Origin of the sequence: Mycolicibacter sp. MU0102, from assembly GCF_963378105.1 — a bacterium.
GTDB classification, from domain to species: domain Bacteria; phylum Actinomycetota; class Actinomycetes; order Mycobacteriales; family Mycobacteriaceae; genus Mycobacterium; species Mycobacterium holstebronense.
Map to the genome: position 1 here is coordinate 912441 of NZ_OY726398.1, position 115343 is coordinate 1027783.

The window sequence follows — 115343 nt, forward strand, 5'->3', positions numbered from 1 at the left end:
TGGTCTGCTTCGACAAGACCGGCACGCTGAGTGAGAACCGGCTGCGGGTCACCCGGGTGTACCCGGTCGCGGGTTACAGCGACGACGACGTGCTGCGGTCCGCGGCCAACGCCGCGCCCGCACCCGAGGGCGACCCCCACGCGCATGCCACCGATCAGGCCGTTACCGAGGCGGCTGTGGGGATCTCCGACGGCGGCGCACCCCTGTGGACCATCACGGACGCGCACCTGCCGTTCCGCTCCGGCCGGGCGTTCTCGGCATCGGTGTTGGGCAAGGAACTGATGATCAAGGGGGCCCCGGAAGTGGTGCTGGCCGCCTGCGCCGGCCTCGGTCCGGACAGCGACGCGCCGGTCGCCGAACTGGCGGCCGGTGGGCTGCGAGTGATCGCGGTGGCGCAGCGTCGACTCACCGCCGCACAGGTGAAGTCCCTGGCCGGCGACCCCGATGCCCTCGCCGGGTTGTGCCAGGCCGGGCTGACACTCACCGGTTTCCTCGGTATCTCCGACACCCCCCGCGCCGAAGCACCGCAACTGCTCGCCGACCTGGCGGACCGGGGCGTCGGCATCCGGCTGATCACCGGTGATCACCCCGTCACCGCCACCGCGATCGCCGCGGAACTGGGGGTGCCGGTCACCGCCGATCAGGTCATCACCGGCGCGGAGTGGAATGCGCTGTCGCGCAAGGACCAGGAACAAGCGGTCGGAGAGCGGGTGATCTTCGCCCGGATGTCCCCGGAGAACAAGGTGCAGGTCGTGCAGACCCTCGAACGCAGCGGACGGGTCTGCGCCATGGTCGGCGACGGCGCCAACGACGCGGCGGCGATCCGGGCCGCCAGCGTGGGCCTTGGTGTAGTCGCGCGCGGCAGCGACTCGGCGCACCTCACCGCCGACATCGTGTTGACCGACGGGCGCATCGGTGCCCTGGTGGATGCCATCGACGAGGGCCAGCGACTGTGGCGCGGCGTGCAGTTGGCGGTGACCGGCTTGCTCGGCGGCAACGTCGGCGAGGTGATCTTCGGTGTCGTGGGCACCGCGCTGTCGGGGACATCGCCGCTGAACAATCGCCAGCTGCTGCTGATGAACATGCTGACCGACGCGCTGCCGGCCACCGCGGTCGCGGTGAGCACCCCCGCCGGCTCCTCGCATCGGGTCGTGCACGGCATCGACGAACGCAGCCTGATGCGCGCCGTCGCGGTCCGCGGGGCGATCACCGGGGCCGCGGCCAGCGCTGCGTGGGGGATGGCTCGCCTTTCTGTTGTACCGGGCGCTCCCCAACGCGCCGCCACCGTCGCGCTGATCACGCTGGTCACCACGGAGCTGGCCCAGACCCTGGTCGACTCCCACGCGCCGTTGGTGTTGCTCACCGCCGCCGGTTCGTTCGCGGCGTTCGCGGCGATGATCAGCCTTCCCGGAGTCAGCCAGTTGCTGGGTTGCGTCCCGGTGGGACCGCTGGGCTGGGCGCAGGCTCTGGGAGCCACCGGCGCCGCCGTCCTGGGGATCGCCGCGGCTCCGCACGTGCTGCCGGCCCGGCTGCGCGAGCCATCGGATACCAGCACCGAGAGCGCGTCGGGCCCGCTGGCCACCGTGGCTGTGCTGCGGCCGGCAGACGCCGAGGTCGCCGAGGTGGCGACCGTGGGTGGGTCTACCGTGAGGGTCAGCCGTACCAACTGACCAGCGGAGGCGTGGCATGCACCCATTCCGGCAAGCCGTCGAGGCCCGTGACGCCGCGGCCATCGAGGCGCTGCTGTCCGACGATGTCGTGTTCACCAGCCCGGTGGCATTCAAGCCCTACCCGGGTAAGCCGGTCACCGCGGCGATCCTGCGCGCGGTGATGCGGGTTTTTGAAGACTTCCACTACGTGCGCGAGATCGCTGACCCGGGAGGGCGTGACCACGCCCTGATCTTCGAAGCGTCCGTCGACGGCAAACGGCTCACCGGATGCGACTTCCTGCATTTCGACGAGGACGGCAAGATCGACGACTTCGTCGTGATGGTCCGCCCGCTGTCGGCTGCCACCGCGCTGGCCGAAGCCATGGCGGAGCAGTTCGAGCAGATCACCCGTGAGGCCGCCGCGCACGGCGGTTCAGCGAGGCTCGACGGAGGAGAGGCGAAGCTGGGACCGCCGCATGCGCACGGCGGGTGAGCGGAGCTCGACGGTGCGTGATCAGATGCCGGTAGTCGCGGCCGTCGCCGTAGGCGGCGCCATCGGCGCCTGCGCGCGCTACGCCGTCGCGCTGGCACTGCCGACCCCGGCCGGTGGATTTCCTTGGGCCACACTGGTTACCAACGTGAGCGGGTGTGCGCTGATGGGGATGCTGATGGTGGCGATCACCGAGCTGTGGGTCGGGCATCGACTGCTGCGTCCGCTGTTGGGCACCGGCGTGCTCGGCGGTTACACCACGTTTTCCACCTTCGCCGGCGACGTCGACACCCTCGTTGCCGCCGGACGGCCGGTCCCGGCTTTGGTCTACCTGCTCACCACACCGGTGGCAGTGTTGATCGCGACCTGGACCGCCGCCAGCCTCACCCGCCGTCTGGTCATCAGGAGGACAGCATGAGCGAGCTCACCGGACGCGCATTGCGCCTGACGGTATTCCTCGGAGAGAGCGACACCTGGCATCACAAGCCGGTGTACAGCGAGATCGTGCACCGGGCACGGCGAGCCGGACTGGCCGGCGCGTCGGTGTTCCGTGGCATCGAGGGCTACGGAGCGTCCTCGGCCATCCACACCACCCGGCTGTTGTCGATGTCGGAGGACCTGCCGGTCTCGGTCATCATCGTCGACGCCCCCGAGCGGGTCCGTGCCTTCCTGCCGCAGCTGGACGAGCTGGTCACCGAGGGCCTGATCCTGCTGGATGAAGTCGAGGTCGTCCGGCACATCGGGCGAAGCCCCGCCGGCCAGTGACCTGGCTGCTGGTCATCGCCGGCGCGGCGGTGGGGGCGCCGCTGCGCTACCTGACGGACCGATTTGTTCAAGCCCGCCACGATTCCGCCTTCCCGTGGGGAACGCTGGCCGCCAACGTGCTCGGCAGCCTGGTCCTGGGTGCGCTCACCGGCGCCGCCAGCGCCGCCGACCCACGGTTGCACCTGTTGATCGGCACCGGTCTATGCGGAGCGCTGACCACCTATTCGACCTTTTCCTACGAGACACTGCAGCTGGCCGGTGTTGGTGCGCGACTGTACGCGCTGGCCAACCTGGTGCTCACCTTGATCTGCGGGCTGAGCGCCTATTACGTCGGCAATGTCGTGGCACAAGCGATTTGGGTCTGACGATCCGCGGGTTAGGCGACGCTGCCCACCTGCTTCCAGCTTGAGGTGCCACAATCGAGCCCGACAGTGTCCCGTGGCGTGCGCCCAGTCCTTCCAGGAGTAGTCATGTCGTTCTCGGTAGAGCTCAGCGATGACGTGATCGAGGTGCGGGACTGGGTCCACCAGTTCGCCGCTGAGGTCGTCCGCCCGGCCGCCGCCGAATGGGATGAGCGCGAAGAGACGCCGTGGCCGGTCATCCAGGAGGCGGCCAAGATCGGCCTGTACTCGCCGGAACTGTTCGCCACCCAGGCCGCCGAACCGAGCGGAATCGGCATGCTGACGGTGTTCGAGGAGCTGTTCTGGGGCGACGCCGGCATCGCCCTGTCGATTCTGGGCACCGGACTTGCCGCCGCAGCCCTGGCGGGCAACGGAACTCCCGAACAGCTGGGCCAATGGCTGCCGGAGATGTTCGGCACCGCTGATGACCCCAAGCTCGCGGCGTTCTGCTCCTCGGAACCCGACGCCGGTTCCGACGTCGGTGCGATCCGGACCCGTGCCCGCTTCGACGAGGCGACCCGCGAATGGGTGCTCAACGGCACCAAGACCTGGGCCACCAACGGAGGCATCGCCAACGTGCACATCGTGGTCGCCTCGGTCTATCCCGAACTCGGTTCGCGCGGACAGACCAGCTTCGTGATCCCGCCCGGCACTCCGGGCCTGGCGCAGGGTCAGAAGTTCAAGAAGCATGGCATCCGGGCCTCGCACACCGCCGAGATCGTGCTCGACAACGTACGGTTGCCCGAGGAGATGATCCTCGGTGGCCGGGAGAAATTCGAGGAGCGCGTCGCCCGGGTCAAGTCCGGTGCGTCGGCCGGGGGACAGGCCGCGATGAAGACCTTCGAACGGACCCGCCCGACCGTCGGCGCGATGGCGGTCGGCGTGGCCCGCGCCGCCTACGAGTACGCCCTCGAATACGCCTGCCAGCGTGAGCAGTTCGGTCGCAAGATCGGCGAGTTCCAGGCGGTGGCGTTCAAGCTGGCGGACATGAAGAGCCGCATCGACGCCGCCCGGCTCATGGTGTGGCGCGCGGGCTGGATGGGACGCAACAACAAGGCCTTCGACAACGCCGAGGGCTCGATGGCCAAGCTGTTCGCCAGCGAGACCGCCGTCTACGTCACCGACGAGGCGATCCAGATTCTCGGCGGCAACGGCTACACCCGCGACTACCCGGTCGAGCGAATGCACCGCGACGCGAAGATCTTCACCATCTTCGAGGGCACTAGTGAGATCCAGCGGCTGGTCATCGCCCGGGCGCTGACGGGGTTGCCGCTGCGCTGAGCAGCGCGGCCGGCTACTTCGCGATCGTTGCGCGCAGTGGTCCGCCCACGCTGTTGAACAGCAGGTCCCCGTTGGGCAGTCCCTCGATCAGGGCGTAGGCGCCGTTGCCCAGATTCGACTGGCCGAAGATGGTGCGGTGCACCGTCTCCCCGGTCTGCCAATTCAGCCCGGTCACCTCCCAGCCGTCGGTCTTGGTGTAGCCGTTGAGGAAGACGATCCCCGACGTCGTGGATACCGCCGGCACCATGGAGGTGGACACCACGTCGCCGCGCGTCCAGGCTGACGTCCACCGGTGGGCGGCGGGATCCCATTCGAAGCGCTGCACGCCGTGCGGGGGCGGAGACACGGGGCCGTTGGCCAGCACATCGACCAGCCGGTCCGGTGTACCTCCTGCACCGATGTTGTTGACCACGAACGCGCCGCGCCCGCTGACCACCACGGATTGTTCGCTTTGAATGAACTCCGGGAGCGGATCCGGTAGACCGGCGGTCACGTCGATCTGATCGGCGATCCGGTTCGACTTCGTGCCGGGCTTCTGCTGGAAGCCCTCCGGAATCGTGTTGCGCCAGAACGCCACCAGCTTCATGTGATCGGAGCCGTCGGTGATCACGACCAGCTCGTCGTCATCCTTGGTGTAACCCATCAACGTCGGTGTCGAGCCGGTTCCGGAGCCGAATTTGATGGTCGGGGGTTGGCGCCCGGTGTCGTAGGCCGACCACCATGCGCCGTCCGCCTCGTCCTGCGACAGCTGGGATCCGGTCCAGACGATCTTGCGCATCAGCTTGTCGGAGGCGACGTAGATGCCGTTGTGCTCGTCGACCGCCATCGAATTCGAGACTGTCTCGCCATCACCGAACTTGATCTGCTGCAACGGTGCTGACAGATCTCGGTCGATCACCGACAATGATCCGGTGCTGAGCACCAGCAGGTGGCCGTCGTAAGTCATCGAGGTACCGACGATGTTCTCGGGGATGCCGAGGCTGGTGATGTTGCCCGTCAGGTATGGCTTGAAATCGATGCGCGAAGCGATGGTGATGCCGTCCTCGGGCCGCTCGGCGTTTTTCAGCGCGAACTTGATGATCTCCGATTGCTGCGTCACGTAGTAGACGAAGTTGTCGCGATCGACCAGGCTGTAGACGCCATTGGCGATCCGCTGCCAGTTCGCCCCGGCCCAATGGTCGCCGATAGCGGCCTCGATTTGGCCGACTTCGGTGAACCGCTGGTTCAACACCGCGTCGAGCTGCTGCGTGGAAATCGGTTGCACCCCGGGAGCATCCAGCGCGGCAACCTGCTTGAACCCGCCATTGGAGACGTCGACGTAGCGCACACCCGAGCTCGAGGACACCCACCGGTAGTTCGGATCGGTGGACGCCAGCGTGATGATGTTGACCGGGCCGCCGGGAACCCGGGCCAGCTGGGTCGGGTCGAGGTGGAAAGTGCCCCGCGGGATCGGATCGTCGAAGCTGTCCGACTGCGCGGAGTCGATGTGGGTGATGCCGTACTTTGCCGCCGACAGATACGGGTTGGCCGCTGATCCGGTGGGCGGTACCGCGGATTCCTTTCCCGACGGCATTAAACCAGAACCGCATCCGCTCAGCGCCATGAGCGCTGCCGCGGCCAACGCCGTGCGCGTCCGTGCTCGCTGCGCCATACCAGCGGATGTTAATCCGCTAGCCGTGCCACGGATGCCAAACGCGGACCCCGGTCAGAAGGTGAACCGAGTGCAGTCGGTCGGGAACGCGAACCAGGCCAGTGCTCGCCGGGGGATGAGCATGCGCAGTCCGCCGCCGTCCTGCCCCGACCACGCATCGGGGCCGGGAGCGTACTGGGGGTGGTATTTCTCAAACGCGGTCGCGAGCCGGGCGCCGAGGTCTTCCGGGTCTGCTGAGGTCGCGGTGGAGACGCCCTCGACGATCACCACCTGCGTGCCGCTTTCCAGCGTCAGGGTGCAGGCCGGATTGCCTTGGAGGTTGCGTGCGTGGCGGGTCGTTGGTGCGCCGTCGTAGTAGAACCGGCCGTCGAGCCACACCCCCCAACGCGGCACCGAGTGCGGGGTGCCGTCCGGGCGCACCGTGCTCAACCAGTAGTGCTGGGATGCGGTCAGTCGCTGTTCCACGTCTGACCAGCTCAACAAACCCTCTGCTGAACTTGGCAATCCGTAACCCTCGGGCAGGATGGGACGTGTCGCAGCAGGGTCCGGTGTGGGTTCCATGACCCGCACGCTAGCGCCGCCGTGCGACAACGGGGGCGATACCGTTACCGACTACCCGGCCGTTTTCCCGTTGTCGGTCATGTAGACCGCGCCGTGCACCGCGGCCGCGGCATCGCTGGCCAAGAACGCGATCACCTCGGCGACGTCGCTGGGTGCGCTCATCCCGCGCGGCGAAGCCACCCGCATGATCAGGTTGACGTCGGCTCCCTCGGGAAGCTGGAAGTTGGTCACCTGCGGGGTCAGCATCCCGCCCGGGCAGATCGCGTTGACGCGTAGCTTTTCCGCGGTGAACTCCACGGCCAATGCCCGGGTGAGCCCGACGAGCCCGTGCTTGGCTGCGCAGTAGCCCGCCGAGTACGCCTGCCCTTCCACCCCGGCGATCGAGGCGACGTTGACGATATTGCCGGCGGTCTCCAGCAGGTGCGGCAGCGCCGCGCGGCACAGGAAGAACGGCCCGTTGAGGTTGACCGCCAGATCATGGGCCCACTCGTCGTCGGTGACGGCCTGCGTGTGGCGCATCTGATGGGCGCCGGCGACGTTGACCAGAACATCGAGGCGGCCGAACTGGGCGACGCATTGCTCGACCGCCGCAGCACAGGCTGCCGCGGTGCTGATGTCGGTGGGGGCGTACTGCCCGCCGGGAACGTCGGCGAACACTGTGGCAAGCCGCTCGGCGTCGCGCGCCAGCCCGAACACCGTCGCACCGCGGGCGGCGAACAGTTGGGCGGTCGCCGCGCCCAGCCCGGACGACGCACCGGTTACCAGCGCCACTTTGCCTGACAGATCGGTCATTTCGACTCTCCGCATCACCCAGTCGACCGGCACTGATGCGCAGCCGTCTACCGTCCAGTTATGGCTTCAGTATCAGTGATCACCGGCGGTGCGGGCGGCATGGGTCTGGCGACGGCCAAGATCCTGGGCCGAGACCACACCGTGGTGCTGTGTGATGTTCGGCAGCAGCGGCTCGACTCCGCGCAGGTCGCGCTCTCCGAGCTCGGTATCGCCGCGACCGCCGTCAACTGCGATGTCACCGATCGTGACGCGGTCACCCGGCTGTTCGGCACCGCATCGGGCCTTGGGCCGCTGGCGTCGGTGATCCACACCGCCGGGGTCAGCCCGAGCATGGGTGACGCCGAATTCGTCATGCGGATCAACGCGTTCGGCACCCTCGTCGTCAACGAGGTGTTCTACAACATCGCGCCCGAGGGTGCGGTGATCGTCAACGTGGCTTCGATGGCCGCGCAGCTACTGCCCGACAAGGCGTATCCCACCAAGCAGTTCCCGTTGGCGCTGGACGACGGCGACGCCTTCGTGGCCGCGATGACGGCGTATTGCAGCAACGCCCCCGAGCAGATGCGCTCGGGCTTCTCCTACACGGTCAGTAAGGCCTTCGTGAAGTGGTATTGCGCCTCGCAGGCCGAGCGGTTCGGCGGTCGCGGGCTGCGCATCGTCTCGGTGTCGCCGGGCAACATCGACACCGAGATGGGCCGGCGCGAAGAGAAGGCCGGGGTGGGCATGATGATGCCCGACGCGCTGATCCCGCGGTGGGGTACGGCCGAGGAGATGGCCGAGCTGTTCGCCTTCTGCGCCGGAGACAAGTGCGCCTATCTCACCGGCGCCGACATCCTCGCCGACGGGGGAGTGGTCGCCTCGATGCGCGAACGCGCCCGGGTGGCCGCCGAACTTGGGTAGCGTGCCGTTGAGGGGAAGGGGGCGCCGATGCGCTACACCCGCACTGATCCCATCGCGGCCCGTCTCAGCGAGGTCTGGGCCGTCCTGACCGACGTCGAGCATTGGCCGGACTGGACGGCATCGATGCGTGAGATCGTCCGCCTCGACTCGGGTCCGCTGCGAGTCGGCAGTACCGCCCGTGTCCGGCAGCCTGCTGGTCGTCCGATGGTGTGGACGGTCACCGACCTGGTGCACGAGCGCTCCTTCACCTGGACGGCGTCGACGGCGGGCATCCGCTTCACCGGCTTCCACGAGTTGTCGCCGACCGGGTCGGGGGTGCGGGCCGTGCTGACTTTTACGGTGAGCGGTCCGATGGCTTGGCTGGCCGGTCTGCTCGCCGGTAGCCGGATTCGTCGCTATGTCGACATGGAGGCGGACGGGCTCAAGCGGCGCTCGGAAGGCCGCGCGGCGCCCTAGCGCCCGGTCGAAGCGGGCGCCCGTCATGGGTCCGGCGACGGAAGCTGGGGCGCTGATCTGGTCGGTCGATTCGGGGTGCGGAATGCTCCGCAGCAGCTAAGTTAACGTTTGACACGCGGCGGGTGGGTGCTTACCGTGGAACAAACCTACGGAACCGTAGGTTCGGCTGGGGGGCCAAGAGACAGCCCACCTGTCTATCGGGGAGGGGACTGAAAAACTATGGGGAATGTCCAGACGGCACTGCTTCACGAGTTGGAGCCGATTGTCGAGCAGAACCTGAATCGCCACCTCAAGGCGGCCAAGCCGTGGCTGCCGCACGACTACGTGCCGTGGAGCAAGGGGCGCGACTTCGCCTTCCTCGGGGGCGAGGACTGGGTTCCCGAAGACTCGCCGCTGGACTCAGTCGCCAAGGCTGCGCTGCTGGTCAACCTGCTGACCGAGGACAACCTGCCGTCCTACCACCGCGAGATCGCCACCACCTTCGGTCGGGACGGCGCCTGGGGCACCTGGGTGGGCCAGTGGACCGCCGAGGAGGGCCGCCACAGCATCGCGCTGCGTGACTACCTCATCGTCACCCGCGGCATCGACCCGGTGAACCTCGAGAACATGCGGATGCAGCACACCATCGCCGGCTATGACTCCGGCGGCAAGTCAGCGCTGGGGGTGCTGGCGTATGTGTCCTTCCAGGAGCTCGCCACCCGGGTGTCGCACCGCAACACCGGCAAGGCCTCTGGATGCCCCCTCGCTGACCAGTTGCTGGCCCGCGTCGCACTCGACGAGAACCTGCACATGGTGTTCTACCGCAACCTGATGCAGGCGGCCCTGGAGATCGCCCCGGACGAGGCGATGTGCGCCATCCGCGACGAGGTGCTCGGCTTCTCGATGCCCGGGATGAACATGCCCGGCTTCCAGGAGAACGCCATCATGATCGCCAAGGCCGGGATCTACGACCTGCGTATCCACCACGATGACGTCATCCAGCCGGTGCTGCGCTTCTGGAAGATCCACGAGCGCAACGACTTCGGTGCTGTGGGCGATGAGGCCCGCGAGCAGGTCGTCGGCTTCATGAAGATGGTCGACGAGCGGGCCACCTACTACGAAGAGAAGGCCAAGGCGCGCGAGAGCGTCTCCGCCTAGCCCTTGATCGAGGTGTAGTAGGTCGTGTCGGCCATCGACACCGAGTCGGCGCCTCGTGCGGGCGTCGGACGCCCGTACTGCGTCAGCAGCTCGGTCATGGTCTGGCCGGTCGATGTCCAGCCCAGGGGCTCGAGGTAGGTGCCGACGTCGTTGCGGTCTCCCTCGTAGCCGAGTTCGGAGAACTCCAGGTCGAAACCGTGCGCCCGCCATTTGTCAGTGGCGCTGCGCATCATCTCCCGGGCCTGCTCGTGCTGGGCCGCCGAGATGTTCGGAATGGCCTCGGTGGCCAGTCGGCTGCCGTCGGCACTCAGTGCGGTGATGTTGTCCAGCAGCCGATCCTGCGCTTCCGGAGGGAGATAGCCGAGCAGTCCCTCCGCGATCCATGCGGTGGCCTGGGTGCGGTCGAACCCCGCCTCGATCAACGCGGCCTGCCAGTCATCGCGCAGATCGACGGCGACGCCGCGGCGATCGGCGGTGGGCTCGGCGCCCAAGTCGGCCAGCGTCGCGGTCTTGAACGCCAGCACCGCGGGTTGGTCGATCTCGAAGATCGTCATGCCCGACGGCCACGTCAGTCGGTAGGCGCGTGCATCCAGACCCGATGCGAGGATCACCGCCTGGCGAATGCCGGCCTGGGTGGCGGCGGTGAAGAATGCGTCGAAAAAGCGGGTGCGGGCGGCCATCGCGTCGGGCATCTGCCCGAGCTTCCAGCCGGACTCGTGGTCGTCGAGATCGGTGCCCGCCAGTTCCCCGGCGGCCCATTTGGTCAAGAAGTCGACGCCGACCGCCCGGACCAGTGGCTCGGCGAAGCGGTCGTCGATCAGCGGATCGTCGGCCTTGGTGGCGATCGCCCGGGCGGCGGCGACCATTGTCGCGGTGGCTCCCACGCTGGTGGCCAGGTCCCAGGTGTCATTGTCGGTGCGTGCCATTGAGCGCTCCTTGAGGTGATGGACAGGGCGATTTGCTTAGTCTAGCAATTAATTAGTCTATTTAACAAACGTTACGAACCGGACGGTGCTTCCGGCTCCGCGGTCCAGGTGGTGGGCAGCATCGGAACCGTCGGGCCGCTGCCGAAGGCGTCCTCGTCCAACGTCGCCAAGCCGGTTGCGTGTTCCCCGCTACCTCGCGAGTGGGTTCCGGCCAGGCCCAAGGCGCCCGCGTTACGGTCGGACGCCGTCGTCGACGGTGGGGGCGTCGGTGCATCGGGTACGAGTGGTTCGGAGTCCATGGCCATGGTCGCGCCGGGCTCCTTGGCCGCGGTGCGGCGTCGGCGACGCGCTGGGCTCGAGGCGGCCTTCCGGGTCCGAACGCCCGAGGCGGGCGCCGCTTCCTGGTCGTTGAGCGTGGGGCCGAACCCTTTATCGGGTCCGTGGCCAGACGGTGCCGCCGCGCGGACCGCCGGAGCGATAGCTACGGCTGTCGGGATGAGGGCGGGGGTGGCGGGAGTCGGGGTGGTGGCAGTGACCGAGGTGGCGGGGGTCGGCGAGCCCGGCGCGAATCCTGCCGCCGGCACGTCATCGGAGGGTGGCGCTATGAGCACCGCCGGCACCCTTGCCGCGACCACGATGACGGGCTTTGTCACGGCCGCGATCACCGGCGCCATGGGCGGCACGCTCGCGACCTGGGCCGCCGCGGCGTTGATGGCCTCGATGATGCGGTTCACGATCTCCACGATGATCGCGATGATCGGGCCGTCCAAGATGTCGGCGATCTCCAGGAAGATCGCGAGGGTTTCGTACAGGGCGGTGAGGGCGTCGGCCGGGCTGCCGCCGGCGCCGTCATCGTCGCCACCGCCGCCGTCCTCGAACGCCAGGATCGGCGGCGCCGCCGGTGTGCGGGGCACGGTGGCCAAGGCCGTGTCCGAAATCGTTTGATAGGTAGCCATCGTGGTGGCCGCTTGGATCCACATACGGATGTAGTCGGCTTCGGTGAGGGCGATCGGGATGGTGTTGATGCCGAAGAAGTTCGTCGCCACCAGGATCGCGTGCGCGGCGTGATTGGCCGCCAGCTCGGCCATGGTTGGCATGGTGGCCAACGCGCTGGCGTAGGCCGCCGCGGCGATCTCGTGTTGGGCGGCGGCGCGCGCACTGTCGGCGCTGGCTTGCATGAGCCACGCCGAATACGGTTGGTGTGCAGTCACATAGCGTTCTGCGCTTGGTCCCATCCAGATTCCGGCATGAACGGTGCCCAAGGTGCTGTTCAAATCCGCCGCTGCCGAGGCGTATTCAGAGCTCAATGATGACCACGCTGACGCGGCGGCGATCAGCGCCCCCGGGCCCGGTCCACTGCTCAGCAATGCGGAATGGACCTCGGGCGGCGAAGCCAGCCACGTCGGCGCAATCGGATGCAATTAGCCCATCAACTCCTTCGACGACGAACTCCTTCGACGACGAACGCGCAATAGTCACGCTAGGAGCGGTTATCGACGCGGGCGAAAAGGGTGGGCGGCGTAGGAGTTAACGTCCAAAGAACGCTCGGCAGGGAAGGTGGAGCCGTCGTCTAGCGCACGGTCAGATAGATCAGCGCCACATTGAGCGTCCCGATCACCGCGGTGATCGCCCAACCGAGGGCCGAGGTCAGCGGCCCGTTGGCGTCGGCACCCATCAGCGCCCGGTCGCCGGTCACCCGGATCAGCGGTACCAGCGCGAACGGGATGCCGAAGGACAGCACCACCTGCGAGATCACCAGTGCCCGCGTGGGCTCGACCCCCAGGGCCAGGATCGCCAGCGCCGGGCCCAGCGTGATCAACCGGCGCCAGAGCAGCGGAACCGACACCCGCAACAGGCCCTGCATGATCATCGCGCCGGCGTAGGCGCCCACCGAGGTCGACGCCAATCCCGAGGCCAGCAGTCCGATCGCGAAGAACAGCGCGACCGTCGGCCCCAGGGTGTTGCCGACCGCGGCGTGTGCACCCTCGATGGAACCGGCGTCATCCATGCCGCGCAGGTTGTTCGCGGCCACCACCAGCATGGCCAGATTCAGCGTTCCGGCCACCAGCATCGCCAGGCCCACGTCCCAGCGAGTGACCCGCAGCAGCCGCCGTCGCGCCGGGCCGGGCTCGGGCTGGCCGTGCCGATCGCGGGCCAGGCCCGAGTGCAGGTACACCGCGTGCGGCATCACTGTTGCGCCCAGGATTGCGGTGGCCAGCAGCACGCTCTCGGTGCCGTCGAAACGGGGCAACAGGCCCGCCGCGACGTCGGCGGGCGCCGGTGGGGCGACCACCAGGCTGGCCAAAAATCCGATGGCGATGATGATCAGCAGCCCGCTGGTCACCTGCTCGAAAACCCGCGGCCCGCGCCGGTCGCCGACCGCCAGCAGCGCCATCGACACCACCCCGGTGATGAGGCCGCCAAGCACCAGCGGTAATCCGAAGATCAGGTTCAACGCGATGGCGCCGCCCACCACCTCGGCGAGATCTGTTGCCATGGCCACCAATTCGGCCTGCAGCCAATAGGCGATCCGGACCGGTTTGCGGCTGTGGGCGCCGATCACCTCCGGCAGCGAGCGTCCGGTCACCAATCCGAGCTTGGCGGACAGGTACTGCACCAGCCCGGCCATGACGTTGGCTGCGACGATGACCCAGACCAGCAGGAAGCCGAATTTCGCTCCCGCACTGACGTTGGCGGCTACGTTGCCCGGGTCGACGTAGGCGATGGCAGCGACGAAAGCCGGGCCGAGCAATGCCCAGCCCGGCTTCAGTCGAACCGCGGTGTCTGCGGCCACCGACACCCTTTCCATCCGGATTAACGAACAGGAAAGTCAGGGTAGCCGGAATTTCGCCGACGGTCCGCGGTCACGGCGCCGCCGTGGTCAGCCGGCGCTGTAGAGGCCGCGCCCGGTGACCAGCGGCAGGTCCAGCGTGGTCCGGATGCCCGGCTCGGCTGCCACCACTGCGGGAATCGCGTTGACGACCCGCATCGCGGTGGCCACCAGGCCGGCGTGGTTGTGGTCGCCGTTGGGGCTGGACAGGCACAGGTCCAGCGCGTACGACGGCTCCCCGGTCACCTCGACGCGGTACGAGCCGCCTTCCTGAGCCGGCTGCGGCCACTCCGGGCACAGGTCTTCGCGCAGCCGGGTGACGTGCTCAAGGACCACGGCGGCCTTGCCGTCAACCATCCCGCGTACCTCGAATCGCAATGCCGCGGCGGTGCCTTTGGCGATGTCACCCGAGGAAATCGAGAAGTCCTCCGGCGCGGGCACCCGGATATGGGACTGCTCGACCGAGTCGAGTTCCAGGCCCAGGCCGGCTGCGAGCTGGCGCACCACCGAACCCCACGCCAGGCTGAGCACACCGGGCTGCAGCAGCATCGGGGTCTCGTCCATCGACTGGCCGAAGCCCATCACGTCGAACATGACGGCCGCGCTGTCGTAGGTGGCGTAGTCGACGATCTCCATGCAGCGGATCTGCTGGACGCTCTGGCAGGTGCCTGCCAGGGCCAGGGGCAGCAGGTCGTTGGCGAAGCCCGGGTCGATGCCGTTGATGAACAAGCTGGCGTTGCCGGCCTTGGCGGCGTCCTCGATCGGGGTCAGCATCTCTGCGGGGATGACGTTCCACGGGTACTGCAGGAACACCGCGCTGCTGCCGACGACGTTGATGCCGGCGCCCAGGATGCGCTTGAAGTCCTCCAGCGCCTCGACGAGCCGGTTGTCGGCCAGCGCGGTGTAGACCACGCAGTCAGGCTTGGCGTCGAGCACCTGCTGCAGGTCGGTCGTTGCGGTCACGCCGGTCGGCGTGTCAACACCGGCCAGTTCCGCAGCGTCTTTACCGGCCTTGGCGTCCGAGGACACCCACACCCCGGTCAGTTCGAACTCGGGGTTGGTGATCAGAGCTTTCAGTGCGTGGACACCGACGTTGCCGGTACCGATCTGAGCAACACGAATAGTCATAGGTCAGCAGTTCCTCACAGATCCGGGACGGGCAGGTCAAGGTTCGGGAAGGTGATGCCGCCGTCGACTTCGAGCACCTTGCCGGTCAGGTAGTTGCCGGCCGGGGAAGCCAAGTACAGGGCGGCAGCCGCGATCTCCTCGGGGTCACCGAGTCGACGCATCGGCGTGGCCTTTTCCATGGGGGTGCGCAGCTCTTCGTTGGCGGCCACCACGTTCAGCGCCGAGGTCATGATCGATCCCGGGGCAATGGCGTTGACGCGGATCTTCGGGCACAGGTCCAGTGCGGCCAACCGGGTGTAGTGGGCCAGCGCGGCCTTGGCCGTGCCGTAGGCGGCGAACCCTCGTCCGGGCACCCGCCCCATGGTGGAGGTGATGTTGATGAACGAGCCGCCGCCGGAGTGCTCCAGCATCAGCGGCACCGCTGCGACGGTCAGGGCATGCGCCGTGGCGACGTTGAACGTGAACGCGTCTTTGAGGTCTTTGGTCGACGTGGTCAGCAGGGTGTTGGGCATCGTTCCGCCGACGTTGTTGACGACGATGTCGAGCCTGCCGAACGCCTCGACCGCTTCGGCGGCCAGCTTGGCGGTCTCCTCGGGATGAGCGAGATCGGCGACGACGATGTGGGCACGACGACCCGCCGCGCGGACCTGCTGCGCGACGGCCTCTAGTTCAGATTGGGTACGCGATGCGATCACCACGTCGGCGCCCGCCTCGGCGAACGCGACGGCAATGGCGGCGCCCAAGCCCCGGCCAGCGCCGGTAACGACAGCTGTTTGATTATCGATTCGGAATTTGTCGAGTATCACGTAGGCACGCTAACAAGGATCGGACGTCAGCTGAACCCCTTTATTGAAACACGTTCTAATTTAAGGTCGGGGCCCGTAAGTCCGCTGCGCGCGTCGGTGGATTCGGGTATCATCGAACATATGTTCGATAGTAGGTTGCCGGGGCCGGAATCGTTGGCCGATGCCGACGACAAAGCCCTGGTGGCGGCCATCGCCGGGTGGTCGCAGGTGGAGGCCGCGGCCTCGGCGCGCCGCCTGGCGGCGATCGGCGAGTTGGTCGCTCGGCGCACCCGCGGAATCGACGCGGTGAACCGGTCACGCTGGTCCTGCGACTACTGGGATGCCGCGGCCTCCGAAGTCGCCGCCGCCGAACAGATCAGCCACGGGATGGCGTCCTCGCAGATGTATCTGGCTTCGGCGCTGCGGGAGCGGCTGCCAAAGGTCGCCGCCCTGTTTCTCGAGGGGGCGATCAGCACCCGGCTGGTCGCCACGATCGTCTGGCGCACCACCTTGATCACCAACCCCTACCTCTTGCACATCATCGACACCGAGCTCGCCGCGATCGCCACCGGTCTGGGGACCCTCTCGGCAGCCAAGACCGCTGCGGCCATCGACGCCCTGATCGACCGGTACGACCCCGAAGCCATCCGACGCCAAGAACGCGATGCCCGGGGCCGCGAAATCGTCATCGACACCCGAAACAGCGAGAACGGCACCACCGCCCTGTGGGGGCGGCTGTTCGCCACCGATGCCACCGCACTCGACCGGCGCCTGACCCAATTGGCCCACACCGTCTGCGACGACGACCCCCGCACCCTGGCCCAACGCCGCGCCGATGCCCTCGGCGCCCTGGCCGCCGGCGCGGACGGCCTCGCCTGCGGCTGCGGCAACAGCGACTGCCCCGCTGCCGGGGCAGACGCCCGCGCGGGCAACGTCACCGTCTACGTCCTGGCCGACCAAACCGCCCTGCACACCCCCACCGAGCCGCGATTCGGCAACGGCCAACAGTCCCCGGCGCCGGCCCCACAGTCCCGACCCCCAGCGCATCGGCCACGGTCGGGACACATCATCGGCGGGGGCACCGTTCCCGCGCCACTGCTGGCACAGCTGGTCAACAACGGCGCCACCGTCAAACCCCTTCGACACCCCAGCGATCTGCCCGCCGAACCGCACTACCGGCCCTCCACAGCACTGGCTGCCGTCATTCGCGCCCGCGACCTCACCTGCCGATTCCCCGGCTGCGACCAGCCCGCCAGCTACTGCGATATCGACCACGCCATCGCCTATCCAATCGGCCCCACCCACCCGGCCAACCTGCGATGCCTCTGCCGAAAACACCACCTGCTCAAGACCTTCTGGACCGGCCCCGGGGGCTGGAGTGACCGCCAGCACCCCGACGGCACCATCGAATGGACCAGCCCCACCGGTCACACCTACACCACCCGGCCCGGCAGCACACTCGTCTTCCCGACCCTGTGCATGCCCACCACCGCAGCAGCAGTAACCCCGTCACCAGCTACATCAACCGTCGACCGCTGCCTGATGATGCCCACCCGCAAACACACCCGAAGCCAAGACCGCACCCACCGCATCAACACCGAACGCGCCCTCAACAAAGCCCCACCCTGACGCCTATGAGCAGTCGAAGCCACGTCAGGCGTGCCGTACTCCCTGCCACCCGTCTGGAGTTTCGTCGGGGCCTCGTTCGGGCAAGCGCCTAAGCCCGGGCCTTCTTGGCGGGGGCCTTCTTCGCGGCTGCCTTCTTAGCGGGCGGCTTCGTGGACTCCGATCGCTTCTTCACGCTGGCCTCCAGCTTGGCCAGTAGGTCGGAAACATCTTCGGTCGCATCCAGTTCGGCGGGACGCTCCTCGGGGGTGAACGCCTCGTCGCCTTCGAGTTTGGCTGCGATCAACTCGTGCAACTGCTCCTGATACGTGTCGTGGTAGCGGTCCGGGTCGAAATCGTCGGCCATCGATTCCACTACTTGCCCGGCCATCTTCAGCTCGGCCGGCTTGATCTCAACCTTGGTGTCCAGCGCGGGGAAGTCGGGGTCGCGAATCTCGTCCGGCCACAGCAGGGTGTGCACCACCATCACCTCGCGCTTGGAAAAATCCTTGACCCTTAGCGCCGCCAGCCGCGTCTTGTTACGCAGCGTGAAGTGCACGATCGCCACCCGCTCGGTCTCGGCGAGTGTCTTGGCCAGCAGCACATAGGATTTGATTGATTTTGTGGCAGGCTCCAGAAAGTAGCTGCGGTCATAGAGCATCGGGTCCAGATCCGCGGCCGGCACGAACTCGAGGACCGCGATCTCATGATCGCGCTCCTCGGGGAGATTCGCGATGTCGTCGTCGGTGATCACCACCATCCGCCCGTCGTCGGACTCATACGCCCGCGCGATGTCGCCGTAGTCGACGACTTCGCCGCACTCCTCGCACACCCGCCGGTAGCGGATTCGCCCGTGGTCCTTGGCATGCACCTGGCGGAACTTGATGTCATGGTCTTCGGTGGCGCTGTAGACCTTCACCGGCACGTTGACCAGACCGAATGCGATCGAACCCTTCCAGATGGAACGCATGAGGCCAGTATGCCCACGCGAGAGTGCCGATAACCTGCTTTGGCGCGACGTAGGTTGGTGAGATGGCCGCTGAGTCCGTCCAGACCCGGGTCAAGCTGACCAACGCCGACAAGGTGCTGTACCCCGCCACGGGCACCACCAAGGCCGAGGTCTACGACTACTACACCCGGATCGCCGAAGTGATGCTGCCGCACATCGCGGGACGCCCTGTAACGCGCAAACGCTGGCCCAACGGTGTGGATCAGGGATCGTTCTTCGAAAAGCAGCTCGCCACTTCGGCGCCGGGCTGGTTGGCCCGCGCCGACATTCAACATCGCTCCGGCATCACCACTTATCCGATCATCGAGGACCTCGACGGCCTGGCCTGGATCGCCCAGCAGGCTGCACTGGAAGTTCACGTTCCGCAGTGGCGTTTCGAGGCGCAGTGGTCCCACGGCGGGAAGGTGCTCAAGCCAGGGCTGGCGACGCGGCTGGTCTTCGACCTCGACCCCGGCGAGGGCGCAACGATGAGCCAGCTCGCCGAGGTGGCGCGCGCCATCCGCGACCTGATGTCCGAGCTCGGCCTGGACACCTTCCCGGTCACCAGCGGCAGCAAAGGCGTGCACCTGTACGCCGCCCTCGAGCGCCCGGTGAGCAGTACCGGTGCCGCCACGGTAGCCAAACGCGTTGCGCAACAACTCGAAACCGCGATGCCCGAGCTGGTGACCGCGACCATGGCCAAGAAGCTGCGGGCCGGCAAGGTCTTTCTCGACTGGAGTCAGAACAATGCGGCCAAGACCACCATCGCGCCGTACTCGCTGCGCGGCCGCGACCATCCGACGGTCGCCGCCCCCCGCACCTGGGCCGAGCTGGACGACCCGGACCTGCGGCAGCTGCGCTTTGACGAGGTGCTGGACCGCGTTGAGCGCGACGGTGATCTGTTGGCCGGCCTCGATGGCCCCCTGGAAGGCCAAGATCGCCTGGCCGTGTACCGGGCCAAGCGTGATGCGGGCCGGACTCCCGAACCCGTCCCGGCCGCGGCGCCGGCGCCGGGCGAGGGCAACAGTTTCGTCATCCATGAGCACCACGCCCGCCGGCTGCACTACGACTTCCGGCTGGAGCGCGATGGGGTGTTGGTGAGCTGGGCGGTGCCCAAGAACCTCCCGGACTCCACGTCGGTCAACCATCTCGCGGTGCGCACCGAGGACCATCCGCTCGAATACGGCCGCTTCGAAGGCACCATCCCCAAGGGCGAGTACGGCGCCGGCACGGTGAATATCTGGGATTCGGGTACCTACGTGACCGAGAAGTTCGAGGACACCCCCGAGAAGGGTGAGGTGATCGTCGTGCTCGCCGGCAGCCGGATCTCCGGGCGATACGCACTGATCCGCACCGGCGGTGATCAATGGCTGGCGCACCGGATGAAGGACCAGCAGGCATTCACGTTCAGCGAGCTGGCCCCAATGCTGGCTACCCACGGCTCGGTGACGCGACTGGACCCAAGCCAGTGGGCTTTCGAAGGCAAGTGGGACGGCTACCGGCTGCTGGCGGAAGCCGATCACGGTCGACTGCGGTTGCGCGCCCGCAGCGGACGCGACGTCACCGGCGAGTACCCGCAGCTGCTGTTTCCGGCCGCCGACCTGGCCGAGCACCACGTGGTGCTCGATGGTGAACTCGTCGCGCTCGACGACCACGGTGTCCCCAGCTTCGCCGAGATGCAGAACAGTGCCCGTTCGGCCCGCCTGCAGTTCTGGGCTTTCGACTTGCTCTATCTCGACGGGCGCCCGCTGCTGCGGGTGGCCTATCGGGATCGTCGTCGTCTCCTGGAAACCCTGGCGCGCGGAACCGATCTGGTGGTCAAAGACCTCCTGACGCCCGACGGCGCGAAGGCGCTCGAACAGTCCCGCAAGCTGGGCTGGGAAGGGGTCGTCGCCAAGAAATGGGATTCGCCCTATCAGGCGGGGCGCCGATCGACGGCATGGGTCAAGGAGAAGTACTGGCGGACCCAGGAGGTGGTGATCGGCGGTTGGCGGGCTGGTGAGGGGGCTCGTGGCGGGGGGATCGGGTCGCTGCTGATGGGCATCCCCGACGGTGACGGACTGCGGTTCGTCGGCCGGGTCGGTACGGGTTTCACCGAGCGCCAGCTGGCCGCCCTGAAGAAGATGTTGGTGCCCCTGCGCGCCGGCGAATCACCTTTTGGGGCACCGCTTCCCGCGCCGGACGCCAAGGGTGTCACGTTTGTGGAGCCGACGGTGGTCGGCGAAGTGCGCTTCAGTGAACACACGACCGATGGCCGACTGCGTCAGCCCAGCTGGCGCGGACTGCGGCCCGATAAGACCCCGGATGATGTAGTGGGTGAGGATTGACCCGTGCGATGGGTGACCTATCGAAGCGAAGACGGTGAGCGCACGGGGGTCCTTGACGGGGACGTGATCCATGCGCTGCCGCCCGGTGTGACGCTGCTGGAGCTGATCCGGCTCGGGCCGGACGGTCTGCGCGACGCCGGCGAACGGGCGTTGGCCGCGCCGTCGGCGACGGTGCGGGCCGATCAGGTGAGGCTGATGGCGCCGATCCCGCGTCCGCCGTCGATCCGCGACAGCCTGTGCTTCCTGGACCACATGCGCAACTGCCTGGCCGCGACCGGCCGCAGCCGCGACCTCGACGACACCTGGTACCGAATCCCGGCGTTCTATTTCGCCTGCCCGGCAACGGTTCTAGGGCCCTATGACGATGTGCCCATGGCACCCGGCAGCGTGTGCCAAGACTTCGAGTTGGAGGTCGCCGCGATCATCGGCACGCCCGGCGCGAACCTGTCGGTGGAGCAAGCCGAACAGGCCATCATCGGCTACACGATTTTCAACGACTGGTCGGCGCGGGACCTGCAGGCTCAGGAGGGCGTCCTGGCGATCGGGCAGGCCAAGGGCAAGGACAGCGGGGTCACCTTAGGTCCCTACCTGGTCACTCCCGACGAGCTGGAGCCCTACCGCCGCAACGGCAGACTGAGCCTGCACGCCACCGCGATCGTCAACGACGTGATCGTCGGGCTCGGGTCGACCGAGGCCATGGACTGGAGCTTCGGCGAGATCATCAGCTACGCGTCGCGCGGAGTGCCGCTGGAACCCGGTGACGTCTTCGGATCCGGCACCGTGCCGACCTGCACTCTACTCGAACATCTCGATCCCGCTCTGCCGCAACCGTTTCCGGGTTGGCTGAGTGACGGTGACGTGGTGACGCTGCAGGTGCAGGGCCTGGGCGAGGTACGCCAGACGGTGCGTGCCAGCGCTCCGCCGATCCTGCTGGCGGAGCGCCCGCGCCCCAAGGATGCCTAAGCCGCCTAGCTCGCCCTGACGGTCACCGTGACGGTTGAGGCGCCGTCCGAGGCGATGATCAGCTGCGACGCGTTGGGTCCGGAGGTGACGTGTCCGCCGGTCACATTCACCGTGTAGCCGTTGGGGTACTGGCTGGTCGGAACGGAGATGGTGGTCTGTGATCCGGCTGCGAAGGGTCCGGACCCGTCGGCCTGGTCGGTGGAGTAGCTGAAGGAGAAGACTCCATTGTTGAACGACAACGAGGTCGGAATGCCGGAGATCGCCTGCGGGTAGGGCTGGGACAGGGCGTCAAGCTTGTCCCAGTTGACGTTGTCCCCGACCGGGTCCTTGCTCAGGTCGATCACCAGGGCCTGATCGTTCGGCGACGCACTGGTGATGTCACCGCCGGTGTAAGCCCACTCAGACCAGCCGAAGAGCCACTTGTTCGAGGCATTCAGGCTCGCCCCGATGGCCCCAAGGTTGTTGGTGGCACCGAACTCGCTGAGCCAGCCCGGGATGTTGTGGGCCTGGGTGTATTCCGACGCATACCCGAACACGATGTCGGCGTTCCAGTCGCAGCCGAAGCTCGAGCCGGGGATGAGTGATGTCGTGACGCAGTAGTGGTGGAACGAGAAGGCCGAATTCTCGTCTTCCACCGTTCCCAGGTGCGTTTGGACCGGCAGGCTGCCGAAGAGGGTGTTCGGCTCGAAGAACACGGTCTTGTTCGGGTCGACGGAGCGGATCGCCGCGTCGATCTGGTTGTAGAACGGGGTCAGCTGCTGGGCGTCGAAGTACGGGTTGCCCAAAATGCTGCCCAACGCCTGCGAACCCGCCCATGGCTCGTTCATGATGTCGTAGCCGGCCACGTTGGGGTCGCCCTTGAAGTAGTTGGCGACGGCCTGCCACGACAGCGCGTAGTGGTTCTGTAGCCCTATCCCATCGGGTGCTTTGTCGTTGGCCCAGAACGCATCCCAGGCGTAGTTCTGGGCGGGGCTGAGGGGGTAGGTGGCGGGGAAACCGAGGTTGTAGTGCGGTAGCCCGCCGGTCAAGACGGCCCAATCCGGAGCGCCTTCGCCGCCGAACTCCTCGTTGTAGAGGTCTTGGTGCATGTCGAGGATGGCGACGATGTTGTGGCGGCCCAGCATCTCCACCGTCTGCTGGACCGAGGCCAGGTAGTTGTAGTCAATAACTCCGGGCTGCGGTTCGACCCCGGCCCAGATGATGCCCAGGCGTACCGAGTTGAAGCCGTTGGCCGCCAGGAATGCGGCGTCTTCCTCGCTGAAGCCGCCGGCAGCCGGCTCGTAAGGCGGAATCTTGTAGACCTGGTTGAGTCCGCGCAGCAGCACGACCTGGCCGTCGCTGTTGGTGAGCCAGCCGTTGGAGACCTCGACCGGTGGGGCGACTGTTCCGGTGATGCCGCCGGGCAGGGTGCCGTAGTGGCCGGCCGCGCCGTGGGTTCCGTAGATCAGTCCGGCTACGCCGCCGACGCCGCCGAGGGCGGGCAGTCCAGCTGCGGTGGCGCCGTCGCCGGCGTCGCCGCCGTGGCCGCCGTTGCCGAACAGCCAGCCCGCGGCTCCGCCGTCGCCGCCGACGGCACCGGCTCCGCCGTGGCCGCCGGCGCCGCCGTTGCCGAAGAGCCCGCCCGCGTCGCCGCCGTGGCCGCCGGCGACGCCGTCGGTGGTGCTGTTCCAGCCGGCGCCGCCGTCACCGAAGAGCCAGCCGCCGTTTTCGCCGTCGGGGTTGGCTTCGGTGCCGTCGGCTCCGTTGCCGATGACCGTGGAGCCGAACAGGAGGTTGATGGCGCCGTTGACCTGGATGCCCAGGTCGCTGTCGATCCACTTTTCGGCGAGGTCGTGCAGGCCGGTGTAGAAGTCGAAGGCCAGGGCGGGGCTGGGCTCGGCCAGTGCGGCAAAGGCGCTGTCCCAGTGGCCGGAGGACAAGAAGGTGTCCCAGGCGGTGGCGTCGAACAGGGCGTCACCGTCGAGGGTGCCTTCGGTGGTGACGAATGGCGTGAACAGCACGTCCATCATGTCGTCGAGGTCGGCGTGCGCCGGCGGGGTCAGCGGCGTGCCGGCAGCGGTCACAGCCAAGAACGCGGCGATTCCGACAACCTTGCTGCCCACAACTTTGCTGCGGTGACGAGACATCTCGACAAACCCTTCTCACGACGCCCCTTTTTCTGAGGCCTGTCTGAGAAGGTAAACGAGTTACTTAGCCTGCGCAAGGCTGCGGCAGGGGAGGTGCGGGCGCCGCTCGTTGGCCCAGTCCGAAGTGATCCGCTATTACGCCGCCTAGACGCGCCTAGGACGCCCTCACTGTCACCTTGATAGTGCCGGAGTCGGAGTCGGACGCGATGGTCAACACCGGCGCGTTGGGCCCGGAGGTGACGTGTCCGCCCGTCACATTCACCGTGTAGCCACTGGGGTATTGGCTGGTCGGAACGGAGATGGTGGTCTGTGATCCGGCTGCGAAGGGTCCGGATCCGTCGGCCTGGTCGGTGGAGTAGCTGAAGGAGAAGACTCCATTGTTGAACGACCACGAGGTCGGCGTGCCCGAGATCAGCTGCGGGTAGGGCTGGGACAGGGCGTCGAGTTTGTCCCAGTTGACGTTGTCGCCGACCGGCGGCTTGGTCAGGTCGTAGACCAGCGCCTGATCGGTCGGTGAGGTACTGGTGATGTCGTTGCCGGTGTAGGCCCATTCGGTCCAACCGATCATGTGCTGGTTGGCGGAGTTCATGCCGGCGGTGATGGTCGGGATGTTGTTGGTGGCACCGAACTCGCTGAGCAGCGCCGGGATGTTGTGCTCCTGCGCATAGTCCATCGCGTAGCCGAGGACGATGTCGGCGTTCCAATCGCATCCGAAGCTCAGGGTCGAGAACAGTGCATTCACCATGCAGTAGTGGTGGAACGAGAAGACGGTGTTCTCGTCGTCGACCGTGCCCAGGTGGTTCTGGACCGGCAGGCTGGCTTCGAGGGTGCTCGGACCGAAGAACACGGTCTTGTTCGGGTCGACGGAGCGGATGGCTTCGGTGATCTGGTTATAGAACGGGGTCAGCTGCTGGGCGTCGAAGTAGGGGTTGCCCAACAGGCCTCCCAGGGTCTGAGTGCCTGACCATGGCTCGTTCATGATCTCGTAGCCGGCCACGTTGGGGTCGCCCTTGAAGTAGTTGGCCACGGCCTGCCACATCAGACCGTAGTGGTTCTGCAGCCCTATCCCATCGGGTGCTTTGTCGTTGGCCCAGAACGCATCCCAGGCGTAGTTCTGGGCGGGGCTGACGAAGTAGCTGCCCGGGAAGCCTGCCTCGACGTTGGGCAGCCCGCCGGTCAAGACGGCCCAGTCTGGTGCACCGTCGCCGCCCAGGCTGCCGCTGTAGAGGTCTTGGTGCATGTCGAGGATCGCGACGATGTTGTGGTTGGCCAGCATCTGGACGGTCTGTTGGAGCGACGCGAGGTAGTTGTAGTCGATGACGCCGGGCTGCGGCTCGACACCCGCCCAGAGCACGCCCAGGCGTACTGCGTTGAAGCCGTTGGCCGCCAGGAAGGCGGCATCGTCGTCGCTGAATCCGCCGGCTGACGGTTCGTAGGGGGCGATCTTGTAGACCTGGTTGAGCCCGTGCCACATGACGACCTGGCCGTCGCTGTTGGTGAGCCAGCCGTTGGAGACCTCGACCGGTGGGGCGACTGTTCCGGTGATGCCGCCGGGCAGGGTGCCGTAGTGGCCGACGTCGCCGTGGGTTCCGTAGATCAGTCCGGCTACCCCGCCGACGCCGCCGAGGGCGGGCAGTCCAGCTGCGGTGGCGCCGTCGCCGGCGTCGCCGCCGTGGCCGCCGTTGCCGAACAGCCAGCCCGCGGCTCCGCCGTCGCCGCCGACGGCACCGGCTCCGCCGTCTCCGCCGGCGCCGCCGTTGCCGAAGAGCCCGCCCGCGTCGCCGCCGTGGCCGCCGGCGACGCCGTCGGTGGTGCTGTTCCAGCCGGCGCCGCCGTCACCGAAGAGCCAGCCGCCGTTTTCGCCGTCGGGGTTGGCTTCGGTGCCGTCGGCTCCGTTGCCGATGACCGTGGAGCCGAACAGGAGGTTGATGGCGCCGTTGACCTGGATGCCCAGGTCGCTGTCGATCCACTTTTCGGCGAGGTCGTGCAGGCCGGTGTAGAAGTCGAAGGCCAGGGCGGGGCTGGGCTCGGCCAGTGCGGCAAAGGCGCTGTCCCAGTGGCCGGAGGACAAGAAGGTGTCCCAGGCGGTGGCGTCGAACAGGGCGTCACCGTCGAGGGTGCCTTCGGTGGTGACGAATGGCGTGAACAGCACGTCCATCATGTCGTCGAGGTCGGCGTGCGCCGGCGGGGTCAGCGGCGTGCCGGCAGCGGTCACAGCCAAGAACGCGGCGATTCCGACAACCTTGCTGCCCACAACTTTGCTGCGGTGACGAGACATCTCGACAAACCCTTCTCACGACGCCCCTTTTTCTGAGGCCTGTCTGAGAAGCTAAATGAGTTACTTAACAACGCGCAAGGGTGTGGCGGAAAAGCGGTGCGATTCAGTGCCCGGCTAAAGCGCCCATACCGCTGCTGGACTGGCGGTTATAGCTGGTGGGCGCGTTGCAACGCCGTGGCGGGGCAAAACGCGCGATAGTTCGCGACGACAACTATTTCCCAAAGCCCGGTCAGCACTGGGTCGCGGCGCGAATCCACTGGCGACGAGCTTCGCTCTGTCGGGCCTCGGCGGCCGCGGCGCGAAGCAGGCGGATAACCCGCTGGTGGTCGCCGTGGCAGACTTGTGGCTCAACCGGTAGATACTTTTGTGTCTTCATCTGTGAGTACCCCCTGCAGGTCACGCAATGAGAACTGCAGTACCCGACCGCTGTGGGTGGGCGGTCAGTGCACGTATCGGTCAACGCCGACGGCGCCGAAAAGTATCCCGATTCAGCTGACCAATACGGTGAGGGTGCACACCTGTGAGGGAAGACGTGACGGGCGTCACCCAGCCTTGGCGATGACGTGCTCGGCGAACCGCTCCAGGTTGCGGATCTTGGTGTCCAGCGGCTCGGTGTCGGGCCCGACGATGTAGGGCACCCGGAAGCCGACGATGACGTCGGTAACGCCCTTGTCCTCCAGGCGCTTGATGCCGTCGAGGGTGAATCCGTCGACCGAGATCACGTGGATCTCGAACGGGTCATCGGCGCGGCCCTCTTCCTCGCGCAGCTGCTTGAGGCGCGTGATGAGTCCGTCCAGCTCGGCCGGGTCGCCGCCGCCGTGCATCCAGCCGTCGTGGCGTGCTGCGCGGCGCAGCGCGGCTTCGGCGTGGCCACCGATCAGGATCGGGATCGGCTGCGTGGGGGCCGGCGTCATTTTGGTCTTGGGGATGTCGTAGAACTCGCCGTGGAACTCGAAGTAGTCGCCGGTGGTGAGGCCCTGGATGATCTCGATGCACTCATCCATCCGCTTGCCGCGCCGGGCGAACGGCACCCCCATCAGTTCGTAGTCCTCCGGCCAGGGGCTGGTGCCCACGCCCAGCGCCAGCCGGTTGTTGATCATCGCGGCCAGCGAGCCGGCCTGCTTGGCGACCAAGGCCGGCGGGCGGATCGGCAGCTTGACCACGAACGGGGTGAACCGCAGCGTGCTGGTCACCGCGCCCAATGCTGCGATCAAGACGAAGGTCTCGATGAACGCCTTGCCGTCGAGGAATTCCCGGTTGCCGTCGGGGGTGTAGGGGTATTTCGAGTCAGACTCGAACGGGTAGGCGACGCTGTCGGGGATCGTCATGCTGTGGTACCCGGCGGCCTCGGCGGCTTTGGCGAGCGGAATGTAATAGCTCGGGTCGGTCATCGCTTCGGCGTAGGTGAACCGCACGTCGTCTCCTCGGTCTTTGGGTGATGGGGCGCTGTTCTCTGCATAGCAGATTGGCCCGGCCCGACCTGAGCGGGGGAGTGCGATCAGATGCGCGGCGGCATCGCGATCTCGACGTTTTCCAGGGGAAACGGCGGATATCCGGCGGCGCCGATCACGGTCAACGTGCCCCACGGCGTTCGCTCGGCGACGCGCCCTTCGGCGGTGTGTTCACCAATCCGGATGCTGACCTTCGATCCGGTGACGCTTGCGCCGGGAAGGTCGTTGAAAAACATTCCTTGCCAATGGTATTGGCCATCAATCGGATCGAAGTGGCCGGTGAGCTGGACTCGCGTCGGGTAGTTCTCGCCGTTGTGGGTGAGAACCGCTGGGCCGTCGTAGGTTTCGTCGTCAACGCCTAGCGATCCGGTGAGGTAGAACCGTGAGATCCCCCGGGTCGGCAGCACCGGGTGCACCCGCAGGCGTGGTGAGCGTGACTCGATGCGGCTGGCTCCGCTGCGCCGTAGGGCATCGATGAGCCGGGCCACGTACCGGGCCTGCCGGTGGGTGTGCGGACCGGGGATGTGGAATCGGTTGGGGATGCCATGCCTGGCGACGGCGTCGTCGTTTGAGGCGGCGGTGCCGATCAAGGTGTGGGCGGTCAGCTCTTCGCCGTCGGCGCTGGTCACCGCCCAGGTGTCGGTGGCGCTGTCGAATCGTGTCGTCACGTTCGTCCCGTCGATAACGCGGACGCCGTCGATCAACCCGTGCAGGGGCGCCGGGTCGCCCAGCACCAGCACGTCGAGGACGCCGTTGCGGCTCACAGGAATCCGGCCCGCCGCCACATCCGCCGGGCCAGTCCGCCCATCAGCCCGACTTCGGTGAAGAACGCGGCCAGCGGCGCGAACGACGAGCGGGACGCCGCGTGGAAGTGCGGGTTGGCCCGCGCCACCCGGCGAGCTTCGCGACCGTCCAGCCCGACTCGGTTGTAGATGACCGGCAGAGTGAACAGGTGGCGGTAGAACGGTCCGCCGACGCCCTGCAGGTTGGCCAGCAGCATCCGGCGGTAGCGGGGCATCGCCGGCACGCTGCGCCGCAGGCCGTCGCGGGCGTACTGAATGTGGCGGGCTTCCTCGGTGACATGGATGCGCATTACGCGCCGCACGATCGGCTGCAGGTCTGGGTCGTCGAGGATCTGGCGCTGCAGCGAGTCAAAGATCTCCTCGCCGACCAGTGCCGCTCCCCACAGGATGCTGCCGCGGAACAGGAACGGAAGCGCGTTGATAACGATGCGCTGGTGCAGTCGCGGGCGCACCGGTACGCCGCCGATCCGATCGATGGTCTTGCCGAACATCAGCATGTGGCGGGTCTCGTCGCCCAGTTCGGTCAGCGAGTAGTGAGTGGTGCGCGCGGTGGGGTTCTTGTGCATCATGTCGCGCAGCAGTGCCTGGTTGAGGATGTTCTCGAACCAGATGCCCGCCGACAGGACGTTGACCAGTTCCTGGCGCGACATCTCGATCTGCTGTTCGCGGGTCATGGACTCCCACAGGCCGGTGCCGTAGAGGGTGCACATCCGCGGCGGCAGGAAGAACTTGTCCTCCTCCAGCGGGGCGTTCCAGTCGATGTCGACGACCGGTGCGTAGGACTTTTTCACCGAGCCCTTCAGCAGGCGCTCGGCAAATTCCTCCCGGGTCGGTTCGCTCGGCCGCACCGCACTGGTCATGACGGAAATCCCTTCTCGCTCGGACTTGTAAAAACTAGGAGCCACACCAAGAGATGTCAATACCGACGGTACCGGATACCGCCGGTTCTTTTTGTGACGCCCGTCACAGTAGATGGCCGGGCTGAAGCCTCCGCTGAAATATCGCCGTCTAGGTCGGAATCCGGCAGGTCGCAACCATTACCGAGCGGGGCGTCGGCTGCCACAATTGTGGCCATGCGCCCGGGTCTGGCGGACCGAAAAGCCGAGACGTCAGCGGTGTGCGCTTTCCTGGACGCGGTCCTGACCGAGCCCGCGACGCTGCTGCTCGAAGGCGAAGCGGGCATCGGTAAGTCCACGCTGCTGTGGGAGGCGGCCGCCGCCGCGGCCGACCGGGGCTACCAGGTGCTCTCGGCGGCGGGCGCTCCGACCGAGGTCCGCTACGCCTACGCCGCGGTGGCTGACCTGCTCGGCGGTGTCGACGCCGAGGTGCTGGCACAGTTGCCCGACGAACAGCGTGCGGCAGTCGATCGGATCCTGCTCGGCGGTGGTGACGGGCCGGCGAGCGATGAGCGGATGGTCGCCACCGCCTTCCTGGCGGTACTTCGCCGATTGAGTTCGGTTGCACCGGTGCTGCTGTGTATCGACGACGTTCAGTGGCTCGACATGTCGAGCCAGATGGCGATCGGGTTCGCCGAACGACGGCTCACCGGACGGATCGGTCTGTTGCTCGCCGTGCGGACCGGGGCCATGGGTGCTGCCGACATGAGTTGGCTGAATCCGGTACGGCCCGAAGCAGTGGCGCGTCTGCGGATCGCTCCGCTGACCCTCGGTGGCGTGCATGCGCTGATATCCGCCCGGCTGGGGCACACCATGCCCCGCCCGTCGATCACCCGAATTCATGAAATCTCGGGCGGTAACCCATTTTTCGCTCTCGAACTGGCGCGGTTCATCGCCGAGGATCCCACCCGTGCCGCGGTTGAACTCCCCGATGCTCTCGCCGCGCTGGTGGGTCATCACATCGGGCGTTCCGACGACAACGACGTCGCCGCTGTGCTGTTGGCCGCGGCCTGTGCCGCGTCGCCCACTGTCGAACGGGTAAGCCTGGCTACCGGAATCGGCTCCGATCGCGTCGTCGAGCTGGTCGAATCCGAGCACGCCAGCGGGGTGGTCGAGATCGACGGCAGCCGGATCCGGTTTCACCATCCGCTGTTCGCCACCGGTGTCTACAGCGCCGCCGGACCGGCGGCGCGCCGAGCAATGCACCGTCGCCTCGCCGAGACAGTCGAAGAAGCTGAGTTGACCGCGCGTCACCTGGCTTTGGCGGCCACCAGCGCCGACCCGCAGGTGTTGCAGGCGCTCGACGAGGCCGCCGCGGTCACCCGGGCCCGCGGAGCCCCCGCGGTAGCGGCGGAGTTGATCGAACTCGCGATCAATCTGGGCGGTGATACCCCGCTGCGGCGGATGGGTGCTGCTGAACAGCACTTTCGCGCCGGAGCTATCGCGCCGACGCGTGCCCACCTGCAAGCGATCTTGGACGGGTCGTCGTCGCCGCCGGAGTTGCGCTGTCTGTCGATGATCGCCCTGGCCGCAGTCACCGGCTACGACGGGAGTTTGGTGACCGCGGCCGAGCTGTTGGCGCAGGCCATCGACCAGTCCGCAGACAATCCGGTGCTACAGCTTCAGGCTCGACTGCTACTGGTGCCGCTCGCGAGGGTGATCGGGAACGGCCAGGAATCGGTCGACCTCGCTCGCGTAGCCGTGGCGCAAGCCGATCAGCTCGGTATCCCCGGATTGCGCAGCCAGGCGTTGACGATTCAGGCCCTGGTTCGCCTCTGGCACGGCCTTGGTCTCGATCCGCCCACATTGCAGCTGGCGCTGGAACTGGAGGATCCGAACGGCGGTCCGGCCGCGACTTACCGAGCCGGCACCGTTGCGCCGGTGATTCGTTCCTGGACTGGGGAACTGAATGATGCACCGAACCAGATTCGTACCATCCGGCACCGGCTTCTCGAAAGTGGGACCGAGACCGACATCCTCTGGATGGCCGACTACGCCACGATGGTCGAGCTCTGGCTGGGCCACTATGCGGTAGCGGGGGCGATAGCCGACGAGGCTGTGCAACGCGCCGAGCAGATGGGCGCCGCCATGGTGTTGGTGTGCGCGTGGGCACGCCGGGCCGCGGTGGCTTCTTACACCGGTGCCCTCGACGTGGCCCGCCGCGCCGCGGGTGCGGTCATCGACACCTGCCTCGCCAGTGGAGACCTGATGCACCGGCAATCGGCAACAGCCACCCTGGGCTTCCTCGACGTGTCATTGGGCGACCACGCCTCCGCGATCACGACGCTGGCGCCATTGGTGACTGCGTTCGATCCGGACCACGACACCGAAATGGTGGTCGGCGCCTACCTGCCCGACGCCGTAGAGGCGCTCACCGCACTGGGACGCCTCGACGAGGCCGAACCGCTGATCGTTGCGCTGGAGACCAACGGCGCGCGGCTAGATCGGCCGTGGATGCTGGCGATGGGCGCCCGCGGCCGCAGCCACTGGCTGGCGGCACGCGGTGAACTCGACGCCGCCGAGCGGACGGCCATCGAGGCGCTGCTTCACCACGGGCGGCTGCCGATGCCGTTCGAGACGGCGCGCACCCAGTTGTTGCTGGGCCAGGTTCAGCGGCGTCGCCGCCGCAAACAGGACGCTCAGGCGAGCTTGGGCACGGCGCTGGCCACCTTCGAACGGCTGGGGGCTCCGCTGTGGGCCCACCGTGCCCGCGCCGAGCTGGACCGCATGACAGCGGCGGCCTCGGGTGCCGGGCTGACCACCGCGGAGCGGCGGGTCGCCGACCGTGCGGCCGCGGGACTGTCCAACAAGCAGATCGCCGCGGAACTGTTCATCGCGGAGAAGACCGTCGAGATGACGCTGAGCACGGTGTACCGCAAGTTGGGCATCCGCTCCCGCGCCGGGTTGTTCGCCGCGCTCAATTCAGGAGATGTCCAGGGAAAACCCTGATTCCCTACGGGGTGGGGTTGGCTAGCGTCGAGCGAATGGACGACAGCGACGTGGCGCGTCAGTGTTTCTTGGTGGAGTGGTATCAACCGGACCTGGCCGAATCAACCGTCGACGCTGTTATCGACCGGCTGGCATCGGCCGCGGCTGCCGTACACGGGAGGCTGGTGGTCGCCTTGACCTCGCCCAGCGACGAGACCTTGTTCGGGGTGGTCGCCGCCGATTCCCCTGACGCGGTGGTGACGGCATGTCGTGAGGCCGGGTGGCATGTCGACCGGATCACGGCTGGGGTGCGGGCCCGCGCCGAGGCCGCCGGGAGCTGGCTTTAGTCGGATCTGGGAATGTCCCGGGCTTTCGGCCCGACGCAATTGAGAAAGTCAGGTTTTCGTCGTTTGCCCCGTGGCAAGATCTGCGCATGGGACCCTTCCTGCTCCGCGCCGCGCTGACCGGACTCGCCTTGTGGATCGTCACTCAGATCGTTCCGGGGATCGAGATCGTCGGCGGCGACACCACGCTGCAACGGGTGGGCATCATCTTCGTCATCGCCTTGATCTTCGGGCTGGTGAACGCCTTCATCAAACCGGTGGTACAGCTGCTGTCGATCCCGCTGTACATCGTCACCTTGGGGCTGTTCCACATAGTGGTCAATGCGCTGATGCTCTGGATCACCGCGTGGATCACCGACAAGACCGCCAAGCACTGGGGTCTCTACATCGCCGATTTCTGGTGGGACGCGATCTGGGCGGCGATCGTCTTGTCGTTGGTGGGCTGGGTGTTGTCGCTGGTCGCCGGACGCATCGCCAGGTAGGTCAGTCGCGGCGATCAGTCATCGTCGGCGGCTTGGGCGCCGGCCAATGCCGCGGACAATCCGGCTCGCGAGCGGATGCCCAGTTTGCGGTAGACCCGGCTCAGATTCATTTCGACGGTCTTGGCCGAGATGTAGAGCTGCGCCGCGATCTGTTTGTTGGACATGCCGCCCGCCGCCAGGACTGCCACCCGGTGCTCGGCGACGGTCAAAGTTGCGGTGGCACCGTGGGTCTGGTCGATGCGGCCCAGTTCGGCCTGTGCTCGCGCTGCCCACAGCGGCGCGCCGAGCTGTTGAAATATCTGCAGTGCGGCACGCAGGCTCGCCGTTGCACTCGACTGGCGTCGTCGGCGGCGCTGCACCGTGCCCAGCAGCAACTGGGTGCGGGCCTGCTCGAAGGGCATCGGCAGCCGCGCATGCTGTGTCATCGCCCGATCGAGGGCCGCGAGCGCGGCCGGCAACTCGCCGCGGGCAGCCAACACATGTGCTCGCCCGCGCGCCGCCACCGCGAGCGTCCACGGCCAATCATGGATGGTGCCGTGCTGCTCGAGCGTGTCGACCAGATACTGGGCGTCGTCGAGGTGACCCAGCGCGGTCAGCGTTTCGATGGCGTCGGGAAGATATCCGCCGCCCTGAACATCGCAACTGGGGGCGGTGCGGAATCCGTCGAGGAGGGGCTGTAGCACCGTCAGCGCCGCCGGATAGTTCTCCAGTGAGACCTCGAGGAACCCCAGGATCAGGCTGGGCTCTTTGGCCAACAGTGGTGCCCCGATGCGATCGGCGGTATCGATCGAGGCCGCGACCGTTTGGCGTGCCTCGGTTTCGCGGCCGGTGTATGCCGCGACCGCGGCCTGGACCGTCCAGGCAGTGACTAACGCCAGCCGGCCATCCATCTGCTCGGCGCGCTCGACCGCCTCGCGTGCCGCAGCGTCTGCCTCCTGATAGCGGCCCGCCCACAGCGTGATCATGGAAATCCGAACGGCCGCCCAGAGAATGTCCACCTCGGTGCCGCCCTCGCGCAGCTGTTGCTGGAGCGCGCGCATCCGAGTGAGCGCGCTCTCGAGGTCACCGTGGTAGGCCGGCATCATTGCCGCGGCGCCGCTGGCCCGAAACCAGGTGGTGGCGCCGCCGTGCGCATCCTCCAGCTCCAGCGCGAGCTGCAGAGCTTCGCGATCTTCGCCGAGCCCTCGTGCGAATTTAGCGAAAACCATGATCGACAACGCCTGGCTCCGCAGATTCGGTACGCCGAGCTGGTCGGCGAGGGCGACGGCCTCCTCCGCACGTGCGACAGCGTCGTCGAGACGGTCGAGCATGGCCAGCGGCAGAATCATCCGCAGCAGGCACAGCAGTCGCAGCGCGGCGTTGTCGCCGGCCGCATCGGCCGCTGCGGCCATCGCCTCCGCGGACCCCACCGTGTCGTCGTCGTATCCCAGCACCGCACCCAACCACATCAGCGCCATCGACCGCAGCACCCCCGGGGGCGCATCCTGCAAGCTCGTCTGCAGATGCCGGCGTGCGGCAGCCAGCGATCCCGCGCGGAACTGCAACTCCCCGGCGCGGACCCGGCGCTGCGGGGTGCCACCGCCCAATTTGATTGCCAGCTCGATCAATTCGGCGGCGACTGCCGGTGCGCCTCGAGCGGACGTGGATTCGGCGGCCGCGTCGAGCGTCGACAAGGTGAGCTGATCGCCGCTGGTCGCGGACAGGGCCAAGTGGCGTGCCTTGATCTCGGGCTGATCGATGACGTCGGCGAGCCGGCGATGCATGGCCCGCCGCCGTGCGGGCGTGGCACCGGTGTAGACGCCGGTGGCGAACAGCGGATGGGTGAAACGCACCCGATTCCCGTCGAGCCCGACGATGGCGCGGCTTGCCGCCGAGTCCAGCAACTCGACGACGCGGGCTGCGGTCAAGCCGGCCCCCTGGGCGACCAATTCGACGGTCGGCGCCGCGGTGGACGCCGCCGCCAGCAATACCGTGGACTCCTCGTCGTCGGCGTCGCCGATTCGGCTGCGCACCAACGCCGACAGACTGTCCGGCAGATCGACGATGTCATCGGATTCACCGGTTGCGGTCCGCGCCGCGAGTTCAAGTGCGAAGAACGGGTTACCGCCGGAGATGTCGTGGATGCGGGTGATCGCCGGGCGTGGCAGCGTATGCCCCAGCCGCGTGGCGATCAGGGCATGCAAGCCGCCCAGGGGCATCGGTCGGATGCGCAGCCGGGTGAGGGCCTCCGGCCGGCGGAACTGCAGCCGCGATTGCATCTCGAGCGAGTCCGGCTCCCCGATGCGGAGGGTGGCCAACATTCCGGCTCGTCCGCTGAGGCGGCGGGCGGCATAGCTGATCACCGCCTTGCTGGAGCGATCCAGCCATTGCGCATCGTCGATCGCCAACAACACCGGCGCCTGGGCGCTGAGGTGCTCGATCACCGACAAGAAGGCCGTCGCGACCACACGTTCGTCGGTGACCGGGCCGTCGGTGACGTCACCGAGCTGCGCGCGCCCCAGGGCCAGTCGGTGCATGTCGGGCAACTGGGCCAGCGTCGCGTCACCGACTCCGCTTAACAGGTCAGCCACCGCCGAGTAGGCGTAGCTGACCTCGGCCGGCGACCCGCGAGCCGACATCACCTGGAAGCCGCGGGTCAGAGCTTGGTCGGTGGCGTCAAGCAACAACGTGGTCTTGCCGATGCCCGGCTCGCCCTCCAGCAACAACCCCGCTGGGCCGTCCCCAATGCGCGCAAGGAAATCCGATAACGCGCGGACTTCGGATTCCCTCCCCGCCAACCCTGCCGACACGATCAATATGGTCGCAACCAACGGCGGCGCGCGGAACCGGTTGACAGGGAATGCAACCGGCGTAACGTTCCCCTTAGCTGAATCTCATACTATTTTCAGTGGGTGGGGGCCGTCCGAGATGATTCGCATTGGCGTGACAGTGGCGATCGCGACGCTGCTGGAGCTGGCCATATTGCCCCTGGCAGCGGCACCGGCGGCGCGCGCCGATGTCGTCGACGAGGTGCTCGACCAGCTGCTGGCGCCGTTCGTCGACGCGGCAACCAACGGTCTTGATGGGGCGGCGTTGACGACGCCGGCGGCCTGGGACACCTTTTTCGACTCCGCCCATTGGGAGGCGGTCTTCGCGGACCTGGGATGGCCGGGTAGCGGCGACGCATCCACATTTGATGCGACGGCGTGGTTCGACGAGAACCTCTACACCCCACTGCACGACGGCATCGAGAACTGGATTCACAGTGCGACGCCCACCCCGCTGCTTGACGGGCTGAACCAGCTCAGCGAGGCGGTCGGTCTCGGGCCCATGGTGGCCGATGGAGCCGACGGCACGGCGCAGCACGTCGACGGCTATGCGGGCGGCTGGCTGTTCGGTGACGGCGGGGCCGGCTACGACGCCACCGGCGCCCAGGTCGCCGGCGGCGCGGGAGGTACGGCGGGACTCCTCGGCAATGGAGGTGTCGGCGGTGCCGGTGGAGCGGGCGCAGCCGGAGGCGCCGGTGGCGCGGGCGGGGTGTTGCTGGGTGTCGGCGGAGCAGGCGGAGCCGGTGGTGATGCATCGGGCGCGACCGGTGGTGTCGGCGGGGTCGGCGGCCACGCGGCCGGGGTGCTGTTCGGAATCGGCGGCGCGGGCGGGCACGGTGGCAGCGGGGCTGATGGGTCCCACGGCGGTGACGGTGGCGACGGTATCGGACTGCTGGGCAGCGGCGGTCACGGCGGTGACGGCGGCGACAGCGGAGTGGGCGGCCCTGCTACGGGCTTGCCGGCGCTGGGCGGTGCGGGCGGCAACGGCAGTGCGCTGGGCACGCACGGCGCGGTCGGCCACTTCGGAGCCGATCCCACCCGCGCCCCGGTGGGTCCGGCAGCTTTGGCCAGCACAGGCGGCTGGATCACCAACGCTGACGGGCAGGTCGTCATCCTGCACGGCCTCAACGAGGTGTACAAGCTTGCGCCCTATGAACCTTCGGCGATCGGATTCAGCGACGACGACGCGGCCTTCCTCGCCGACAACGGGTTCAACGTGGTGCGGCTGGGCGTTATCTGGGCCGGCGTGGAGCCGCAACCCGGCGTCTTCGACGACGCGTACCTCGCGTCGATCGCCCAGACCGTGCAGATCCTGCACAACCACGGCATCACCGCCATCCTCGACATGCACCAGGACGACTACGCCGGCAAGTTCGCCGGCGAAGGCGCCCCCGACTGGGCGGCACAAGACGGAGGTCTGCCCAACCTCGATTTCGGGTTCCTGCTCAACGGCCTGCTCAATCCCGCGAGCAACCACGCCTGGGATGCGTTCTGGTCCAACTCGCACGCGCCCGACCAAGTCGGGCTGCAGAACCACTACGCGCTGATGTGGGAGCACGTGGCCGACTACTTCAAAGGCAACCCCGGAGTGGCCGGCTACGGGATCATGAACGAACCGGCCGCGGGCTCCCAGACCCTGTCAAGCCTGTTCAACTCCCACTTCGGCACCCAAGAGCTGACACCGTTCTACAACCAGGTGGACGCCGCGATCCGCGCTGTCGACCCGCACACCCCGGTGTACTTCGAGCCCGAGGTCATCAACGGCATCGCGTTCCCGATCAACCTGGGCACGGTCGACGACCCCAACACCGTCTTCTCGTTTCACAACTATCTGGGCTACGTCGGACCGCTGACCGACATCGCCGTGAACAACGCCATCGCCTACGCGAACGCCCACGGCATCCCGTCGTTCATGAGCGAATTCGGCTCCGGCGGCAGCTTCGACACCATCGGTGCCACCATGGGAGCCGCCGACAAGAACTTCATCGGGTGGACCGAGTGGGAGTACAGCGACCGGGGTGACATCACCACCACCGGCGGTGGCCATGGGTGGCTGGTCCACGACCCCGCGGTGGCGCCGACCGGCGACAACGTGGACGCCGCGAAGTTGGGCCTGCTGGCCGAGCCGTATCCCCAGCTGGTCTCCGGCACCCCGACCTCCTGGTCCGTCGTCGACGGCGCCCTGCATTTCAGTTTTTCCACCGTGATGGCGAACGGGTCGGGCAGCTTCGCCGCCGGTTCCATCACCACCATTTCGGTGCCCACGCTCGCCTATCCCGACGGCTATGACGTCGTCGTCAACGGCGGGCACGTCGTCTCGGCGGCCAATGCGGCCGTACTGGCCGTCGCATCCGACTCCGGTGCCACCACCGTCTCGGTCGTGGTGAGTCCCGCGGCAGCGACGGGATAACACCGCCACCGCAAGGTGAAAGAGTCGGGCGCGCCGCCAGGGAAACGGGCAGACTCGGGGGCATGCCGGAGCTGCCCGAGGTCGAAGCACTCGCCGATCATCTACGTCGGCACGCCGTCGGTTGCACCATCGGCCGGATCGACGTGGCGGCACTGTCGGTGCTCAAGACCTTCGACCCGCCGCCGACAGCGTTGCACGGTAACGAGGTGACCGGCGCGCACCGCTGGGGCAAGTATCTGGGATTGCAGGCCGGTGAGCAGTTCTTGATCGCGCACCTGTCGCGGGCGGGCTGGCTGCGCTGGTCGGATCAGCTGGCGGCTGCGCCGCTGCGACCGGGTAAGGGACCGATCGCGCTGCGGGTGCACCTGGGCGTCCCGGGGCAGGCCCCCGGCTTCGATCTGACCGAAGCCGGCACCCAGAAGCGGCTGGCGGTCTGGTTGGTCGACGACCCGGTAAAGGTGCCGGGCATCGCCACACTGGGGCCGGATGCCCTGGCGATCGATGCCGACGAGCTGGCTGGACTGCTGGCCGGCAACACCGGTCGCATCAAAACCGTCCTGACCGATCAGAAGGTGATCGCCGGAATCGGCAACGCCTACAGCGACGAGATCCTGCACACCGCCCGGCTGTCCCCGTTCGCCACCGCCGGCAAACTGTCGACAGCTCAGCTGACCGCGTTGCACGAGGCCATCCACACCGTGCTGACCGACGCCGTCACCCGCTCGGTCGGTCAACAGGCCGCCACCTTGAAGGGGGAGAAGCGCTCCGGTCTGCGGGTTCACGCCCGAACCGGGCTGCCGTGCCCGGTGTGCGCCGACACTGTTCGGGAAATATCTTTCGCCGATAAGTCATTTCAGTACTGCCCGACCTGCCAGACCGGCGGCAAGGTACTGGCCGACCGACGGATGTCGCGACTGCTCAAGTAATTCCTCGGCGCGATTTCGGCAGGCTGCGACCGCCATTAAGCTGCCCTGGTGACCCGTCAGAGAATCCTCATCACCGGTGCCAGTTCAGGGCTGGGTGCCGGCATGGCTCGTGTTTTCGCTGCGCAGGGACGTGACCTGGCCCTGTGTGCCCGCCGGGCGGACCGGCTTGATGAACTGAAAGCCGAACTGACAGAAAAGTTTCCGGGAATCAATGTCGCGGTAGCTGCGCTGGATGTCAATGACCACGACGAAATACCCAAGGTGTTCAACCACTTCGTCGCAGAGCTGGGTGGAATTGACCGGGTCATCGTCAATGCCGGCATCGGCAAGGGCGCCCCGCTCGGATCCGGCAAGCTGTGGGCCAACAAAGCCACCGTTGAAACGAACTTGGTGGCCGCGCTGGTGCAGATCGAGACCGCGCTGGAGATATTCAAATCTGCCGGCAGCGGCCACCTGGTGCTGATCTCATCGGTGTTGGGGAACAAGGGCGTTCCGGGCGTGAAGGCGGCGTACGCCGCCAGCAAGGCCGGGGTGTCGTCGCTGGGAGAGTCGCTGCGTGCGGAGTACTCGCGCGGACCGATCAAGGTGACTGTGTTGGAACCGGGCTACATCGAATCGGAGATGACCGCGAAATCGGCGTCCACCATGTTGATGGTGGACAACGAATCCGGGGTCAAGGCCATGGTGCGTGCCATCGAACGCGAAACCGGCCGCGCCGTCGTCCCGTCCTGGCCGTGGGCCCCGCTGGTATGGCTGCTGCGCCGATTGCCGCCGCAGTACACCAAACGCTTCGCGTGATCGGCTTCTGCTGGGGTCAGCGGGTCATCCACTCCAGGGCTTTGGCTCGCCGGCGGTAGATCAGCAGCACCGCCTTGGCGATCAAGAACGCCACGGCCACCCCCATCAGAAGCGTGGACACGGCGTAGGCGCCGTACTCGGCCCCGCGGTGGTAGCGGTCGTTGACCAACAAGGTCAGGGTCTGCGAGTGTCCCGGCAGGTTCGATGACACCATGATGACCGCGCCGAACTCGCCGAGTGTGCGCGCCGTGGTCAAGACCACGCCGTAGGTCAGTCCCCACCGGATCGATGGCAGCGTGGCCCGCCAAAGCGTCTGCCACGCATTGGAGCCCAGCGTTGCTGCGGCCTGCTCCTGTTCGATTCCGATCTCCACGAGCACCGGCTGGACCTCGCGCACAACGAACGGCAGCGTGACGAAGATGCTGGCCAGCACCATCCCGGGCAGCCCGAAGATGATCTTGAATCCCAGATTGTTCTCGACGAAGCCCAGCGCCCCCGAAGACCCCCACAGTGCGATCAGGGCGACCCCGACGATGATCGGCGAGACCGCAAACGGCAGATCCAGGATCGCCTGAAGGATTGATCGACCACGGAATTTGTTGCGTACCAGAAGGATCGACGTCGAAACGCCGAACAAGGCGTTCAGCGGCACTACGATGACCACCAGTAGCAGTGACAGTTTCAGCGCCGACACGGCCGCAGGGGTGCTGATCCAGGCCCAAAAGTGGGCCAACCCGTGCTCAAACGTTCGGTACAGAATCACCGACACCGGGGCGATCAGCATGACACCGATATAGGTCAACACGGTGAAGCGCAGAAGGTGACGCTTCTCCATCCGCGCCGTCACTCGGCCTCCTCCTCGCGCTTGGCCGCACGCCCACCCACGGTCCGCAGCAGCACCAGTACCGCGAATGAGATCGCCAACAACACGATCGAAATTGCTGCCGCGCTCGTGTGGTCGTCGTTCTCGACCAGCGAGCGAATCCACTGCGACGACACCTCGGTCTTGCCCGGCACGGCACCGCCAATCGTCACGACCGAGCCGAATTCGGCTACGCACCGCGAAAACGCAAGTCCGGCACCGGTCAACAACGCCGGCTGCAGCGACGGCAACACCACCGTCTTGAAGGTGACCAGGCGCGTCGCGCCGAGGGCCGCAGCCGCTTCCTCGACGTCGCGGTCGATCTCCATCAACACCGGCTGGACGGCACGGACCACCAATGGCAACGTGACGAAGGCCAGTGCCATCGCGACCCCGGGCGGGGTGTGCTGCAGGTGAATGCCGATCGGACTGGAGTTGCCGTAGAGGGCGAGCATCACCAAGCTGGTGACGATTGTCGGCAGCGCGAACGGCAGATCGATCAGCGCATCGATCACGCCCTTTCCGATGAAATCGTCGCGCACCAATACCCAGGCGGTCGCCAAGCCGAACACCACGTCGAGCACGGTGACCAGGACCGAGATCGTCAATGTCACGCGGAACGATTCGACTGCCGCGTGCGAGGTGACGGCCAGCCGGAAGCCGTTCCAGCCCCTCCCGCCGGCCTGCCACGCGATGGCGACCAACGGCAGCAGCACGATCACCGACAGCCACAGCGTGGTCACGCCGATGCGCAGCGGCGTGATGACGGACCGGCTCGGGGCGGCGGGCGCAGCGGCGGCGTCCACCACCTCCGTGCCGGGGTCGACACGCTGCGCCGGGTCGAGGGGAGTCGCGACTGTCATCGGCCGGATCCGAAAGAAGAATGCATGCTGGCCTTCCAATGCCCGAGATGTTCGGCACCGGTCACCGAAAGTGACTACCGAGAATTAGCAAGTGGCGGGGGAGTCAGCGACAACAGTGCACAAAGCCCGCGAAGCCGCTCCCGAGGGCGCCTCGGCGGCCGAACGCCCCAGCGGCGCTCTGCCCAACACGGGATGGCATCTGCATGGCGCGTAGCTTAAAGAAACCTGGACGCCGAAATCTTTGTCGTGCCGCGATAAGTTTTCCGGCCGGAATGCAACCTGTCGCACTTCAGCAGGGCCGACATCGACGCGCGCGGCAAAAAGTCAGCGTGAGGGAAATGCCGAAGGCTGTGGCTACTTCCAGTCCCAGACCGACATGTCGCCCGCCGGGTAGTTCATGCAGATGTCGGTGGTGCGGGCGGTCACGCCTTTGTTGTTGAAGAACAGCTTGGCCCAGTTGGGCCAGCGCCACGACATGGTTTCGAAAAAGGCGTTGGTGGCGGTGTCCTCGGAATATTGGCGGCGGCCGGCGTAGTCCATGGCGAAGAACCAGTGGATGCGGTCTTGGGCGCCTTGCCGGTCGGCGGCGGGTTTGTTGTTGTAGTCGATCATGTAGCGCTCGTAGTAGACCGGCGCGACGTCGCGGGCTGCGGCCATGATCTGTTCGGCCGAACAGGGGGTGCGGAGGATCCGACTGGGGATCGGGTAGTCGTCGGTAGCGTCGGCGGCAACGACACCGGCGGTGGTCACGGCGCCGAGCAGGGCTGCGGCGGCGATGCCGAGGTGGACTGCATACTTCACGCCTGGACCTCCTCGGGCTGCCGCTGGATGGGATCGGGCCACTTCGCGGGAACCGGACGCTGGCGCACCAGCTGCGGCCACCAGAACCACTTGCCCAGCAACGCCGCGATCGACGGCGTCATGAACGACCGCACGATCAAGGTGTCGAACAACAGGCCCAGGCCGATGGTCGTACCGATCTGCCCGAGGATCACCAGGGGGCTGAAGATGAAGGCTGCCATGGTCGCCGAGAACACCAGGCCGGCGGCGGTGACCACGGAACCGGTGCCACCCATCGACCGGATGATGGCGGTGTTGAGGCCCGCGTGCATCTCCTCCTTGAATCGGGATACCAACAGCAGGTTGTAGTCCGCTCCCACCGCCAGCAGCAAAATGATGGCCAGCGGCACCACGACCCAGAACAGATGAATCCCGAAGATGTACTGCCACACCAGGACTGACAGACCCACCGATGCCCCCAAGGAGAGGACGACGGTGCCGACGATCACGAAGGCGGCGACGAGGCTGCGCGTCACAATCACCATGATCAGCAGAATGAGAGCGACTGCGGCCAACGCCGAGATCAGCAGGTCGTACTTCATCCCCTCCTGGATGTCCTTGTTGGTGGAGCCGATACCCGCGACGTAGATCTTGGCGTCCGACATCGGTGTTGCCTTGAGGGCATCGAACACCGACTCCTTGATCGCGTTGATGTGCGGAATCGCCTCGGGATTGGCGGGGTTGCCCTGATGGGTCACGATCATCCGGGCCGCCTTGCCGTCGGGCGACAAGAACAGCTTGAGGCCGCGCTTGAAGTCAGGGTTGTCGAAGGCCTCCGGCGGCAAGTAGAACGTGTCATCGTTCTTGGCGTCGTCGAACGCCTTGCCCATCGCAGTGGCATTGTTCAAAGCCTCTTCGCTCTGGCTGTTGATGCCGCCGGTGGTCGCAAAATTCGACAGGGTCAGGTCGCGGTTGCGCTCCTGAATCGCGATCTGCGGTGGCAACAGGGCCACCAGCTGCGGTTGCAGGGCATCGAGGTTGTCGAGGCTGGCGGTAATGTTGCCGAACTTCTCGGACAGCTCCGAGATCCCGTCCAGCGAGTCGAACACCGACCGCAGCGCCCAACACATCGGAATGTCGAAGCAGTGCGGCTCCCAGTAGAAGTAGTTGCGCAGCGGGCGGAACTGGTCATCGAAATCGGCGAGTTTGTCGCGCAGCGCGTTCATCGTCGTGACGGTGTCGTGGAACGCCTGCGTTTGTTCGTGGGTGACTGCAGCGCTCTGCTGCTGCAGGGCGAGCTGTTGGCGGAGCACCTCGATCGTGTTGTCGATCTCGCCGGCCTGCTTCAGCAGATCGTTGGCTCGGTCTTTCTGGTAGTCGAGATTCATGATCTGGCTTGCGCTCGACGCACTGATCTGGAACGGAATGGAGCTGTGCGTGATCGGCGTTCCGAGCGGTCGCGTGATGGACTGCACCAGGGCGATTCCCGGTGTGTGGAGCACTGCCTTGGCCGCACGTTCGAGTATCAGCATGTCTGCCGGGTTGCGCATGTCGTGATCGGTCTCGATCATCACCAACTCGGGATTGATCCGCGCTTCGGTGAAGTGGCGTTCGGCGGCTTCCATTCCGACGACACCGGGTGCGCTGTCGGGGATGTAGGGCCGGTTGTCGTAGCTGGTCCGGTAACCGGGCAACGCGAACACACCGATGAGCGCAATCATGCCGGTGACCACCAGGATCGGACCGGGCCAGCGCACGATGGCGGTGCCGATCTTCCGCCAGCCCCGGGTCCGTTGAGCGACCTTGGGTTCCATCAGTCCGAACCTGGTGGCGATCAACAACACGGCGGGGCCCAGCGTCAGGGCGGCCGCCAACGTCACGAGAACACCGATGGCAGCCGGTATCCCGAGTGTCTGGAAGTAGGGGAGTCTGGTGAAGCCCATGCACGCGACGGCGCCGGCGATCGTCAGCCCGGATCCGACCATGACGTGGACGGTGCCGTGCCACATGTCGTGGTAGGCCGCGACCCGGTCCATTCCCTTGCCGCGTGCCTCTTGGTAGCGGCCTACGACGAAGATCACGTAGTCGGTGCCGGCGGCAATAGCCAACAGTGTCAACAGATTCGTCGCGTAGGTGGACAGCCCGATGACCCCGGCGTGGGCGAGCGTCGCCACGACGCCGCGGGCCGCCGCCAGTTCGATGGCCACCGTCAGCAAGACGATCGCCATGGTGACCGGTGAGCGGTAGACGAACAGCAGCATTATGCCGATGACCAGGAAGGTGATGGCCGTGACTTCGTTGGTGCCGTCGCTGCCGACCTCGAAGTTGTCGGTCACCAGTGGTGAGGCGCCGGTGACGTAGGCCTTGATGCCGGCCGGCGGTGGCGTGGCGTCGACGATCTTGCGGACGGCGTCGACGGATTCGTTCGACATCGCCTCGCCCTGGTTGCCGCGGAGGTAGATCTGGGTGAGGGCTGCTTTGCCGTCTTTGCTCTGTGAGCCGCCGGCGGTCAGCGGGTCGCCCCAGAAGTCCTGGACGTGCTCGACGTGCTCGGTGTCGGCCTGCAGCTTCTTCACCAGGCCGTCGTAGTAGGTGTGTGCCTCGGGGCCCAGCGGCTGATCGCCCTCGAGCACGATCATGGCCGCACTGTCGGAATCGAATTCTTCGAAGACCTGCCCGATGTGCCGCATCGCGAGAATGCCCGGCGCATCCGGCGCGTTCATTCCGACCGAGCGTTCCCACCCGACAACTTCCAGCTGGGGTGTCATGGCGTTCGTGACGGCAGCGATGGCGACCCAGATCAACAGGATCGGGAGGGACAGTCTCCGGATGAGCCGGGCCGGCAGGGACCCTTGGTGGGTTTCGGCAGCAGTGTCGGTGTGCTGGCCGCTCATGCGGTCTTGTCCAGGCACGCGATGTATCCGTTCACGTGGTTCGTAGACCTTTCGTCCGTGACGACGCCGTTGACGGTGATGCGGCAGCCGATGGTGTCGCCGTCACCCTGTGCGCGAAGGTCGGCGTACATCGTCGGGTCGTCGGTGGTCAGCGTCTGCGACCACGGCAGCGGGACGTTTTCGGCGCGCTGCGGCTGGGCGTTGATGTCCAGAAAGTTGATGGTGGCCACCGATCCGGGCGAACCGAACACCTCGAACAGCACCTGTTTGGGGTTGTAGCCGGTGTTCTCCAAAGCCTCTGAGCCGGGCCTCGACACCTCGTTGTTCGAGCCGAAGATGCCGCGCAGTCGGTCGACACTGAACCCGACCAGAGCGACCACCACGATCACCACGATCGCCACCCACTGGCGGCGAACCAGTTTGGTTACCGAAAACTTGTTCAAAACAAAGCCTTTCGACGCCGCGCTGACGATCTCACCGAATGTGATGCGGTGAAATTGTCACGTAGGATGAAACGGTACGGTACCGTGCTGTTAGATCGCAACTAGCTTGACATCTGGGCACATGGCTGCTCTCGCGGAACAACCGTAGTGAGCTGGTAAGGGGACGATGATTTCCGAAGACGGTGGCGACGACTCGGTGTGCCCGTGGAGCGAGCGGGAGGCCGAGCTGTTGGCGATCACGCTGGAGCTGCTGCAGGAGCATGGCTACGACCGACTCACCGTCGAAGCCGTGGCCATTAGGGCCAAGGCCAGTAAGGCCACGATGTACCGGCGTTGGTCGACGAAGGCGGACCTGGTGCTCGCAGCGTTCATCGAAGGCACTCGGGCATCGGCCAGCCCGCCGAATACCGGCTCGCTGCGTGGCGACCTGTTGGAGATCGGCCGTTGGACCTGTGGCCAAGCGCTGGAACACATGCGCACCATGCGCGCAGTGCTGAACGAGATGTCACACAGTCCGGCGTTGCAGGAGGCGATGCAGCAAAAATTCGTCCACCATCGCAACTTGGTGATGGACACCGTACTGGCCGATGCGGTCGCGCGCGGCGAGATCGAGGCCTCGGTGATCAACCAGGAGATCTACGATCTACTGCCGGGCTACCTGGTGTTCCGGGCATTGGTTTCCGATCGGCCGCCGACCGAGGAAACCGTCCGTGTCGTGGTCGATGAGGTGCTGCTGCCCAGCCTGCGGGCCAAGACCGGCGGGCAACGGCCGACCTAGTCACCGTCGGGCAGTCGGAGTTACGACGAAGCCCTGCCGCGCTCCGCCCGGTAGCGGCGCACCAGCGCGTCGGTGGAACTGTCGGTCTGGGGCGGTGGGGATGCGTCATCGGTGAGCACCGGCAGCAGTGCCTTGGCCTGCGTCTTGCCCAGCTCCACGCCCCACTGGTCGAAGGAGTCGATGCCCCACACCACACCCTCGGTGAACACCTGGTGTTCGTAGAGCGCGATCAGCTGGCCCAGCACCGACGGTGTCAGTTGGGTAGCCAGAATCGAAGTTGTCGGGCGATTGCCGGGCATGACCTTGTGCGGCACGACATCGGCGGGGGTGCCTTCGGCGGCGATCTCCTCGGCGCTCTTGCCGAACGCCAGCACCTGGGTCTGGGCGAAGAAGTTGCTCATCAGCAGGTCGTGCATGCTGCCGGTACCGTCCGCGGTGGCCAGGTCGTCGACGGGTTGGGAGAAGCCGATGAAGTCGGCCGGTATCAGCCGGGTGCCCTGGTGCAGCAGTTGGTAGAACGCGTGCTGGCCATTGGTTCCCGGCTCGCCCCAATAGATTTCACCGGTATCGGTGCTGACGGGTGTGCCGTCGGCGCGGGTCGACTTGCCGTTGGATTCCATGGTGAGCTGCTGCAGGTAAGCCGCGAAGCGGTCCAGGTCGTTGGAGTAAGGAAGCACCGCGCGGGACTGGGCGCCGAAGAAGTCGGAGTACCACAACCCGATCAGGCCCAGCAGTGCTGGCGCATTGGATTCCAAAGGCGCGGTACGGAAGTGCTCGTCGACGATATGGAAACCGGACAAGAACTCCGCGAAACGCTCCCGGCCGATGACGGCCATCACCGCTAGTCCGATCGCCGAATCCACCGAGTATCGGCCGCCGACCCAGTCCCAGAACCCGAACATGTTCGCGGTGTCGATGCCGAACTCCTCGACCAGTGCAGCGTTGGTGGAGACCGCCACGAAATGCTGGGACACCGCGGCGTCGCCCAACGCGGCGGTAAGCCAGCGTCGGGCCGCGGTGGCGTTGGTCAGCGTCTCCAGGGTCGAGAACGTCTTGGAGGCCACGATGAACAGCGTGGTGGCGGGATCCAGACCGGCGAGCTTCGCGATCAGGTCGGCCGGGTCGACATTGGAGACGAACCGTGCCGCGATGCCGGCGTCGGCGTAGTGGCGCAATGCCCGGTCCACCATCACCGGGCCCAGATCCGAGCCGCCGATACCGATATTGACCACGGTCTCGATACGTTTGCCGGTGGCACCGGTCCATTCGCCGCTGCGCAACCGGTCGGTGAAGTCACCCATCGCGTCGAGCACCGTGTGGACGTCGGCCACGACATCCTGGCCGTCGACGTGTAGATCGGCGTTGCGCGGCAGCCGCAACGCGGTGTGCAACACGGCCCGATCCTCGGAGGTGTTGATGTGCACCCCGGCGAACATCGCGTCGCGCCGATCCTCCAGGCCGGCGGCGCGGGCCAGATCGACCAGCAGGCCGACGGTCTCAGCGGTGATGCGGTGCTTGCTGTAGTCGATGTAGAGATCACCGACGGTGACGGTGAACCGTGCGCCGCGGTCGGGATCGTCGGCGAAGAACTCACGCAGGTGGGTGTCGCCGATCTGCTGGTGATGCTTGCGCAACGCGTTCCAGGCCGGGGTGGTGGAGATGTCCGGGATCTGGGAAACGGGGCTCATACCCCGACATTAGCGGCGGGTCCCCGGCGCCGGTGCGGCGCCGGACGTACAGCGGGCGCGGCGGGCTAGTGGCCGAGCCGGCCGCGGCCGAGCCGCAGCAACAACATCGCCAGGTCCTTGCCGTCCTGGCCGAGCTCGCTGTAGCGCTCGAGCACCTTCATCTCGCGGCTGTGCACCAGGCGGGTGCCGCCGGACGCCATCCGGGCCTTACCGATCTCCTGCGAGATCTCGGTGCGGCGCTTCACCGCGGCCAGAATCTCGGCGTCGAGCCGGTCGATCTCGTGGCGCAGCTCGTCAATGTCGGGCAGCTGTTGGGGTTGGGCAGACATGATCAAAACTCCAGGTTCTCGCTGTTGGTGGTTTCTGGTCCCATCGGCGATCCGGCCTCACACAACAGACGAGCCCCGGGTCGGCGAAGCGGACCGCGGGGCTTGGCGTTGCAGCTAAACCACGGGCACCGCTGACCGGTACCCGTAAAAAAATCGACGCTGCATGTCGAGCACGAACCGAGTCTGCCACTAAGGGTCGTGCCAGCGCAAAGAGTGTCGCCGGGCGGCGGTACGTTGGGTTGCGATATGACAGTGCACGCGACTCCGCAGACCGATCACCTCCTCGATGGGCTCAATCCGCAGCAGCGGCGGGCCGTGCTACACGAGGGCTCCCCGCTATTGATCGTGGCTGGAGCCGGCTCGGGCAAGACCGCGGTGCTCACCCGACGCATCGCCTATCTGCTGGCCGCCCGCGACGTCTCGGTCGGCCAGATCCTGGCGATCACCTTCACGAACAAAGCCGCCGCCGAGATGCGTGAGCGGGTGTCGAGTCTCGTCGGTCCCCGGGCCCGGGTGATGTGGGTGTCGACGTTTCACTCCACCTGCGTGCGGATCCTGCGTAATCAGGCCTCGGTAGTCCCCGGCCTGAACTCGAATTTCTCGATCTATGACGCCGACGATTCGCGCCGCCTGCTGCTGATGATCGGCCGAGACATGGGCCTGGACGTAAAGCGGCACTCGCCGCGACTGCTTGCCAATTCGATCTCCAACCTGAAGAACGAACTGATCGACCCGGACCGGGCGCTGGCCGACCTCACCGAGAGCTCCGATGACCTGAGCCGGGTGGTGGCCGCGGTCTACACCGAGTATCAGCGCCGGCTGCGGTCGGCCAACGCGCTGGACTTCGACGACCTGATCGGTGAGACGGTCGCGATTCTGCAGGCGTTCCCCGAGATCGCGCAGCACTACCGGCGCCGATTCCGGCACATCCTGGTCGACGAGTATCAGGACACCAACCATGCCCAGTACATGCTGGTGCGCGAGCTCGCCGGGCACGGCGGTTCAGCGAGGCTCGACGGGGGAGAGGCGAAGCTGGGACCGCCGAATGAACACGGCGGGCAGCCCGACGACATCCCCCCGGCGGAACTGTGCGTGGTCGGTGACGCCGATCAATCGATCTATGCCTTCCGCGGCGCCACCATCCGCAACATCGAGGATTTCGAGCGCGACTACCCCGACGCGACGACCATCCTGCTGGAACAGAACTACCGCTCCACGCAGAACATCCTCTCGGCGGCCAATGCGGTGATCGCCTACAACTCCGGGCGCCGGGAGAAGCGGCTGTGGACCGACGCCGGTGACGGCGAGCTGATCGTCGGTTACGTCGCCGACAACGAACACGACGAGGCGCGGTTCGTCGCGCAGGAGATCGATGAGCTGACCGATGCGGGCGCGGTCAACTACAGCGACATCGCAGTTTTCTACCGCACTAATAATGCGTCGCGGTCGCTGGAAGAGATCTTCATCCGCAGCGGCATCCCGTACAAAGTCGTTGGCGGCGTGCGCTTCTACGAGCGCAAAGAGATCCGCGACATCATCGCCTACCTGCGAGTGCTGGACAATCCCGGCGACGCGGTGAGTCTGCGGCGCATCCTCAACACCCCACGCCGCGGTATCGGCGACCGTGCCGAGGCGTGCGTCTCGGTGCACGCGGAGAACACCGGTACCGGATTCGCCGCCGCGCTGGCTGCAGCCGCCGAGGGTGGCGTACCGATGCTCAACAGCCGTTCGCAGAACGCGATCGCGGCTTTCGTGGCGATGCTCGAGGAGCTGCGGGCGCACCTGAACACCTGCGACGACGACCTCGGCTCTCTGGTGGAGCTGGTGCTGGACCGCACCGGCTACCGCACCGAGCTGGAGGCTTCGACCGACCCGCAGGATCTGGCCCGCCTGGATAACATCAACGAACTCGTCAGCGTCGCACACGAATTCAGCATCGATCGGGCCAACGCGCTCGCCGACCAGGACGGCACCCTCGAGGAGGAGGACGTGCCTGATGTCGGAGTGCTGGCGGCGTTTTTGGAGCGGGTGTCGCTGATCGCCGACACTGACGAGATCCCCGAGCACGGGTCCGGCATGGTCACCCTGATGACGTTGCACACCGCCAAAGGGCTGGAGTTCCCGGTGGTGTTCGTCGTCGGCTGGGAAGACGGCATGTTCCCGCACATGCGCTCGCTGGGCGATGCCCGCGAGCTGTCCGAGGAACGCCGGCTGGCCTACGTCGGCCTGACCAGGGCGCGCCAGCGGCTGTATCTGAGCCGGGCCAAGGTGCGTTCGTCGTGGGGGCAGCCCATGTTGAACCCGGAATCGCGATTCCTGCGCGAGATCCCGCAGGAGCTCATCGACTGGCGCCGTACCGACGTCACCGCCTCACCGAGCGCACCGGTCAGCGGTGCCGGCCGGTTCGGGACCCCGCGCCCGGCACCGAGCCGATCGGGCAACCGCCCGCTGCTGGTGTTGGCGGCCGGGGATCGCGTGACGCATGACAAGTACGGCTTGGGCCGGGTGGAGGAAGTCTCCGGGGTGGGGGAGTCGGCGATGTCGTTGATCGACTTCGGCAGCTCCGGGCGGGTCAAGCTGATGCACAACCATGCGCCGGTGACCAAGCTTTAGGAACCGAAGAGCCAGCGCCTGGTGGCCGGGTGCAGTGCTGCCGCGACGGTGGCGATCTCGATGAACGGGATGACGTGCACGATCCCCGGCACCCGGGCTCCTGCCAGGAACAGACTGCCGTAAGTCAGCAGGGCGATCACCGCTCCCACCGCGATCAGGTAGCGGCCGACCGGGCGCCGCAGCAGCAGCATGATCACCCCGGACACCGTCGTCCCGGCGAACACCAGGCTCAAGAACGCGACCGCGACGCAGAACAGCCGGTCGGTGTGCCACCAGCTGGCGATCAGATCGGTGGAGACCACCGAGGTGGCCCAGCAACCCACCAGGGCGAGCACACAGGCGGCGATCGCGACACCGGATGACGGGAATCGCGCCGGCAGCGACGCCGGACTGGGTTGGAAGGGGGGAGGTATCCGCGACGAGTTGGTGACGATCGGGATGGCGCCGGTGGGCGCCCGGCGGATGATGCGGCTGGGAGAACTCGCCGGATCGGTCCCGGAGGGTCTGGAAGAACTGGCGCCGGTCGGTGGCTGGTGGCGGTCGCTCACCATTCCAGGTTAGGCGAAATTGATCCCGCGCTTGGCGAGCCAGGAAGCCGGGTCGATCCGGTTGCTGCCGTTCTGCAGCACCTCGAAGTGCAAGTGCGGACCGGTCGAGTAGCCGCGATTGCCCATCTCGGCGATCTGGTCGCCGGCCATCACGCGCTCACCGACACTGACCAGCGACCGGTTGATGTGGCCGTAGAGGGTCACGGTGCCGTCGGAGTGGCGCAGCTTGACCAGCATGCCGTAGCCGGCACTGGGGCCCGACTCGATCACTACGCCGTCGGAGGCCGCCAGGATCGGGGTGCCGATGGCGTTGGCGATGTCGATGCCGGCGTGCAGCACGCCCCAGCGGTAGCCGAAGTTCGAGGTGAACGCGCCTTGAGTGGGTGCGACGAACAGCGGGCGCTGCAGCCGGGCTTCACGCTCGGCGCGCTCCTGCGCGAATGCCACGCCCTTGGCCAGCTCCTCGTTGTGCACGACGACGTTGGCCGCGGCTTTGACCGTGATCATCTGCAAGCCGTGGCTGGAAGTGGTGGTGGTGCCGTCGTTCAGCGTGGTCTTGCTGGCCGCCAGTACGGCGGGCCGGGCGACGGTCTCGCCGGACTGGTGGGTGGCGGCATGCGCGGCGGCGGCGGCCGCGCCGGCGGCCATGGCCGCGATCATCACGCGACTCTTGACAGCGCTGGCGGGCTGGCTGCGGTGCTTTCCGCGGCGCGGGGGCAGCTGGGCCGCCTCGTGCGGGCGGTAGTAGCTGTCTGAATAGCCACCGCGGGGGAACGCCAGCTGCAGAACCGGCATGTTGTCGGTGTCGGTCATGTCGTCCAGCTCAGGGGCCAGCAGCACGTCGGACGCCTCGTCGAACACGTCTTCGCTGAACGCGTCTTCGGGCCAGCCGAACTCATTGAACGGAATGATGTCGGTGACCTCGGTGGGGCTGGGTACCGACGGGCGGATCACAGCTGCCGTAGCGCCGTTTCGACGTCGAGGGAGGGCCCCACCGGAAACCGGACGCATCGGTGCACCGTGCTGCATCAGTCTGGAAGTTCCTCTGGTCGTGATCAGAACGTTATAAAGACCTGGACCTGGTGACGGTAACCACTCCCGCTGGGGCGTGGCAAGCTATCGACCAAATCCCACCGTTAATGTGAAACGAATCACGTTTTTCTGGCGGTGAGATGTGCCACAGCAGTGGTACGCGAGGAGGGAACCCCGCCGCACTCTCGATACAGTGCCTCGGGAGCTAAATCTCTCACAATCCGACAGTGCCGGCCTTCCGGCTACCCGTAATAAGACAGTGAGCCCATGGATCTTTTCGAGTATCAGGCGAAGGAGCTGTTCGCCAAGCACAACGTGCCCACGACTCCCGGTCGAGTAACCACCTCGGCTGAGGACGCCAAGGCCATCGCCACCGAGATCGGTCGGCCGGTCATGGTCAAGGCCCAGGTCAAGGCTGGGGGCCGCGGTAAGGCCGGTGGCGTCAAGTACGCCGCCACCCCGGACGACGCCCTGACCCACGCGCAGAACATTCTCGGCCTGGACATCAAGGGTCACATCGTCAAGAAGCTGCTGGTGGCCGAGGCGAGCGACATCGCCGAGGAGTACTACATCTCCTTCCTGCTCGACCGCTCCAACCGCACCTACCTGGCCATGTGCTCGGTCGAGGGCGGCATGGAGATCGAAGAGGTCGCCGCCACCAAGCCGGAGCGCCTGGCCAAGGTGCCCGTCGACGCGGTCAAGGGTGTCGACCTGGCGTTCGCCCGTTCGATCGCCGAGCAGGGCCACCTGCCCGCCGAGGTGCTCGACGCTGCCGCGGTGACCATCCAGAAGCTGTGGGAGGTCTTCGTCGCCGAAGACGCCACCCTGGTCGAGGTCAACCCGCTGGTTCGCACCCCCGACGACCAGATCCTGGCGCTGGACGGCAAGGTCACCCTGGACGGCAACGCCGAGTTCCGTCAGCCCGGCCACGTCGAGTTCGCGGACCTGGACGCCACCGACCCGCTGGAGATCAAGGCCAAAGAGCACGACCTGAACTACGTCAAGCTCGACGGCGAGGTCGGCATCATCGGTAACGGCGCCGGCCTGGTCATGTCCACCCTGGACGTCACCGCCTACGCCGGTGAGAAGCACGGCGGCGTGAAGCCGGCCAACTTCCTCGACATCGGGGGCGGCGCCTCCGCCGAGGTGATGGCCGCCGGCCTGGACGTCATCCTGGGTGACAAGCAGGTCAAGAGCGTGTTCGTCAACGTGTTCGGCGGGATCACCGCCTGCGACGCGGTGGCCAACGGCATCGTGTCGGCGCTGGGGATCCTCGGTGACGCCGCGACCAAGCCGCTGGTGGTGCGCCTGGACGGCAACAACGTCGAGGAGGGTCGGGCGATCCTGGCCGAGGCCAACCACCCGCTGGTGACCGTCGTCGCCACCATGGACGAGGCCGCCGACAAGGCTGCCGAGCTGGCGAACGCCGGAAAGGACGCTTAAGTCATGTCGATCTTCGTCAACAAGGACAGCAAGGTCATCGTCCAGGGCATCACCGGTGCCGAGGCGACCAAGCACACCGCGCGGATGCTTGCCGCCGGCACCCAGATCGTCGGTGGCGTCAACGCCCGCAAAGCCGGAACCACGGTCTCGCACAAGGACAAGGACGGTAACGACGTCGAACTGCCGGTGTTCGGCAGTGTCGCCGAGGCCATGAAGGAGACCGGCGCTGACGTGTCGATCGCCTTCGTGCCGCCGGCCTTCTCCAAGGACGCGATGATCGAGGCTATCGACGCCGAGATCCCGCTGCTGGTCGTCATCACCGAGGGCATCCCGGTGCAGGACAGCGCTTACGCGTGGGCCTACAACGTGGACAAGGGTGAGAAGACCCGGATCATCGGGCCGAACTGCCCCGGCATCATCACCCCGGGTGAGTGCCTGGTCGGCATCACCCCGGCCAACATCTCGGGCACCGGCCCGATCGGTCTGGTGTCGAAGTCGGGCACCCTGACCTACCAGATGATGTACGAGCTGCGGGACTTCGGTTTCTCCACCGCCATCGGCATCGGCGGCGACCCGGTGATCGGCACCACCCACATCGACGCCATCGAGGCGTTCGAGAAGGACCCGAACACCAAGCTCATCGTGATGATCGGCGAGATCGGCGGTGACGCCGAGGAGCGGGCCGCGGCCTACATCAAGGCCAACGTCACCAAGCCGGTCGTCGGCTACGTGGCCGGGTTCACCGCGCCGGAGGGCAAGACCATGGGCCACGCCGGCGCCATCGTGTCGGGCTCGTCGGGCACCGCGGCCGCCAAGCAGGAGGCCCTGGAGGCCGCCGGTGTGAAGGTGGGCAAGACCCCGTCGGCCACCGCGGCCCTGGCTCGACAGATCCTCGAGAGCCTGTAGCAGTTTCTGCTGAGCAGACGTGAAAGCCCCCATTTCAGCCTGAATTGGGGGCTTTCGCGTCTGCTCGCCTCTGCTCGCCTTAGGAAGGTAAAACCATGAGCATTGATCCCCGCACTCCCGTCGTCGTCGGCGTCGGGCAAGCCGCCGAGCGCATCGACGACGCTGACTACCGGGCGATGTCGCCGGTGGAGCTGGCCGCAGCCGCGGCGCAGGCAGCATTGGCCGACTGCGGGGCGAGCTCAGAGCAGGTCGCGTCGGCGATCGACGCGGTGGTGGCCACCCGCCAGTTCGAGATCTCGATTCCGAAAGCTCCTGCGCCGCTGGGCAAGTCCAACAACTTCCCGCGCTCTGTTGCGCGCCTGATCGGCGCGGAGCCGGCCCGCGCGGTGCTGGACAAGGTGGGCGGTCAGGGGCCGCAGAAGCTGCTCACCGAGTTCGCCGAAGAGATCGTGGCCGGCACCGCCGATGTGGTGCTGCTGTGCGGGTCCGACGCGACCTCAACGCTGCGCCACTTCGCCAAGGCCGACAACAAGCCGGACTTCACCGAGACCATCGACGGGCAGCTCGAAGACCGCGGCTTCGGTCTGGAGGACTTCGTCGAGCGCTACACCGTCATCCACGGGCTGACCGGTGCACCGGTGCAGTACGGCCTGCTGGAGAACGCCCGGCGTGCCCGGCTGGGCCTGAGCACCGCCGACTACCTACAGGCGATGGCGGAGCTGTTCGCGCCGATGACCAAGATCGCCGCCAAGAACCCGTTCTCGGCCTCGCCGGTGGAGCGCTCGGTCGACGAGCTGGCCACCATCAGCGCCGGCAACCGGATGATCTGCGACCCCTACCCCCGGCTGCTGGTGGCGCGCGACCAGGTCAACCAGGGTGCCGCGGTGCTGGTGATGTCGGTGGAGGCCGCCCAGCGCTTGGGTGTGCCCGAGGACCGCTGGGTGTACCTGCATGGCCACTCCGATCAGCGCGCCCAGCGACTGCTGGAGCGACCTGACCTCAGCGCCTACCCGGCCGCCATCACCGCCACCTCCGAGGCGCTCGAGATGGCCGGGATCGGCTTTGACGACGTCGCGGCCATGGACCTCTACAGCTGCTTTCCGGTCCCGGTGTTTGCCATCTGCGACGCATTTGGCCTGTCCGCCGACGACCCGCGTGGCCTGACCCTGACCGGCGGGCTGCCGTTCTTCGGCGGCGCCGGCAACAACTATTCGATGCATGCGATCGCCGAGGCCGTCGCCTCAGCGCGAAGTGTCCCAGGCCAATTCACGTTCGTCGGGGCCAACGGCGGCATGATGAGCAAGTACGCAGTCGGGGTGTACTCGACCACCCCGGTGCCGTGGAAGGCCGATCGCAGCGCGGAATTGCAGGCGCAGGCCGACAACGCGCCTGCCGTGCCGGTCACCGAGAGCGCCCAAGGCCCGGCCACCATCGAGACCTACAGCGTCCGTTACGACTGGGACACCCGGACCGGGATCATCATCGGCCGACTCGACGCCGACGGCACCCGGTTCCTGGCGACCACCGAAGACGAAGACCTGGTGGCCTTGTTGTCCGACGGCGACCCGCTGGGCGCGCCGGTGACGGTGCACGCGTTCGACTACGGCAACCGCTGCTCCCCGCGGTAGCTAGGCGCTGAGGCCCAGCTTGGCGGCCAGGCGCTCCACGTAAGCCGCCACCTCGGACTCGGACTTGTCGGGCAGGCCGAACAGGGTCTCGGTGACCCCGATCTCGGCCCAGTGCGCCAGCTTCTCGGGCACCGGCTTGAAGTCCAGCGCCACGATCTGCGGTGCGCCGTCACGGCCGGCGGCCGCCCAGGTGTCCTGCAGCAGCTTGACCGGCGCGTCGATGTCGAAGTCACGCGGCGTGGTGATCCAGCCGTCGGCACTGCGGGCGATCCACTTGAAGTTCTTCTCGGTCCCGGCCGCACCGACCAGCACCGGAATGTGCGACTGCACCGGCTTGGGCCAAGCCCAACTCGGGCCGAAGTTCACGAACTCGCCTTCGAAAGACGCTTCCTCCTGGGTCCACAGTGCCCGCATCGCCTCCAGGTACTCCCGAAGCATGGTGCGCCGGCGGCCGGCGGGGACGCCGTGGTCGGCCAGTTCGTCAGTGTTCCAACCGAATCCGACGCCCAGGCTCACCCGCCCGCCGGACAGGTGATCGAGCGTGGCGATCGACTTCGCCAGCGTGATCGGATCATGCTCGACGGGAAGTGCCACCGCGGTCGACAGCCGCACTCGCGAGGTCACCGCACATGCGGCTCCCAGGCTGACCCACGGGTCCAGGGTGCGCATATAACGGTCGTCGGGCAGTGACTCGTCGCCGGTGGTCGGGTGAGCGGCCTGTCGCTTCACCGGAATATGCGTGTGTTCCGGTACATAGAAGGTGGTGAAGCCGTGATCATCGGCGAGTTTGGCGGCCGCTGCCGGGTTGATTCCACGGTCACTGGTGAATAGCACGAGCCCGTAATCCATAGCCCCGATTAGAACGTGTTCCTGTTCGGCGGGCAACGGGGGGGTCCTTGTCGCGCAGTGTTGACCCACCGACTCGGCCCGCAAGTGCGCTAGCGTGGATGGTCGAAGCGCGCCGCACCGCCCACCAGCGCCCTGCCACAAGCACAGGAGAGGTCATGACCTACTCGCCCGGGAATCCCGGCTTCCAGCCTTCTCAGCCATCAGGCTCATACGGACAACCCACCCCGTCGTTCGCGAAATCGGGTAGTGAAGCCGAGAGCAAAGTGCCGCAATACCTCCGCATCGCGGTAGTTGCTTTGGGGCTGGGTGTCTACCTGGCGAACTTCGGCCCGATCGTGACGATCACCGATGTTGACTACCCCCTGATCCTCAGCGACGCCGGCCACACCGTTCCGCTGGCGGTGCTGGCCGCGCTACTGGCTGGTGCAGCCCTGCTGCCCAAGGCGAAGAGCTACACCGCGGTGGTCGCCGTGGTCTCGGCACTGGGTGCGCTGCTGGCCATTTCGACCGTCGCCGACGCCAGCGGCAGTTACACCATCGGCTGGGGCCTGTGGCTGATCCTGACCTTCAGCGTCCTGCAGGCCGCCGCCGCGGTCGGATCGCTGCTTCTGGAGGCGGGCGTGGTCACCGCGCCGGCGCCGCGTCCCAAGTACGACCCCTACGCCCAGTACGGTCTGCCGCCGGGCGGTAACTACTACGGTCAGCCCGGCCAGCAGGGTTATGGCCACCAGGGGCACCAGGGCCAGCAGGCTCCGCAGCAGCCTGGCTACCCGTCGTCGTACGGCAGCTACCCGTCCGCACCGTCCAGTGGCGGCTTCGGTGCGCAGCAGGCACCTTCTTCCCCTTCGACGGGCGGCTTCAGTTCCGGCGGACAGCAGGCGGCGCAGCAGGGGCCGCCGACCCCGCCGACCGGCTTCCCCTCCTACAACCCGCCGTCGCCCGGTGGGTCGGGGAGCGCGTCGACCGGTGGCCACAGCGCAGCCGGTTCGGATCAGAGCTCGACGGGTGGCCAGCAGTCGCAGGGCGGCTCCACCTCGTCGGGGCCGGCGCAGCCCTAACCCGCGCCCGCGCGCCGAGTTGAACGTGCTCGCAGCGTGACTTCGGTGACCGGCGGCAAACCAGGTTCGAATCCGACCCGCGACCTGCTACGGGTCGCATTCGGCCCGTCCGTCGTGGCGTTGACGGTCATCGCAGCGGTGACGCTGCTGCAGTTGCTGATCGCCAACAGTGACATGACCGGCGCCTCGGGCGCCATCGCCAGCATGTGGCTGGGCGTGCACCAGGTGCCGATCTCGATCGGCGGCCGTGACCTGGGTGCACTGCCGCTGCTGCCGGTGCTGCTGATGGTGGCCGGGACGGCCCGAACCACCGCGCAGGCCACCGCCCGTGGGGCCTCCTGGTTCGTCATTCGCTGGATCGTGGCCTCCGCGGTCGGTGGACCACTGTTGATCGCGGCGGTCTCGTTGGCGGTCATCCACGACGCGGCCTCGGTCATCACCGAACTGCAGACCCCGCATGCCCTGAGCGCCTTCGCGCACGTGTTTTTCGTGCACGCAATCGGCGCGGCGCTGGGAGTGGGGACGCGGGTGGGCCGGCGGGCGCTGGCCGAGACCCGGCTGCCGGAGTGGCTGGCGGACTCGGTGCGAGCCGCGATCACCGGCATGCTGGCGCTGTTCGGCCTGGCCGGAGCGGTGACGGTGCTCTCCCTGGTCTGGCACTGGGGGACCATGCACGACCTCTACGCGATCACCGATTCAGTTTTCGGCCAACTCAGCCTGACCTTGCTGGCCCTGCTGTATGTGCCCAATGTCCTCGTCGGCGCTACGGCGATGGCGGTCGGCTCGAGCGCACACATCGGCCCCGCGCTGTTCAGCGCCTTCACCGTTCTCGGCGGCGACATCCCCGCCCTGCCGATCCTGGCTGCGGCGCCGGCCCCGCCGTTGGGTCCCGCGTGGGTGGCGCTGCTGATCATCGGGGCGGCGTCCGGAGTGGCCGTCGGGCAGCAGTGCGCCCGCCGGCCGCTGCCGCTGCTTCCGGCGCTGGCCAAGGTGGCCGTGGCGGCCTTCATCGCGGCGGTGTCGATGGCAATACTCGGCTTGGCCGGTGGCGGGCGGTTGGGCAACTTCGGTGACGTCGGGGTCGATCAGCTGACGTTCGGGCCCGCGGTGTTCGGCTGGTTCGCCGCGATCGGTGCGCTGACGGTGGTGATGATCGGCGGGGTCCGGGCTGATGCGGTGGTCGGCGAACAGCGGGTGCTCCCGCCCGCCCCGCAGCGGCCCGTGGAGCCCGAACGGGGCCCCGAACCGGGCCCGGCGCCCATCACCGAGGTCGATCCCGAGGATCTCGTAGTGGTCGGGGAGCCCTTCGAGGCCGACGAGGTGTTCGACGCCGACTTCGAACCGGGCTTCCAATCAGAGCAGGTCAACGATGGCGGCGAGTTGAAATGGACGCCAGAACCCGAGCCGCCGCGAACGTTCCGGTCGCACGCGCCGACGCAGCCGCCGGGCCCGCTGGAAGACCCCGAAGACCTGATGTTCACCGACGACGACGGATACGACCGCTAAATCGAGGACTTCAGTCCCTTATATATGTCGCCTCTGGCTGATCGGATGGTAGTGCCGACCGTCCGAACTCCAGGGGGACGACATGACCGACGTCGTGAGCACCGAGCCCGCCGGCAAGAACGGCCCGTCTGCCGTCTCCAGGCGGCGGAACCTGCACATGCTGGCCGGCGTCCGGGCCGACATGCTGAGCGGGCTGATCCTGCCGCCGGGCCACGAGCGAGTGCTCGACGTGGTGGTCCTGATCTGGGTGGACGGTGTCGAGGCCGGGATGCAGATGATCGAGCCCTCGCCGCATTCACGCACCCTCGGATTGGCCGATGACCTGGCGGAGTCCCTCTACGACGAGCTGGAGAGCGCGGGGTTCTGCAGTGAATACGACGAGTTCCCAGAGTTGGACGATCCCGACTTCCAGGACCTGGCGTATGGAAGGGTCAGCAAGCTCGGCAAGATGACCCAACCGATCGGCCATCCCGAGGTCGCCTGGGACATGGTCGAGATCTGGACCGACGGCGTGGCGGCCGCACTTCGGGTCGCCCGGGATCGAGCACGGCGCTCCGCCTGATCGCCGGGGTCTTACGGTGGTCCCAGCGTCGGCTCTCCTTCGTCGAGCCTCGCTGAACCGCCGGGCTCTTGCGCCCAACTTCGCTACGTTCGCAATCACCACTAGGCTCAGTCACCGTGCAACCGATCCATGTGGCTCCCAGCGTCCCCGCCCGAATGGTGGTGCTGGCTTCGGGCACCGGGTCGCTACTCGAGTCGCTGCTGGCCGCGGCGGTAGACGACTACCCCGCGCGGGTGGTCGCCGTCGGTACTGACCGGGACTGCCGGGCGGTGGAGATCGCCACGGCGGCGGGGTTGCCGGTGTTCACCGTCCGGATGGGTGACTACCCGAACCGAGCGGCATGGGATCTCGCGCTGACCGAGGCCACCGCGGCCCACAGCCCGGACCTGGTGGTCTCGGCGGGCTTCATGAAAATCCTGGGCTCGCACTTCCTGTCCCGTTTTCTGGGGCGCACCGTCAACACCCACCCGGCGCTGCTGCCCTCCTTCCCGGGGGCGCACGCGGTGCCCGAGGCGTTGGCCTACGGGGTCAAGGTCACCGGCTGCACTGTGCACCTGGTGGACGCCGGCACCGACACCGGCCCGGTGCTGGCCCAAGAACCGGTGGCCGTGTTCGACGGCGACGACGAAGACTCTCTGCATGAACGCATCAAGAAAGTGGAGCGCAAGCTCCTGGTTGACGTACTGGCCGCATTGGCGACCGGCGGCGTGACCTGGAACGGACGAAAGGCAACCCTAGGATGACCGACGGCAAGCGACCGATTCGTCGGGCGTTGATCAGCGTCTACGACAAGACCGGACTGGTTGACCTGGCCGCCGGCCTGCACGCGGCCGGCGTGGATATCGTCTCCACCGGATCCACCGCCAAGACGATTGCGGCCAAGGGCATTCCGGTGACGCCGGTGGAGCAGGTGACTGGCTTCCCTGAGGTGCTCGACGGCCGAGTCAAGACTTTGCACCCCCGGGTGCACGCCGGGCTGCTGGCCGACCTGCGCAAGCCCGAGCACGCCGCGGCGCTCGAGGAGCTGGAGGTCGCAGCGTTCGAGCTGGTGGTGGTCAACCTGTACCCGTTCAGCGAGACCGTGGATTCCGGGGCCGGTGAGGACGAATGCGTCGAGCAGATCGACATTGGCGGGCCCTCGATGATCCGGGCGGCGGCCAAGAACCACCCCAGCGTTGCCGTGGTGGTCGATCCGCTCGGATACGACGGTGTGCTGGCCGCGGTCAACGCTGGCGGCTTCACCCTCGACGAGCGGAAGCGCTTGGCGTCTTTGGCATTTCGGCACACCGCCGAGTATGACGTCGCGGTCGCCAGCTGGATGTCGTCGACGCTGGCACCCTTCGAACAGGCCGGAGAGCCGCGTCAAGCAATGCCGGAATGGTACGGGCGCACCTACCACCGCGCTGCGCAGCTGCGGTACGGCGAGAACCCGCACCAGCAGGCCGCTCTCTACTGTGACGCCGGCGCGTGGCCGGGCTTGGCTCAGGCCGAGCAGCTGCACGGAAAAGAGATGTCCTACAACAACTTCACTGACGCCGACGCCGCGTGGCGGGCGGCGTTCGATCACGAAGAGACGTGCGTGGCCATCATCAAGCACGCCAACCCGTGCGGCATCGCGGTGTCGGCGACCTCGGTGGCCGATGCCCACCGCAAGGCGCACGAGTGCGACCCCCTGAGCGCGTTCGGCGGCGTCATCGCGGCCAACACCGAGGTCAGCGTGGAGATGGCGGAGTACGTCAGCACCATCTTCACCGAGGTGATCGTCGCGCCGGCCTACGAGGCCGGGGCCGTGGAGATCTTGGCGCGTAAGAAGAACATCCGGGTGCTGTTGGCCTCCGAGCCGCTGCGTGGCGGCACTGAATGGCGCCAGATCAGCGGTGGGCTGTTGATGCAGAGCCGCGACGGTCTCGATGCGCCGGGGGACAACCCGGCGAACTGGACGCTGGCCACCGGCGAACCGGCCGATGCGGCCACCCTGGCCGACCTGGTCTTCGCCTGGCGGTCCTGCCGCGCGGTCAAATCCAACGCGATCGTGGTCGCCGGCGACGGCGCCACCATCGGCGTGGGCATGGGCCAGGTAAACAGGGTCGACGCCGCCCGGCTGGCGGTGGAGCGCGGGGGCGAGCGGGTTGCCGGTGCGGTCGCTGCCTCGGATGCGTTCTTCCCGTTCCCCGACGGCCTGCAGACGCTGACCGCTGCCGGGGTGAAGGCGATCGTGCACCCGGGTGGCTCGGTGCGCGACGACGAGGTGACCGCGGCGGCGGCCGAGGCCGGGATCACGCTGTATCTGACCGGGGCGCGGCACTTCGCGCACTGAGCTAAGGCCCGTCGTCGTCGGCACTGGAACCGTTGTCGCCCAGCAGTTTTTCGGGGTGGTGGTAGTGGTTGACCCGCGGCTGACCGTGGTCTAAGTGTGGCGGCGGCAGGGTCTGGGTGGTCCCGTCGTGGCGCTTGCGGGTCTTCCAGCCGCCTGAGGTGATCAGCTGGTGGTGGGGGCCGCAGCGCAGGGTCAGGTCAGTGATGTCGGTGCGTCTGGTTTTGGCGTAGTCCTCGTCGTGATGCACTTCGCAGAAGTAGCCGGATATGGGGCAGTTGGGGTGCGAGCACCCGCGTTCTCTGGCGTAGAGCACGATGCGTTGCGCCGGCGAAGCCAGCCGTTTGGTGTGGAACAGGGCCAACTCTTTGGCGCCGTCGTAGATGCGCAGGTAGTGGTGGGCGTGGCTCGCCATGGCGATCACGTCGCGGATGGGCAGCCAGGTGCCGCCGCCGGTGTGGGCTTTGCCGGTGCCGGATTCCAGGTCGGCCAGGGTGGTGGAGACGATGATGGTGGCCGGTAAGCCGTTGTGCTGACCGAGGTTTCCCGAGGCCAGCAGGGCGCGGCCCATGGCGGTCAGGGCATCGTGATTGCGTTGGGCGGCGCTGCGGGCATCGGCGTCGATCTGGGTTTGGGACGGGGTGCCGCCGGTGCAGGGCGTCGCGTCGTTGGGGTTGCACATCCCCGGCGCGGCCCAGCGAGCCAGTACGGCATCCCAGGTGGCGCGGGCTTGCGGATCGAGGTAGCCCTTGATCGGGGTCATGCCGTCACGGTCTTGGGAACCGAGCACGATCCCGCGGCGTTTGGCGCGATCGTCCTCGGTGTAGTTGCCGTCGGGTTGCAGGTGGTCGGCCAGCCGTTGGGCGAGTTTGGCGAGTTCATCGGGACGACAATCCGTACCCAATGCGGTGAGGTGTTGTTCGGCCTGAGTCAGGGTGCCCGCATCGATAGCGTCGGGCAGGTAGGTGAAGAAGGAGCGGATCACCGCGATGTGGGCGGTGCTGATCTTCCCCTCCCGCTGTGCGGTGGCCACCGCGGGTAGTACCGGGTCCAGTGCTTCGCCGGTGAGGGTGCGGCGGGCACCGAGTTCGGCGGCCTCCGCCAGACGCCGCCCGGCCTCACCGCGGCTGATCCGTAACTCGTCTGCCAGCACCCAGCGGGGTTTGCCGCCCAACTCGGCGGGGTCGGTGCCGGCGAGCCGGTTGACCAGAGGGTGTTCTACTGCCGGCAGCCGGCGCCGCAGCCGCTCGCAGCGCCCCAACAGTGCCAGGCATTCCCGTGGGGTCAGCGCCTCGAAGTCCAGGTCGAGCGCTCGGTCCAGGGCGGTGGCCAGCGCGTCGAACACCTCGAGGATCGCTTCCCGGTTGCTCGAACGCATGTGCTAATTCTATTGCGCCAGTCCGGCGTTGGCGCAGGCAGAACGCGAATCTGTGGATCAAATCCGAACTGGGGATAACCGCCGCAAAAGACAGCCCTTGACAGAAAGATTGTAGGCGCTCACTATCTATCTCAACTTCGAAGTGGGGAGACGACGTGGCCTATGACCTGATCATCCGCAACGGACTGTGGTTCGACGGCCTGGGCAACGCTCCCCAGGTCCGCACCCTGGGCATCCGCGACGGCGTCGTCGCCGACATCGCGGGGGAGCTGGATGAGACCGGCTGCCCGGAGGTGATCGACGCGGCCGGTAAGTGGGTGGTTCCGGGCTTCATCGACGTGCACACCCACTACGACGCCGAGGTGCTGCTGGACCCGGGCCTGCGGGAATCGGTGCGCCACGGCGTCACCACGGTGTTGCTGGGCAACTGCTCGCTGTCGACGGTGTACGCCGAGTCCGAGGACGCCGCCGACCTGTTCAGCCGGGTCGAGGCAGTCCCGCGCAAGTTCGTGCTGGACGCGCTACAGACCAAGAAGACCTGGTCCACGCCCGCCGAGTACGTGCGGGCCCTCGAGGAGTTGCCGCTCGGGCCCAATATCAGCTCCATGCTCGGCCATTCGGACCTGCGGACCGCGGTGCTCGGCCTGGATCGCGCCACCACCGACGGCGTCGTCCCGACCGACGCCGAGCTGGAGAAGATGGCCGCCCTGCTCGATCAGGGCCTCGACGCGGGACTCCTGGGCATGTCCGGGATGGACGCCCCCATCGACAAGCTCGACGGCGACCGGTTCCGGTCCCGGGCGCTGCCGTCGACGTTCGCCACCTGGCGGGAACGGCGACGCTTGATCAAGGTGCTGCGCAAGCGCGGCCGAATGCTACAGAGCGCCCCCGACGTCCGAAACCCGTTGACCGCCTTGAACTTCTTTTTGACCAGCAGCGGGATGTTTGGCCGTCGGCGCGGGGTCCGGATGAGCCTGCTGGTCTCGGCCGACGCCAAGTCGGCGCCGGGCGCGGTGCGGGTATTCGGTCCAGGTGCTCGGCTGCTCAATGCCGTGCTCGGCTCCAGCGTGCGATTCCAGCACCTACCGGTGCCGTTCGAGTTGTATTCCGACGGAATCGATCTGCCGGTGTTCGAGGAATTCGGCGCGGGAACCGCCGCGCTGCATCTGCGCGACCAGTTGGAGCGCAACGCGCTGCTGGCTGACACCGAGTACCGCCGCCGATTCCGCAAGGCCTTCGACCGAAAGAAGCTGGGCCCGTCCTTGTGGCACCGCGACTTCCATGACGCGGTGATCGTCGAATGCCCCGATGCCAGCCTGGTCGGCAAGAGCTTCGGCCAGATCGCCGAGGAGCGTGGGCTGCACCCGTTGGACGCGTTCCTCGATGTGTTGGTGGACAACGGCGAACGCAACGTCCGCTGGACCACGATCGTCGCCAACCACCGGCCCAAGCAGCTGGACAAGTTGGCCAACGAGCCGGTGATCCACATGGGGTTCTCCGACGCCGGAGCGCACCTGCGCAACATGGCCTTCTACAACTACTCGCTGCGCCTGCTCAAGCGCGTCCGCGACGCCGAGGCGGCCGGACGGCCGTTCATGAGCGTCCAGCGGGCGGTGTACCGCCTGACCTCCGAAGTCGCCGACTGGTTCGGGTTCGACGCCGGCACGCTGCGCCGAGGCGACCGCGCGGACTTCGTGGTGATCGACCCGGCCGGTCTGACCGACGCCGTCGACGGCTACCACGAGGCAAAGGTGCCGTTCTACGGCGACCTGAGCCGCATGGTCAACCGCAACGATGACGCGGTGGTCGCGACCGCCGTGGGCGGCACCGTGGTGTTCCGCAACGGGCAGTTCTGCGACGGCTACGGCACCACCGTCAAGTCCGGACGCTTCCTGCGTGCCGGAACCCGTGAGTTGCAATCGGTCTAGCACATGGCCCGAACCCAGCAGGAGCGCCGCGAGACCACCGTTGCCAAACTGCTCGACGCCAGCATCTCCACCATCGCCGAGATCGGTTACGCCCGGGCGTCAGCCAAGGTGATCGCCGTGCGCGCCGGGGTATCCGACGGGGCGTTGTTCCGCCATTTCGGCACCATGGGTGATTTCATGGCGGCCACCGCCCGCGAGGTGCTGCGCCGGCAGCTCGAGCTGATCGCCAAGCAAGTGGCGGAGATCCCGGCCGACGGCTCGGCGCTGGAAGCGGTATTGACCCTGTTGCGTGATCTGACGGCGAACTCCAACAACGCGGTGGTCTACGAGCTGCTGATCGCCGCACGCACCGACGAGAAGCTGCGCTCCACACTGTCGGAGGTGTTGGACGAATACGGTGCGAAGATCTTCGACACCGCCCGTGGGTTTCCCGGCGCCGACGCCTTTCCCGAAGAGCTGTTACCGAACGTGGTTGCGCTGCTGACCAACACCTTCGACGGCGCCGCGATCCTGCGGACCGTGCTTCCGCAGCCCGAGATCGAGGCCAATCGCATTCCGTTGCTGCTGAAGCTGTTTGAGGACTGGTCTGAGACCCAGACGTCTTAGGCGGTCTCGCCGGTGACGGGCGCCGAGTGGGCATCGCTCGGCGCGGCCGCAGTCGCATGATCCACGAAGTCGGCGATCTCGGCGACCGCCCGGCGAGCGTCGGGGTTGAAGTCGAAGGTGAGCTGGAACATGTGCAACGCACGGTCCCACACCTGAACCCAGTTCGGCACACCGGCGGCGGTCAGCTTGTCGGCCAGCATGAAGGTGTCGTTGCGCAGCATCTCGTTGTTGCCGACCTGCAGCAGGAACGGTCCCAGCCCGCGCAGCTCGGCTTCCGGCGGCATCACCGGCAGCTCACGAGTGCCGTTCACGGTGGCGAACACCCGGTAGATGAACATGAACGCCATGAACGGGAAGAACGGGTCGCGGTGGGTGCGCGCGGCCTCGCGTTTGATCTCCATGTCCGACGACGTCAGCGCTGACATCAAAACCTGACCTGCGGGCGCCGGCAGCCCGGCATCGCGCGCCGCGATCGCGGTGTTCACCGCCATCAGGCCGCCGGCCGAATCTCCCGCCACCACAATGTGCTCCGCGGTGAACCCAGCGTCCAGCACGCGACGGTAGGCGCACAGCCCGTCGGCGACGGCCTCGTCGATGCCGGCCAGCGGCGCCAAGCGGTAGCCGACATTGAACACCTTCGCACCGGTGACCTCGGAGAGCTTGCTGGCAAAGCGACGGTGCGAATTGAGCCCCAGCGTCACCAGCGCCGAACCGTGGAAGTAGACGATCACCCGGTTTGAGTCGCGGGCGCCCGGCGCCACCACCCACTCTGCCGGACAGTCGGTCAGCCGCTCCCGAGTCACCTCGGTGCCCGGCAGCGCCCGGATGTAGCGCATCGGTTGGTCGATGAGGTCCAGGCGGGCCCGCTGCAAACCGGCGGGCCAGAACCGGTTGACGACCATGCCGAGCAGCGTCAGCGCTGCGATCGGTGTGCGCAGAAATATCGCTGCGGCCGCGGCCAGCAGTCGGGCCTGCCAGGATGCCGGGCCGAAATAGGTCTGAGCCGGTCATTCGCGCCATTCCGGAAAGTTCACAGTACCCAGGGTATCGGGTATTGGACGAGTGGATAAACGCAGGACATCGTGACGGACTTTCACGCCCGTCGTAGCGTGGAGTGGTGACCGCGCCGAATGCCCCGCACGATCTGCCCAAAACTCTCGGTGAGCTGCGTGCTGCCGGCCACCGTGAGAGGGGGGTCAAACAAGAGATCGCCGAGAACCTGTTGGCCCGGCTCGGCGACGGTGACGACGCCGCAGCCATCTGGCCCGGCATCTTCGGGTTCGAGGACACCGTGCTGCCGCAACTCGAGCGCGCGTTGATCGCCGGTCACGACATCGTGCTGCTGGGCGAGCGCGGCCAGGGCAAAACTCGCCTGCTGCGCGCGTTGACCGGATTGCTTGACGAGTGGACCCCGGTGATCGCCGGCGCCGAGCTCGGTGAGCACCCGTATTCGCCGATCACGCCCGAGTCGATTCGTCGGGTAGCCGAACTTGGCGATGACCTGCCGGTGGCGTGGCGGCACCGCGACGAGCGCTACACCGAGAAATTGGCCACCCCCGACACCAGCGTCGCCGACCTGGTCGGCGACATCGACCCGATCAAGGTGGCCGAAGGCCGCAGTCTGGGTGATCCCGAGACCATCGCCTACGGCCTGATCCCGCGGGCGCACCGCGGCGTCGTCGCCGTCAACGAACTGCCCGACCTCGCCGAGCGCATCCAGGTGGCGATGCTCAACGTGATGGAGGAGCGCGACATCCAGGTACGCGGCTACACACTGCGACTGCCCCTGGACGTGCTGGTGGTCGCCAGCGCCAACCCGGAGGACTACACCAACCGCGGCCGCATCATCACCCCGCTCAAGGACCGCTTCGGCGCCGAGATCCGCACCCACTACCCGCTGGAACTCGACGCCGAGGTCGGCGTGATCGCTCAAGAGGCGCACCTGAGCGCGCAGGTACCGGACTACCTGCTGGCGGTGCTGGCCCGATTCGCTCGCTACCTGCGGGAGTCCCGCTCGGTGGACCAGCGCTCCGGCGTCTCGGCGCGCTTCGCGATCGCCGCCGCGGAGACGGTGGCGGCCTCGGCGCGCCACCGCGGCGCGGTGCTGGGCGAAACCGACCCGGTGGCCCGGGTGGTGGACCTGAGCACGATCGTCGACGTGCTGCGCGGCAAGTTGGAATTCGAATCCGGCGAGGAAGGCCGCGAGCAGGCGGTGCTGGAGCACCTGTTGCGCCGGGCTACCGCCGATACCGCATCGCGGGCACTGGGCGGGATCGACGTGGGACCGCTGGTGGCGGCGGTCGAGGACGCGACGGTGACGACGGGCGAGCGGATTTCGGCCAAAGCGGTGCTGGCGGCGCTGCCGGATCTGCCGGTGATCGACGCCGTCGCGCAGCGCCTGGGTGCCGAATCCGATGGCGAACGGGCCGCGGCACTCGAGTTGGCCTTGGAAGCACTGTATTTGGCTAAGCGCATCGACAAGACCTCTGACGAGGGCGAAACCGTCTATGGCTAGACGGCACGCCTCCCGGTATTCGGCCTACTCTGGTGGGCCGGATCCGCTCGCGCCGCCGGTCGATCTGGCCGAGGCGCTGGAGGAGATCGGGCGCGACGTCATGGAGGGGACGTCGCCGCGGCGGGCGCTGCAAGAATTGCTGCGCCGTGGCACCAAGAACCTGACCGGAGCCGATCAGCTGGCCGCCGAGGCGCAACGTCGGCGCCGGGAACTGTTGCGCCGCAACAACTTGGACGGAACGCTGGCGGAGGTCAAGAAGCTGCTCGACGAAGCGGTGCTCGCCGAACGCAAAGAGCTGGCCCGCGCGCTCGACGACGACGCCCGCTTCGCCGAGATGCAGATCGACGCGCTGTCGCCGTCGCCGGCCAAAGCGGTGCAGGAGCTGGCCGACTACAACTGGCGCAGCGGCGAGGCCCGGGAATCCTACGAGAAGATCAAGGACCTGCTCGGCCGCGAGATGCTCGACCAGCGTTTCGCCGGCATGAAGCAGGCGCTGGAAGGCGCCACCGACGCCGACCGGCAACGGGTCAGCGACATGCTCGACGATCTCAACGAACTGTTGGACAAGCACTCGCGCGGCGAAGACACCGCGCAGGACTTCCAACAGTTCATGGACAAACACGGCGAGTTCTTCCCGGAGAACCCGCGCAATGTCGAGGAGCTGCTGGATTCGCTGGCTCAGCGGGCGGCCGCCGCGCAGCGTTTCCGTAACAGCCTGAGCGCCGAGCAACGTGCCGAGCTGGATGCGTTGGCTGAGCAGGCGTTCGGCTCCCCGGCCCTGCAGCAGGCGCTGGGACGCCTGGACGCGCACCTGCAGGCGGCCCGGCCGGGGGAGGACTGGACCGGCTCGTCGGAGTTTTCCGGCAACAACCCGCTCGGCATGGGTGAGGGCGCCCAGGCCCTGTCCGATATCGCCGAGCTCGAGCAGTTGGCCGAGCAGCTGTCACAGGCGTACCCGGGCGCGAGCATGGACGACGTCGATCTGGACGCGTTGGCCCGACAACTCGGCGACCAAGCCGCCGTCGACGCGCGCACGCTGGCCGAACTGGAACGTGCGCTGCTCAACCAAGGGTTCCTGGACCGCAGCTCCGACGGGCAGTGGCGGCTGTCGCCGAAGGCGATGCGTCGGCTTGGGGAAACGGCGTTACGTGATGTGGCACGGCAACTTTCGGGGCGCCGCGGCGAACGCGACCATCGTCGGGCCGGGGCGGCCGGCGAGCTGACCGGGGCGACCCGGCCCTGGCAGTTCGGCGACACCGAGCCGTGGAACGTCACCCGCACCCTGACCAACAGCGTGCTGCGGCAGGTCGCCCAGCCCGGCGGGTCTGCGGGCGGTCGGCTGTCGATCAGCGTGGAGGACGTCGAGGTCTCCGAGACCGAGACGCGCACTCAGTCCGCCGTTGCGTTGCTGGTGGATACCTCGTTCTCGATGGTGATGGACAACCGCTGGCTGCCGATGAAGCGCACCGCGCTGGCGTTGAACCACCTGATCAGCACCCGGTTCCGCTCAGATGCGTTGCAGATCATCGCGTTTGGCCGCTATGCGCGCACCGTGTCTGCCGCGGAGCTGACCGGCCTGGAAGGTGTCTACGAGCAGGGCACCAATCTGCACCATGCGCTGGCGCTGGCCGGCCGGCACCTGCGCCGCCACCCCAACGCCCAGCCGGTGGTGCTGGTGGTCACCGACGGGGAGCCGACGGCGCACTTGGAGGACTATGACGGCGCCGGGGCGGGTTCTGCGGTGTTTTTTGACTACCCTCCGCACCCGCGGACCATCGCCCACACCGTGCGGGGCTTCGACGACGTCGCGCGGCTTGGTGCCCAGGTGACGATCTTCCGGCTCGGCGACGATCCCGGGCTGGCCCGCTTCATCGACCAGGTGGCGCGGCGGGTCCAGGGCCGGGTGGTGGTTCCGGAACTCGACGGTCTGGGCGCTGCGGTGGTCGGGGACTACCTGAGGTCGCGCCGCCGTTAAGTGGCGCTCGGCCGAAAGAGTTACCGGGACAGCAGTCGACGCTTTTGTGCGGCGAACTCCTCGCCGGTCAGATAGCCGGCGTCGTGCAGTTCGCCGAGTTCGCGGATCCCGGCCGCCAACTCCACTACCGAGGACAGCGGAGAATGCGCCGCCGCCACCGCTGTCTGCTCCGCCGAATCCGAGGACGGCTTGCCGGGCCCAGTGGACGCCGCGGGAGCAGTCGCCTTCCCGCCCTCCGAGCGGCGCTGGTTCATGGCGCCGGCCAGCGCACTGCCGCCCATACCGGCCAGAGCCATCTGGCCGAATGCCGTGCCCAACCCAGCCGGCGACGTAGCGGGGGCGGCGCCGAGCGGCGTCGAGAAACTGGCATGGCGGATCTCGGGGGCGACCTCGGCCCAACTGATGGGCGTCGAGAGCGCCCCGAGCGGGAACGCCTCGCCCATGGAGACCACGACCGCTTCGTGGGGAATCCGGAGGTTCTCGATCGACGGCAGTTCCTCGTGCACCCCCAATTGGTCCAGAGCGCTCAAGATGCGTCTCTGGCCGGCGCGGAGGATGTCCTGGGTGTCGAAGATCTCTTGGGAGTCCTGCTCGGCGAAATGCATTGCCGCACCGGCCAGGAAGACACCGAGGATCGACATCGGCAGGGCGATCCCAAGGGCGGTCTCGTCGGCGATGACGCCCATCCAGTCGAAGAATCCAGACGGGACGTCGCTCGGCAACGCTACGCCAGGCAACCCCTGGGAGGCCTCCGCCGAGCCGGGTCCGGTCAGCGTGGAGGCCAGTCGTGACGACACCGTCTGCGCGAGGTTGGCGGGATTGCCCTGAGCGCCGGTCTGGCCGACTGGTCCCGCCGGGTTACTGGTCTGCGGTGGCGGCGCGAACGGCTCCAGTTCGGAAGCGGTCTTCGACAGGGCCGAGTAGCTGTACATCGCGGTGGCGTCCTGGGCCCACATTTCGCCGTACTCGGCTTCGGTGGCCGCGATCGCCGCGGCATTCTGCCCCAGCACATTGGTGGCCAACAGCGTCAGCAACCGTGCCCGGTTGGCCGCGATGATCGGCGGGGGCACCGTCAATGCGAACGCGGCCTCGTAGGCCGCCACAGCCGCTTTGGCTTGCAGGGCAGTCTTTTCAGCCTGAGTTGCGGTGGTGTTCAACCATGCCGCGTACGGCGTAGCCGCAGCCGCCATTGCCGCCGAGGACGGACCCGACCATGCCGAGCTGGTCAACTCGGCTACCACGGATTCGTAACCCGCTGCCGCCGTGTGTAGTTCGGACGCCAATCCGCTCCAGGCGGTCGCTGCGGCGAGCATCGGCCCCGAGCCGGCGCCGAGGTACATGAGACCGGAGTTGACTTCCGGCGGCAACGCAGCGAAATTCATTGGCGGTGCAGGCCGGTAACGGCGGAGCCGGGCGCTGCGGGACGCCGCGCTCGGGTTGCGGCGTTCGCGAGCGCGGCGGAGCCGGGCGCTGCGGGACGCCGCGCTCGGGTACAGCGGTCCATTGCAGTTGCATCCCTCCGGTCACGGGTCGGTGGTGTGATCCGTCGATCTAACTCGCCCGGCGCTCCACCAGTGGGCTCGACACTCCGGGGCGGCAAACACCTCGACCCTGGGGTCAAAGCCGACGATGCGCTGGGCGTACCTCCATTCTCCGAGCCCGAACCGGTGGCTCGCCATGGTGTTTGACACCCATTCGCATGTCAGGGCGACCCGTATGGACATTGCGTGCCGCGCAGACCAGGGTGGTGGTATGAGCCGTTGGACTGGGCTCGTCGACCGATTTCGGCGGCGGGCGAGCGCGCCCGCGCGGGGGTTGTTTCGGCGCGTCGTCCTGATCAACGGATTGGTCTTCACCTTCGGCACCCTGGTGCTGGCCATGTCGCCGGCCACTGTTTCAGGACCCGTCCAACTGGCTGAGCTCCCGGTGTTGGTGATCGGGCTGGCAGTCGTGGTGGGGGCCAATGCCTTGCTGTTGCGGTCAAGTCTGGCCCCGCTGGACCGGCTTGCCGCCTCCATGCGGCGGGTTGACCTGCTCCGGCACACCGACCGGGTGGACGATACGGGCGACGGTGATCTGCACCACTTGATGGCGTCGTTCAACGCGATGCTGGACAGGCTGGAAACCGAACGCGCCTCATCGAGTGCCTTGGTGCTCGTCGCGCAGGAGAACGAGCGGCAGCGGATCGCCAGAGAGTTGCACGATGAGATCGGCCAAACCCTCACCGTCGCCCTGCTCACCCTCAAACGAGCCGTCGACGCCGCGCCGGAAGGAATACGCGGGGATCTCGCGGAGGCACAGGAGATCGTGCGGGCCAGTCTCGACGAAGTGCGCGGCATTGCGCGACGGCTGCGCCCGGACGCGTTGGAAGACCTCGGCCTACAGAGCGCACTGCAGGCACTGTGCAACCAGTTCACCCAGGCGAGCGGCATCGATGTCGTCAAAGACATTGGCCCGCAAGCAGAACGACTGAACCCCAACGTGGAGTTGGTGTGCTACCGCATTGTGCAGGAGAGCTTGACCAATATCGCCCGGCATTCCGGTGCGCAGAAAGTGTGGCTCGACTTGCATGTCGACGCAGCGGGGGAGTTGACCTTGCGGATCTCCGATGACGGCACGGGCGCGATGAGCGTCGAAGGTGCGGGAATCACCGGCATGCGGGAGCGCGCACTGCTGGTGCACGGCACCCTGACAATCACCTCCTCAGCTGACCAAGGCACCGAAATCCGGCTGGTGGTACCGGCACGATCGGGGGTGGGACGGGCATGATGCCGATGCAACCGGCACGCATCCTGCTGGCCGACGATCACGCCCTGATGCGCAGTGGGCTGCGGATGATTCTGGACGCCGAGCCCGACTTGTCCGTGGTCGCCGAGGCCGCCGACGGCGCCGAGGCGCTCGCAGTGTTGCAGGAAACCCCCGTCGATCTGGCTATTTTGGACATCGCGATGCCGCGGATGACCGGCTTGCAGGCCGCCCGCGAGATCAACCGCAACCATCCCCACGTGCGGGTGCTGATGCTGTCGATGCACGACAACGAGCAGTACTTCTTCGAGGCCCTCAAGGCCGGTGCGTCGGGCTATGTCTTGAAGTCGGTCGCCGACCGCGACCTGCTCGAGGCATGCCGGGCGACGATTCGCGGTGAGCCGTTTCTGTACGCCGGGGCGGTGACCGCCCTGATCCGCGACTACCTGCACCGGGCGCGGCACGGCAGTACGTTGCCCGAGACCATCCTCACACCCCGGGAAGAGGAAGTCCTCAAGCTGATCGCCGAGGGCCTCTCGGCACGGGAGATCGCCAAGACGCTCGGCATCAGTGCCAAGACAGTCGACCGCCACCGGACCAACACCCTGCAGAAATTGGGCTTGCGTGACCGCCTGGCGCTCACCCGGTATGCAATCAGGACCGGGCTGATCGAGCCGTAACCGAGCCGTAACGGGTTCCGCCCTCGCGAGTAATGGGTGTTTCACCCCCCTCCGAATGGGGGTTGTATTCCATGGCGCGTTGCCGCCGCACCACACAAACTGGAATCAGTGGTGGTGGGAGATGGGTGCGGACGTGTTCTGAGCGCGTCCGCGGTCTCCTCACGATTGGCCACGACTGAACGCATCGACTTAAACGAAACGGCCCGTGGAGCGTGATGCTGGCGATACTGCTTGCCCATGTTGTTGGCACCGCTGCCGCACCAGCGTTGGTGCGCAGGTGGGGCAGGGCGGCGTTCTATCCGCTGGGTTCGATCCCGCTGGTATCGCTGGGTTGGGTGGTGGCGAACTGGCCGGCCGGTCCGGCCGCCGACCACCGCGTCACCGTGCCCTGGGTTCCTGGACTGTCGATGGACATCGCGCTGCGGTTCGATTCGCTGAGCGCGATCATGTGCGTGCTGGCGCTGGGGATCGGCGCCCTGGTCTTGTTCTACTGCGCCGCATACTTTCGGCCGGTCGGGGGGCACGAGACCGACCCGCGGCTGCCCAGCTTCGCCGCGAAGATGGTCGGTTTCGCCGGAGCGATGTTCGGGCTGATGGTCGCCGACAACGCGCTGGTGCTCTACGTCTTCTGGGAAATGACGACGGTGTTGTCGTTCCTGCTGATCGGTCACTATGCCGAACGTGCGGTCAATCGCCGTGCCGCCATCCAGGCGCTGCTGGTGACCACTGCCGGCGGGCTGGCCATGCTGGTCGGCATCATCATGCTGGGCAACGCCGCCGGCACCTATCTGCTCTCGGAGCTGGTGGCCCATCCTCCGTCGGGGACCGTGGTCACCGTCGGGGTGCTGCTGATCCTGGTCGGCGCGCTCAGCAAGTCGGCGATCGTGCCGTTGCACTTCTGGCTGCCCGGCGCGATGGCGGCACCGACACCGGTCAGCGCGTACCTGCACGCCGCGGCAATGGTCAAGGCCGGGGTCTATCTGGTGGCCAGGTTGGCCCCGGGGTTCGCCGATTCGCCCGGATGGCGGCCGACGCTGCTGATTCTCGGTCTGGCCACCGCACTGTTGGCGGGATGGCGGGCCGTACGCGAGTACGACCTCAAACTGCTGCTGGCCTACAGCACCGTCAGCCAGCTGGGTCTGATGATCGTGTTGGTCGGAGCCGGCACCGGCGACCTCATGCTGGCCGGGTTGACCGCCATGTGCGCGCACGCGGCGGCCAAGGCCACGCTGTTCATGGTGGTGGGGATCATCGACCATGCCACCGGCACCCGCGATCTGCGTGAACTGGCCGGATTGGGACGCCGCGCCCCGGGGCTGTTCGTGATCGCCGCCGCGGCCGCCGCCAGCATGGCCGGAGTACCGCCGTTCGTGGGCTTCATCGCCAAGGAGACCATTTTCGGGGCCGAGGCCCAGTCTCCGGTCCTGGGTTCCGCCGGTCCGTACGTGCTGGCCGCCGGGGTGCTCGCCTCGATGTTCACCGTGATCTACAGCGTGCGGTTCGTGTGGGGCGGCTTCTCCAGCAAGGGCCGGGTCGCGCCGAGTGCTCATGTGGCAGGACTGCACCGACCGGAAGTGTCCTTCCTGGCACCACCGGCCGTGCTGGCCGCCGCCAGCCTGGCCTTGGGGTTGTGTGCGCTCACCCTGGACACGGTGTTGCGCAGCTACGCCGACACCATGCCGGGCGGAACCGGCTACCACCTGGCCCTGTGGCACGGTGTCGGGCTGCCGGTGTTGCTGTCGGCGCTGGTCTTGGTGGTCGGCACCAGTGTGTTCGCCGCCCGCGGCCCGCTGCGTCTGTCCCGGCTGCGCCGGCTGCCGATCGGCAAGGCCGACCGCATCTATGACGACGCGCTGCGGCTGCTCGATGTGGCAGCGGTGCGGCTGACCAGCATCACCCAGCGCGGCTCCCTGCCCCTCAACCAAGGGATGATCTTCGCGACGCTGGTGGTGCTGCCGCTGACGGCGCTGGCATTGGGCGCGCGCAACCACGTCGAACTGCACCTGTGGGACACTCCGCTGCAGTTGACCGTCGCGGTGCTGGTGATCGCCGGTGGGATCGGCGCGACCATGGCTCGCAACCGGCTGTCCGCGGTGTTGATGGTCGGGGTGACCGGTTACGGGTGCGCGGCGGCATTCGCCTTCCACGGTGCGCCCGACCTGGCGCTGACCCAGCTGCTGGTCGAGACCGTGACCCTGGTGATCTTCGTGCTTGTGTTGCGCACGCTGCCGGCGGAGGCCGAGCGCCCCACCATGGCCCTGAACCGGCTGCCGCGCATAGTGCTGGCCGCCGCGGTCGGCATCAGCGTGGCCGTGCTGGCGGCCTTCGCGATGGCGGCGCGCACCCGCGACGGCGTGGCCGAGGCGTTGCCCGAAGCGGCCTACGTCCGCGGCCACGGCGCCAACACCGTCAACGTGCTGCTGGTCGATATCCGGGCCTGGGACACCCTCGGCGAGATCTCGGTGCTGCTGGTCGCCGCGACCGGCGTGGCCTCGATGGTGTTCCGCAACCGCCGCTTCGGCCGGGCCCCACGGATCGCCGACGCCGGCAGCCCGCGCAAGACCGCGGGCATCACCACGCCTTACAGCCCGGCGATCGGGTCCACCACCTGGTTGCGGGGCAGCGCCTACCACGACCCCAACGAGCGGTCGCTGGTGCTCGAGGTCGCGACCCGGATCATCTTCCCGCTGATCATGGTGGTCTCGATCTACTTCCTGTTCGCCGGGCACAACTATCCCGGCGGTGGCTTCGCCGGTGGGCTTGCCGCCGGGCTGGGTCTGGCACTGCGTTATCTGGCCGGCGGACGCTACGAGCTCGGTGAGACGCTGCCCCTGGACTCCAGCAAGGTCCTGGGCGTCGGGCTGGCCCTGGTCGGAGGCACGGCGCTGGGGTCGTTGTTCCTGGGGGCGCCGGTGCTGTCCTCGGCGGTGCTGCACTTCACGCTTCCGGTGCTCGGGCACGTCAATGTGGTGACGTCGTTGTTCTTCGATCTGGGCGTGTACCTGGTGGTGGTCGGCATGGTGCTCGACGTGCTGCGCAGCCTGGGCGTGCGATTGGACCAAGAGCTTGAATCGCAGTCCGCTGGCCGACCGATGGCAGGAGTGTCATGACCGCGCATCTGGTTCCGTTGCTGATGGCCGCCGGGCTCACGTCGTGCGGGGTCTACATGCTGCTAGAGCGCAGCCTGACCCGAATGTTGTTGGGCCTGATGATGATCGGGAATGCCATCAATCTGCTGATCATCGATGTCGGCGGGCCCGACGGAAATCCGCCGATCCTTTGGGCCAGCTCCGGTAAGGAAACCGACGCCGACCCGCTGGCTCAGGCCATGGTGTTGACCTCGATCGTCATCACCATGGGCGTGGGCGCGTTCGTGCTGGCCCTGACCTACCGCTCCTACAACCTGACGACCACCGACGACATCGGCGACGACCAGGAAGCGACCCGCGTCTCGCAGCTGACCGACGAAGAGGTCATCGCCGCCGAACAGGACCACGGCGTGCCGGTGGCAGCCGGTGACCTCGACGCCGTTCCCGAAAGCGAGGTGTCACGGTGAGTCTTGCCGCCGTCTTGATGCCGCTGCCGGTGCTGTTGCCCACGCTGGGCGCGGCGCTGACGCTGATCGTCGGCCGCCGCCCCCGGCTACAGCGGCCGATCACCATCGGTGTGCTGTGCGCGGTGGCCGCGGTCAGCGCGGCGCTGCTGTATCTGACCGACCGTAACGGCACCCTGGTGCTGCATGTCGGAGGTTGGGGACCGACCGAGCAGAAGGTGGGACCGCTCGGCATCAGCCTGGTTGTCGACCGGTTGTCGGCGCTGATGCTGGTGGTGTCGGCGGTCGTGCTGCTGGCGGTCATGGTCTACGCCATCGGGCAGGGCGTGCGAGACGGTGACGACCGCCAGCCGGTATCGATCTTCCTGCCCACCTATCTGACCCTGGCCACCGGCGTCTCCCTGGCTTTCCTGGCCGGTGACCTGTTCAACCTGTTCGTCGGATTCGAGATGCTGCTGTCGGCGAGCTTCGTGTTGCTGACCATCGGCGCAAGCGCCGAACGCATCCGCGCCGGTATCGGCTACGTGATGGTCTCGATGGCCTCGTCGTTGGTCTTTCTGTTGGGCATCGCCCTGGTCTATGCCTCGACCGGAACGCTGAACCTCGCCGAGCTGGCGACGCGGACCGGCGCCCTGCCCAGCGGCACCCGAAGCGCGGTGTTCGCGGTGTTGCTGGTGGCGTTCGGCATCAAGGCCGCGGTGTTCCCGCTGTCGGCATGGCTGCCCGACGCCTACCCCACCGCGCCCGCCCCGATCACCGCGGTGTTCGCCGGGATTCTGACCAAAGTCGGTGTGTACGCGATCATCCGGGCGCACTCACTGCTGTTCCCCGACGGCGGCCTGGACTCGGTGTTGCTGGTCGCGGCGCTGTTGACCATGTTGATCGGGATCTTCGGTGCCATCGCGCAAAGCGACATCAAGCGGGTGTTGTCCTTCACCCTGGTCAGCCACATCGGCTTCATGATGTTCGGGGTCGCGTTGTCGAGCCAGCTGGGTATGTCCGGCGCGATCTTCTACGTGATGCACCACATCATCGTGATGACCACGCTGTTCCTGGCGGCCGGACTGATCGAACGCCAGGGCGGCGCCTCGTCGCTGCACCGGCTGGGCGGTCTGATCGCCAACCCGCTGTTGGCTTTTGTGTTCCTGATTCCGGCGTTCAATCTCGGTGGTATTCCGCCTTTTTCGGGCTTCATCGGCAAGACCGCCGTGCTGCAGGCCGGTGTGGGTGACGGGTCGGTGCTGGCCTGGTGCCTGGTGGGCGGCGCGGTGGTGACGAGTCTGCTGACGCTGTATGTGCTGGCGCGGGTGTGGACCATGGCGTTTTGGCGCCGCCGCGTCGACGCCCCCGAGGGAGAGCTGGTGCTTGCCGCTCCGCCGGTGCTGCTTGACGACGTCGGCGACGTTGCCTACAACGACCGTGATGACGTCGGAAAGATGCCGACGTGGATGGTGGTCCCGACGCTCGCGCTGATCGCGCTGGGCCTGTCGCTGAGCGTTCTGGCCGGCCCGATTTTCGCCTACACCGAGCGGGCGGCGGCCGAGGTTCTGGACCGGGGCGAATACATCTCGACCGTCTTGTCGGTGGGTACACCATGAGGGCCCTCGCGCTGAGGATCTTCGCGGTGTCCGCACTGGCGACCGTGTGGGTGCTGTTGTGGGGCCGCTTCACAATCCCCAACATCATCACGGGAATCCTGGTCGCGATCGTGATCATGGTTTTGCTGCCGATGCCGCCGGTGCCGGTACAGGGCCGGGTGCATTTGGTGCCGTTGGTGAGGCTGTTGGGGCTGTTCACCTGGTACCTGATGGAGTCCAGCATTCAATTGATGTGGCTGGCGGTCCGACCCGGGCCGCCGCCGCTCACCGGGGTGCTACGGGTGCCGCTGACCATCAAATCCGACCTGGTTTTGGTGCTGGCCGCCAACATCACCACATTGATTCCCGGATCGATGGTGCTGGAGATCGATCAGGTGCGCCGCATTCTGTATTGCCATGTGATCGATGTCGGGTCTGCGCCGGCGGTCGAACGTTTCTTTCAGCAGGTAGCGCAGGTGGAGCGACTGTTGATCGCCGCGTTCGAGCGTGACGAAGAGTGGCTGCCGGCGGGAGTAGACGCATGAACGTGATCTGGGGAACGGCGGGCGTGCTGTTGGGCTTCGCCGCCGTCATCACCATGTATCGGCTGCTGGCCGGGCCCAGCACCTTGGACCGGCTGGTGGCGCTGGACACGCTGGCCGCGATGACCATGTGCGGTATCGGTATCTGGGCTGCGGTCAGCCGGGACACCACCGTGACCTACAGCCTCGCGGCACTGGCGCTGGTCGGCTTCATCGGGTCGGTGAGCGTGGCACGCTTCCGGGTTCCCGACGACGCACCTGACCTGGGGAGGCAACCGTGATCCTGCTCGACGTGCTCGCCGGGGTGCTGGTGCTCGCCGGTTCGGTGCTGGCGCTGACGGCGGCTATTGGAGTGGTGCGGTTCCCCGACACCTTGGCCCGGATGCACTCGGCCACCAAGCCGCAGGTGTTGGGCCTGTTGCTGGTGCTCTTCGGTGCGTTGATCCGGCTCCGCGGCAGCCACGACGCCGGAATGGTGACGGTGAGCATCCTGTTCACCCTGATCACCGCGCCGGTGGTCGCACACCGGGTGGGTCGGCTGGCCTATCAGGAGCAGGACATGACCGAGGTGCTGAGCGTCGACCAGCTCGGCGAGCTGACCGAGGACGATCAGCTGCCGCTGTGAGCGGGGCGTAGCACCGCGACCAGGAAGTCGGAGTCCGCGGTGAAGGGCCGCAGGTCCCAGGTGGCCAGCAGGAGATCGTTCGCGAAACCGGCGGCCGACGCGTCGCGCAGGAACTGATCGAAGTCGTAGTCCCGGTTGGCGCCGAAGCCGATCACGGTCCGGCCGTCGTCGGCGCAGTGGGCGCGCAACCGGCGCAGGATCTCCGCGCGCGTGCTCGGGGCCACAAATGCCATGACGTTGCCCGCCGACACGATGAGGTCGAACGGTTCGGAGATGCCGCGGGCGGGCAGGTCGAGCTCGGCGAGGTCGCCCACGAGATAGCGCGGTCCGGGATAGTCCTGCTCGGCGGCCTCGATGAGCTCCGGGTCGACGTCGACACCGACCACGTCGTGGCCGCACTTGGCCAGGACGCCAGCGACCCGTCCGGGGCCGCAGCCGGCGTCGAGGATGCGGGCGCCACGGGACGCCATCGCGTCGATCAGGCGCGCTTCGCCGGCCAGATCGTTACCGGCGCGGGCCATCTCGCGGAAGCGTTCGATATACCACTGCGAATGCCCGGGATCGGCGGCGACTTTCTGCATCCAGAGGCTCTGCTCGACCATGAGTTCATTCTCCCAGGGGCGTCACGGGGTGGGCAGGCGGACTTCCACCGAATCCAGCAGGGCCTGTTTTGCGGCGATGTAGTGCGGGTTGTCGGCGTCGGTGGTCTGCAAGGTGACCGTGATCGCCCAGATCCTGGCCTTGGTGTTCTGCACGGCGATGAGCAGGCCGGTGGCGGGTCGGCCCTGCAGGTTGTAGGAGATCGTTCTGCTCGGAAAGCCCGACACCGTGCCTGCGATGTCGGTGTCGAGGTCACCGACGAGGTCGATGACCGCGGCGCGCTCCTTGGCCAGGGCCTGCGCCGGCAGTCCCACCTGGCCGGTGAGCTCTTCGCACGTCACTACCGCGTTGGGGGTGAAACCGTGCCGTCGCAGTTCCTGGTTGTAGAGCACGCCGCGCACCGGCGGCGATTCGTTGCTGGGCAGGAACTCCCAACCCGGGGGCCGGGGGAGGGTGATCGTCGGTTCGTCGATGTCGCGGGGATCCAAGATGATCGATCCCTCGGCGGGTGCGTGACCGGAATTTTCCACTGACAACTCCTTATCGCCCGGGCCGCCAGAGCTTGCGGAGGTAAACGCCGCCGAAGCTGAGGTAGGAAAGGATCGCTCCAGCGACGACCGCACCGATCAGGTCCGTCGTCTCTGGGCTCTTCATCGAGCTGTAGAACGCAAACGCGAACAAGGCGGCGGACACCATCGGTCCGATGAGCCAAAAGAGCCACTTGGACCACGCGTCCTTGCGGGGATCGACCGGGACTCCGATGAGAAGCATCACCACCAAACCGACCCCGATGATGCCGTTTGCGCTACTGATGATCGATCTCCCTTACCGGTGTGCCCAGCTCAGCCGAACAATCCATGCCAGACATTCGAAATTCCTTCGCCCACATGCTTACCGAACTCGCTGCCGACGAGGCCGCCGACAACCGCTCCGGTGCCGGCACCGAGGACCGCACCAATGGCAGTTCCCGGTCCGGGGCCGAAGAAGGTGCCGACCACGGCCCCGATCTCCGCGCCGGTCTCCGCGCCCAGTCCGGCGCCCACCAGACCGCCGGTGACATCACCGGCGGTTTTGGGGACGACGTCCACCAAGGCGGTGCTCAAGGAGACCCCATTGTTCAGATCGTTCTGGATCTCCATGGCCCCGTTCGCCACGGTGATGACGTTGCCCGCCATTCCTAGGCGTTTACCGAACTTCTCGACTCCCTCCATGGCTTGGGAAACCGGGACACCGCCGGGAATGGCGGGGTTCGGCGACCCGCCCGGTGCGAACGCCGGCAGGTCTGGCCGGACCCAGGGAGCATTTGCCTGGCCACCGGCCGAGGCGAGGCCGTCCCCGACGTTCCCCCATTTGCCGTTGATCTCCGTCGGCTTGGTCGGGGTAGGTGGCGGGCCCTGAGGCCGGGTCATCACCGGCGTGCCCGGTGGCACCCACGGCGTGGCGGCCCCGGCGCCGCCGTCCCCGGCCTTGCCGTCCGGCGTTCCGGGGGCTTGGCCATTGGCGCCGCCATTGCCGCCGGCGCCACCATCGGCTCCCGCCGGGGTACCACCTGCCGGCGGCGTCTGCCCGGCACCACCGTCGGCTTGACCGTTGGGTGTGCCGTTAGTTGGGCTGGCGGTTCCCGGAGCCCCGTTGCCGGCTGCCGGCTCGCTGTCGGCATCGAACTTGCGTACCGCGACGTCGGGGTCGTAGCCGTCCTTGACCCGCAGGTTGGTCAGGGCCTGCTTCAGGGTCTTGGAGTAGTCGTTGCGGAAAAACGTCTCGTTGTGCAGGGCAGTCTCGGTGTCGGCCTTGGCTGCATGACGAACATTCTCGATATCGGCGTCGCGATCCAGGCCCTGGTTCTCCAGGTCGAGGTAGTGGCCGATCAGATAGTCGGCAGTCCCCAGGTTCTCATTGAGTGACTTGATGTTGCCCCGCGAGGTTGCCCGGGCCTGAGCCAGGGCGGCAGCGATGGTCTCCAGGTCGGCGGCGATCTGACCGAGCTGCTCATTGGTGGCATGCAGGCTGTCTTTGACGCGCTGCACCTCGGCCCCGTTGTTGATGGGTTGCTCGCCGTTTTCGCGGTTGTACTGCGTGAAGTGTTCTTGGGCGGCGCGGAAGGACTCTTCGGCGGCGGTGGCCGAACCGGCGGCGGAGTGGAAGGCCTGGGCCAAGAAGTTGATCTGGGTGGGGCTGCCGGCCTGCAGACTGTCGTCGATCGCCCACGGATCACCACCGGCCTGCGCGACGAGGTCGTCGACGTTCAGGTGCTGCAGGGTGGGACGACTCACTGTTGGGGGCCGGCGACGTCCCGCAACAGTTTGGCGTTGTGGTTGTCCATCTCGGTAAAGCCGGCGGCGGCGGTGCGCACGTTCTCGGCGATGCCGGTGAGGTTCTGGTGGTGGCCCTGCAAGGCGTCGCGATGACTGTCCTTGGCGCTGCCCAACGCGGCGTGGAAACCGTGCGCGTCATCGAAATCGCCGAACATCTTGGCGGTCACGCCGGCCACGTCGAGACGCTGAGCCCCGTCATTGGCGTGCCCGCCGGCGTCGTCGGACACATTTGCTCCGGTGCGCAACACATGGGGGTTGACGTGCATCGCCTGCCACCTTCCGTCCGCGTGTGTCGAGGTCAAAGCCTACCGACGCGGGCTGAACCGTCAATTCACCCGCAGCAGATTCGGCCAGAAGCAAGGGAAAACCCTGTTTCGTCACCGGGCGGCGAATCCTAGATTCGGCCTAGCGGGATTGCGGGAGGTAGGTCGGGAGGGAAGGAGCGCCAGCCGTGAGCCTGAAAGGTGTTGTCGTTGCGGCGGCCCTGGTCGGCACCGCCGTCGAGGTGTTCAACCCGAGCGGGCCGGGACCACTGTCGGGTTCCTACACCATGACCATCACCGACGGCGCCGGAATCGTCCGGGCCGGGTCTGCCTACCCCTGGTTTTTGTCCCCGTGCGGCCCAGGCTGTCTCAATGTCCGCGACACCGCCATCGGCTGGGACAAGGATGCCCACCTCGAGGGCAACAGGTGGGTATGGACCATCGATGACGGGAAGCTGACCCATTCCTTCGATCAGAAAACCCTGGCCGGGAAACTGGCCGGCCCGTCAACCACCATCTGGTGGGTGTTGACCAAGAACGCCTGACAGCGGCCCGGTCACACCAGCGGGCGACCGGCGCGGATACGGCGGTCGAGGTCCCACAGGATCAGGTTGAACGGGAAGCCGCGCAAGAACTGCGGCAGCAGGTTGTTGATTCCGCGAAGAACGCCCATCAACCGGTCGAACCGACGTTGCTTGTCGGGGCCCCACGGCAGCTGCATCTCGTCGCGGAAGCGCTGCGGAAGGAAGCCGGTGGTGATCAGCGTCGCGATCCGTTCGTTCGTCCGCTGCAACGGGCCGGGCAGGGTCAGGCCCCGCAGCCGGCTCGCCGCGATTGGTTTCAGGTATTCGCGGACGGCGTCATCGATGTGCACCTTGTCCAGCTGGTCCTGCCAGTACTGGTCAAAGGCGGCCCGATCGGCCGGCCACATGTCCTCGGGCACCTGCAGCATGGTGGCCATCGCCTTGCCCTCATTGTGGTAATGCCGGTCGGCGTGCTCGTCGTCCATTTCACCGAGGAAGATGCGGTGGATGTCGACGTTGCCCTTGTACAGGCAGGCGCCCACCCACAGCTGCAGGTCACGGTCGAATGCGTTGTACTTCACCGGGCTGTCGCCCGTGGAGCGAACCTGACGGTGGGCACTGTTGACCGCCTCGCGGAACGCGGCCTTCTGCGCGTCGCTGCCCTGGGTGGAGACCACCAGGTAGGTGAACGTGGTGCGAGCCCGCTTGATCGGATGCCGGTCAACTCGGCCGCTTTCGACCTTGCTCTCCATCACGCCGTAGCCCACCCCGGGCCGCGCCAGCTGCATGATCACGTTGGCGGGGCCGGCCAACAGCGCCACGCCCATCATCATGTTGTCGTCGCAGGTGACTTGCGGCAGCCAGGAGCGTCGGCGTGGGGCGGGGTGCGCGCCCAGCGAGTCGTTCACCGAACGCTCCACCAAGGGAATCGGCTCGCTGATTGTCATTACTGCACCTCGCTGATTGTGAGAACGTCGGTTTCCTGATATTGCCCAGCTGAGAGCCCGGTGTCAAGATGGTGGACGTGGTTTCCGCCGTTCCCGAGCGTCCCTACCGAGGCGTGCAAGCAGCCGACCGGCTGGCCGAGCGCCGAGAACGCCTGCTAGCTGCCGGTCTCGATGTGCTGGGCGCCCACGAGTTGATCGAGTTGACCGTGCGAGGGATCTGCCACCGGGCCGGTGTGGCGTCACGGTATTTCTATGAGAGTTTCGCCGACAAGGACGAGTTCGTGGCCGCGGTGTTCGACTGGGTGGTCGGTGACCTGGCGGCCAGCACCCAGGCCGCCGTGGCCGCGGTGCCTTCTGCCGAGCAGACCCGGGCCGGCATGGCCCACCTGGTGTCTGCCATTGCCGGGGACGCCCGCGTCGGCCGAATGCTGTTCAGCACGCAGCTGACCAATGCGCTGCTGGTGCGCAAACGCGCTGAATCCAGTGCACTGTTCGCGATGTTGTCCGGCCGGCACGTGCAGAACGTATTGCGGGTGCCGGGCAACGACCGCATCAAGGCGGTCGCGCATTTCGTGGTCGGCGGGGTGGCTCAGACAATCGGTGCCTGGCTGGCCGAGGATATCGAGCTGGCGCCGGCTCAACTGGTGGACCAGCTGACCGCGCTGCTGGGCCAACTCGACGACCCGGCGCTGTTCCGGAGTTGAGTCCGATGGCCAGCGGCTAGGCCAGCTCCTGCGCTATCGCATCGAAGGCACGCAGGGTGTCGGACAACATCCGCGAGTCGGCAGCGTAGGACTGGGTGGACACCTTGGCGCCGACCACCTCCGCCGCTCGATCGACGTAGATCAGCTGGCCGCACATGCCTTGGCACAACACCACGGTGTTGCCCGGGTAGGGGAACCACACCTGATTGCGGTACATCCCGCCGGGCATTCCGGTGTCCTCCGGGCTGGCGGCGAACGCCTGACGCGAGTCGGGACCGCCGTCGAGTGTGTCAGCGATCCACGCCGCCGGCACCACCTGTCGGCCGGTCAACGAGACACCGTGGCGGGAGAGCAGCGACCCGAACCGGATCAGGTCGGTCAGGCAGGCGCTGATGCCGCCGTCGAAGAATCCGGTGCCTACCGGGTCCACGCCGATGGTCGCGTCACATTGCGCACCGATGCGGCTCCACAGCAGTTCCGACATCAGATCGGGCATCCGCTGGCCGCCGGCGACCTCGCAGATCCAGCCCAGCACGTCGGTTTCGCAAGACCGGTATTCGAATGGGCCGCCGTGCTGCGACTTCTGCCGCAGCGTCAGCAGGAAGTCACGCAGGGTGGCCGGACTGTCCTCGCTGCCTTTGGCGGCCCACCCGACCGCCTGGTCGAGGGCGTGTATCTCCGCGGTCGGGTGCAGGTAATTGTCCGAGAAGGCGATGCCCGATCTCATATCCAGCAGGTGGCGCACCGTCGCCCCGGCGTAGCCGCAGTCGGCCAGGGCAGGCACGTAGCTGGTGACCGGTGCGTCGAGAGCCATCGCCCCAGAACCGTGCAGCGCGCCGACGACGGCGGCCACCATCGACTTGCTCACCGAGAACAGCAGATGCCGAGTGTGTGCCAGCATGGCACCCCGGTACTCCTCGGCCACCAGCGCGCCACGGTGGGCGACGGCCCACCCGTCGGTTGCAGTGGTGTCCATGACGGCACCGACGGTGGTGGCGCCCCCCTCGGTGGTGGTCACCGGGATCGCGGCCAGTTCGGCGCCGGTCGCCGGCAACGCCGCGACGGGCCCGGTCCCACGCGCAATCACCGCGGTCGGCACGAAGTCTTCGACGTGCTGAAACGACCACCGCGCATAGGGCTCGGACAGCCAGTTGTCCAGGGAGATCCCGGCCGGGCGGCGACCGGGCGCGGCGTCGCTCACGCTCGCGCGACGAGCCGGGAGACGATCGGTGTGGCCGGTGTCAGGGGTGTGGAGACAAATTTCGCTCTCATGCCCTTGACCCAGCGCTGGCAGCGTTCGGTCAGTCGGTAGTCGGTGGTCTGCAGGTGTCCGCGGGTGACGAGTACGCCGAGTTGGGCGCCCTCGGACCGCAAGTCGCCGGGCGCCGCGACGCGCATGTAGAACGCCTCGGACCCGTCGAGCAATGTGGCCCAGTCGTTGGCGGACCGCGCAAAGGACACCCGACCGTCGTCGTCGATGCGCCACACTCCGGTGCGCGGCGTCGCGGTGAAAAGCTCGACATCCGGCGAGGTCTCGTTGATGATCACCTGGCCCCAGACCTCGTCCTCGCCGTAGCCACGCTCCCAGCGCGCGTTGATCTCGTCGATGTCGAGCTCATACTCCACGTCCATGTACTCGAGCAGATGGAAGAGGAACAGTGGCATGTCGGCGTAGGCCTCGGTGGTCAGGTTCGTCATCGGGCTGGCGCCGGACAGGCGCGGGTTGACCTCGCCGAGGTAGAGCTCGTCGGAGTCCAAGTCGTGCAGCAGGTCCACCTCGAAATAGCCGCGATAGCCCTCCCGGCTCAGGATGTCGCCCAGCTTTCGCACCATGTCTCGCGCGGCGTGCGTCTGGTCTGGCGGAAGCACTTCGCGCCAGATGTCGTTGCCGCACCAGGCGCCGGGATTCGGAGTCAGCTCTGAATAGCCGACCAGACTGGTCATCGCGGGGCCGATTGCGGTGCCGTGTCGAGTCACCGCACCTTCGATGCACACCTCGACATTGCGGATCCGCTTCATGACTTTGAATTCCTGCTCCGCGGTCAGCGCACCGGCGTGCTGGTCCCAGTCGGCCTGACCGCGCACAAAGAACGTTCCGCTGCCAGCGTTGCCATAAGGGATGGAGATGACGAGGTCATCCCCTAATCCGGCCTCCCGCGCGAGCGTCAGCAGTTCTTCGTAGGAGCCGGCTCGACCCATCACGTGCGGCACACTCGGCACGCCCGCCGCGTCGGCCAGGCGCGTCATGATGGTCTTCGAGCCCAGGCGGTTGCGCACCGCCACCGAGGGGTGCATGACCTCCAGCCCGGCCTGCCGCGCGAGCGTTTGCGTCTCTTCTTCCATCATCACGAAGCAGGCTTTGCCGCCGGGGCCGCGGCCCGCGATGAACTCGAGTGTCTCGGGATCGGACAAGAGGTGGTTGCACACATCGCCCATGGAATCGAAATCAAGGCGGTCTCGTCGCCGGGGCACGAACACCCGCGAATGCGTGCCCTCGAAGGAGTCGAAGTAGGTCAGGTAGAAGAAGTTTCGAATCCAACGGTCAATGCCCAGCAGGTTGAACGGGGTCGGCGAGATGAAATACAGCGGCGTTGTGTTGGTGTGGAAGAACGCGCGCACGTCGGAGATGCCGTTCAGACAGCGGCGCGGCGCTTCCATGCTCAAAAGTGTGCGCTTGCGCTAGCGCACGTGTCGAGGCCGATGCGGCCCGGTGTCAGCCGCGACGTTTGCGGCTCTTACGTCGGATGCCGACCCCGCCCCACAGCGAGAAACCGCGCACCTTGACCGTCGGTGCACCGGGGGTGCCGGTGCCCTCGACATGCTGGTCGAAGCCGCCCATCACGCCGTAACCGTGGATGTCGACGTTGACCTCGGGCGGCAGCAGAATGGTCTGCCCGCCCATGATGGAGTAGGCGTTGATCTCGACGTCCGGCGAGGTGAAGTCGGCGTAGCGCAGGTCGATGACGCCGCCGCCCCACAGTGAGAAGGTGGTCAGCCGCTTGGGCACGTTCCACCGACCGCGCCGCTCGAAGGAACTCATGATCGCCAGCAGCAACGTGGAGGGTGCGGGTTTGCAGTCACCACCGCGGTGCGGGCACACCGAGGAGCCCGGCAGGTCGGCGCGCAGGCCATCGAGTTCGTCGTAGGTCTGCGCCGCGTAGGCCTTGGCGAGCCGGGCCTCGTACTCGCTCATCGGCAACTGACCTTGCGCGACGGCATCGCCGAGCACCTGCGCCAACTGGATCCGGTCGGTGTCAGCGGCGCGCGACTGGGTGCCGTTGCTGTCGACGCCACGCCGGGTTGAGTTCCTCATCGGATACGTAGCCTACGACTAACCGCGTTCGCCGCAAGCTGGGTTACCCAAAGTGGGGTTACTGAGCCCAGCTCGGCGGGCGCTTCTGCAAAAACGCCAACATCCCTTCCCTGGCTTCGTCGGAGACGAACATCCGCGCCGACGCGACGCTGAGCGGTTCGGCGTCCCGGTCGAACCCGGCCAGTACCGCGGCGGTGGTCAGGGCCTTGGAGGCCGCCAGCCCCTGCGGGGACCCGAGCCGCAGGTTGGCCACCAGGCCCGCGACCGCCGCATCGACATCCTCGGCCGCCAGGGTGATCAGCCCGATCGCCGCGGCTTCGGCTGCGCCGAACTTCTCGCCGGTCAGGTAATAGCGGGCCGCGGCCCTCGGGGCGAGCTTGGGTAGCAATGTCAGCGAGATGATCGACGGCGCCACTCCGATGCGGGCCTCGGTCAGGGCGAAGGTGCTGGCCGGCCCGGCGACCGCGAGGTCGCAGGCGCCGACCAGCCCCATACCGCCGGCCCGCACGTGGCCGTTCACCGCCGCGATCACCGGCCGCGGTGACTCGACGATCGCGCGCAGCAGAGCCGCCATTTCGCGGGCCCGGTCCGCGGCGAGCTCGCCGGGGTCGCCGCCGGTGGCCTCACTCAGATCCGCACCGGCGCAGAACGTGCCGCCGGTGTGGCTCAGCACCACCACCCGCACGTTCGGGTCGGCCGCCGCGTCGCGCAGCCCGGCGTGCAGCTGGGCGACCAGCTTCGACGACAGCGCGTTGCGGTTGTGCGGTGAGTCCAGGGTCAGCCGGGCCGAACCGTCGCCGGTGTCTTCCGGCCCGGTGTAGGAGACCAGCGTGTCCATCAGTACGACCCTCAGTAGCTTCGAGGCAGGCCCAGGGAGGTCTGCGCGACGAAGTTGAGGATCATCTCCCGACTCACCGGTGCGATCCGCGCCAGCCGGGACGCGGTGACCGCCGCGGCGATGCCGTACTCCTTGGTCAGGCCGTTGCCGCCGAGGGACTGCACCGCCTGGTCGACCGCCCGCGTCGAGGCCTCGCCGGCGGCGTACTTGGCCATGTTGGCCGCCTCGGCAGCGCCGAAGTCGTCGCCGGCGTCATAGAGCGTCGCCGCCTTCTGCATCATCAGCTTGGCCAACTGAATCTCGATGTGGTTCTGGGCCAACGGGTGCGACAGGCCCTGGTGCGCGCCGATCGGGGTCTTCCACACCTGGCGGGTGGTGACGTAGTCGACGGCCTTGCTGATCGCGAAGCGGCCCATGCCGACCGCGCTGGCCGAGCCCATGATGCGCTCGGGGTTCAGGCCGGCGAACAGCTGCGCGATGGCGGCGTCCTCGGAGCCCACCAGTGCGTCGGCCGGCAGCCGGACGTCGTCGAGGAACACCTGGAATTGGCGCTCGGGGCTGACCAGCTCCATCTCGATCGGCGTGTAGGTCAGTCCGGGGGTGTCGGTGGGCACCACGAACAGCGCGGGCCGCAGGTTGCCGGTCTTGGCGTCCTCGCTGCGGCCGACCACCAGCACGGCCTGAGCCTGGTCGATGCCGGAGATGAAGGTTTTCTGGCCCTTGAGGATCCAGTCGGACCCGTCGCGGCGCGCGGTGGTGGTGATCTTGTGCGAGTTCGACCCGGCGTCGGGCTCGGTGATGGCGAACGCCATGGTCAGCGAGCCGTCGGCGATACCGGGGATCCACCGCTTCTTCTGCTCGTCGGTGCCGAACTTGGAGATGATGGTGCCGTTGATAGCCGGCGAGACGACCATCATCAGCAGCGCGCAGCCGTTCGCCGACATCTCTTCCATGACCAGCGACAGCTCGTACATGCCGGCGCCGCCGCCGCCGTACTCCTCGGGCAGGTTGACGCCGATGAAGCCGAGTTTGCCTGCCTCGTTCCACAGTTCGTCGGTGTGCTGGCCGGCGCGGGCCTTCTCCAGGTAGTAGTCCTGGCCGTAGTTGCGGGCCATCGCTGCGACCGACTCGCGCAGTGCGCGCCGTTCGTCGCTTTCGATGAAGCTGGTGTCGCTCTTGGAATCGGTCACAGTGGATCTCCTTCTGCTTGCGTTGTCTCGGATTGTTCGACACGGGCCAGCACGGCGCCGACCTCTACTTGGTCGCCCGGCTTGACGTCGAGTTGGGTGAGCACGCCGTCCGATGGCGCGCTGATGGTGTGTTCCATCTTCATGGCTTCCAGCCAGATCAGTGGCTGGCCGGCGCTTACCTGGTCGCCGACCGCGGCACCCAGCCGGATCACATTGCCGGGCATGGGCGCCAGCAACGATCCCTGGGCGACCGCCGACTCCGGATCTCCGAATCGGGGCAACGCCACCAGGTGGACGCCGCCGGCCGGGGAGTCGATATAGACGTCCGAGCCGTAGCGAGCGACGGTGAACGTGCGGGCGACGCCGGCCGGATCGGCCAGCACCACTTCATCTGGAGCCGACGAAACCAGGGTGACTTCGGCGCCGTTGACGATCAACCCCGTTCGGGTGAAACGGTATTCGATCCGATGTTCGGTGCCTGCGTCGTCGAGGTAGCCCTTGGACTGGAAACCCGAGGCCAGGTTGCGCCAACCGCCGGGGATGGAGCCGAATACTTGCGCGGTGGCCCGATTGTGTGCGGCGTCGGCCAGGGCGGCCGCGATCGCGCTGGCCTGCACCGTGGCGGCGTCGGCCAGCGGCGCCGACAGTTCCGCCAGACCGTGGGTGTCGAAGAACGCCGTGTCGGTGGCCCCGTCCAGGAAGGCCGGATGGCGCAGCACGTTGACCAGTAGGTCGCGGTTGGTACGAAGTCCGTGCAGCCGGGTCCGCGCCAGCGCGCCGGCCAACACGGTCGCGGCCTGCCGGCGGGTCGGTGCGTAGCTGATCACCTTGGCCAGCATCGGGTCGTAGTGGATGGAGACCGTCGACCCGCCGACGATGCCGGAGTCCAGCCGGACGCCGGTGCGCCGGGACAGCGTCTCGAACTGTGCCGCCACGCCCGGGATGTCGAGGGCGTGCACGAGCCCGGCCTGCGGCTGCCAGCCGTGGGCGGGGTCTTCGGCGTAGAGGCGAACCTCGATCGAATGGCCTTGGGCGGCCGGCGGTTCGGCGTCCAGTCGGGCCCCGTCGGCCACCGCGATCTGCAGTTCGACCAGGTCGAGGCCGGTGGTCTCCTCGGTGACCGGATGCTCGACCTGCAGCCGGGTGTTCATCTCCAGGAAGTAGAACTCGCCGCGCGAGTCGGCCAGGAACTCCACGGTGCCTGCGCCGGTGTAACCGATCGCGCTAGCGGCCAGCCGGGCGGCCTCGAACAGCTTGGCGCGCATCCCGGGGCTGCGTTCCACCAACGGCGACGGCGCCTCTTCGATGACCTTCTGGTGGCGGCGCTGGATCGAGCATTCCCGCTCGCCGACCGCCCACACCGTGCCGTGCTGATCGGCCATCACCTGCACCTCGATGTGGTGCCCGGTCGGCAGATAGCGCTCGCAGAACACCGTCGGGTCACCGAACGCCGAGGCGGCCTCGCGCTGGGCGGCTTCCACTTCGCCTGCCAGGGCAGACAATTCGCTGACCACGCGCATGCCGCGGCCACCGCCGCCGGCGGAGGCCTTCACCAGCACCGGCAGTTGAGCGGCGGTGACCGTGTCGGGGTCGAGTTCTTCGAGAACCGGCACGCCCGCAGCGGCCATCATCTTCTTCGACTCGATCTTGGAGCCCATCGAGGTCACCGCGGCCACCGGCGGTCCGATCCAGGCCAGGCCGGCGGCCTGCACGGCAGCGGCGAAGTCGGCGTTCTCGGAAAGGAATCCGTAGCCGGGGTGGATGGCGTCGGCGCCGGCGGCCTGGGCCGCGGCGATGATCGCCTCGGCGGACAGGTAGCTGGTGGTCTCCGGCAGGCGCACCTTCGCGTCGGCTTCGGCCACGTGCGGCATGCCCGCATCGGGGTCGGTGTAGACCGCGACGGTGCCCAGGCCTAGGCGACGGCAGGTGGCGAAGACCCGTCGGGCGATCTCGCCGCGATTGGCCACCAGAACAGTGCTGATCATTGACTCTGCCTTCTGCTCTTCGCGCAAGCGCTCATCGCGCTCACATCCGGAAGACGCCGAAGTTCGACGTCCCCTCGATCGGGCCACTGGCGATGGCGGACAAACACATTCCCAATACCGTGCGGGTATCGCGCGGGTCGATCACGCCGTCGTCGTAGAGCATCCCCGACAGCACCAGCGGCAGTGACTCGGCTTCGATCTGGCCTTCGACCATGGCGCGCATGGCGGCGTCGGCCTGCTCGTCGACCTGTTGCCCGCGGGCCTCGGTGGCCGCCCGGTTAACGATAGACAGCACGCCCGCGAGCTGCGCCCCGCCCATCACCGAGGACTTGGCCGACGGCCACGCGAACAGAAAACGCGGATCGTAGGCGCGTCCACACATGCCATAGTGACCGGCGCCGTAGGAGGCCCCCAGCAGCAGCGAGATGTGGGGCACCGTCGAGTTGGATACGGCGTTGATCATCATCGAGCCGTGCTTGATCATGCCGCCCTCTTCGTAGTCCTTGCCCACCATGTAGCCGGTGGTGTTGTGCAGGAACAACAATGGAGTGTTGGAGCGGTTGGCCAACTGGATGAACTGGGTGGCCTTCTGGGATTCCTCACTGAACAGCACGCCCCGAGCGTTGGCCAGGATGCCGATCGGATATCCGTGGAGCCGTGCCCAACCGGTCACCAGTGACGACCCGTAGAGCGGCTTGAACTCATCGAAGTCGGAGCCGTCGACGATCCGGGCGATCACCTCACGCGGGTCGAACGGGACGCGCAGGTCGGGCGGGACGATGCCGATCAGTTCCTCGCTGTCGAACAGCGGCTCGGTCACCGACGTGGGTTTCGGGCCCTGTTTGGTCCAGTTCAGCCGGGCCACGATCCGTCGACCGATCCGCACCGCATCAAGCTCGTCGTTGGCGAGGTAGTCGCCCAGCCCTGAAGTGCGCGAGTGCATCTCGGCACCGCCCAGCGACTCGTCGTCGGACTCTTCGCCGGTGGCCATCTTCACCAGCGGTGGTCCGGCCAGGAACACCTTGGACCGTTCCTTGATCATCACCACGTGATCGGACATGCCGGGCACATAGGCGCCGCCGGCGGTGGAGTTGCCGAACACCAGCGCGATGGTCGGGATGCCGGCGGCCGACAGTCGGGTCAGGTCGCGGAACATCTGACCACCCGGGATGAAGACTTCCTTCTGGGTGGGCAGGTCCGCTCCGCCGGATTCCACCAGGGAGATCACCGGAAGCCGGTTCTCCAACGCGATTTTGTTGGCCCGCAGGATCTTGCGCAGCGTCCACGGGTTGGACGTGCCGCCTTTGACCGTCGGGTCGTTGGCCACGATCATGCACTCCACGCCTTCGACCGCGCCGATCCCGGTGACCAGGCTGGCGCCGACCTGGAAGGCGCTGCCCCAGGCAGCCAGCGGGCACAGCTCCAGGAACGGTGAGTCGGCGTCGATCAGCGCTTCGATGCGTTCCCGGGCGGTGAGTTTGCCGCGGGAATGGTGGCGCTCGACGTACTTGGGTCCGCCGCCGGCGAGTGCCTTGGCATGCTCGGCATCGATCTCGGCGAGTTTGTCGGTCAGCGCCTGCGCCGCCTCGTTATAGGCGGAGGACGTCGGATCGAGAGTGGATCGCAGTGTGCTCACAGCCACCCCCGACGATGCAGAACGGAGCTTGCGGAGTGATGGGGAGAAGGGGGAGTGATCATGATTGGTATCCCAGCGTCTTGGCGGCCAGTGAGGTCAGGATCTCGGTGGTTCCACCGCCGATGCCGATGATGCGCATATCCCGATACTGGCGCTCCACCTCGGATTCGGCCATATAACCCATGCCCCCGAACAGCTGCACCGCCTGGTTGGCCACCCACTCACCGGCCTCCACCGCGGTGTTCTTGGCGAAACACACCTCCGGGATGAGGAAGGTCTCCCCGGCCAGCTGCCGCTCGACGACGTGGCGGGTGTAGACCCGCGCCACATCGATGCGGCGGGCCATCTCGGCCAGGGTGTTCTGCACCGCCTGCCGCGAGATCAGTGGCCGGCCGAACGTCTCGCGGTCCCGGCACCATGTCAGGGTCAGGTCCAGGCAGCGCTGCGCGCTGGCATACGCCTGCGCGGCCAGCCCCACCCGCTCGGAGACGAACGCCGAGGCGATCTGGGCGAAGCCGGTGTTCTCGACACCGACCAGGTTGGCTACCGGCACTCGGGCGTCGACGTAGGACAGCTCGGCGGTGTCCGAGGAGCGCCAACCCATCTTCTCGAGCTTGCGACTCACCTCGAACCCCGGCGTGCCTTTCTCGACCACCAGCAGCGACACCCCGGCCGCCCCCGGCCCACCGGTGCGCACCGCGGTGACGACATAGTCGCCGCGCACCGCGGAGGTGATGAAGGTCTTGGAGCCGTTGACCACGTAGTGGTCGCCGTCCAGGCGCGCCGTGGTGCGTAGGTGCCCGACATCCGAGCCGCCGCCGGGCTCGGTGATGGCCAGCGAACCGATCTTCTCGCCGGCCAGCGTCGGGCGGACGAACTCTTCGATCAGGCGCGCATCGCCCGAGGCGATCATGTGCGGTACCGCGATACCGCAGGTGAACAGGGAGGCGAACACCCCGCCCGGCGCCCCGGCCTGGTGCATCTCCTCGCAGACGATCACCGCGTCGGCGCCGTCGCCGCCACTGCCGCCGACCTCCTCGGGGAAGCCCGCACCCAACAAGCCGACCTCGGCGGCCTTGCGGTGCAGTTCGCGGGGCAGCTCGCCGGAGCGTTCCCACTCGTCGACGTGCGGCAGAATCTCGCGCTCGACGAATCCACGCACAGTCTTACGCAGAGCCTGGCGCTCGGCGGTGTTCCAGATACTCACAGTTCCCCTTCTGACAGCAGCTGCTCGGGTATCTCGAGATGACGGCTGCGCAGCCATTCGCCCAGCCCCTTGGCCTGCGGATCGAATCGAGCCTGGTAGGCCACGCCCTGCCCGAGGATGCCCTCGATGACGAAGTTCACCGCGCGCAACTTCGGCAACAGGTGACGGGTGACCGGCAACTCGGCGGTTTCAGGCAGCAGGTCGCGCAGCTTCTCGACGGTCAACGTGTGGGCTAACCAGCGCCACTGCTCATCAGTGCGCACCCAGACCCCGACGTTGGCCGAGCCGCCCTTGTCGCCGCTGCGGGCGCCGGCGATCGTCCCCAGTGGCGCGCGGCGGCTCGGGCCGGCCGGGAGCGCCTCGGGCAGCTCCGGTTCGGCGGCCGCAGCGAGTTCCAGGGTCTGCGCGGCGGATGGAATGTCCACCCGAGTGCCGTCGGCGTGCACGGCGACGTGCGGCACCTGCGTGGCATCGACATAGCCGGGGGTGAAGACCCCGTAGACCTGGCCGTCCCCGGGCGGGGCGGTGACGCAGAACCCGGGATAGCTGGCCAGCGCCAGCTCGATGCCGGCCGCGGAGAACTTGCGGCCCACGTTGGCCGGGTCCGGGTCGCGCACCACGCAGTGCAGCAGCGCGCTGGCGGTTTCCTCGGTGTCGGCGTCGGGGTGATCGGTGCGCGACAACGTCCACTCCAGTTCGGCTGGCCGGACGGTCATGGCCGCCTCGAGCTGGGTGCGCAGCAGTGCGGCCTTGGCCTCGATGTCCAGGCCGGTCAGCACGAAAGTGGTGGAGTTGCGGAAGCCGCCGATGCTGTTCAGCGACACCTTGTAGGTGGGTGGGGGCGCCTCGCCGGTCACGCCGGAGATCCGCACCCGGTCCGGGCCGTCGGCCGACAGTTCGATGCTGTCCATCCGGGCGGTGACATCGGGGTTGGCGTAGCGGGCGCCGGTGACCTCGTAGAGCAGTTGGGCGGTCACGGTGTCGACGCTGACCAGCCCGCCGGTGCCGGCATGCTTGGTGATCACCGATGACCCGTCTGCGTGGATCTCGGCGAGCGGGAACCCGGGGTGCAGCATCTGCTCGGTGGGAATCTCGGTAAAGAAGGAGTAATTGCCACCGCTGGCCTGGATGCCGCACTCGATGACGTGCCCGGCGACGACGGCGCCGGCGAGCTGGTCATAGTCGGTGCGGCTCCAGCCGAAGTGCGCGGCGGCGGGTCCCACGATCACCGACGCGTCGGTGACGCGGCCGGTGATCACCACATCGGCGCCGCCGGCCAGACACTCGGCGATGCCCCAGGCGCCCAGGTAGGCGTTCGCTGTCAGCGGACTGCCCAAACCGAGCTCTGCGGCGCGGGGGAGCAGGTCATCACCTTCGACGTGGGCCACGCGGGCCGGAACGCCCAGGCGTTGCGCCAGCTCGCGCACCGCGTCGGCCAGGCCGGCCGGATTGAGCCCGCCGGCGTTGGCCACGATGCGAACGCCCTGGTCGAGGGCGAGTCCGAGGCATTGTTCGAGCTGGGTCAGGAAGGTCTTGGCGTAACCGCGTTCCGGGTGCTTCATCCGGTCGCGGCCCAGGATCAGCATGGTCAGTTCGGCCAGGTAATCGCCGGTGAGATAGTCCAGCTCGCCACCGATGAGCATCTCGTGCATTGCGGCGTGGCGGTCGCCGTAGAACCCCGAGCAGTTACCGATTCGAACGGCTGCTGTCATCCCCAAATCCCATCACTCAACCAACCGGTAGGTTAGCCGGTACCGCCGGTGCCGCGTCAAGGTGCGTCGTCACCGATCGGAGCTATTTTGGAGCCGACGCTGGTCACCGGCTATCCTTTCGGATAGTCCCGCCGCTGGTATCGAGCGGCACTATGCCAACAACAGGAGAGGCTCGACCATGGCCGTGCCGAAACGCAGGATGTCGCGTGCGAACACTCGTAGTCGCCGCGCACAGTGGAAGGCTGAGGCAACCGGCCTGGTCAACGTGACGGTCGCCGGCCGCGCGCACAAGGTGCCGCGTCGCCTCCTCAAAGCCGCCCGCTTGGGCCTCATCGACCTCGATCGGCGCTAAATAGGCACCGACACGACCGGCTCCTGACCCTCCAGATCGCCTTTCGGATGATTGGATAGCACCCATGGCTACCCGGGTACTGGTTGTTGATGACGATCGCGCTGTGCGCGAGTCGTTGCGCAGGTCTCTGTCGTTCAATGGTTACTCGGTCTCGCTGGCCACTGACGGCGTCGAGGCGCTCGAGGCGATCACCAGCGACCGTCCGGACGCGATGATCCTCGACGTCATGATGCCGCGGCTGGACGGACTGGAAGTCTGTCGCCAGCTGCGTAGCACCGGTGACGACCTGCCGATTTTGGTCCTGACGGCCCGAGACTCGGTGTCCGAGCGGGTCGCCGGCCTCGATGCCGGCGCCGACGACTACCTGCCGAAGCCGTTTGCGCTGGAGGAACTGCTGGCGCGGATGCGGGCGTTGCTGCGCCGCACCACCGCCGAGGACCTGTCCGAATCGGTCGCGATGTCGTTCGAGGACCTGACGCTGGACCCGGTGACCCGCGAGGTCACCCGCGGGGATCGGCAGATCAGCCTGACTCGCACCGAGTTCGCCCTGTTGGAGATGTTGATCGCCAACCCGCGTCGGGTGCTGACCCGCAGCCGGATCCTCGAGGAGGTGTGGGGCTTCGACTTCCCCACCTCGGGCAACGCGCTGGAGGTCTACATCGGGTACCTGCGTCGCAAGACTGAGGCTGAAGGTGAGCCGCGGCTGATCTACACCGTGCGCGGAGTGGGCTACGTGCTCCGCGAGACTCCTCCCTGATGCAATCCTTCCGCCGGCAACAGGGTGAAGAGGCGAAGAAGACCTCCCTGTCGCTGCGCTGGCGGGTGATGCTGCTGGCGATGTCGATGGTGGCATTGGTGGTGGTGTTGATGGCGGTGGCCGTCTACGCCGTGATCTCGGCGGCGCTCTACAACGACATCGACAACCAGTTGCAGAGCCGTGCGGAGATGTTGATCGCCAGTGGTTCGCTGGCCGCCGATCCCCGCAAGGCGATCGAGGGCACCGCCTACTCCGACGTCAACGCCATGCTGGTCAACCCGGGCCGGTCGATCTACACGGCCAATCAGCCCGGTCAGCGGCTGCCGGTCGGGCAGCAGGAGAAGGCCGTCATCCGCGGCGAGCTGTTCTTGTCGCGCCGCACCGCATCGGGCCAGCGGGTGCTGGCCGTGCACCTGCCCAATGGCAGCACACTGCTGATCTCCAAGAGCTTGGCGCCCACCCGGGCGGTGACGATGAAGCTGCGGTGGGTGCTGCTGGTCGTCGGCGGGGTGGGTGTCGTGGTGGCCGCGGTGGCCGGCGGCATGGTCACCAGAACCGGGCTGAGACCGGTGGGCCGCTTGACCGAAGCGGCCGAACGCGTGGCGCGCACCGATGACTTGAGACCGATCCCGGTCTACGGCAGCGACGAATTGGCTCGCCTCACCGAGGCGTTCAACGCCATGTTGCGGGCCCTGGCCGAGTCGCGCGAGCGGCAGGCGCGACTGGTCGCCGACGCCGGACATGAGCTGAAGACCCCGTTGACGTCGCTACGCACCAACGTCGAGCTGCTGATGGCGTCCGCGGCTCCGGGCGCCCCGCAGTTGCCGGAAGAGGAGATGGCCGAACTGCGTGCCGACGCGATCGGTCAGATCGAGGAATTGTCCACGCTGGTAGGCGATTTGGTGGACCTCACCCGCGACGACCAACGTGAGGTCGCCTACGAGCAGGTCGACATCACTGAGGTCGTCGACCGCAGCATGGAGCGGGTCCGGCGGCGGCGCAACGACATCGACTTCGACATCCAGGTCGTTCCCTGGCACGTCTACGGAGACGCCGCGGGCCTGTCCCGTGCGGTGCTCAACCTGCTCGACAACGCGGCTAAGTGGAGCCCGTCGGGCGGAGTCGTGGGCTTGCGGATGCGCCAGCTCGACCCGACGCACATGGAGATGATCGTCTCGGACGAGGGGCCGGGAATCCCGGAGAACCAACGGGAATTGGTCTTCGAGCGCTTCTACCGGTCGGACTCCGCGCGTGCCATGCCGGGGTCCGGGCTGGGCCTGGCGATCGTCAAGCAGGTGGTGCTCAAACACGGCGGGGCGATCACCATCGGCGAGACCATCCCCGGCGGGCATCCGCCCGGGACATCGTTTCGGATGGTGCTGCCCGGCGGGCCTACGTCGGCGGAGGAAATACCGGTCGGAGCAGTCACAGGCGCTTCTCAGTCCACGTAGGCATGGTGGTGAGGCAACGTCGCCGAAGTCGTGTCCCTAGGAGTAGGCAACAAACATGACGAATTACCCCGGGTACCTCCCGCCGCCTCAGCAACCGGAACGGTCCAACCCGGCCGGCGCAGCGGCGGCGGACCAACGCGGACAGTCCGGTTATCCGGGCCGGCCCGCGCAGGGTTCGTACCCGCCGCCCTACGACTGGCGTTACGCCCCGCACCAGGGGCAGCAGCAGTCCGCCTATCGCTCCGCCTATGACGCCTCCTACGGCCGTCCCGGTGTGCCGAGCGGTCCGGGTGGTCCGGGTGGGATACCGCCGAAGCGTTCTCGCACCGGTTTGGTGTTGGGGGCGGTGGCGATCGCGGCGATGTCCGGTGTGATGGGCGGTGTGGTCGGTTCGGCGCTGCACTCCGATCACAAGCCGGCCGCCATCGGAAGCCACACGCCGAGCATCCAGGCCCCTGGCGTGCCGGCCGCGGTGAATCTGCCGGACGGCTCGGTGGAGAAGGTTGCGGCGAAGGTGGTGCCCAGCGTCGTCATGCTGGAGACCGATCTGGGCCGCCAATCCGAGGAGGGCTCGGGCATCATCCTGTCGGCCGACGGGTTGATCCTGACCAACAACCACGTGGTGGCCGCCGCTGCCGCCAAGCCCGACCCGAGCACCAAGCTTGACCCCGGCGCCAAGCCCGACGGAGCTCCCAAGGGCGCCCCGAGGACCACGGTGACCTTCGCCGATGGCCGCACCGCGCCGTTCACTGTGGTGGGCACGGACCCGGCCAGCGATATCGCCGTGGTGCGCGTGCAGGGCGTCTCGGATCTGACCCCGATCACGATCGGCTCCTCTGCAGACTTGCGGGTGGGCCAGAACGTGGTGGCGGTCGGGTCGCCGCTCGGCCTGGAAGGCACCGTGACGACCGGGATCGTGAGCGCTCTCAACCGGCCCGTCTCCACCAGCGGCGAAGCCGGCAACCAGAACACGGTGCTCGACGCGATCCAGACCGATGCCGCCATCAACCCCGGCAACTCCGGTGGTGCGCTGGTCAACATGAACGGCGACCTGGTCGGGATCAACTCCGCGATCGCCACCATGGGCGGCGATTCAGCCGAAGCGCAGAGCGGTTCGATCGGCCTGGGCTTCGCGATCCCGGTGGATCAGGCCAAGCGGATCGCCGACGAACTCATCAACTCGCCGGACCACACGGCGTCGCACGCCTCACTGGGTGTGCGCGTCACCAGCGAGCGCAGCCTGCACGGCGCCAAGGTGGTCGAGGTGGTGCCCGGGGAGGCGGCCGCCAAGGCCGGTCTGCCCGAGGGCGCGACGGTGACGGCGTTCGACAAGCGCCCCATCGGCAGCGCTGACGCGTTGGTGGCCGCGGTGCGCTCCAAGGCTCCAGGCGACCAGGTGACGCTGACCTACCTGGACGCCGCCGGAGCATCCAAATCCGCGCAGGTCACGCTCGGTAAAGCGCAGCAGTGACGGGTTGGTGACCGCACGGTGCCGATGCGGCGGTCCCAGCTTCGGCTCTCCTTCGTCGAGCCTCGCTGAACCTCCGGTTTCATGCGGCGGTCCCAGCTTCGGCTCTCCTTCGTCGAGCCTCGCTGAACCTCCGTCGGGAACCAGATATACGGTTGCACCCATGGAGCAGTCCCGAGAACTCGCCGGCCGCGCCCTCGTCGTCGTTGTTGACGACCGCACCGCCCACGGCGATGAGGACCACAGTGGTCCGTTGGTCACCGAATTGTTGGCCGAAGGCGGATTCATGGTCGACGGTGTCGTCGCCGTCGCCGCCGACGAGGTAGAGATCCGCAACGCGCTGAACACGGCGGTGATCGGCGGGGTCGACCTGGTCGTTTCGGTGGGCGGAACCGGGGTCACCCCGCGCGACGTCACCCCCGAGGCCACCCGCGAGCTGCTGGACCGCGAGATCCTCGGCATCGCCGAGGCGCTGCGGGCCTCGGGGCTGTCCGCCGGCATCGCCGACGCGGGGCTCTCGCGTGGCCTGGCCGGCGTCTCGGGCAGCACCCTGGTGGTCAACCTGGCCGGGTCCCGGGCAGCGGTCCGCGACGGCATGGCGACACTGAACCCGCTGGCCGCGGCGATCATCGGCCAACTGTCCAGTCTGGAGATCTAGGCCGCCATGCCCGGACTCGAAGAGCATCAGTCGTCGTCGGACGAACGCGATCCCGACGACGCCCGCGAGGCCGAAGAACGCGAGCGCTGGTTGCGGGACAACATCCCGCCGCATCACGGTTGAGGTTCGACTTCTCGAAATCCCCCGTACGGACTCCGCAGCGGCTATTACGGTTCGCCGTAGGCGGCGTGGCGCCGCTTCGCAGTGCATCCGTACGGAAGGGGAGTTGCGGTGCTCAAGGGGTTCAAAAATTTCCTGATGCGTGACGACGTCATCACGGTGGCCATCGGTCTGGTGGTCGCGCTGGCGTTTTCCAACCTGGTCAAGGCCTTCACCGACAGCGTGATCAACCCGCTGGTCTCGGCCGCACAGCCCGACACTGCCGGGCTGGGGCTGGGTTACCAATTGGGGGCGGAGGGCAACGAGGCGACGTTCATCGACCTCGGCGCATTCATCTCGGCGATCATCTACTTCATCGTCTTCATGGCCACGATCTACTTCCTGATCGTGTTGCCCTACAAGCACATCCAGAAGCGCCGCGGGAACACCGTGTTCGGCGACCCGGCACCGACCAAGACCTGCCCCGAGTGCAAGTCCGAAATCGCCGCCGACGCCAACAAGTGCAAGTTCTGCGCCAGCGTGCAGCCCGCCAGCGCCGCATAGCGGTGTTCAGCGCAGGGTGAGCGTGACGGCCTGACCGAGGGTGGCGCCGGCCACCGCCACCGCAGCGTTGGCCGGCAACGCCACCAGGACCACCCGATCGTCGTGATTGTGCTTGTCGGACACCAGCACCACGATCCCGCCGCTGGCGAGCACCCGGGCGGCGCCCGGCGGGCCGGCGACATCCTCGCCGGTGGTCGTCACGACATCGACCACGTCGCCGGGGCGCACCAGATCGATCAGTGCCGCGTCGGCCGGATGCACGCCCACGATGCGGGCATCGGGTCCGGCGGCGGCCTCGGTGAGCCGGCGGCCCAGCACGCGGACGTCGGTGAGTATCTCGCCGCGGCGGGCCGGACCAGCCAGCGTGGTCTGCAACAGCGCCGCCACGTCAGTGGCGGCCCCGTCGGGAATCGTTTGAGCCGAACGGCTTTCGAGGGAAAGGTCGTCGAGGGTCAAGGTGATGCCAGGTGCGATGTCGCGGCTTGCCACTACGACGTCGAGCCGGTCGTCCTGCGGGTTGGAGCGCAGCGCTGTAACGCCGGCCAAAACGACGAGGGCTCCTGCGGTCACTCGCCGCGCCCGCACGGTGCGAGTCCAGTCCGGACGCAGTGCCAGCGAGATCCGGCTGATCAGCGTGGGGTTGAGCGAGTCGCCCATGGCGTCACGCTATGCGGCCGGCGCCCAACGGTTCGTCGACGTGGCGCCGGGGCTGTGGATAACGGCCTAGCTGGCGGTGGTCGCCGGTGCCGACGACGTGGTGCTGGCCTTGGCGCTGTCGCTGGACTTGGTGGCGCTGTCAGCCGACTTGGTGCCGCTGTCGCCCGAGCTACTGCCCGAGTCACCCGACGCCGAAGAACTGGCGGAGCTGCTGCCATTGCTGGAACCGTTGGACGTTGACTTCCCGGACTTGCCCGCTTCGCGGCTGTCGTTGCGGTAGAAACCACTGCCCTTGAAGACCACGCCCACCTTGCCGAAGATCTTGCGCAGCCGGCCGTTGCAGTCCTCGCAGGTAGTCAGCGCATCATCGGTGAAGGCCTGGACCACATCGAAGCGGTTGCTGCACTCGGTGCAGGCATAGCTGTAGGTGGGCACGTGAACCTCCGTGGATCGAACAATCGGCTTAGCACTCTACCGTGCTAAGTGCTAGAACCACTATGTGGCCTTCCTCATTCCAAGGCTCGTTCTGGGGCCACTTCGACGTCAGCCCAGTGCCACCAGGCCGAGCCCGGGCGTCACGGCATGCGTCATGGGCACGTCGTGGGCCTCCGCGGGCAGCTCGTCGAGAAGCTCCGCGTCGCGAACCACCGCCACCAGCGGAATCTGCGGCCTGCGCAACTGCAGCGAGCGATCGTAGAAACCGGCGCCGCGTCCCAGCCGCGCGCCCCGGCGGTCGACGGCCACCGCCGGCACCACGATCAGGTCCGCCTCGGTCAGCGCGTCGGCGGCCAGCCAGGGTTCCGGTGGTTCGAGCAGGCCGAACCGGGCGGTGGTCAGGTTTTCGGGCCGGTATTCGCCCCACAGCAGCGCCATCGGGGTGCCGTCGTTCTCGGTGCGCACCACCGGTAACAGCACGCGCGCGCCGCGACGGGCCAGGCCGGCGAGCATCGCGGTCGAGCCCGGCTCGCTGCCCACTGGCACATAGGCACAGATGGTGGTGGCCTCGCCCGCGACCCGCTCGAGGTGCTCGGCCAGCGCCGCGGCCTCGGCATCGTGTACATCGGGGGGTACCGCGCGTCGGTCGGCGAGCAGCCGCGCCCGCAACGCGGACTTGGCGGCCACCACCGCGTCGTCGGTCACGGCAACCAGACTGTCAGCAACGGCTCGCCCACCGCCAGCCGAAGAGGTGAAGTGGATTGCGGTTATCGTGTGAGCAATGCCCACGCCGAAGGTCCCGATTCCGCGCACCGCCATTGTGCCCGCGGCAGGTTTGGGCACCCGCTTTCTGCCCGCGACCAAGACCGTGCCCAAAGAGCTGCTGCCGGTCGTCGACACCCCCGGCATCGAGCTCGTCGCCGCCGAGGCGGCCGAGGCCGGTGCCGAGCGGTTGGTGATCATCACCTCCGAAGGCAAGGACGGCGTGGTCGCGCACTTCGTCGAAGACTTGGTGCTCGAAGGCACGCTCGAGGCCCGCGGTAAGAAGGCGATGCTGGCCAAGGTGCGCCGCGCCCCGCAGTTGATCAAGGTCGAGTCGGTGGTGCAGGCCGAGCCGCTGGGACTGGGGCACGCCATCAGCTGCGTCGAGCCCACCTTGTCCGACGACGAGGATGCCGTCGCGGTCCTGCTGCCCGACGACCTGGTGCTGCCCACCGGAGTGCTGGAGACCATGTCGAAGGTGCGGGCCCGCCGGGGCGGCACCGTGCTGTGCGCGATCGAGGTCAGCCCCGACGAGGTCAGCGCCTACGGCGTCTTCGACGTCGAGCCGCTGCCCGACGATGACAACCCGGACGTGATGCGGGTCAAGGGGATGGTCGAGAAGCCCAAGGCCCAAGACGCCCCTTCGATGTATGCCGCGGCGGGCCGCTACGTGCTGGACCGGGCCGTGTTCGACGCGTTGCGGCGCATCGACCGCGGGGCCGGCGGCGAGGTGCAGCTCACCGACGCCATCGCGCTGATGATCGCCGAAGGCCATCCCGTACACGTCGTCGTGCACCGGGGGTCGCGACACGACCTGGGAAATCCGGGCGGCTACCTCAAAGCTGCGGTTGACTTTGCCTTGGACCGCGATGACTACGGTCCGGATCTGCGCCGATGGTTGGTGGCGCGGCTGGGCTTGGCGGAGAACTGAGCTGACGTCTGCCCGAATCGGACCTCGGCTGCAACGGAGAAAGGCACACCGTGCGTTCGGTTGAGGAGCAGCAGGCCCGGGTTTCGGCTGCCGCGGTGGCGCCCCGCCCGGTCCGGGTGGCGATCGCCGAGGCGCAGGGCTTGATGTGCGCTGAAGAAGTGGTCGCCGAGCGGCCGATGCCCGCGTTCGACCAGGCCGCCATCGACGGTTACGCGGTGCGCAGCGTGGACGTCCTGGGCGCCGACGCCATCGGCGACAGCTCCGATGGGACTGGACGCGATGATGCCGTCGTCACGTTGCCGGTACTGGGCGTCATCGAAGCGGGTGCCCGCACTCCCACCCGGCTGCAACCCAAGCTGGCCACCCGGATCCAGACCGGGGCGCCGATGCCCACCCTCGCCGACGCGGTGCTGCCGCTGCGCTGGACCGACGGCGGGAACTCCCGCGTGCGGGTGCTGCGGGGCGTACGCCCGGGCGACTATGTGCGCCGGGTCGGCGACGACGTGCAGCCCGGCGATGTCGCGGTGCGCGCCGGCACGGTGGTCGGGGCGGCCCAGGTGGGGCTGCTGGCCGCCGTGGGCCGCGATCGCGTGCTGGTCCACCCGCGCCCCCGATTGTCGGTCATGGCGGTCGGCGGCGAACTGGTCGACGTCAACCGCACACCCGGCAACGGGCAGGTCTACGACGTCGACTCCTACGCGCTGGCCGCGGCCGGCCGGGATGCGGGCGCGGAGGTCAACCGGGTCGGCATCGTCAGCAATGACCCCAAGAAGCTGCGAGAGACGGTCGAGGGACAGCTCAACCGTGCCGAGGTGGTGGTGATCGCCGGCGGAGTCGGCGGTGCCGCGGCCGACGAGGTTCGCGCGGTGCTGGCCGATCTCGGTGATATGGAAGTCGCCCGGATCGCGATGCACCCCGGTTCGGTGCAGGGTTTTGGCCAGCTTGGCCCCGAAGGGGTGCCGACGTTCCTGTTGCCCACCAACCCGGTCAGTGCGCTGGTGGTGTTCGAGGTGATGATCCGCCCGCTGATCCGGCTGTCGCTGGGCAAGCGTGAGCCGATGCGCCGGATGGTGCAGGCCCGCACCCTCGGCCCGATCGCTTCGATGCCTGGCCGCAAGGGGTTCTTGCGCGGCCAGCTGATGCGTGACGAGGACACCGGCGAGTATCTGGTGCAGGTGCTCGGGGCCTCTGGCGGCACCGCGTCGCATCTGTTGGCCACGTTGGCTGAGGCGAACTGTCTGGTGGTGGTTCCCGAGGAGGTCGAGCAGATCGCCGCCGGCGAGTTGGTGGACGTCGCCTTCCTGGCTCAGCGGGGCTGAGCCCGAGTCTATGTTGGTCAATCTGTGGCCGTTCAAAGCCGTTGAGCACCCCGGCTGGCCGAGTGTGCTTGGGCCCCTGCGGGTGCCGGCGGGCGTGATCCGGCTGCGACCGGTGCGGATGCGTGATGGTGTGGCGTGGAGCCGGATTCGGCTGGCCGACCGCGCCTACCTGGAGCAGTGGGAACCCAGTGTGGAAGTGGACTGGGTTACCCGGCATGGCAGTGCCTCCTGGCCACCGTTGTGTTCGAGCCTGCGCACCGAGGCCCGCTATGGGCGGATGCTGCCGTACGTGATCGAGCTCGACGGCCGATTCTGCGGCCAGCTGACGGTGGGCAACATCGCCCACGGGGCGCTGCGCTCGGCCTGGATCGGTTATTGGGTGTCCAGCGCGGTGGCCGGCGGGGGAGTGGCGACCGGGGCGGTGGCGCTCGGGCTCGACCACTGCTTCGGGCCGGTGCGGCTGCATCGGGTGGAGGCCACCGTCCGGCCGGAGAACGTGGCCAGCCGGGCGGTCTTGGCCAAGGTCGGCTTCCGTCAGGAAGGGCTGTTGCAGCGCTACCTGGACGTCGACGGGGCGTGGCGCGACCACCTGCTGGTGGCGATGACGATGGAGGAGGTCGCCGGGTCGGTGACCTCGGCGCTGATTCAGTCCGGCCGGGCCGCCCGGGTCTGACGAATTTTCGGGCGAGATGTTACCCGTGTGGTAGTTGTGACTGGCGAGGTCAGCGAGTAAATTACAACTGTGTAATTGGTTCGGCGCGTCATCCGAGGTCGTGTGGCTCTCACACCTAGCCTTGGCTCGGAAAGGAGCAGGCCAACCATGCCCAGCATCCCGCAATCATTGCTCTGGATCTCACTGGTCGTTCTCTGGCTGTTCGTACTGGTGCCGATGCTGGTCAGCAAGCGTGACGCGGTCCGTCGTACCAGTGACGTGGCCTTGGCGACCCGGGTATTGACCAGTGGGTCCAGTGCCCGGCTGCTCAAGCGCGGCGGTCCGGCCACCGGCCACCGCAGCGACCCCGACTGGCAGCACAGCGTCGATGACATCGACGAGGCTGACGACATCGATGATGTCGACGACGTCGAGGGCGAACCCGCCGAGGGTGGCTCGCGCGTGTTCGTCGCCGCGGCCGCGGTGTTCGTCGCCGCCTCGGAAAAGCAGGTCGGTGAGCAGACCGAGCTCGACTACCTGGACGTTGATGTCGTCGCCGACGACTCCGACGTGCTGCCGCTGTCGGACGCGGGTCTGGCCGCCGAGGTTGAGGCTCAGGAGCGCGCCCAAGCCGAAGCTCAGGCCGCCGCTGAGGCACAAGCTCGCGCGGCGGAGGAGGCCGCCATGGCGGCCGAGGCCCTGGCAGCCAAGGCGGAAGCCGCGGCCGACGAAGAGGCCGGCGAAGAGGCCGGCGAGGAGCCCGCTGCCGAGGGCGAAGCCGAAGCCGATGGCTACGAGTACGAATACGTCGAGGACAGCTCCGGGCTGGAGCCTGCGGCGGAGTCCACGAGAGCGGGCGCGGCGGGTCTGTCGGCCCGCGGTCGTCGGCCCCGTATCGACACCGCCGCGGCCGTCAGTGCGCGCAAGTACGAGTTCCGCAAGCGGGTGTTGATGTCGCTCGCGGTCGTCCTGGTGCTCTCGGCGCTCACCGCCTTCACCGTGGCGCCCACCGCGTGGTGGATCTGTGGTGGCGCCGCGGGTGCGACGGTGCTCTATCTGGCCTACCTGCGCCGTCAGACCCGTATCGAGCAGCAGGTGCGGGCGCGCCGCGCACGGCGCTCCGAGCGGCCGCGTATGCAGCGCGAGAGTGCCCACACCGACGCGTTCGAGGTGGTGCCGTCACGGCTGCGCCGCCCGGGTGTGGCGGTGTTGGAGATCGACGACGAGGACCCGGTGTTCGAGCACCTGGAGTACACATCCAGCGCCGACCGGTACAGCTGGCGCGATGACCTGGCGCGCGCGTCCGGTCAATAGGTCTCGGTTTCAGGGCACGGGCTAGGGGCTGGTAATCTCCTAGCGGTCAGGGGCTATAGCGCAGTTGGTAGCGCGTCTCGTTCGCATCGAGAAGGTCAGGGGTTCGATTCCCCTTAGCTCCACAGAGTTTGTGAAGATCAGGTCGTCGCGCCCGGTCAGTTCAGTCGGTCGGCTTTGCGCACATGTTGATCCGCCAGTGTCGCCGCGATTTCGAACAGTCGCAGCCGACTCTGGGGGCGAAGCTCGTACTGCGTATCGATAATGCCGCCTCGGGCAAGGTGCGAGTCGTACGGCATGTATTCGGCGTGGATCTCGGCCTCGGTGAACAGATCGGTGAGGTAGCGTCGCGCATTCGGAGTGGCGTGGTTCCGGCTGTTGTTGAGGATGACCATCGAACGCGCCAACAGGTCGTCGTAGTCCATTGCGCGCAGTAGATCGATGGAACGGGCGACCGGCAGTGCGCTATCGCCGGTAAGTCCGGATACAAAGATCAAAGCGTCGCAGGTATTCAATACCGCCTTCATCACCGGATGCTCCAGATTGTCCGACGTGTCGATCAGGACGACCTGGTGAGTGCGGCGAAGACGGGCCACCGCTTCGTTCAGCATCGATGGAAAAAGCGGGCGCGGCTGGTCGGAGGTTCGATTGCCCGCCAGCACATCCAAACCGATGTTGTTGTGACCGAGATGTTCTCGGATATCGGTGTAGCCCCGAACGTCGATCTTGCTGATGACCTCGGTGTAGCCGTCAGGTGAGCCCGTGTCGATCCGGTCGGCCAACGTCCCGAAGCCCGGGGCGGCGTCGATCGCCACGACGTTGTCCGATCGACATTCCCGGAATATCCCGCCGATACAGGTGGTCATCGTGGTCTTGCCGACACCGCCTTTACCGGAGACCACACCGATCACCAAGTTTTTGTGCATACGCTGACCGATCTGGTCGCGGAGTACACGAAAATGCTGTTCAAGCGGTGATTCCCCGGCATTGATGCCGTGGAATGAGGCGGCATAAACAAGTCGGCGCCAGCCGGAGACCGGTACGGCTTTCCGCGGCGCGGGCAGATCCGGCATATGCAGGATCTCCGAGATCGGGTAATACCGACGGGGACGGCGGCCCGCGTCGTTTCCGATCCGGTGGGCACCTGCCCGATTCGGACGCCGATGCGAACCCCGTTCCGTGCCGTCAGCGCCCCAATCGGGCAGCTTCGGTGACGGTCGGTGCAGGTCGGTCACGCTGCATTAGTAGCACGGGTGGTCAAGTGCAATTCACCAATCTTGGGCAGCACAACAGAACTGTTTGCCGGCCGTTACAGTTCTGCAGCTAATCCGGTACGGCGGGGGTCCACCGGGATGGGCCGATCCGCCGACGAACAGCGAGAGTTCGCGTTGGACAGCACTATGCCTGGTGGCGGAACCGGCGGTTCGTCATCGTCAGGGTGGCCCGGGCGGTGTGAATCTCCCGATCGATCCGCACTACGCCAGGCTGCGGCTAGCCCTCGCTAGTGCCGTGGGCGTCATCTGGACACCGCAATTGAAAACGTATGACCATGGCCGTCGGCAGATGAGGTTATCTAGGACAAATATCCTGACCATTGACGGATCAGGGGGAATGGTCATACGCTTCGGGCAATTATGTCTCCTCGAGGCGGGCGCAGGCTCAGCGGAAGGGCGTGAATATCGATGTCTGTGAACAGTCCCGCTCCCAACGTCTTTGACGCTGGACTTCCCGTCATCGATTACGACCTGACTGCCGCGCCGCACGAGGTCCTCGATGGGCTCCGACTGGCGCGATCGCGCGCGCCCATTGCCATCGGACCACTCGGTCCGGAGATCCTGTCTTACGAACTTACTCGCGAGATATTGCGCGACAACAGATTCCGTCTGCCGCCCGGCATCACGCTGGCGGCGCAGGGCATCACGTCGGGTCCGTTGTTCGACAAGCTGACGAGCAGCCTCCTGGGTCTGGACGGCGCGCCCCATACTCGGTTGCGCAAATTGGTTTCCAAGGCGTTCACACCCCGCGCCACGGCACGTCTCCACGACACGATCCACGAGGTGGTGAACGGACTGATTGACCGCGTGATGGACGCTGGGCGCTGTGATGTCGTCACCGACATCGCGCGTCCCTACCCCACGCCGATCATGTGCGCGCTGCTCGGTGCGCCTCGCGGGGACTGGCAGTTGTTCGCCGACTGGACCGAGGAGGTCTTCAAAGCCTTCAACTTCCAGCCAGATGCCACCTTTGATGAAGCTGCGATCGTGCACGCCTGGGGCGAACTCGACGCCTACGTCGACGACATGGTCGCTGCCCGTCGAGAAAACCTGACCGATGACCTGCTCTCCGAGCTCATCCGTGCCGAAAGCGAAGGCGAGCGTCTGAATCTCGACGAACTCCGCATGCTGGTTGCCGGCTTTTTGATGGCGGGGACGGATACGACGCGGAACCAACTGGCGGCGTCGGTCCAGGTGCTCTGCGAGCATCCGGACCAATGGGCGAAGCTGCGCGATCATCCAGAACTTGCGATGCAGGCGGTCGAGGAGAGCATGCGTCACTCACCGGCGGCCTGCATCGTGCCGCGAACCGCTGTTGACGATGTCGAGTTCGGTGGCTACATGTTCCCGGCCGGAACCTTTGTGCTCGCGAACACCTTTGCAGCCAACCGGGATCCAGCAATATATGACGATGCCGACCGCTTCGACATTGCACGCAGGGACGTCCCGGCAATTCTGACGTTCGGTGGTGGCGCGCATTACTGTCTGGGAGCCAACCTCGCACGTCGGGAACTGGCGGAAGCACTGACAGTCCTCACGCGCCGGCTCCCCACCGCCCGTCGCGTGGGCCCGGTTCCGTGGAAACCGGTGCTGGGAATGACGGGTCCGACAACTCTTTCGATCGAGTTCACCAGCGAAAGGCTGGTGACGGCCGATGCGTAGTCGCGGCTGGGCGGGGTCGACGCCCGCCTCGGACGAGGAAGCTATCTCGCGCATCCTGAGCGCGGTAGACGAAGAGATCGCCGTGCACGGAGCGACGGTGCGCATTGCCGACGTTGCCCGCAGGCTCGGGGTTACGCGCCAGACGGTGTACCGCTATTTTCCTAATGCCGACGCGCTGCTCATCGCCAGTGCAATGCGTGCGGTCAACGGATTCATCGACCAAATTGCGGACCACGTCAGTGGCCTCAACGACCCGGTCGTGGCTGTGGTCGAAAGCGTCTCGTTCGGAGTTGAGAGTCTTTTCGGTGATCCGCAGCTGGAAGGATTGCTGGCCCGGCGCGATGACGGTGAAGCCATCGTCTCGCTGACCTCTGACACGTCAATTACCTTCTGCCTGTCTGTTTTTCACCGCTTCGATGTCGATTGGAAGCTGCACGGCTTGGATTCCGCGGCGCTGCGTGAACTCGCCGAGATGACTTTGCGTACGGTGCAGTCCCTGCTGACTGATCCAGGACAAGCGCCGCGCACCGGGCCGGCATTACGCGGGTTCATCGCTCGATGGTTGGGGCCGGCCATCCTCTATCCGCGATTGGCATCGCTGTTGGCTCAGGGATCGGTCATCGGGAACCTACCGCGCTAGTACAGCCATTCGGCGACACCGCCGTGGCGCGCGCAGGAGCCTGGACGATGGCTCGAAAAGGAATAAGTGCCGTCGCGACAGAGTGCGTTGGCTCCGGCCGGTGAATCCCCTGGCCGAGTGATGCAGTCGCCATCGACGTTTCGATAGCAGGGCGGAGCTGGGGCTGGGCGGGGTGCTCGTGGCGGAGGTGGGCTCGGCCGCTGAGCTGGCGGCGCTGTATGTGAAGGCGTGGCACTGCGGCTCGTCAACACGGGTGGCGGCGCTGTATGTGAAGGCGTGGCACTGCGGCTCGTCAGCACGGGTGGCGGCGCTGTATGTGAAGGCGTGGCACTGCGGCTCGTCAGCACGGGTGGCGGCGCGTTGGTAGCTCCGGCGGCTTTGCAATCGTTGAGGAGGAACGCCAAGGTCTCGTGCTCGTCGGCGGTGATCCATAGTCCGTATCTGGTTTTCACATCAACGATCCGTGCCGCGTAGGTGCAGCGGTAGGACTTGTTGTCTGGTAGCCAGGTGGCGGCGTCACCGGAACCCTTTTCCTGATTCACCGCCGCTGTGGTGGCTTGCAGGTTGATGGGATCGTTAGCGAAGTTCCGGCGGGTCAACTCGTCCCAGCCTTGGGCACCCTTCTGCCAGGCATCCAAAAGCGGCACGATGTGGTCGATCTGGATGGGGCTCAACTCTTCGGGCTCGTGTTGGTACAGGACGGCTTCGCCGGTATAGGGGTCGTTAAGGACGCCGGAGAGGACGATGCAGGAATTGCCCGGTTGGTAGCCTGCGCCGCTAAGGTCGCGCCGCAAGATGTCATTGCGGGTGTCGCAGCCGTTGTGGCCGCCCTCCACCGTGACGTCGTCGGACCAGGGAGATCCGAAGAGTGCGCGGTCGTAATTGGTTTTTGGGGCACGGCCCTTGACGGGCAGGTTGCTGAGCTTCTTCTGCGGGGATTGCGATGAACTGGGATAGCTCGATGTGAGGGTGGACTGCTTGGTCGATGCATCTTGGCCCGTTGCGAGGGCAATGGCAACGACGATGACTACGCAGACGACCACAGAGATCGAGATGATCAGTAGGAGCCTTCGGCGCCTTAGGGCTGGCGCGGCACCATTCGCGATTGCTACCTCCGTGGCTTGGGGGTTGCCAGACTCATCGATGTCGATGCCCACCGACCGGACGCTAGTTCACTTTCCGGTTCCTCCAGATGCATTGGCGAAAAGTCGCATATCTCAATCCTCAACCCTGGGGCGCCGATACCAGTGATGCGGTTGCTCAGTCGCGGCCCGGAGTCAACTGGGGCACGGCATTCTCGGGTGGAGGGGGCAGCGGCGCCGGGTCAGGCATGTGTCCCGGCTCGTCGGGGAGAACGTTGTCGGCGCGGACCTGGTAGGTCTCCTGGCTTGATATGCGGGTGGAGACCCAGCCGCCGGGGTAGTACGTGCAGTTGCTGTAGTACCTGCTGTTAGAACAGTGACTGGTCGCGTTTTCGTAGTGGGCGGGAATCCCGATGATCCGGTCGCGTGTCCAGTAGCCGTCTGGCCGGATCGGCGAATCGCAGATGACGCGGGTTTCTCTGCCCAGAAAGCCCCAGGGGCGCGAATCGCAGTTGGCAGGGAGGTCGGCGCGGGCCACCGGGGGCCGGTAGGCGCCCGTCAGGGCAACCGCGCCGAAGGTGACGATGCCGATGATCGAACTGGTGATCAGATGAGTGGACATGGGGGCGTAATCCTTAGATTTCGGCTTACAACAACACACGCTCTGACGGGCCAGGCAAACAGTCGTTCACCTGTTGTTCGCCGTACCGTCACTTTCCGTACACGTCATTTCGAAGACCGCGCGGCGGCGGAGGCGTCGACGGCGGGGCAGTGGTAAGACGATGTTCATGTCAGTTCGCGCCCCACATTCCGGCGGTCAGCGTGTCTAGCGCTCGGGACGCCTGGCGGCTGCTGGAGCCCCTGCATGCGGTTGTCTACTTCTCGCCGGAACCCTTGGCCGCACTAGATGCCGCCGGCTATCGCGGATTCT

Annotated in this window: 103 protein-coding genes, 1 tRNA gene and 1 pseudogene (2 of these 105 cut by a window edge); 56 read left to right on the forward strand and 49 right to left on the reverse strand. The window is 67.1% G+C overall.

From position 1 onward, the window contains the following. From RCP37_RS04345 to RCP37_RS04370, 6 genes are all read left to right on the forward strand, one after another. Nucleotides 1–1670 carry the 3' portion of a cation-translocating P-type ATPase gene (locus RCP37_RS04345; RefSeq protein WP_416223196.1) on the forward strand. Its footprint begins 2677 nt before the window's first position, so only the last 1670 of its 4347 coding nucleotides appear in the window; the start codon falls outside the window, past its left edge; it ends in the stop codon at nt 1668–1670. 16 nt (nt 1671–1686) lie between these two features. Beyond that, nucleotides 1687–2142, forward strand: a complete 456-nt coding sequence (locus RCP37_RS04350; RefSeq protein WP_308485771.1) for a nuclear transport factor 2 family protein — start codon at nt 1687–1689, stop codon at nt 2140–2142. A 13-nt stretch (nt 2143–2155) separates the two neighbouring features. Next, nucleotides 2156–2557: a fluoride efflux transporter CrcB gene (crcB, locus tag RCP37_RS04355; protein WP_308485772.1), complete on the forward strand. Its 402-nt coding sequence runs from the start codon at nt 2156–2158 to the stop codon at nt 2555–2557. Next, nucleotides 2554–2904, forward strand: coding sequence for a putative PII-like signaling protein (locus RCP37_RS04360; RefSeq protein ID WP_308485773.1), 351 nt, complete (start codon nt 2554–2556; stop codon nt 2902–2904). The genes crcB (RCP37_RS04355) and RCP37_RS04360 overlap by 4 nt, the downstream gene beginning before the upstream one ends. Further along, nucleotides 2901–3269 (forward strand): fluoride efflux transporter CrcB, encoded by a 369-nt coding sequence (gene crcB / locus RCP37_RS04365; RefSeq protein ID WP_308485774.1) that lies wholly within the window; start codon nt 2901–2903, stop codon nt 3267–3269. The genes RCP37_RS04360 and crcB (RCP37_RS04365) overlap by 4 nt, the downstream gene beginning before the upstream one ends. A 105-nt stretch (nt 3270–3374) precedes the next feature. Further along, nucleotides 3375–4586, forward strand: coding sequence for an acyl-CoA dehydrogenase family protein (locus RCP37_RS04370; RefSeq protein ID WP_308485775.1), 1212 nt, complete (start codon nt 3375–3377; stop codon nt 4584–4586). 13 nt (nt 4587–4599) lie between these two features. Here the strand turns inward: RCP37_RS04370 and RCP37_RS04375 are convergent, their stop codons facing one another. The 3 genes from RCP37_RS04375 to RCP37_RS04385 form a co-directional block, all read right to left on the reverse strand. Continuing rightward, complete coding sequence (locus tag RCP37_RS04375) at nt 4600–6159, reverse strand: hypothetical protein (RefSeq protein ID WP_308485776.1); 1560 nt, start codon at nt 6157–6159, stop codon at nt 4600–4602. Nucleotides 6160–6291: 132 nt separating this feature from the next. After that, the gene (locus tag RCP37_RS04380; RefSeq protein ID WP_308485777.1) at nt 6292–6798 is read right to left on the reverse strand and encodes a pyridoxamine 5'-phosphate oxidase family protein; all 507 of its coding nucleotides are present in this window, start codon (nt 6796–6798) and stop codon (nt 6292–6294) included. Nucleotides 6799–6849: 51 nt separating this feature from the next. After that, complete coding sequence (locus tag RCP37_RS04385; protein WP_308485778.1) at nt 6850–7590, reverse strand: SDR family NAD(P)-dependent oxidoreductase; 741 nt, start codon at nt 7588–7590, stop codon at nt 6850–6852. A 60-nt stretch (nt 7591–7650) separates the two neighbouring features. On the opposite strand from RCP37_RS04385, the gene RCP37_RS04390 reads away from it, so the two are divergent. The 3 genes from RCP37_RS04390 (at nt 7651) to RCP37_RS04400 (ending at nt 10083) form a co-directional block, all read left to right on the forward strand. Continuing rightward, a complete protein-coding gene (locus tag RCP37_RS04390) occupies nt 7651–8490 on the forward strand; it encodes an SDR family oxidoreductase (RefSeq protein ID WP_308485779.1) in 840 nt (279 codons plus the stop codon). Nucleotides 8491–8517: 27 nt separating this feature from the next. Next, nucleotides 8518–8946, forward strand: coding sequence for an SRPBCC family protein (locus RCP37_RS04395; RefSeq protein WP_308485780.1), 429 nt, complete (start codon nt 8518–8520; stop codon nt 8944–8946). 219 nt (nt 8947–9165) lie between these two features. Continuing rightward, complete coding sequence (locus RCP37_RS04400) at nt 9166–10083, forward strand: acyl-ACP desaturase (protein WP_308485781.1); 918 nt, start codon at nt 9166–9168, stop codon at nt 10081–10083. Here the strand turns inward: RCP37_RS04400 and RCP37_RS04405 are convergent. From RCP37_RS04405 to RCP37_RS04425, 5 genes are all read right to left on the reverse strand, one after another. Continuing rightward, entirely contained in the window at nt 10080–11009 is a 930-nt protein-coding gene (locus RCP37_RS04405; protein WP_308485782.1) for a class I SAM-dependent methyltransferase, read from the reverse strand. The genes RCP37_RS04400 and RCP37_RS04405 overlap by 4 nt on opposite strands. 71 nt (nt 11010–11080) lie before the next feature. Continuing rightward, complete coding sequence (locus tag RCP37_RS04410) at nt 11081–12430, reverse strand: PPE family protein (protein ID WP_373693104.1); 1350 nt, start codon at nt 12428–12430, stop codon at nt 11081–11083. Between the two features lie 149 nt (nt 12431–12579). After that, a complete protein-coding gene (locus RCP37_RS04415) occupies nt 12580–13818 on the reverse strand; it encodes an Nramp family divalent metal transporter (RefSeq protein WP_308485783.1) in 1239 nt (412 codons plus the stop codon). Nucleotides 13819–13890: 72 nt separating this feature from the next. Next, on the reverse strand, nt 13891–14967 hold the full coding sequence (locus tag RCP37_RS04420) for an NAD(P)H-dependent amine dehydrogenase family protein (protein ID WP_308485784.1): 1077 nt from the start codon (nt 14965–14967) through the stop codon (nt 13891–13893). A gap of 14 nt (nt 14968–14981) precedes the next feature. After that, nucleotides 14982–15773 (reverse strand): SDR family oxidoreductase, encoded by a 792-nt coding sequence (locus tag RCP37_RS04425; RefSeq protein ID WP_308485785.1) that lies wholly within the window; start codon nt 15771–15773, stop codon nt 14982–14984. Nucleotides 15774–15893: 120 nt separating this feature from the next. On the opposite strand from RCP37_RS04425, the gene RCP37_RS04430 reads away from it, so the two are divergent. Then, nucleotides 15894–17381 (forward strand): HNH endonuclease signature motif containing protein, encoded by a 1488-nt coding sequence (locus RCP37_RS04430; protein WP_308485786.1) that lies wholly within the window; start codon nt 15894–15896, stop codon nt 17379–17381. Nucleotides 17382–17469: 88 nt separating this feature from the next. Here RCP37_RS04430 and ku read toward each other — a convergent pair whose 3' ends face one another. Then, entirely contained in the window at nt 17470–18327 is an 858-nt protein-coding gene (gene ku / locus RCP37_RS04435) for a non-homologous end joining protein Ku (protein WP_308485787.1), read from the reverse strand. Between the two features lie 62 nt (nt 18328–18389). On the opposite strand from ku, the gene RCP37_RS04440 reads away from it, so the two are divergent. Further along, nucleotides 18390–20672, forward strand: a complete 2283-nt coding sequence (locus tag RCP37_RS04440; protein WP_308485788.1) for an ATP-dependent DNA ligase — start codon at nt 18390–18392, stop codon at nt 20670–20672. Between the two features lie 3 nt (nt 20673–20675). Next, nucleotides 20676–21623 (forward strand): annotated as a pseudogene (locus RCP37_RS04445) (fumarylacetoacetate hydrolase family protein); the annotation flags it as partial. A 17-nt stretch (nt 21624–21640) separates the two neighbouring features. Here the strand turns inward: RCP37_RS04445 and RCP37_RS04450 are convergent. The 5 genes from RCP37_RS04450 to RCP37_RS04470 all read right to left on the reverse strand — a co-directional run bounded on the left by RCP37_RS04450 (nt 21641) and on the right by RCP37_RS04470 (nt 29153). Then, entirely contained in the window at nt 21641–23761 is a 2121-nt protein-coding gene (locus RCP37_RS04450; protein ID WP_308485789.1) for a cellulase family glycosylhydrolase, read from the reverse strand. A gap of 154 nt (nt 23762–23915) precedes the next feature. Then, nucleotides 23916–26039 carry a cellulase family glycosylhydrolase gene (locus tag RCP37_RS04455; RefSeq protein WP_308485790.1) on the reverse strand — a complete coding sequence of 708 codons (2124 nt, stop codon included), beginning with the start codon at nt 26037–26039 and terminating at the stop codon, nt 23916–23918. Nucleotides 26040–26581: 542 nt separating this feature from the next. Then, a complete protein-coding gene (locus RCP37_RS04460; protein WP_308485791.1) occupies nt 26582–27454 on the reverse strand; it encodes a TIGR03619 family F420-dependent LLM class oxidoreductase in 873 nt (290 codons plus the stop codon). An 83-nt stretch (nt 27455–27537) separates the two neighbouring features. Beyond that, a complete protein-coding gene (locus RCP37_RS04465; protein WP_308485792.1) occupies nt 27538–28254 on the reverse strand; it encodes a DUF4873 domain-containing protein in 717 nt (238 codons plus the stop codon). Continuing rightward, complete coding sequence (locus RCP37_RS04470) at nt 28251–29153, reverse strand: AurF N-oxygenase family protein (protein ID WP_308485793.1); 903 nt, start codon at nt 29151–29153, stop codon at nt 28251–28253. The genes RCP37_RS04465 and RCP37_RS04470 overlap by 4 nt, the downstream gene beginning before the upstream one ends. A 213-nt stretch (nt 29154–29366) precedes the next feature. Between RCP37_RS04470 and RCP37_RS04475 the strand changes: the two genes are divergently transcribed. The 3 genes from RCP37_RS04475 to RCP37_RS04485 all read left to right on the forward strand — a co-directional run bounded on the left by RCP37_RS04475 (nt 29367) and on the right by RCP37_RS04485 (nt 32943). Beyond that, the gene (locus RCP37_RS04475) at nt 29367–32138 is read left to right on the forward strand and encodes an AAA family ATPase (protein ID WP_308485794.1); all 2772 of its coding nucleotides are present in this window, start codon (nt 29367–29369) and stop codon (nt 32136–32138) included. Nucleotides 32139–32173: 35 nt separating this feature from the next. After that, on the forward strand, nt 32174–32464 hold the full coding sequence (locus tag RCP37_RS04480; RefSeq protein ID WP_308485795.1) for a hypothetical protein: 291 nt from the start codon (nt 32174–32176) through the stop codon (nt 32462–32464). Nucleotides 32465–32550: 86 nt separating this feature from the next. Beyond that, entirely contained in the window at nt 32551–32943 is a 393-nt protein-coding gene (locus RCP37_RS04485; protein WP_308485796.1) for a phage holin family protein, read from the forward strand. A gap of 14 nt (nt 32944–32957) precedes the next feature. On the opposite strand, the gene RCP37_RS04490 is transcribed toward RCP37_RS04485, so the two are convergent. Continuing rightward, nucleotides 32958–35732, reverse strand: coding sequence for a helix-turn-helix transcriptional regulator (locus tag RCP37_RS04490; protein ID WP_308485797.1), 2775 nt, complete (start codon nt 35730–35732; stop codon nt 32958–32960). Between the two features lie 133 nt (nt 35733–35865). On the opposite strand from RCP37_RS04490, the gene RCP37_RS04495 reads away from it, so the two are divergent. The 3 genes from RCP37_RS04495 (at nt 35866) to RCP37_RS04505 (ending at nt 39884) form a co-directional block, all read left to right on the forward strand. Continuing rightward, complete coding sequence (locus RCP37_RS04495; protein WP_308485798.1) at nt 35866–38160, forward strand: cellulase family glycosylhydrolase; 2295 nt, start codon at nt 35866–35868, stop codon at nt 38158–38160. Nucleotides 38161–38222: 62 nt separating this feature from the next. Then, nucleotides 38223–39086 (forward strand): Fpg/Nei family DNA glycosylase, encoded by an 864-nt coding sequence (locus RCP37_RS04500; RefSeq protein ID WP_308485799.1) that lies wholly within the window; start codon nt 38223–38225, stop codon nt 39084–39086. Between the two features lie 48 nt (nt 39087–39134). Then, complete coding sequence (locus RCP37_RS04505) at nt 39135–39884, forward strand: SDR family oxidoreductase (RefSeq protein WP_308485800.1); 750 nt, start codon at nt 39135–39137, stop codon at nt 39882–39884. Between the two features lie 16 nt (nt 39885–39900). On the opposite strand, the gene cysW is transcribed toward RCP37_RS04505, so the two are convergent. The 5 genes from cysW to RCP37_RS04530 all read right to left on the reverse strand — a co-directional run bounded on the left by cysW (nt 39901) and on the right by RCP37_RS04530 (nt 45726). Next, complete coding sequence (cysW, locus tag RCP37_RS04510) at nt 39901–40719, reverse strand: sulfate ABC transporter permease subunit CysW (protein WP_308486935.1); 819 nt, start codon at nt 40717–40719, stop codon at nt 39901–39903. Nucleotides 40720–40727: 8 nt separating this feature from the next. Beyond that, nucleotides 40728–41609, reverse strand: a complete 882-nt coding sequence (gene cysT, locus RCP37_RS04515) for a sulfate ABC transporter permease subunit CysT (protein ID WP_373693105.1) — start codon at nt 41607–41609, stop codon at nt 40728–40730. 354 nt (nt 41610–41963) lie between these two features. Next, a complete protein-coding gene (locus RCP37_RS04520; protein WP_308485801.1) occupies nt 41964–42410 on the reverse strand; it encodes a DUF5078 domain-containing protein in 447 nt (148 codons plus the stop codon). After that, on the reverse strand, nt 42407–45283 hold the full coding sequence (locus tag RCP37_RS04525) for an MMPL/RND family transporter (RefSeq protein ID WP_308486936.1): 2877 nt from the start codon (nt 45281–45283) through the stop codon (nt 42407–42409). Before RCP37_RS04525 ends, RCP37_RS04520 begins: the two co-directional genes overlap by 4 nt. Continuing rightward, complete coding sequence (locus RCP37_RS04530; RefSeq protein WP_308485802.1) at nt 45280–45726, reverse strand: MmpS family transport accessory protein; 447 nt, start codon at nt 45724–45726, stop codon at nt 45280–45282. Before RCP37_RS04530 ends, RCP37_RS04525 begins: the two co-directional genes overlap by 4 nt. A gap of 166 nt (nt 45727–45892) precedes the next feature. Between RCP37_RS04530 and RCP37_RS04535 the strand changes: the two genes are divergently transcribed. Continuing rightward, a complete protein-coding gene (locus RCP37_RS04535) occupies nt 45893–46504 on the forward strand; it encodes a TetR/AcrR family transcriptional regulator (protein WP_308485803.1) in 612 nt (203 codons plus the stop codon). A gap of 20 nt (nt 46505–46524) precedes the next feature. On the opposite strand, the gene pgi is transcribed toward RCP37_RS04535, so the two are convergent. Next, complete coding sequence (gene pgi / locus RCP37_RS04540; protein WP_308485804.1) at nt 46525–48192, reverse strand: glucose-6-phosphate isomerase; 1668 nt, start codon at nt 48190–48192, stop codon at nt 46525–46527. Between the two features lie 65 nt (nt 48193–48257). Next, the gene (locus RCP37_RS04545; RefSeq protein WP_024443709.1) at nt 48258–48521 is read right to left on the reverse strand and encodes a chorismate mutase; all 264 of its coding nucleotides are present in this window, start codon (nt 48519–48521) and stop codon (nt 48258–48260) included. 246 nt (nt 48522–48767) lie between these two features. On the opposite strand from RCP37_RS04545, the gene pcrA reads away from it, so the two are divergent. After that, nucleotides 48768–51134, forward strand: a complete 2367-nt coding sequence (gene pcrA / locus RCP37_RS04550; protein ID WP_308485805.1) for a DNA helicase PcrA — start codon at nt 48768–48770, stop codon at nt 51132–51134. Here the strand turns inward: pcrA and RCP37_RS04555 are convergent. Together RCP37_RS04555 and RCP37_RS04560 are read right to left on the reverse strand one after the other, a co-directional pair. Beyond that, nucleotides 51131–51682, reverse strand: a complete 552-nt coding sequence (locus RCP37_RS04555) for a hypothetical protein (RefSeq protein ID WP_308485806.1) — start codon at nt 51680–51682, stop codon at nt 51131–51133. The two genes, pcrA and RCP37_RS04555, sit on opposite strands and share 4 nt — an antisense overlap. A 9-nt stretch (nt 51683–51691) precedes the next feature. Continuing rightward, a complete protein-coding gene (locus RCP37_RS04560) occupies nt 51692–52693 on the reverse strand; it encodes a M23 family metallopeptidase (RefSeq protein ID WP_373693158.1) in 1002 nt (333 codons plus the stop codon). 288 nt (nt 52694–52981) lie between these two features. Here RCP37_RS04560 and sucC point away from each other — a divergent pair, with 288 nt between their 5' ends. The 3 genes from sucC to RCP37_RS04575 all read left to right on the forward strand — a co-directional run bounded on the left by sucC (nt 52982) and on the right by RCP37_RS04575 (nt 56691). Further along, a complete protein-coding gene (sucC, locus tag RCP37_RS04565) occupies nt 52982–54157 on the forward strand; it encodes an ADP-forming succinate--CoA ligase subunit beta (protein WP_308485808.1) in 1176 nt (391 codons plus the stop codon). Between the two features lie 3 nt (nt 54158–54160). Next, on the forward strand, nt 54161–55063 hold the full coding sequence (sucD, locus tag RCP37_RS04570) for a succinate--CoA ligase subunit alpha (RefSeq protein WP_308485809.1): 903 nt from the start codon (nt 54161–54163) through the stop codon (nt 55061–55063). Between the two features lie 95 nt (nt 55064–55158). Next, nucleotides 55159–56691: an acetyl-CoA acetyltransferase gene (locus RCP37_RS04575; protein ID WP_308485810.1), complete on the forward strand. Its 1533-nt coding sequence runs from the start codon at nt 55159–55161 to the stop codon at nt 56689–56691. On the opposite strand, the gene RCP37_RS04580 is transcribed toward RCP37_RS04575, so the two are convergent. After that, nucleotides 56692–57540, reverse strand: a complete 849-nt coding sequence (locus tag RCP37_RS04580) for an LLM class F420-dependent oxidoreductase (protein WP_065041285.1) — start codon at nt 57538–57540, stop codon at nt 56692–56694. A 155-nt stretch (nt 57541–57695) separates the two neighbouring features. Here RCP37_RS04580 and RCP37_RS04585 point away from each other — a divergent pair, with 155 nt between their 5' ends. From RCP37_RS04585 to purH, 5 genes are all read left to right on the forward strand, one after another. Further along, complete coding sequence (locus RCP37_RS04585; RefSeq protein WP_308485811.1) at nt 57696–58598, forward strand: DUF5336 domain-containing protein; 903 nt, start codon at nt 57696–57698, stop codon at nt 58596–58598. A gap of 45 nt (nt 58599–58643) precedes the next feature. Then, nucleotides 58644–60104: a cell division protein PerM gene (locus RCP37_RS04590; protein WP_308486937.1), complete on the forward strand. Its 1461-nt coding sequence runs from the start codon at nt 58644–58646 to the stop codon at nt 60102–60104. An 82-nt stretch (nt 60105–60186) separates the two neighbouring features. Beyond that, entirely contained in the window at nt 60187–60666 is a 480-nt protein-coding gene (locus tag RCP37_RS04595) for a hypothetical protein (RefSeq protein ID WP_308485812.1), read from the forward strand. A 155-nt stretch (nt 60667–60821) separates the two neighbouring features. Then, complete coding sequence (gene purN, locus RCP37_RS04600; RefSeq protein ID WP_308486938.1) at nt 60822–61409, forward strand: phosphoribosylglycinamide formyltransferase; 588 nt, start codon at nt 60822–60824, stop codon at nt 61407–61409. Continuing rightward, nucleotides 61406–62983 (forward strand): bifunctional phosphoribosylaminoimidazolecarboxamide formyltransferase/IMP cyclohydrolase, encoded by a 1578-nt coding sequence (gene purH / locus RCP37_RS04605; protein ID WP_308485813.1) that lies wholly within the window; start codon nt 61406–61408, stop codon nt 62981–62983. Before purN ends, purH begins: the two co-directional genes overlap by 4 nt. Nucleotide 62984: 1 nt before the next feature. Here the strand turns inward: purH and RCP37_RS04610 are convergent, their stop codons facing one another. After that, nucleotides 62985–64358, reverse strand: coding sequence for an HNH endonuclease signature motif containing protein (locus RCP37_RS04610; RefSeq protein ID WP_308485814.1), 1374 nt, complete (start codon nt 64356–64358; stop codon nt 62985–62987). A 155-nt stretch (nt 64359–64513) separates the two neighbouring features. Here RCP37_RS04610 and RCP37_RS04615 point away from each other — a divergent pair, with 155 nt between their 5' ends. Together RCP37_RS04615 and RCP37_RS04620 are read left to right on the forward strand one after the other, a co-directional pair. Beyond that, a complete protein-coding gene (locus tag RCP37_RS04615; RefSeq protein WP_308485815.1) occupies nt 64514–66286 on the forward strand; it encodes an N-acyl-D-amino-acid deacylase family protein in 1773 nt (590 codons plus the stop codon). A 3-nt stretch (nt 66287–66289) separates the two neighbouring features. Further along, nucleotides 66290–66892, forward strand: coding sequence for a TetR/AcrR family transcriptional regulator (locus RCP37_RS04620; protein WP_308485816.1), 603 nt, complete (start codon nt 66290–66292; stop codon nt 66890–66892). Here the strand turns inward: RCP37_RS04620 and RCP37_RS04625 are convergent. Further along, on the reverse strand, nt 66889–67794 hold the full coding sequence (locus RCP37_RS04625; protein ID WP_308485817.1) for an alpha/beta hydrolase: 906 nt from the start codon (nt 67792–67794) through the stop codon (nt 66889–66891). The two genes, RCP37_RS04620 and RCP37_RS04625, sit on opposite strands and share 4 nt — an antisense overlap. A 215-nt stretch (nt 67795–68009) precedes the next feature. Between RCP37_RS04625 and RCP37_RS04630 the strand changes: the two genes are divergently transcribed. Both RCP37_RS04630 and RCP37_RS04635 read left to right on the forward strand, forming a co-directional pair. After that, on the forward strand, nt 68010–69407 hold the full coding sequence (locus RCP37_RS04630; RefSeq protein WP_373693106.1) for a sigma 54-interacting transcriptional regulator: 1398 nt from the start codon (nt 68010–68012) through the stop codon (nt 69405–69407). Continuing rightward, nucleotides 69400–71382, forward strand: coding sequence for a vWA domain-containing protein (locus RCP37_RS04635; RefSeq protein ID WP_308485819.1), 1983 nt, complete (start codon nt 69400–69402; stop codon nt 71380–71382). The genes RCP37_RS04630 and RCP37_RS04635 overlap by 8 nt, the downstream gene beginning before the upstream one ends. 20 nt (nt 71383–71402) lie before the next feature. Here RCP37_RS04635 and RCP37_RS04640 read toward each other — a convergent pair whose 3' ends face one another. Continuing rightward, the gene (locus RCP37_RS04640; protein ID WP_308485820.1) at nt 71403–72764 is read right to left on the reverse strand and encodes a PPE family protein, SVP subgroup; all 1362 of its coding nucleotides are present in this window, start codon (nt 72762–72764) and stop codon (nt 71403–71405) included. Nucleotides 72765–73134: 370 nt separating this feature from the next. On the opposite strand from RCP37_RS04640, the gene RCP37_RS04645 reads away from it, so the two are divergent. From RCP37_RS04645 to mnhG, 8 genes are all read left to right on the forward strand, one after another. After that, the gene (locus tag RCP37_RS04645) at nt 73135–74151 is read left to right on the forward strand and encodes a sensor histidine kinase (protein WP_224976890.1); all 1017 of its coding nucleotides are present in this window, start codon (nt 73135–73137) and stop codon (nt 74149–74151) included. Next, nucleotides 74151–74807: a response regulator transcription factor gene (locus RCP37_RS04650; protein ID WP_308486939.1), complete on the forward strand. Its 657-nt coding sequence runs from the start codon at nt 74151–74153 to the stop codon at nt 74805–74807. The genes RCP37_RS04645 and RCP37_RS04650 overlap by 1 nt, the downstream gene beginning before the upstream one ends. Before the next feature lie 215 nt (nt 74808–75022). Then, the gene (locus RCP37_RS04655) at nt 75023–77917 is read left to right on the forward strand and encodes a Na+/H+ antiporter subunit A (protein WP_308485821.1); all 2895 of its coding nucleotides are present in this window, start codon (nt 75023–75025) and stop codon (nt 77915–77917) included. Next, a complete protein-coding gene (locus RCP37_RS04660; protein WP_308485822.1) occupies nt 77914–78363 on the forward strand; it encodes a Na(+)/H(+) antiporter subunit C in 450 nt (149 codons plus the stop codon). The genes RCP37_RS04655 and RCP37_RS04660 overlap by 4 nt, the downstream gene beginning before the upstream one ends. Further along, nucleotides 78360–79958 carry a Na+/H+ antiporter subunit D gene (locus tag RCP37_RS04665; protein WP_373693107.1) on the forward strand — a complete coding sequence of 533 codons (1599 nt, stop codon included), beginning with the start codon at nt 78360–78362 and terminating at the stop codon, nt 79956–79958. Before RCP37_RS04660 ends, RCP37_RS04665 begins: the two co-directional genes overlap by 4 nt. Then, nucleotides 79955–80482 (forward strand): Na+/H+ antiporter subunit E, encoded by a 528-nt coding sequence (locus RCP37_RS04670; protein WP_308485823.1) that lies wholly within the window; start codon nt 79955–79957, stop codon nt 80480–80482. The genes RCP37_RS04665 and RCP37_RS04670 overlap by 4 nt, the downstream gene beginning before the upstream one ends. Then, nucleotides 80479–80760: a monovalent cation/H+ antiporter complex subunit F gene (locus RCP37_RS04675; protein WP_065041299.1), complete on the forward strand. Its 282-nt coding sequence runs from the start codon at nt 80479–80481 to the stop codon at nt 80758–80760. Before RCP37_RS04670 ends, RCP37_RS04675 begins: the two co-directional genes overlap by 4 nt. Continuing rightward, nucleotides 80757–81104, forward strand: a complete 348-nt coding sequence (gene mnhG / locus RCP37_RS04680; protein ID WP_064890628.1) for a monovalent cation/H(+) antiporter subunit G — start codon at nt 80757–80759, stop codon at nt 81102–81104. The genes RCP37_RS04675 and mnhG overlap by 4 nt, the downstream gene beginning before the upstream one ends. Here mnhG and RCP37_RS04685 read toward each other — a convergent pair. The 5 genes from RCP37_RS04685 to RCP37_RS04705 form a co-directional block, all read right to left on the reverse strand. Beyond that, complete coding sequence (locus RCP37_RS04685; RefSeq protein ID WP_308485824.1) at nt 81089–81706, reverse strand: class I SAM-dependent methyltransferase; 618 nt, start codon at nt 81704–81706, stop codon at nt 81089–81091. The genes mnhG and RCP37_RS04685 overlap by 16 nt on opposite strands. Nucleotides 81707–81727: 21 nt before the next feature. Then, nucleotides 81728–82234 carry an LpqN/LpqT family lipoprotein gene (locus tag RCP37_RS04690; protein WP_308485825.1) on the reverse strand — a complete coding sequence of 169 codons (507 nt, stop codon included), beginning with the start codon at nt 82232–82234 and terminating at the stop codon, nt 81728–81730. A 10-nt stretch (nt 82235–82244) separates the two neighbouring features. Beyond that, nucleotides 82245–82475, reverse strand: a complete 231-nt coding sequence (locus tag RCP37_RS04695) for a hypothetical protein (RefSeq protein WP_308485826.1) — start codon at nt 82473–82475, stop codon at nt 82245–82247. Between the two features lie 71 nt (nt 82476–82546). Beyond that, complete coding sequence (locus tag RCP37_RS04700; protein WP_308485827.1) at nt 82547–83977, reverse strand: putative alpha/beta hydrolase; 1431 nt, start codon at nt 83975–83977, stop codon at nt 82547–82549. Next, nucleotides 83974–84285, reverse strand: a complete 312-nt coding sequence (locus tag RCP37_RS04705; RefSeq protein ID WP_064890620.1) for a DUF2563 family protein — start codon at nt 84283–84285, stop codon at nt 83974–83976. Before RCP37_RS04705 ends, RCP37_RS04700 begins: the two co-directional genes overlap by 4 nt. Nucleotides 84286–84470: 185 nt before the next feature. Between RCP37_RS04705 and RCP37_RS04710 the strand changes: the two genes are divergently transcribed. Next, complete coding sequence (locus RCP37_RS04710; protein WP_224975639.1) at nt 84471–84827, forward strand: hypothetical protein; 357 nt, start codon at nt 84471–84473, stop codon at nt 84825–84827. A gap of 11 nt (nt 84828–84838) precedes the next feature. Here RCP37_RS04710 and RCP37_RS04715 read toward each other — a convergent pair whose 3' ends face one another. Then, on the reverse strand, nt 84839–85753 hold the full coding sequence (locus tag RCP37_RS04715; protein WP_308485828.1) for an oxygenase MpaB family protein: 915 nt from the start codon (nt 85751–85753) through the stop codon (nt 84839–84841). A 68-nt stretch (nt 85754–85821) separates the two neighbouring features. Here RCP37_RS04715 and RCP37_RS04720 point away from each other — a divergent pair, with 68 nt between their 5' ends. After that, nucleotides 85822–86457: a TetR/AcrR family transcriptional regulator gene (locus tag RCP37_RS04720; protein ID WP_308485829.1), complete on the forward strand. Its 636-nt coding sequence runs from the start codon at nt 85822–85824 to the stop codon at nt 86455–86457. Nucleotides 86458–86473: 16 nt separating this feature from the next. On the opposite strand, the gene RCP37_RS04725 is transcribed toward RCP37_RS04720, so the two are convergent. Genes RCP37_RS04725 through RCP37_RS04765 form a run of 9 tightly spaced genes read right to left on the reverse strand, consistent with a single transcriptional unit; the run spans nt 86474 to nt 98338 of the window. Then, nucleotides 86474–87658, reverse strand: a complete 1185-nt coding sequence (locus tag RCP37_RS04725; protein ID WP_308485830.1) for a serine hydrolase domain-containing protein — start codon at nt 87656–87658, stop codon at nt 86474–86476. After that, complete coding sequence (locus RCP37_RS04730; protein WP_308485831.1) at nt 87655–89115, reverse strand: biotin carboxylase; 1461 nt, start codon at nt 89113–89115, stop codon at nt 87655–87657. The genes RCP37_RS04725 and RCP37_RS04730 overlap by 4 nt, the downstream gene beginning before the upstream one ends. A gap of 55 nt (nt 89116–89170) precedes the next feature. Continuing rightward, nucleotides 89171–89770 (reverse strand): DUF1707 SHOCT-like domain-containing protein, encoded by a 600-nt coding sequence (locus RCP37_RS04735; protein ID WP_308485832.1) that lies wholly within the window; start codon nt 89768–89770, stop codon nt 89171–89173. Nucleotides 89771–89828: 58 nt separating this feature from the next. After that, on the reverse strand, nt 89829–90608 hold the full coding sequence (locus RCP37_RS04740; protein ID WP_308485833.1) for an enoyl-CoA hydratase family protein: 780 nt from the start codon (nt 90606–90608) through the stop codon (nt 89829–89831). A gap of 11 nt (nt 90609–90619) precedes the next feature. Next, the gene (locus RCP37_RS04745) at nt 90620–91798 is read right to left on the reverse strand and encodes an acyl-CoA dehydrogenase family protein (protein WP_308485834.1); all 1179 of its coding nucleotides are present in this window, start codon (nt 91796–91798) and stop codon (nt 90620–90622) included. Next, a complete protein-coding gene (locus tag RCP37_RS04750; protein WP_308485835.1) occupies nt 91795–93783 on the reverse strand; it encodes an acetyl/propionyl/methylcrotonyl-CoA carboxylase subunit alpha in 1989 nt (662 codons plus the stop codon). Before RCP37_RS04750 ends, RCP37_RS04745 begins: the two co-directional genes overlap by 4 nt. A 40-nt stretch (nt 93784–93823) precedes the next feature. Continuing rightward, nucleotides 93824–95419, reverse strand: coding sequence for an acyl-CoA carboxylase subunit beta (locus RCP37_RS04755; RefSeq protein WP_308485836.1), 1596 nt, complete (start codon nt 95417–95419; stop codon nt 93824–93826). A 58-nt stretch (nt 95420–95477) separates the two neighbouring features. Next, nucleotides 95478–96626 (reverse strand): acyl-CoA dehydrogenase family protein, encoded by a 1149-nt coding sequence (locus tag RCP37_RS04760; RefSeq protein ID WP_308485837.1) that lies wholly within the window; start codon nt 96624–96626, stop codon nt 95478–95480. Beyond that, on the reverse strand, nt 96623–98338 hold the full coding sequence (locus tag RCP37_RS04765) for an acyclic terpene utilization AtuA family protein (protein WP_308485838.1): 1716 nt from the start codon (nt 98336–98338) through the stop codon (nt 96623–96625). Before RCP37_RS04765 ends, RCP37_RS04760 begins: the two co-directional genes overlap by 4 nt. 178 nt (nt 98339–98516) lie before the next feature. Here RCP37_RS04765 and rpmF point away from each other — a divergent pair, with 178 nt between their 5' ends. The 6 genes from rpmF to RCP37_RS04795 all read left to right on the forward strand — a co-directional run bounded on the left by rpmF (nt 98517) and on the right by RCP37_RS04795 (nt 103687). Continuing rightward, nucleotides 98517–98690 carry a 50S ribosomal protein L32 gene (rpmF, locus tag RCP37_RS04770; protein ID WP_024442852.1) on the forward strand — a complete coding sequence of 58 codons (174 nt, stop codon included), beginning with the start codon at nt 98517–98519 and terminating at the stop codon, nt 98688–98690. A 64-nt stretch (nt 98691–98754) separates the two neighbouring features. Next, on the forward strand, nt 98755–99447 hold the full coding sequence (locus tag RCP37_RS04775) for a response regulator transcription factor (protein WP_024442851.1): 693 nt from the start codon (nt 98755–98757) through the stop codon (nt 99445–99447). Beyond that, a complete protein-coding gene (locus tag RCP37_RS04780; protein WP_308485839.1) occupies nt 99447–100898 on the forward strand; it encodes a HAMP domain-containing sensor histidine kinase in 1452 nt (483 codons plus the stop codon). The genes RCP37_RS04775 and RCP37_RS04780 overlap by 1 nt, the downstream gene beginning before the upstream one ends. Nucleotides 100899–100953: 55 nt before the next feature. Beyond that, complete coding sequence (locus tag RCP37_RS04785; RefSeq protein ID WP_308485840.1) at nt 100954–102369, forward strand: S1C family serine protease; 1416 nt, start codon at nt 100954–100956, stop codon at nt 102367–102369. A 160-nt stretch (nt 102370–102529) separates the two neighbouring features. Further along, a complete protein-coding gene (locus RCP37_RS04790) occupies nt 102530–103024 on the forward strand; it encodes a MogA/MoaB family molybdenum cofactor biosynthesis protein (protein WP_046285144.1) in 495 nt (164 codons plus the stop codon). A 231-nt stretch (nt 103025–103255) separates the two neighbouring features. Next, a complete protein-coding gene (locus tag RCP37_RS04795; protein ID WP_308485841.1) occupies nt 103256–103687 on the forward strand; it encodes a large conductance mechanosensitive channel protein MscL in 432 nt (143 codons plus the stop codon). 6 nt (nt 103688–103693) lie between these two features. Here the strand turns inward: RCP37_RS04795 and RCP37_RS04800 are convergent, their stop codons facing one another. The 3 genes from RCP37_RS04800 to RCP37_RS04810 all read right to left on the reverse strand — a co-directional run bounded on the left by RCP37_RS04800 (nt 103694) and on the right by RCP37_RS04810 (nt 105484). Then, on the reverse strand, nt 103694–104344 hold the full coding sequence (locus RCP37_RS04800; protein WP_308485842.1) for an SAF domain-containing protein: 651 nt from the start codon (nt 104342–104344) through the stop codon (nt 103694–103696). A gap of 66 nt (nt 104345–104410) precedes the next feature. Beyond that, entirely contained in the window at nt 104411–104779 is a 369-nt protein-coding gene (locus RCP37_RS04805; RefSeq protein ID WP_224975642.1) for an FmdB family zinc ribbon protein, read from the reverse strand. 108 nt (nt 104780–104887) lie between these two features. After that, nucleotides 104888–105484, reverse strand: coding sequence for a 5-formyltetrahydrofolate cyclo-ligase (locus RCP37_RS04810; protein ID WP_308485843.1), 597 nt, complete (start codon nt 105482–105484; stop codon nt 104888–104890). 76 nt (nt 105485–105560) lie between these two features. Between RCP37_RS04810 and RCP37_RS04815 the strand changes: the two genes are divergently transcribed. From RCP37_RS04815 to RCP37_RS04835, 5 genes are all read left to right on the forward strand, one after another. Further along, complete coding sequence (locus tag RCP37_RS04815) at nt 105561–106472, forward strand: UTP--glucose-1-phosphate uridylyltransferase (protein ID WP_308485844.1); 912 nt, start codon at nt 105561–105563, stop codon at nt 106470–106472. A gap of 50 nt (nt 106473–106522) precedes the next feature. Continuing rightward, nucleotides 106523–107791 carry a molybdotransferase-like divisome protein Glp gene (gene glp, locus RCP37_RS04820; RefSeq protein ID WP_308485845.1) on the forward strand — a complete coding sequence of 423 codons (1269 nt, stop codon included), beginning with the start codon at nt 106523–106525 and terminating at the stop codon, nt 107789–107791. A gap of 10 nt (nt 107792–107801) precedes the next feature. Continuing rightward, complete coding sequence (locus RCP37_RS04825) at nt 107802–108464, forward strand: GNAT family N-acetyltransferase (protein ID WP_308485846.1); 663 nt, start codon at nt 107802–107804, stop codon at nt 108462–108464. Nucleotides 108465–108611: 147 nt separating this feature from the next. Continuing rightward, the gene (gene sepX / locus RCP37_RS04830; protein ID WP_308485847.1) at nt 108612–109757 is read left to right on the forward strand and encodes a divisome protein SepX/GlpR; all 1146 of its coding nucleotides are present in this window, start codon (nt 108612–108614) and stop codon (nt 109755–109757) included. Between the two features lie 49 nt (nt 109758–109806). Further along, nucleotides 109807–109879: transfer RNA gene (locus RCP37_RS04835), tRNA-Ala, on the forward strand. Between the two features lie 33 nt (nt 109880–109912). On the opposite strand, the gene RCP37_RS04840 is transcribed toward RCP37_RS04835, so the two are convergent. Beyond that, nucleotides 109913–110989, reverse strand: a complete 1077-nt coding sequence (locus RCP37_RS04840; RefSeq protein WP_308485848.1) for a MinD/ParA family ATP-binding protein — start codon at nt 110987–110989, stop codon at nt 109913–109915. Between the two features lie 447 nt (nt 110990–111436). On the opposite strand from RCP37_RS04840, the gene RCP37_RS04845 reads away from it, so the two are divergent. Continuing rightward, a complete protein-coding gene (locus RCP37_RS04845; RefSeq protein ID WP_308485849.1) occupies nt 111437–112690 on the forward strand; it encodes a cytochrome P450 in 1254 nt (417 codons plus the stop codon). Further along, nucleotides 112683–113330 carry a TetR/AcrR family transcriptional regulator gene (locus RCP37_RS04850; protein ID WP_308485850.1) on the forward strand — a complete coding sequence of 216 codons (648 nt, stop codon included), beginning with the start codon at nt 112683–112685 and terminating at the stop codon, nt 113328–113330. The genes RCP37_RS04845 and RCP37_RS04850 overlap by 8 nt, the downstream gene beginning before the upstream one ends. Here RCP37_RS04850 and RCP37_RS04855 read toward each other — a convergent pair. Next, complete coding sequence (locus tag RCP37_RS04855; protein WP_308485851.1) at nt 113327–114487, reverse strand: GmrSD restriction endonuclease domain-containing protein; 1161 nt, start codon at nt 114485–114487, stop codon at nt 113327–113329. The genes RCP37_RS04850 and RCP37_RS04855 overlap by 4 nt on opposite strands. Before the next feature lie 103 nt (nt 114488–114590). Next, on the reverse strand, nt 114591–115034 hold the full coding sequence (locus RCP37_RS04860; protein ID WP_308485852.1) for a CDGP domain-containing protein: 444 nt from the start codon (nt 115032–115034) through the stop codon (nt 114591–114593). A 200-nt stretch (nt 115035–115234) separates the two neighbouring features. On the opposite strand from RCP37_RS04860, the gene RCP37_RS04865 reads away from it, so the two are divergent. Then, nucleotides 115235–115343 carry the 5' end (the start) of an SCO6745 family protein gene (locus RCP37_RS04865; protein ID WP_308485853.1) on the forward strand. Its footprint extends 755 nt past the window's final position, so the window shows 109 of its 864 coding nt (coding positions 1–109); the start codon lies at nt 115235–115237; its stop codon lies beyond the right edge, outside the window.

What these genes read in the sequence shown, in the direction of transcription:
- RCP37_RS04625 (WP_308485817.1), bottom strand. Translation starts at nt 67,794, where the DNA reads ATGGTCGTCAACCGGTTCTGGCCCGCCGGTTTGCAGCGGGCCCGCCTG.
- RCP37_RS04640 (WP_308485820.1), bottom strand. Translation starts at nt 72,764, where the DNA reads ATGAATTTCGCTGCGTTGCCGCCGGAAGTCAACTCCGGTCTCATGTAC.
- RCP37_RS04815 (WP_308485844.1), top strand. Translation starts at nt 105,561, where the DNA reads ATGCCCACGCCGAAGGTCCCGATTCCGCGCACCGCCATTGTGCCCGCG.
- RCP37_RS04360 (WP_308485773.1), top strand. Translation starts at nt 2,554, where the DNA reads ATGAGCGAGCTCACCGGACGCGCATTGCGCCTGACGGTATTCCTCGGA.
- RCP37_RS04525 (WP_308486936.1), bottom strand. Translation starts at nt 45,283, where the DNA reads ATGAGCGGCCAGCACACCGACACTGCTGCCGAAACCCACCAAGGGTCC.
- RCP37_RS04385 (WP_308485778.1), bottom strand. Translation starts at nt 7,590, where the DNA reads ATGACCGATCTGTCAGGCAAAGTGGCGCTGGTAACCGGTGCGTCGTCC.
- RCP37_RS04655 (WP_308485821.1), top strand. Translation starts at nt 75,023, where the DNA reads ATGCTGGCGATACTGCTTGCCCATGTTGTTGGCACCGCTGCCGCACCA.
- sepX (WP_308485847.1), top strand. Translation starts at nt 108,612, where the DNA reads ATGCCCAGCATCCCGCAATCATTGCTCTGGATCTCACTGGTCGTTCTC.
- RCP37_RS04860 (WP_308485852.1), bottom strand. Translation starts at nt 115,034, where the DNA reads ATGTCCACTCATCTGATCACCAGTTCGATCATCGGCATCGTCACCTTC.
- RCP37_RS04645 (WP_224976890.1), top strand. Translation starts at nt 73,135, where the DNA reads ATGAGCCGTTGGACTGGGCTCGTCGACCGATTTCGGCGGCGGGCGAGC.
- RCP37_RS04790 (WP_046285144.1), top strand. Translation starts at nt 102,530, where the DNA reads ATGGAGCAGTCCCGAGAACTCGCCGGCCGCGCCCTCGTCGTCGTTGTT.
- sucD (WP_308485809.1), top strand. Translation starts at nt 54,161, where the DNA reads ATGTCGATCTTCGTCAACAAGGACAGCAAGGTCATCGTCCAGGGCATC.
- RCP37_RS04535 (WP_308485803.1), top strand. Translation starts at nt 45,893, where the DNA reads ATGATTTCCGAAGACGGTGGCGACGACTCGGTGTGCCCGTGGAGCGAG.
- RCP37_RS04715 (WP_308485828.1), bottom strand. Translation starts at nt 85,753, where the DNA reads ATGACAATCAGCGAGCCGATTCCCTTGGTGGAGCGTTCGGTGAACGAC.
- RCP37_RS04675 (WP_065041299.1), top strand. Translation starts at nt 80,479, where the DNA reads ATGAACGTGATCTGGGGAACGGCGGGCGTGCTGTTGGGCTTCGCCGCC.
- RCP37_RS04370 (WP_308485775.1), top strand. Translation starts at nt 3,375, where the DNA reads ATGTCGTTCTCGGTAGAGCTCAGCGATGACGTGATCGAGGTGCGGGAC.
- RCP37_RS04800 (WP_308485842.1), bottom strand. Translation starts at nt 104,344, where the DNA reads ATGGGCGACTCGCTCAACCCCACGCTGATCAGCCGGATCTCGCTGGCA.
- RCP37_RS04375 (WP_308485776.1), bottom strand. Translation starts at nt 6,159, where the DNA reads ATGCCGTCGGGAAAGGAATCCGCGGTACCGCCCACCGGATCAGCGGCC.
- cysT (WP_373693105.1), bottom strand. Translation starts at nt 41,609, where the DNA reads ATGACAGTCGCGACTCCCCTCGACCCGGCGCAGCGTGTCGACCCCGGC.
- RCP37_RS04395 (WP_308485780.1), top strand. Translation starts at nt 8,518, where the DNA reads ATGCGCTACACCCGCACTGATCCCATCGCGGCCCGTCTCAGCGAGGTC.
- RCP37_RS04740 (WP_308485833.1), bottom strand. Translation starts at nt 90,608, where the DNA reads ATGGACACGCTGGTCTCCTACACCGGGCCGGAAGACACCGGCGACGGT.
- RCP37_RS04420 (WP_308485784.1), bottom strand. Translation starts at nt 14,967, where the DNA reads ATGACTATTCGTGTTGCTCAGATCGGTACCGGCAACGTCGGTGTCCAC.
- RCP37_RS04765 (WP_308485838.1), bottom strand. Translation starts at nt 98,338, where the DNA reads ATGACAGCAGCCGTTCGAATCGGTAACTGCTCGGGGTTCTACGGCGAC.
- RCP37_RS04470 (WP_308485793.1), bottom strand. Translation starts at nt 29,153, where the DNA reads ATGACCAGTGCGGTGCGGCCGAGCGAACCGACCCGGGAGGAATTTGCC.
- RCP37_RS04580 (WP_065041285.1), bottom strand. Translation starts at nt 57,540, where the DNA reads ATGGATTACGGGCTCGTGCTATTCACCAGTGACCGTGGAATCAACCCG.
- RCP37_RS04585 (WP_308485811.1), top strand. Translation starts at nt 57,696, where the DNA reads ATGACCTACTCGCCCGGGAATCCCGGCTTCCAGCCTTCTCAGCCATCA.
- RCP37_RS04705 (WP_064890620.1), bottom strand. Translation starts at nt 84,285, where the DNA reads ATGCACGTCAACCCCCATGTGTTGCGCACCGGAGCAAATGTGTCCGAC.
- RCP37_RS04390 (WP_308485779.1), top strand. Translation starts at nt 7,651, where the DNA reads ATGGCTTCAGTATCAGTGATCACCGGCGGTGCGGGCGGCATGGGTCTG.
- RCP37_RS04660 (WP_308485822.1), top strand. Translation starts at nt 77,914, where the DNA reads ATGACCGCGCATCTGGTTCCGTTGCTGATGGCCGCCGGGCTCACGTCG.
- RCP37_RS04440 (WP_308485788.1), top strand. Translation starts at nt 18,390, where the DNA reads ATGGCCGCTGAGTCCGTCCAGACCCGGGTCAAGCTGACCAACGCCGAC.
- RCP37_RS04455 (WP_308485790.1), bottom strand. Translation starts at nt 26,039, where the DNA reads ATGTCTCGTCACCGCAGCAAAGTTGTGGGCAGCAAGGTTGTCGGAATC.
- RCP37_RS04480 (WP_308485795.1), top strand. Translation starts at nt 32,174, where the DNA reads ATGGACGACAGCGACGTGGCGCGTCAGTGTTTCTTGGTGGAGTGGTAT.
- RCP37_RS04405 (WP_308485782.1), bottom strand. Translation starts at nt 11,009, where the DNA reads ATGGCACGCACCGACAATGACACCTGGGACCTGGCCACCAGCGTGGGA.
- RCP37_RS04610 (WP_308485814.1), bottom strand. Translation starts at nt 64,358, where the DNA reads ATGCGTTCGAGCAACCGGGAAGCGATCCTCGAGGTGTTCGACGCGCTG.
- pcrA (WP_308485805.1), top strand. Translation starts at nt 48,768, where the DNA reads ATGACAGTGCACGCGACTCCGCAGACCGATCACCTCCTCGATGGGCTC.
- purN (WP_308486938.1), top strand. Translation starts at nt 60,822, where the DNA reads ATGGTGGTGCTGGCTTCGGGCACCGGGTCGCTACTCGAGTCGCTGCTG.
- RCP37_RS04400 (WP_308485781.1), top strand. Translation starts at nt 9,166, where the DNA reads ATGGGGAATGTCCAGACGGCACTGCTTCACGAGTTGGAGCCGATTGTC.
- RCP37_RS04415 (WP_308485783.1), bottom strand. Translation starts at nt 13,818, where the DNA reads ATGGAAAGGGTGTCGGTGGCCGCAGACACCGCGGTTCGACTGAAGCCG.
- RCP37_RS04350 (WP_308485771.1), top strand. Translation starts at nt 1,687, where the DNA reads ATGCACCCATTCCGGCAAGCCGTCGAGGCCCGTGACGCCGCGGCCATC.
- RCP37_RS04595 (WP_308485812.1), top strand. Translation starts at nt 60,187, where the DNA reads ATGACCGACGTCGTGAGCACCGAGCCCGCCGGCAAGAACGGCCCGTCT.
- rpmF (WP_024442852.1), top strand. Translation starts at nt 98,517, where the DNA reads ATGGCCGTGCCGAAACGCAGGATGTCGCGTGCGAACACTCGTAGTCGC.
- RCP37_RS04650 (WP_308486939.1), top strand. Translation starts at nt 74,151, where the DNA reads ATGCCGATGCAACCGGCACGCATCCTGCTGGCCGACGATCACGCCCTG.
- RCP37_RS04685 (WP_308485824.1), bottom strand. Translation starts at nt 81,706, where the DNA reads ATGGTCGAGCAGAGCCTCTGGATGCAGAAAGTCGCCGCCGATCCCGGG.
- RCP37_RS04560 (WP_373693158.1), bottom strand. Translation starts at nt 52,693, where the DNA reads ATGCGTCCGGTTTCCGGTGGGGCCCTCCCTCGACGTCGAAACGGCGCT.
- RCP37_RS04780 (WP_308485839.1), top strand. Translation starts at nt 99,447, where the DNA reads ATGCAATCCTTCCGCCGGCAACAGGGTGAAGAGGCGAAGAAGACCTCC.
- RCP37_RS04720 (WP_308485829.1), top strand. Translation starts at nt 85,822, where the DNA reads ATGGTGGACGTGGTTTCCGCCGTTCCCGAGCGTCCCTACCGAGGCGTG.
- RCP37_RS04750 (WP_308485835.1), bottom strand. Translation starts at nt 93,783, where the DNA reads ATGATCAGCACTGTTCTGGTGGCCAATCGCGGCGAGATCGCCCGACGG.
- RCP37_RS04695 (WP_308485826.1), bottom strand. Translation starts at nt 82,475, where the DNA reads ATGCTTCTCATCGGAGTCCCGGTCGATCCCCGCAAGGACGCGTGGTCC.
- RCP37_RS04545 (WP_024443709.1), bottom strand. Translation starts at nt 48,521, where the DNA reads ATGTCTGCCCAACCCCAACAGCTGCCCGACATTGACGAGCTGCGCCAC.
- RCP37_RS04635 (WP_308485819.1), top strand. Translation starts at nt 69,400, where the DNA reads ATGGCTAGACGGCACGCCTCCCGGTATTCGGCCTACTCTGGTGGGCCG.
- ku (WP_308485787.1), bottom strand. Translation starts at nt 18,327, where the DNA reads ATGCGTTCCATCTGGAAGGGTTCGATCGCATTCGGTCTGGTCAACGTG.
- RCP37_RS04380 (WP_308485777.1), bottom strand. Translation starts at nt 6,798, where the DNA reads ATGGAACCCACACCGGACCCTGCTGCGACACGTCCCATCCTGCCCGAG.
- RCP37_RS04430 (WP_308485786.1), top strand. Translation starts at nt 15,894, where the DNA reads ATGTTCGATAGTAGGTTGCCGGGGCCGGAATCGTTGGCCGATGCCGAC.
- purH (WP_308485813.1), top strand. Translation starts at nt 61,406, where the DNA reads ATGACCGACGGCAAGCGACCGATTCGTCGGGCGTTGATCAGCGTCTAC.
- sucC (WP_308485808.1), top strand. Translation starts at nt 52,982, where the DNA reads ATGGATCTTTTCGAGTATCAGGCGAAGGAGCTGTTCGCCAAGCACAAC.
- RCP37_RS04735 (WP_308485832.1), bottom strand. Translation starts at nt 89,770, where the DNA reads ATGAGGAACTCAACCCGGCGTGGCGTCGACAGCAACGGCACCCAGTCG.
- RCP37_RS04785 (WP_308485840.1), top strand. Translation starts at nt 100,954, where the DNA reads ATGACGAATTACCCCGGGTACCTCCCGCCGCCTCAGCAACCGGAACGG.
- pgi (WP_308485804.1), bottom strand. Translation starts at nt 48,192, where the DNA reads ATGAGCCCCGTTTCCCAGATCCCGGACATCTCCACCACCCCGGCCTGG.
- cysW (WP_308486935.1), bottom strand. Translation starts at nt 40,719, where the DNA reads ATGGAGAAGCGTCACCTTCTGCGCTTCACCGTGTTGACCTATATCGGT.
- RCP37_RS04450 (WP_308485789.1), bottom strand. Translation starts at nt 23,761, where the DNA reads ATGTCTCGTCACCGCAGCAAAGTTGTGGGCAGCAAGGTTGTCGGAATC.
- RCP37_RS04485 (WP_308485796.1), top strand. Translation starts at nt 32,551, where the DNA reads ATGGGACCCTTCCTGCTCCGCGCCGCGCTGACCGGACTCGCCTTGTGG.
- RCP37_RS04825 (WP_308485846.1), top strand. Translation starts at nt 107,802, where the DNA reads ATGTTGGTCAATCTGTGGCCGTTCAAAGCCGTTGAGCACCCCGGCTGG.
- RCP37_RS04500 (WP_308485799.1), top strand. Translation starts at nt 38,223, where the DNA reads ATGCCGGAGCTGCCCGAGGTCGAAGCACTCGCCGATCATCTACGTCGG.
- RCP37_RS04670 (WP_308485823.1), top strand. Translation starts at nt 79,955, where the DNA reads ATGAGGGCCCTCGCGCTGAGGATCTTCGCGGTGTCCGCACTGGCGACC.
- RCP37_RS04845 (WP_308485849.1), top strand. Translation starts at nt 111,437, where the DNA reads ATGTCTGTGAACAGTCCCGCTCCCAACGTCTTTGACGCTGGACTTCCC.
- RCP37_RS04575 (WP_308485810.1), top strand. Translation starts at nt 55,159, where the DNA reads ATGAGCATTGATCCCCGCACTCCCGTCGTCGTCGGCGTCGGGCAAGCC.
- RCP37_RS04475 (WP_308485794.1), top strand. Translation starts at nt 29,367, where the DNA reads ATGCGCCCGGGTCTGGCGGACCGAAAAGCCGAGACGTCAGCGGTGTGC.
- RCP37_RS04775 (WP_024442851.1), top strand. Translation starts at nt 98,755, where the DNA reads ATGGCTACCCGGGTACTGGTTGTTGATGACGATCGCGCTGTGCGCGAG.
- RCP37_RS04730 (WP_308485831.1), bottom strand. Translation starts at nt 89,115, where the DNA reads ATGGAAGCGCCGCGCCGCTGTCTGAACGGCATCTCCGACGTGCGCGCG.
- RCP37_RS04850 (WP_308485850.1), top strand. Translation starts at nt 112,683, where the DNA reads ATGCGTAGTCGCGGCTGGGCGGGGTCGACGCCCGCCTCGGACGAGGAA.
- RCP37_RS04620 (WP_308485816.1), top strand. Translation starts at nt 66,290, where the DNA reads ATGGCCCGAACCCAGCAGGAGCGCCGCGAGACCACCGTTGCCAAACTG.